Consider the following 83,397-nt stretch of genomic DNA (forward strand, 5'->3'; position numbering starts at 1 on the left):
CGCCGGGCACCCGGCACCACCCCGCCGCACCCCGCCACACCCGCGCCCCGGGAACCCTACGCCCCGGGTGCAGGCCCGGAGAGCAGATAGTCGCGCAGGACCACCGCCTCGTTCTCCTTCTCATTCCGCGCCCCGAACAGCAGCACTGTGTCCGGCCGGGACCGGCACTCGAGACTGAAGTCCGCCACCTCGGGATTCTGCTCCAGCTCGCCCCGGTACCGCTGGACGAACTCTTCCCAGCGCTCCTCGCGGTGACCGAACCATTTGCGCAGGTCGGTGCTGGGGGCCAGGTCCTTCAGCCATTCATCCAGGCTGGCCCTTTCCCTGGACACCCCGCGCGGCCAGAGCCGGTCCACCAAAACCCGGAAGCCGCCGTCGGGAGGTGCGTAGATCCGCCGGATACGTACATTCCATGACGGGGATTCGCTCGTGGACGCCATACCGGGATGCTACTGCCGGCGAACCGTGCCCGGACAGTGCCTCAGACCATAGCGCTGCATGGAAGAATGGAAACCATGGCTGAACATATCCCGGGCACAGACACGCCCGACAACGCACCCAAGACCGTATCCGTCCCCGACAAGCCCGCCCTTGAGGGGCTCGAGTCCAAGCTGAGCGCCCGCTGGCGCGAGGAGGGAACGTACGCGTTTAATCCGGACACGGTCCGGGAGCAGGTCTACTCCATCGACACTCCCCCGCCCACGGCGTCCGGTTCCCTGCACGTGGGGCACATGTTCTCCTACACGCAGACCGACGTTATGGCCCGCTACCAGCGGATGACCGGCAAGAACGTCTTCTACCCGATGGGGTGGGATGACAACGGCCTGCCCACCGAACGCCGTGTGCAGAACTACTACGGTGTCCGTTGCGACCCCACCAAGCCGTACGACCCGGATTACCGCCCCCCGGCCAAGGCTGCCAAGAACCAGCGCGATTTCGACGTCGTCTCCCGCCGCAACTTCATTGAGCTGTGTGAGGAACTGGCTGTGGAGGATGAGAAGGTCTTCGAGGACCTCTTCTCCACCCTGGGCCTGTCCGTGGACTGGAACCGCACCTACCGCACCATTGATGACCATTCCCGCGCCGTCAGCCAGCGCGCGTTCCTGGAGAACCTGCGGGCCGGCGACGCCTACATGGCCGAGGCTCCCACGCTCTGGGACGTCACCTTCCGCACCGCGGTGGCCCAGGCCGAACTCGAGGACCGCGAGCAGCCCGGCGCCTACCACCGGATCAGCTTCCACGCCCCCGACGGCGAGAAGATCTACATCGAAACCACCCGCCCGGAACTGCTGCCGGCCTGCGTGGCCCTCGTGGCACATCCCGACGACGAGCGGTACCAGCGCCTGTTCGGCACCACCGTAAAGTCCCCGCTGTTCGACGTCGAGGTGGAGGTTAAGGCGCATCCGCTGGCCAAGCCGGACAAGGGTTCCGGCATTGCCATGATCTGCACCTTCGGCGACCTGACCGACGTCACGTGGTGGCGGGAACTGAACCTGCCCACCCGCGCCGTCATCGGGCGTGACGGCCGCATCCTGGCCGAGACCCCGGAGTGGATCGCCACAGATGCGGCGAAGGAAAACTACGCCGCCCTGGCCACCAAGACCGTCTTCAGCGCCAAGGAAACCGTTGTCGAAATGCTCCGTGAAAGCGGAGACCTCGACGGCGAGCCCAAGAAGATCACCCACCCGGTCAACTTCTTCGAAAAGGGTGACAAGCCGCTCGAAGTTGTGACCAGCCGCCAGTGGTACATCCGCAACGGCGGACGCGATGAGGAACGCCGCGAACGCCTGATTCGCCGCGGCCGGGAGATCGATTTCCATCCCGCGTTCATGCGCTCCCGCTACGAGAACTGGATCGAAGGCCTGAACGGCGACTGGCTGGTCTCCCGCCAGCGCTTCTTCGGTGTTCCTGTGCCGGTCTGGTACCCGCTGGACGCTGCGGGCAACCCGGATTACGACAATCCGGTCCTCCCGGATTCCGCGTCCCTGCCGGTGGATCCCGCCGCCGAACCCGCCCCGGGCTACGAAGAGTCCCAGCGCAACCAGCCGGGCGGCTTCATTGGCGATGCCGACGTCCTGGACACCTGGGCCACTTCCTCCCTGACCCCTCAGATTGTCGGCGGCTGGAGTGTGGATGAGGACCTCTTCGCCAAGGTCTTCCCGTTCGACCTGCGTCCGCAGGGCCACGACATCATCCGCACCTGGCTGTTCTCCTCCGTGGTGCGCGCCGATGCCCTGAACGCGGCCGCTCCGTGGAAGCACGCCGCGATTTCCGGCTGGATCCTGGACCCGGACCGCAAGAAGATGTCCAAGTCCAAGGGCAACGTGGTGGTCCCCACGGATGTGCTTAATGAATACGGTTCCGACGCCGTGCGGTACTGGGCGGCCTCCGCCAAGCTCGGCGCGGACACCGCCTACGAGATTGCGCAGATGAAGATCGGCCGCCGGCTGGCGATCAAGCTGCTCAACGCGTCCAAGTTCGTCCTGAACCTGGGCGCGACGGAGGCGAACGTGGCACTGGATGACACCTCGGTGATCACCAACGCGCTGGATACGTCCCTGCTCGCCCAGCTGACCGACGTCGTTCAGGCCGCTACGAGCGCGTTTGAACGCTACGACTACGCCAAGGCACTGCAGCTGACCGAGTCCTTCTTCTGGTCCTTCACGGATGACTACGTGGAGCTGATCAAGGACCGCGCCTACGGCGCCGCCGGCGAGGCCGAGCAGGCATCGGTGCTGGCCACCCTGGCAACCACCCTGGATTCACTGCTGCGCCTGTTCGCTCCGTTCCTGCCCTTCGCCACCGAAGAGGTCTGGGGCTGGTGGCGCAGCGGGTCCGTGCACCGCGCGCCGTGGCCGAACGTCGACGGCCTTTCGGCCGCTGTGGCCGACGCCGATGCCGCGATCCTGGGCACGGTTGCCGCCGCACTGGGCGGCATCCGCAAGGCAAAGTCCGAAGCCAAGGTCAAGCAGCGCACCGAGGTCCTCAAGGCCACGGTGACCGCTCCGCAGGGCGCCGTGGCACGTCTGCGGGCAGGACAGGCTGATCTGAAGGCCGCAGGCAACGTGCGCGAGCTGAACCTGGCGGTCGGCGAGGGTGAGCTCAGCGTCTCCGACGTCGAGCTGGCACCGCCGGCCGAGTAGCGGCACGCACAAAGGGCCCGTCCGGACTTTTCCGGACGGGCCCTTTTGCTGTGCTCAGCGGATACTCACCGCTCAGCTGCCCCGTATTCCGGAGCAGATGGGAATTAGTCGAAGCGCGGGCTTTCGGTGCGGCTGCGCTTAAGTTCGAAGAAGGCCGGGTTCGATGCGAGCATCACGGCGCCGTCAAACATGGTTCCTGCTTCCTCGCCGCGCGGGATGCGGGTGAGGACCGGCCCGAAGAATGCGGTGCCGTTGAAAGCAACAATGGGGGTTCCGACCTCGTCGCCGACCTTCTCGATGCCTTCCTTATGCGAGGCACGCAGCTGGGCGTCATATTCGTCAGTCTCGGCATAGCGTGCCAGCTCGGCGGGAAGTCCCGTCTCCTCAAGGGCCTCGCGGATTACGGAGGGGAAGTCCTCATTGCCGCCGTCGTGGATCCGGGAACCCATGGCGTCGTAGAGCTTTTTGACGTACTCATCGCCGTGGAGCTCCTGTGCAGCGATGATGACGCGTACCGGACCCCAGGCCTTGTCCATCCGCTCCCGGTAGTCCGCCGGCAGGTCGCGTCCCTCGTTGAGGACGGCAAGGCTCATCACGTGCCAGTTGGTGCGCACGTCGCGGACCTGTTCCACCTCGCCCATCCAGCGGGAGGTGACCCAGGCGAAGGGGCACATCGGATCGAACCAGAAATCTGCGGTGGACGCGGAAGCGGTAACGCTCATGGAAATCTCCTTTGATGGCAGTCCGCGGCTTTGCCTGCCGCGCTCAGTACCGGATGACAACCGCGGATCAGGCTGATTTGTTCCGGCGCTTGGTGGCAACGGCGTGCGAGATCAGCGTAGGTTCGCTCTTGTTCTCAACGGTGTCTGCCGTGATCACTACGGTGGCGACGTCGTCCCGGCTGGGCAGGTCGAACATCACCGGCAGCAGGACTTCCTCCAGGATGGCACGCAGTCCGCGGGCACCGGTTCCCCGGGCCAGGGCCTGGTCCGCAATGGCGTCGAGGGCACCCTGCTCGAAGGTCAGTTCCACACCGTCCAGCTGGAACATTTTCTGGAACTGCTTGACCAGAGCGTTCTTGGGCTCGGTGAGGATCCGGATCAGGGCGGTCCGGTCCAGGTTGGACACGGTGGTGATGACGGGCAGGCGGCCGATGAATTCGGGGATGAGGCCGAACTTCAGCAGGTCCTCCGGCATCACTTCGGCGTAGGAATCGGTACCCTTGGTGGTTTCGTTCAGCGGTGCGCCGAACCCGATACCCTTGCGTCCGGACCGTGAACCGATGATCTCCTCGAGCCCGGCGAAGGCGCCGGCCACGATGAAGAGCACGTTCGTGGTGTCGATCTGAATGAACTCCTGGTGCGGGTGCTTGCGGCCGCCCTGCGGCGGTACCGAGGCGACCGTGCCTTCCAGGATCTTCAGCAGTGCCTGCTGCACACCCTCGCCGGAGACATCACGGGTGATCGAGGGGTTCTCGCTCTTGCGCGAAATCTTGTCGATTTCGTCAATGTAGATGATGCCCTGCTCAGCCTTCTTGACGTCGTAGTCGGCGGCCTGAATGAGCTTAAGCAGGATGTTCTCCACGTCCTCGCCGACGTAGCCCGCTTCCGTCAGGGCGGTGGCGTCGGCGACGGCGAACGGTACGTTCAGGCGCCGTGCCAGGGTCTGGGCGAGGTAGGTCTTGCCGCAGCCGGTGGGGCCGATCAGGAGGATGTTGGACTTGCCGATTTCCACCTCGTCGCCGGCGACGGCGTCTGAGAGGTTCCCGGTGGCGCGGGTGGCATGGCCTGCCTGGATGCGCTTGTAGTGGTTGTACACGGCCACGGCGAGGGACCGCTTCGCGGGCTCCTGGCCAATGACGTACTCCTGCAGCGCGTCGAAGATCTCCCGCGGCTTGGGCAGCTCGAAAGTGCCCAGATCAGCAACCTCCGAGAGTTCCTCTTCGATGATCTCGTTGCAGAGATCAATGCACTCGTCGCAGATGTATACGCCGGGACCGGCAATGAGCTTGCGTACCTGCTTCTGGCTCTTTCCGCAAAAAGAGCACTTGAGCAGATCCGTGCTCTCACCAATGCGAGCCATAGTTCAGTCCCCTTAGATGGTCCATCAAAAATACGGTTTACCGGCCAGGCGCAGTCAACCATGTTCCACTCTAGGACACTTGCCGGAGCTATTCAGCAACCAGAGAGCCCGTGGTGCCGAATTACGCACCACGGGCCGTCTGTTGCCAGCTGCTTCTATTACATTTTGTTGATGGCCGGAGTCTTGATCTTGCGGGAATCCAGCACCTGGTCGATGAGCCCGTACTCCAGGGCTGCATCTGCGGTGAGGATCTTGTCCCGCTCAATGTCCGTGTTGACCTGCTCCGACGTGCGGTTTGAGTGCAGGGCCAGCGTGTCTTCCAGCCAGGTGCGCATGCGCATGACTTCAGCGGCCTGGATTTCCAGGTCGGAAGCCTGTCCACCCTGTCCGCCGGAGAGCGACGGCTGGTGGATCAGCACACGGGCGTTGGGCAGTGCCAGGCGCTTGCCCGGCGTGCCTGCGGCCAGCAGGACGGCTGCGGCGCTGGCAGCCTGTCCGAGGCAAACGGTCTGGATTTCCGGGCGGATGTACTGCATGGTGTCGTAGATGGCCGTCATGGCCGTGAACGAACCGCCCGGGGAGTTGATGTACAGGGTGATGTCGCGGTCCGGGTCAGTGGACTCAAGCACCAGCAGCTGGGCCATGATGTCATCAGCGGACGCGTCATCCACCTGCACGCCGAGGAAGATGATGCGGTCTTCGAACAGCTTGGTGTACGGATCCTGGCGCTTGAAGCCGTAGGGCGTACGCTCTTCGAACTGCGGCAGGACGTAGCGGCTGGTGGGCATCTGCGGTGCTGCGGCGGAGCCGGCGGTGCCGAAATTATGGTTCATGAATTACTCCTGAAGTCTGCAAATGGAGGGGCGGGGTCCGGGACCTTAGTCCTCGTCCTTGCCCTCTGCCTGGTCCTGGTTGGTTCCGCCGCCGCCTGTGACGCCGCCGGCGTGGGCGGAGATCTTGTCGAAGAAGCCGTATTCCAGGGCCTCCTGCGCGGTGAACCACTTGTCGCGGTCATTGTCCCGAAGGATGGTTTCAACGCTCTGGCCGGTCTGCTCAGCGGTCAGCTCGGCCATAACGCGCTTCATGTTCAGGATCAGCTCGGCCTGGATCTTGATGTCCGAGGCGGTGCCGCCGATGCCGCCGCTGGGCTGGTGCATCAGGATGCGGGCGTGCGGGGTTGCGTAACGCTTGCCCTTGGTACCCGAAGAGAGCAGGAACTGGCCCATGGAAGCGGCCAGGCCGGTAGCCACGGTCACAACATCGTTCGGGATGAACTGCATGGTGTCGTAGATAGCCATGCCGGCAGTCACGGAACCGCCGGGAGAGTTGATGTAGAGGTAGATGTCCTTCTCAGGATCTTCCGCGGAGAGCAGCAGAAGCTGGGAGCAGATCGCGTTGGCATTCTCGTCCCGGACTTCCGAGCCCAACCAGATGATCCGCTCTTTGAGCAGGCGGTTGTAGATGTAGTCGTCCCGGCCGGCCGGGTCCACCGTAGCCATGGTGGGGGTATTCGGTGCAGTTGCCATACTGAGTGACCTCTCGCTCTGGCAGGAATCAGATGCTGGCCGTGCCAGTTGCTCCTGCCGGTTGTCTCTTCTAGGACACTAGCCTGTCCACGCCCCGCCGGGCTGCCGTTTAGCGGGCTGTTCGCTGACGGCGCACGATGCAGATCACACGCTTCCCGCCAAGGATGGTCCCCGGTGCCGACGCTTAACGCACCGCGCCGCCGGCCCTTTCGGACCGGCGGCGCGGCTGGCCTTCCCTGCGGAACAGGGAAGGACGGGACAGGCTAGGCCTTGTCTTCGGTCTGCTGCTCTTCGACGTCGCCTGCTTCGGCTTCTTCACCGGCGGGACGGACGAATTCGCTCAGGTCAATCTCGGCACCGGTGGTGTCGGTGACCTTGGCGAGCTCCAGCACCTTGGCGAGGGCCTTGCGGCGGCGTACTTCGCCAACCATCATCGGGACCTGGCCGCTCTGGTCGATCAGCTGGGCGAACTGGTTCGGGTCCATGCCGTACTGGCCGGCGGTGGAGACGATGTAGTCAATCAGTTCGCTCTGGTTGACGCCTACTTCTTCCTTCTCCGCTACCGCGTCGAGGATGATTTCGTTCTTGAAGGCGGCCTCCGTGTTGGCGCGGACCTCGGCACGGTGTTCTTCCGTGTCGTGGTCTTCACCGGCAGTGTGGGCGCTTTCGGAGTTGAAGTGCTGCTCAAGCTGCTCTTCAATGACGGATTCCGGAACCGGAACCTCAACGAGCTCCAGAAGCTTCTCCAGCACCTTGTCGCGGGCTTCAACGCCCTGCTCCATCAGCTTGGATTCGGCTGCACGCTTGGTCAGGTCCTCGCGCAGTTCACCGATGGTGTCGAACTCGCTGGCGAGCTGGGCGAAATCATCGTTGGCCTCGGGGAGCTCGCGCTCCTTGACGGCCTTGATGGTCACGGTGACCTCAGCGTCGGCACCGGCGTGCTCGCCGCCGGCCAGCTTGGTGTTGAAGGTAGCGGATTCGCCGCTGCTCAGGCCGGTGACGGCTTCATCCATGCCCTCGAGCATGGTGCCGGCGCCCACCTGGTAGGACAGGTCCGCAGCGGAATCCACTTCTTCGCCGTCAACCTTGGCCACGAGGTCCATGGTCAGGAAGTCATCGGCTACTGCGGGGCGGTCAACAGCCTTCAGCGTGCCGAAGCGGCTGCGCAGTTCTTCCAGGGCCTTCTCGACGTCGGCGTCGGAAGCTTCTGCGGGCTCAACGGTGACCTCGAGGCCTGCGTAGTCCGGCAGCTCGATTTCCGGGCGGACATCCAGCTCAACGGTGAAGAGCAGCTGGCCTTCATCCGAGGCGGGGTCCGGAACTTCGGTGATTTCGACCTCGGGGCGGCTCATGGGGCTGATGCCGGTCTCGCGGACTGCTTCCTGGTAGAAGCCGTTCAGTCCGTCATTGATGGCCGTTTCGAGAACATAGCCGCGTCCAACGCGCTGGTCGATGATGCGGTTGGGAACCTTGCCCTTGCGGAAGCCCGGGACCTGCACCTGGGTGGCGATGGTCTTGTAGGCCTCGTCGATGCTCGGCTTCAGTTCCTCGAACGGAACTTCAACGTTGAGCTTTACCCGCGTGGGTGTGAGGTTTTCTACGGCGCTCTTCACAGCGTAAGTTCTCCTGAGGGTTCTGGGGTTGGTCTGCACCATGGTTATACAGAGTCGGGGTGACAGGATTTGAACCTGCGACTTCCTGCTCCCAAAGCAGGCGCTCTTCCAAGCTGAGCTACACCCCGTCAGTGCACCTGACAGCCTACCTGCCCGGCGGCGGGTATGACGAATTTCAGGGCTGACCGACGTGATCCGCAGCCGGCAGGGGGCCGGTTGCGGGCCGATTACTCACAGCAGGTTTTCCCATGCTAAGGTAAAACCTGCCTTACGGCGCCGGGGATGTAGCTCAATGGTAGAGCCTCAGTCTTCCAAACTGATTACGCGGGTTCGATTCCCGTCATCCCCTCCACAATAGAAGGGCCTTTCGCACAGCGAAAGGTCCTTTTTGTTTTTCGGTGCGGACGTACCTTCAAACACGGCCGCGGATATACCTCCGCGGCCGTGAGGCTGGCCCGGTCAGTGGGCGACTGATTTGCGCGACTCAGCGGGCCTGGCAGGTGGGGCACCAGTAAAGTTTCCGGGCCCCCATTTCAGTGCCGGCGACAGCGGTGCCGCAGCGGCGGCACGGCAGCCCCGTCCGCTTGTAGACGTAGTGCGCCTCGGACACGGGAACCGGTTCGCCGGCGTCCTCACGGTCCTGCGGCTCGGTGGTGATAATCCGTCCCTGCCGGACTCCGTCATTCATCAGCGTTACAGTCTCCGCCCACACCTCGGCCGCCTCCGCCTCGCTGATATCCCGGCCGAGCCGCCAAGGGGAGATGCGCCGGCGGAAAAGTACTTCAGCCCGGTAGACGTTGCCGACGCCGGCAAGTACTTCCTGGTTCATCAGCAGCAGGCCCACTGGTGAGCCCTTGCTGCGGAGCCGTTCCGAGAACTCCCGGCCGCCGTCGCCTTCCGCGGCATTTGCGGCGAGGGGGTCGGGCCCCAGACGGGCGAGCACCGCCGCCCGTTCCGGTTCCGTGATGACTTCGCACGCCGTCGGGCCCCGCAGATCTGCCCACCCGTGGTCGGACACCAGCCGGACCCGCACCGCTCCCCGGGGCGGCGGCGGCCCTGCGTACGCGGTGTCCTCTGCGGCGCCGTCGCCGGCTATCTCCCGCTCCCCCACCCGCCGCGGCGCGCCGATGCTGGAAGCACCGGCGAAGGTTTCATCCCCGCCGAAGTCGAAGGCGCCATAGAGGCCAAGGTGGATCCGCAGGTACAGGTCATTGTCGAAACGCAGGAACAGCTGCTTGCCGTGGGCTTCGGCGCCTTCAAGGACCTGCCCGTCCAGCCTGGCGGCACCGGAACTGAACCTGCCCTGCGGGCTGGTCACCGCCAGCCGGCTGCCGGCAAATACGGAAGAAAACTGCCGGGCGAGCCGGTGGATGGAATGGCCCTCGGGCATCAGGCCACGGTGCCGCTGGTCTCGTAGTCCGCAATCTGCCCGATCCGCCGGATATGGCGCTCCGCACCGCTGAAGGGTTCGGCCAGGAAGGCATCAATGATCCGGGTTGCCTCCTCCACGCTGTGCTGGCGGCCGCCGACGGCCACAACGTTGGCATCGTTGTGCTGGCGGGCCAGTTTCGCGGTGTCCAGGTTCCAGGCCAGCGCCGCCCGGATACCCCGGACCTTGTTGGCGGCAATCTGCTCTCCGTTTCCGGAACCGCCCAGCACAATACCCAGCGCCTGCGTGCCTGCAGCCTGGTCGGCGGCCACGGCCTGTGCGGCGTTGATGCAGAAGGCCGGGTAGTCATCTTCGGCGTCATATTCGCGCGGCCCGTGGTCAATTACTTCGTAGCCGCCGTCCGTGAGGTGCTTAATCAGATGGGCGCTGAGTTCCAGGCCTGCGTGGTCGGTTGCAATATGGACGCGCATGTCAGATAGGTCCGTTCACTTTTGATCGAGGGAAGAAATGGCATGTCCAGCTTAACTTTCCTGACGTCCGGGCTGACAAATTTGGGACATCCGGCCGCAAACGCTAACCCGGCGCCTGTCCATGCCGATAACTCCAATAGGATTGTCCCGCCTCGGCGGATCAACCGATCCCAAGCAACGGGCGCTGCTTGCTGCGTCCCAGGTCTCGCTCGCTCGCTCCACAAGGATTTCCATTGAAACGTGCAAAACTCGCGCTATTGGCCCTGCTCGCTACCGCATTGACGGCCGGCGGGCTGCCCGCCCAGAGTTATGGTGATCTGACTCCCGGGCCTTCCGCCAGCCCGGTACCTGCCACCGCCCCGTCGCCGGTTGCCCCGACGCCCGGCGTCGGCGGACTGCCCGCCGATCCGGCGCCCGAAGAATTGCCCGTGCCGGAAGAGATGCCGCCGCTGACTGCACCGGATGCCATACAGACTGAGCCTGCCGAGCCGACGCCAGCCGCAACTGAACCGGAAGAGCAGGACGCGGAGCACACCGAAGCAGAAGAAGATCCGGGCTTTGATCCGGTAGTGGGCGGCGGCTTCCCTGTGCCGGGTCCCAACACGCCGATGGTGACGGATCCCGACGGAACAGTACGCTCGGCCGTCGAGACCGACATCTCTGCCATGCACGACCACGATCACGGCCAGGCACAGAGCTTCAGCTCTCAGAGTGGCGGCGCCTCGACCTTGGGGGCTGCGGCCCGCAGTGGCACCATCCAGGTGACCCTGGTCTTCGCCACCCTGACCGACAACCGCGGCGGTGTTGACCAGGCAGCGGCAAAAAACTCCATCGTAAAAGCCAACGAGTACTGGCGGGCCGCGTCCAATGGACGGCTCGGTATGTCAATCGTTGAAACCAAGACGCTTAAAAGTACTGCCAATTCCCGTCAGGATTACGGGGCGATGATGAATACCATCAGGAAGGATCTCCGGTGGTACGAAGAGGCGAACGAAGCACTGGTGGTCTTTGTTCCGGCTACGGAGCTGCGAAGCGGCGGGTACGGGGGCATCCTGGGCGGCGGCTGGACCAGCGGGCCTACGAGCGGCTCGGTGCTTATGCCCAAGCCTTCAGGGTTTACCAACAACGTAGTCACCCATGAGCTTGGCCACGTTCTCGGTCTGCTGCATGCAAACAGCCTTAAGTGCAACAACGGACGGTCCGATATTTGGATCAATTCCTCCGGGAAGTGGGCAGATGGGGCCTGCACATCCCGTGAGTATGGCGACACCTCCGATCTAATGGGATACGCCCAGTACAACCTGCCCATGATCAATTCTTATTTCTGGGATTCAGGCGCTTTCGGGCGCGGTGACGAAATCCTCGATGCCGGGACCCCGACCCAGGCAAAGACATACACCCTTCGCCCTTGGGCTGGCAGTGCGTCCAATCGTGCAGTGAAGTTCCGGGACATCTCCGGAGAAACCTACTATCTCGAGCTCAGAATGCCCGTCGGGTATGACACCGCGACTGCAACGGGGGGAAACCGCGGTGTGAAGATCGTCAAAGCAGACCTTGCCAACAGCTGGGCAGTCAACTCCCTGATCGTCTCGCCCAACACCCGGGACTTCGCCGGCTACGTCAACACGAACAGCACCTGGCAAGCCGGCCAAACGTTCACAACGCATGCAGGCACGACTGTGAAGATCAACTCCGTAAGCAGCTCGTCTGCTTCTATCACCGTCACGCCCAAGACAGCGAGCCTCTACTTCAACTCCACACCCGTAGCGGGAACAACCCTGGGTACATCCGATGATCAGTTCCTTTCCTGCGACTGGGACGGCGACGGCATTGCGACTCCCGCTATGTTTCGCAACGGAGTCTGGACGTTACGCAAAACCCTGACTGGGTCCGCATCGTTCCCCACGTTCGCCTTCGGTGCAACAGGGGACCAGCCGATTTGCGGTGACTGGGATGGGGACGGGCGCGAGACCGTGGGGGTCTACCGAAAGGGAAAGGTTTTCCTCAAGAATTCCAACTCCAACGGTCCGGCAGACGGCCAGATCTACTTCGGTGCGTCCGGCGATACTGCGGTTGTGGGTGACTGGGACGGGGATGGTTGTGACACCCTGGGCGTGGCCCGGTCCGAACGTGGGAGCAATCGCTTCTATCTGACCAATAGCAACATCCGACCTAATGTCCACGGGACATTTCTTCTGGGCAACGCCGGAGATATCCCCGTCTCCGGCGACTGGAACCGGGACGGGTTCGCAACCGTCGGGGTGATGCGTCGAAACGTGTGGTACCTGAGCAATAGCAACCTGAAAGTCAAGGCGGATCAGACCCTGGCCTTCGGCAATCCCGGCGATTCGCCGATGACCGGCCAATGGAGCCGCAATTCAGGAACGGGTCTCGGCGTGGCACGCTGAGTCAGGATTCTCGTCAATACCCGAAGGGCGGATTGCGGTCAGCAATCCGCCCTTCAGCACTTGGCAGGGTGCTTAGCAATGAGAGAATGTTGCAGAAGATCAATAGTGTCCGGTGTCTCCCGCAGAATCAGGGGGAATTTCCGGTCTCCTTTTCCGTCTGAAAGGCCTTACCTTGCCAGGTATGAATCTCACGCGCTCCGAAGCCCGTGAACGTGCAGAACTCCTCGACGTTCAGTCATATGACGTCAATCTCGACCTGACGCGGGGGGATTCGGTATTCGGCAGCACAACCGTTGTCCGGTTTACCGCCCGGCCCGGTGCCTCCACGTTTATCGATGCTGTCACCGACGCGGTTCACCGGATCACGCTGAACGGTGTGGCGCTTGACCCCGCCGAGGTGTCCGACGGCGTGCGCATCTCGCTGCCGAACCTCGCCGAGTCCAATGAGCTCGTAGTGGAGGCCGATGCACGCTACATGAACACCGGTGAGGGCCTGCACCGATTCGTGGACCCCGTGGACAACGAGGTCTATCTCTACTCGCAGTTCGAGGTCCCGGATTCCCGGCGGATGTTCGCCGTCTTCGAACAGCCTGACCTGAAGGCGACCTTCCGCTTCACCGTCACCGCGCCGTCGCACTGGGATGTCATCTCCAACTCCCCCACGCCCGAGCCCCTGCCCGCCGGGGACCTGACCGAGGACAGCCCGCGCTCCACCTGGTCCTTTGAGCCCACGCCGCGGATCTCCTCCTACATCACCGCGCTGATCGCCGGACCGTACCAGTGCGTCCGCAGCGAGCTGACCAGCTCCGACGGCCGGGTCATTCCGCTGGGTGTCTTCGCCCGCCGTTCGCTCATGCAGTACATGGACGCGGAGAACATCTTCGAACTGACCCGCCAGGGCTTCGCGTTCTACGAAGAGCAGTTCGGTACCCCGTATCCGTTCGAGAAGTATGACCAGCTGTTTGTCCCGGAATTCAACGCCGGTGCCATGGAAAATGCCGGCGCCGTTACGTTCCTGGAGAGCTACGTCTTCCGCTCCCGCGTCACCGAGGCCACGGTGGAGCGCCGCGCAGTAACCATCCTGCACGAGCTGGCGCACATGTGGTTCGGCGACCTGGTCACCATGCGCTGGTGGAACGACCTGTGGCTGAACGAGTCCTTTGCCGAGTTCATGTCCACGCTGGCCGCAGCCGAAGCCACCGAGTTCAAGCAGGCATGGACCACCTTTGCCTCGCTGGAGAAGGCCTGGGCCTACCGCCAGGACCAGCTGCCCACCACACACCCCATCGTTGCGGAAATCCGGGACCTGGACGACGTACAGGTGAACTTCGACGGCATCACCTACGCCAAGGGCGCCTCGGTGCTCAAGCAGCTGGTGGCATGGGTCGGGCAGGACAGGTTCATGGCCGGGGTCCGCGAGTACTTCGGCAAGCATGCCTGGGGAAACACGGAACTCTCCGATCTTTTGTCGGAACTGGAAACGGCCAGCGGCCGGGACCTGAAGGACTGGTCCGCCAAGTGGCTGGAAACCGCAGGCGTGAACACCCTGCGGCCCGAGTTCGAAACGGACGGGGATGGAAACATCACCTCCTTTGCCGTGCTGCAGAGCGCCATCGATGAGTATCCGGTGCTGCGCCCGCACCGCCTGGCCATTGGCTTCTACAACCCGGATGAAGAAGGCAGGCTGCAGCGCACCCACCGTGTGGAGCTCGACGTCGACGGCGAACGCACCGAGGTGCCCGAACTCGCCGGTCAGCCGCGCCCGGCGCTGCTGCTGCTCAACGACGATGATCTGGCCTACGCGAAGATCCGGCTCGACGACGTCTCGCAGCACACCGCGACGCGGAGCCTGCGCAACATCGCCGATTCCCTGCCCCGGACCCTGGTCTGGGCCGCGGCCTGGGACGCAGCGCGCGACGCCGAGATTCCGGCCCGCAACTATGTGGAACTGGTGCTGCAGAACATCGCTTCGGAATCCGATTCCACCGTGGTGCAGGTCCTGCTGCGCCAGCTGGCCACCACGCTGGCCTTCTACGTGAATCCCGAGGACCGGGAGCCCATGACCGTAGCCGCCGCTGAAAGCCTCTGGGAACTCGCCGCTGCCGCGGAACCCGGCTCGGATTCGCAGCTGCAGTTCGTGAAGGCCTTTGCAGCCCACGCCTCCTCCGATGAACACCTGGATACCCTGGCGGAGCTCTTCGCCGGCACCCGTTCGCTCGAAGGGCTGTCCATAGACGCGGACCTGCGGTGGGAACTGCTCACCGGCCTCGTGGCCGGCGGCCGGCTGGGCGAGACGGACATAGCCGCCGAACTTGACCGCGATGCAACGGCCACGGGCGCCCTTGCCGCCGCCATGGCCCGGGCCGCCATTCCCACGGCTGAAGCCAAGGCCGCCGCGTGGGAGGCGATCGTCCAGCGCTCCGACATGCCCAATGCTGCCCAGCGTTCCGCCATTGCCGGCTTTATGCGGGTGCACAACACGGATCTGCTGGAACCGTATGCGCAGAAGTACTTCGACGCGATCCGCGACGTGTGGGCCAGCCGCACCCACGAAATCGGGCAGCAGATCGCCGTCGGCCTTTACCCGTCCCGCCTGGCCCGGCAGGACACGGTGGACCGCACCGATGCGTTCCTGGCCGAATTGGGCGAGGACGCTCCGTCACTGCGCAGGCTCGTCCTGGAAAACCGTGACGGCGTGGTCCGTGCGCTGAAGGCCCAGGCAGCGGACCGCTAGCAGTTCCCGCCGCGGTTTCCCTCCCCCGGTCCGGGCACACGGTACCTTGGAGAACGTGAATCTCTCCGAACACCGTTACACCCTGGACCTGGAATGGACGGGAAACCGCGGCGACGGGACCTCGTCCTACCGCGGCTACGGCCGCGACCACATGATCCGGGCCGCCGGACTGCCGGACCTGCCCGGCACGGCGGACCCGACCTTCCACGGCGACCGCGACCGGTGGAACCCCGAACAGCTGCTGCTGGCAGCGCTGGCCCAGTGCCACATGCTCTCCTACCTGCACGTGGCGGTCCGCAACGGGATCCGCGTGCTTGCCTACACCGATGCGCCCGAGGGCACCTTGCGGCTGAACCGCGACGGCAGCGGCGAATTCACCTCGGTGGTGCTTCATCCCCGCGTCACCATTGCCGGCGGCGGCCCGAAGGAAACCGATCTGGCCACGGGCCCCATGCACGCCGACGCGCACCGCCTGTGCTTCATTGCACGCAGCGTCAACTTCCCCGTCGATTTCCGGCCGGAGACCATTGCCGCCGCCCGGATGCAGGGTGAGGCCCCCCTCCCCGGGTAGCCTTAACCGGAGATCTCCCGCCCGGCAACAAGAAGGATGTTCAGCAGCCAGTGGTTTCAGCTTCCGAAATCGACCTTTCCACCGTGACCGTCGAGGACTTCGACTGGTCCGGTCTGATCCAGGCCGGCCTGATTATCCTGGCCGCCTCCATCGTCTGGTTCCTCGCCCGGTTCCTGATTAACCGGCTGGTCGCCCGCGCCCAGAAGGGCTATTCGCTGTTCAGCGCTTCCAAGCTGAAATGGGCCCAGCCGGTCATGCGGACGCTGGACAAGAAACGCCGTGCCCAGCGGGCCGACACCATCGGGGCGTTGCTGCGCAGCGCCGTCAACCTCTCCATTTGGACCGTGGCGATCATCATGGTCCTGGATGCCATTGGCATCAACATCGCCCCGCTGCTGGCCAGTGTCGGCATTGTCGGCATCGCGTTGGGCTTCGGGGCCCGTGAACTGATCCGCGACGCCCTGGCCGGTTTCTTCATCACCATCGAAGACCAGTACGGCATCGGTGATGTCATCGAGGTGGGCGATACCGTTGGAACGGTGCAGTCGGTGGGCATCCGGATCACCCGCATCATCGATGACCGCGGTGTCATCTGGTACATCCGCAACGGCGAACTCGCGAAGGTCGGCAACCGCTCCCAGGGCCGCTATACCGGTGACGCGGAGGCCGCCGGCGATCCGGCCAAATCGGACGCCCTCAACGACGGAATGGGAAGCAATGACTGAACCGGCACCCGAAGCACCCGGAAGGCCGTCCCTGCCGCTGCAGCCGCAGGGCTTCTCGCAGCCGCAGTACAACTTCTATGAGGCCGTTGGCGGCCATCCCACCTTCGTCCGGCTGGTGGACGTGTTCTACGCAGGGGTGGCCGAGGATCCGCTGATGCGTCCCATGTATCCCGAAGAGGACCTGGGACCGGCCAAGGAACGCCTGCTGCTGTTCCTGGAACAGTACTGGGGCGGACCGAAGACCTACGGCGAGCAGCGCGGGCATCCGCGGCTGCGGATGCGGCACATGCCCTTTGTAGTTACCCCCGCAGCCAGGGACGCCTGGCTGCGCCACATGCGGGCCGCCGTCGATTCCCTGGACCTTGCTCCCCTGCACGAGGCGACACTCTGGGACTATCTGGAGCGGGCGGCCCACAGCATGGTCAATTCCGCTTGACGTTCCGGTTCCCGGATACGGGCCCGGAACCCGCCTGGCGGTTCCTAACCGCCAGGCGCCTCACAGGATGGCGGGGCTGCGGACCAGAACATGCCCGTGCGGGGTACTCAGCCGCAGCCACCGGCCGTTGCTGAACAGTGCCGCTTCCGCTCCCACCGTTCCCTGGCCTGCCGAGGGCAGGAACCCCAGGGACAGCGCTGCAAAGGCTGCACCTGCAGGTACGGGTATCTGCGTGTTACCCATCGGCTGGGCCCACACCCTCGCCCGGGCACTGTGGACCACGGCTCCCCCGGCGCTCTGCGGCAGCATGGCCGCCACTTCCCGGATACCGCGGTGCGCGGCCTGCTCGAGCAGGTGTACGGGAGCCCTGCCCGCCGGCTGCCACCCGGACCGCGGGGCGGTGATACCGGCCCATGTTTCCCGCACGGTCACCGGCGGCAACGGCAGGGACGTATCACTGCCGTCCATCCGTGCCAGCCTGTCACCGACAGCAGCCAGGGCAACGGTGGTATCCACCGATGCCTCTCCAGCCAGCGGCATGGTCCTAAGTCCCAGCACCGTGGGCGTATCTTCGCCCAGGATGCGCGGGCCAAGCACACACACGTACGCAGCCAGCACACTGCCGACGGCCTGCAGCCGGATAGCGCCGTCGTCGGCAGCCCTGGCACGCACGACAAAGTTGCGGAAATCAGCAGTGACCTGGGGATCAGCCAGCCGTAGTTCGGTATCCACGTCAGTTCCCCCGCCCGGCGGTCACGGGAGTCCGGAAAGGAACCGGGTCCCCCATCCACCCCTGGAGGACCTCTTGCTGGGCATCAGTGAGCGGGACGGGCCTGCCTTCGGCCGAGTCCACCTGCACCATCACTGCCTCTGCGTACGCGTAGACCGAGCCGCCGGTTTCGTCGGCCAGTCGGAACCCGTAGGTCAGGCTGGTGGAGCCAACGCGGGTCACCCACACGTCCACCCACACGGGCTCATCCCCGTGCAGCAGGGGCGCAAGGTATTCGATTTCCTGCCGGGCCACATAGGTTGATGTCCGGTCACCGGTCAGGTCCCGGAAACTGCCCGGACTGCCCGAGCCGCTCTCCAGGGGCAGCAGTCCCAGCCGGACCCGCGCCTCTTCCAGGAACTGGATGAACTTAACGTTATTAATATGGCCGTTGGGATCTTGGTCTCCGTAGCGGAGCTGGACAGGAAATCGGTGCATGCCTTCCATCCTCCCAGAGAGTGAGGTTTGCCCTAAAAAGACGGTGCCCGGGACGCCGGGCACCGGGAAACGTGTTACTGAACGGTAAGTTTGGACTACGAGTTTTTTCGCGGTTGCCGCCGTTGACGGTGCCGCCTTCCTGCTAGGAGATAGTGCCAGATGTCCATTGATGAATCCTTCGACCCGACAGCGTCCCTGCTGGAGCTGCTGGACCTGAGCTGGGCCGGCGGCGCAAAGACGGATGAGGATATCTTCGTCGGAGGCTCGCAGGCCGAACCCCGCAAGCGGGTGTTCGGTGGCCAGGTCCTGGGCCAGTCACTCATCGCAGCAGCCCGGACCGTCCCGGAGGACCGGGTCATGCATTCCATGCACGGGTACTTCCTGCGTCCCGGAGACACCGAAGTGCCGATTACCTTCGGCGTGGAGCGGCTGCGTGACGGCCGGTCCTTCTCCGCCAGGCGCAGCCACGCCTATCAGAACGGCAAGCCGATCCTGTCCATGATCACGTCCTTCCAGATCCCCGACTCGGGCGTGGACCACCAGGAGGAAATGCCCTCGGGAATTCCGGAACCCGAGTCCCTGCCCACTACGGCGGAGCTGCTGAAGGATTTTGACCATCCGGTGGCCGAGGCATGGTCCCACCGCCGCCCCATGGATATCCGGCACGTCATGGATCCCGTTTACGTGGGTCCCGGCAGGGAAAAGACCCCGCACAACGCCGTCTGGATGAAGACCTTTAAACCAATGCCGGACGGCGAGAACCTGCACCGTGCCGCCCTGGCCTATGCCAGCGACTACACACTGCTGGAGCCCGTCCTTCGCGGCCACGGCCTGGCCTGGACCACACCGGGCATGAGCATTGCCAGCCTGGATCACGCCATGTGGTGGCACCGCCCGGTGCGGGTGGATGACTGGCTGCTGTACGTCCAGGAATCCCCCAGTGCGTCGGCCGCCCGCGGTCTGTCCACCGGCAGGATCTTCAACCGCGCCGGTGATCTGGTGGCCACGGTGGCACAGGAGGGCATGGTGCGGGTGCCGCAGTAGCTCCTGCGCTCCGGCGATAACTGCGTCCACAGCAGAGAAGCCCGGCTTCCCCAAGGGGAAACCGGGCTTCTTTGCTGCCGGCAGACTTAGTCGCGCGTCAGGCGGCGGTGGGTTACGCGGTGCGGCTTGGCCGCATCCGGTCCGAGACGCTCAATCTTGTTCTGCTCGTAGGACTCGAAGTTCCCCTCGAACCAGTACCAGTTCGCCGGGTCCTCTTCCGTGCCTTCGAAGGCAAGGATGTGGGTGGCCACGCGGTCAAGGAACCAGCGGTCGTGCGAGACCACCACGGCACAGCCGGGGAATTCCAGCAGCGCGTTCTCGAGGCTGGACAGGGTTTCCACGTCCAGGTCGTTAGTGGGCTCATCGAGCAGGAGCAGGTTTCCGCCCTGTTTGAGGGTCATGGCCAGGTTCAGGCGGTTGCGCTCACCACCGGAGAGGACACCCGCCTTCTTCTGCTGGTCCGGTCCCTTGAAGCCGAATGCCGACACGTAGGCACGCGAGGGCATTTCCACCTGGCCCACCTGGATGAAGTCCAGGCCGTCGGACACAACTTCCCAGAGCGACTTCTCCGGGTCGATGCCGCCGCGTGACTGGTCAACATAGGAGATCCGGACGGAATCGCCGATCTTCAGTTCGCCGCCGTCCAGCGGTTCCAGGCCAACGATGGTCTTGAAGAGGGTGGTCTTACCCACACCGTTCGGACCGATGACGCCGACAATGCCGTTACGCGGCAGGGAGAAGGAAAGCCCGTTGATGAGCTGGCGGTCGCCGAACCCCTTCTGCAGGTCCTTGGCTTCCAGCACCAGGGAGCCCAGGCGGGGGCCCGGCGGGATCTGGATTTCTTCGAAGTCAAGCTTGCGGGTGCGCTCTGCCTCGGCAGCCATTTCCTCGTAGCGGGCCAGACGGGCCTTGGACTTGGTCTGGCGTCCCTTTGCGTTGGACCGAACCCAGTCGAGTTCGTCCGAGAGGCGCTTGGCCAGCTTCTGGTCCTTTTTGCCCTGCACTTCGAGGCGGGCACGCTTCTTCTCCAGGTACGTGGAGTAGTTGCCTTCGTACGGGTAGAGGTGCCCGCGGTCCACTTCGGCGATCCACTCGGCCACGTGGTCCAGGAAGTAGCGGTCGTGGGTCACGGCGAGGACGGCGCCGTGGTAGGAGGAGAGGTGCTGTTCCAGCCACAGAACGCTCTCGGCGTCCAGGTGGTTGGTGGGCTCATCGAGGAGCAGCAGGTCGGGCTTCTGCAGCAGCAGCTTGCACAGGGCAACCCGGCGGCGCTCACCACCGGAGAGCACAGTCACGTCGGCGTCCGGCGGCGGGCAGCGCAGTGCGTCCATGGCCTGCTCGAGCTGGGAGTCAATGTCCCACGCGTCGGCGGCGTCAATCGCTTCCTGGAGCTTGCCCATTTCTTCGAGCAGGGAATCGAAGTCCGCATCCGGCTGGGACATCTCTTCGGAGATTTCATTGAAGCGCTGGATCTTGCCGTAGATCTCGCCCACGCCCTCCTGGACGTTGCCGAGAACCGTCTTCTCCTCGTTCAGCGGCGGCTCCTGGAGCAGGATGCCGACGCTGTAGCCGGCGCTGAGCCGGGCTTCGCCGTTGGAAGGAGTGTCCAGTCCCGCCATGATCTTGAGGATGGTGGACTTACCGGCACCGTTCGGGCCCACCACGCCGATCTTGGCGCCGGGGTAGAAAGACATGCTTACGTCGTCGAGGATTACTTTGTCGCCAACGGCCTTGCGGGCCTTGGTCATCGTGTAGATAAATTCCGCCATATATCCAAGGCTAATGTGTCAGCGCCGATATATACCATTTACGCGGTCAGGGACGGGATTTGCCCCGGCCCGCGACAGCCGGCGCACACGCAGTTCAGGTGCGGTGGTTCGGGACCTGCCGGTCCGGAGGCTAGTCTCCGATGAAGCATCGGCCGCTGGAAAGGACCGGCAGAACGGTCACGGTGACCGTGCCATCCCGCACCTCCCCGAAAATGCACTGCGACTCACTAACAACCGCGGCCCGCATTGCGTCCACCTCGAGTCCGGTGGGGGTTCGGTCCGCAGAGACTTCCACCGTAGCGGGGTCAAACCCTGCGGCGGCGAAGGCACCGGTCATACCGGCAGAATCCGGCTCGGGGTCCAGGCCGGCCAGTTTCCGCAGTTCAGTTTCCACTGCTCCCACAGCCGGATCCCCGCTCACCGCAGGCGCGGAAGCCTCCGTGCCGGGGGCCGTTGCACCGGCGCCGGTAGCGGGCACGCCCGCGTCCCCCTCCGGCGTCACGCTGCAGCCGGCCAGGCCCACGGCGAGCGCCAGCCCGGCCACAAATGTGACAGGGGCGGCCGGGCTGGCATTACGCAGGAGTCTCACCCCGCGATTGTGCCACGCACAGGACAGCCCGCCAAAGGCCGTGCCCGGCCGGGCGTCCAATGCTCCGAAAGGTACCGGGCATCCGGGCAGACGCATCGGAGACGCGGTTGCCCCTCACTCAGCTATCCCTAATATGGCGCCGCTGCGGCCATCCGTGTGGTATCTCCATTGGAGGACTCGACAGTGCTCTCCTCGCCGGCGTCCGGGAGCTCCCCCGTCAGCGGGTCGGCCAGCCTGTCCAGGGCGTCGGACAGGTCCGGGTCAGCACCGGCGCCATGATCCGTTTCCCCGGTGTTCGTTGCATGGGCCATGCCCGCGCTGCCTGACGCACCCTCCCCCGTTCCGGAAACGGTGCGTCGAAAACTCGCCGTGCCCCACATCAGGTCATGGCCCACGGTATCCGCATCAATGTCAGCGCTCGTGCCGCTGCGGCCATCCTCGGTGGCCCACTGCCGAAGCCTCAGCCTGCCGGTAACCACAACCCGGTCACCCTTATGAATACTGAAGGCCGCGTTGGTGGCGAGTTGCCGAAACAGGCTCACGGCGTACCAGTTGGTCTGCCCGTCAGTCCACCCGCCGGTATCCCGGTCATACCGGCGCTCGGTGGTGCACATCCGAAAGCTGGCGACAGCCAGCCCTTGATCAGTGGTGTTCTGGCGGAGTTCGGTGGCCACATAGCCCCGGAGCGTAATGGTGTCACTCATCATTTCCTGCCTTCGGCTCGGTGCGGCAGCGGGTCCGCGCCGTCTGCAACAGCGCAGTCCCACCCGCACGGGGTCCGGCTCATCCACCGGTCCGCCCAGTTTTTACCGTCCAGGTACGGCATGGGGTCTGGTGGACATCAGGTGTGGATGACGGAGAGCCGGTCCCCGGGTTTCCTGTGCTGTGGAGGGAATGAGGAAGGGCTGCACACGGTACGGCGCTGCATCGGAGGCGTTGCAAACCGGCGCTGTCCGCGCCGCAGACGGAACGCGGCGGGCTCTTCGCGCCGGTCCAGGGAAAAGGTGCAGGTTGGAAAACCCGGAAGTGCCCCCGGCGCGACTCGAACGCGCAACCTACGGATTAGAAGGCCGTTGCTCTATCCATTGAGCTACGGGGGCAACCAGTCGATGATACTACGGACCCCGCTCCCCACCGTTCAGGGCGCCTCCGCGCCCGCGCTCCAATGCCGCCCAGCGGGTGCCCGCCACACCCGATTCCGGCCGTTCCAAAAAAGTTTTCATGTTTTTGCATCCAAAACGCCGGCACCGGAAGTAGTAGGGGTGTAAGTCAAACGAAACCCGTACCGGTGGGTGCGGCAACTGAAGGAGCACAGATCATGCGTAAGACCGCTTCCGCCCTCGCGGCCCTCGGAGTAGGCGCCGCCGCAGTTCTCTCGGCAATGCCGGCGCAGGCCGCTGACACCGATATGGCAAAGCTTTCGGTGCTGCACGGCGTCCCGGACACCCCCGTGGATGTCTACGTCAACGGCACGCTCACCCTGGATGACTTCATGCCCGGCGAACTCGCAGGGCCGCTGGACCTTCCGGGCGGCAGTTACGAGCTCGCCATTACCGCTGCAGATGCCGCGGACGCTTCCGCACCCATCATCGGCCCGATCTCCGCCGATCTGGCAGCCGGCGGGAATTACACTGCCGCCGCTAACCTGGATGCCTCCGGCAAACCCACGGCAAACCTCTTCACCAACGACACCTCCGCCATCGAAGCCGGCAAGGCACGCCTGACCGTCCGGCACGTGGCAGCGGCGCCGGCCGTGGATGTCCTGGCCAACGGGTCCCCTGTAATCGAAGGGCTGACCAACCCCAACGAGAAGATGCTGATGGTTGACCCGGGTACCGTTTCTGCATCTGTTGCTGCAGCCGGCACCACGGACCCGGTGATCGGCCCGGCCGATCTGGCACTGATGGAAGGAACCAACACCATCGTGTACGCATGGGGCTCCCTTGAGGCCGGAAACCTGGCCCTGGCCACCCAGACCATTGAGGGTATGCACTCCAACCCTGCAGCGGTTCCCGGTGCACTGGAGCAGGTCGGCCAGTCCTCCAACCAGGGCATGATTGCAGCCGCCGCCACGGGTTCTGCCGCCGTCCTCGCCCTGGGCGCGTTTATGCTTCGCCGCCGTTCCGTCGCCGCCTCCGCAGGGAGCCGGTCCGAGGATAACCGCAGCTAGCAGTTCCGCCACCCCCTGATCCCCCGGGGCTGCAGCGCGTTCCCGCCCCTTTGAACGCTGCAGCCCCGGGGTCACCCCGTCCCGGAGGTTCCGCACCATGTCCGTCAAACCGTTCCGCAGGCTAGCCGCAGCAGTATGTCTTTCCGCCGCGGCCGCCATGGGGACCGCAGCTTGCGGTGGAACCGCGATGCAGCCCGGGCCTGCACCCGAATCCATACCCGCTACAGCCACCGAGCAGCCCCCAGCTGCTCCGGCCCCCGGCGCTACTGCACCGTCAACGCCCGTGCCGGTCCGCCCCGCAACGCAGGAACCCGTTGAATCGGTTCCCGATCCGGTGAGTGTAAGTGTGGAGGGCACTGGAATTGACTTGGAAGTAATCCCCGTGGGCCAGGAAGACAACGGTGCAATGACCTTGCCGGATAACCACTATCAGGCAGGGTGGTACCGGTTCGGGCCCGCACCGGGATCGACGCGTGGATCCGCCGTACTCGCGGCCCACGTTGATTCACGGACCGAACAGCTTCCTATTGCAGACCTGGACGAGGTTCCTGCCGGAACACCGCTGACGGTGACACGCAGCGACGGCTCGGTGCTGCGCTACACCACGGAGAAAGTAGAGAACATCCCGAAGGCGTCCCTGGGCGACTTCGATCTGTTCAACCGCGAGGGGGAAGCCCGTTTGAAACTGGTGACCTGTGGCGGCGAATGGCTCGATTCCGTGGGCGACTACGAAGATAACGTCGTACTCACTGCGGTTCCCGTACCATAGTGTCATTCCCAGACAGCTGCCGGGTTCCTGAGGCAGCCGTTCCTGAGTATGGCAGGAGTACGGCACTGATATCACCGGGCGGAGACCACCCAGATACCGCGATGGACCATGCCTTCGCGGCGGGGGACGAGGTGGCGCTGGCGGAGGCTTACCGCCGTTTCTCCCCGCTGATACGTTCCCTCGCCCAGCGGAAGCTGCTGGACGGCGGCGCGGCCGACGACGCCGTGCAGGAAGTCTTCATCCGGGCCTGGAAGTACCGCGAAAGCTATGCTCCCGATAAATCCACGCTTGCCGCGTGGCTGGTCGGAATCACCCGGAACGTGGCCGCAGGCATGGCCTCGTCCGCCGTACGTACTCCTGAAACACTGGTGGACAGCCCGGTCCAGCAGGGATCCCGTGCCGGTCAGGCCGGTAGCTCTCCGCACCCCGACCATGTGGCAGACCGCGTGGTACTCGATGCCGAGCTGGATCGTCTGGGCGAACCCCAGGGATCCATCCTGCGTCTTGCTTTCCACGAAGACCTCACACACCAACAGATTTCGGAGACACTGAAACTACCGTTGGGCACTGTCAAAAGCCATATTCGAAGAAGCCTGGTCCAGCTACGCGAGCGATTGGAGGTCAGCGATGCAGCATCTGCCATCTGAGACGCTGGCCCTGAATGCCTTGGGCGAGGCCAGTCCTGAGGAAACCGCCCACCTTGAGCAGTGTGCTCAATGCTCCGCCGAGGTGGCCGCCATGCAGCGTGTCGTCCATGCCGGGCGCATCCCCTCAGGTCCCGACGTGCTGCCCAGGCCGCCGTCGTCGGTCTGGGAGGGAATCCATTCCAGCCTTGGCCTAAGCGACGCCGTCCGCAGGGATCCTTTCGAGTCCGAACCCGGGCGCGACGACGACGCCGCCGGACTACGGGACACGCCGGAAGGTTCGCGCGCCCCTGAGCATGAGGCCGCTCCCCCGGCAGGGAAGGAGCGTTCCGACGCAGCTGCCACCTCCAATGCCCCTTCTTCTCCGGTTACGCTAAGTACCTTCCGGGACCGCCGGAACCGGCGCCGCACCCGTTTGCCGCAGATCCTGGGCGCAGCGGCAGCAGCTGTAGTGCTCGCCGCCGCAGGGACGTGGGGAATCTCCCGGATTCTCACCGACCGCTCAGAGGTGGTTGCCGCCGTGGACCTGACGCCGCTTCCCGCCTATGAGGACACCGGCCGTGCGGAGGTGGACCAGCGCCCGGACGGCGCACGGGAACTGGTGGTAACTGCCACCGGGTCAGACGCGCAGGGCTTCCGTGAGGTCTGGCTGATCGCTCCGGACATCACTCGCATGGTCAGCCTCGGCACAATGGAGGGCACCGAGGGAAGATTCACCATCCCGGCTAACCTTGACCTCGATGAGTATCCAATTGTTGACATTTCAGACGAGCCGTTCGACGGCGATCCCACGCACTCGGGCGACTCGATCCTCCGGGGCGTGCTGGAGCTCTAGCGGAGCGGGCTCGGTGCTGATGCCTGCAAACCCGGGCCGTGGCTAACCGGTGGAGCTGTTATCCGGTATCGGTGCCGAATGGTGGTCTCGGGTGCTGGCGGGATTCAGCCGGGTGCCGGCCGTGGAACCGGACCCCGCCGTGCTCCTGGCCGTGGCGGCTGCCGCGGCGCTGCTGAGCATCCCGCGGGCCACCTGGCGCTGGTTCGGGTTGTTCGTAACCTTCGTCCATGAACTCGGACATGCCTTTGCCGCTCTGATGACCGGACAAATGGTCAAGGGAATCCGGCTCCGCTTTGACCACTCCGGTGAAATGCGCTCCCTGGGCCGCGGCGGGTTCCCTGCCGCCTGGGCCGGTTTCTGGGGTTACCCGGTGCCGGCGGTCGTGGGAGCGGCGCTGATACTGGCCGCGTTCAACGGCTGGGCAGGTGCCGCACTGTCAGTCGGCGCGCTGATCCTGCTGACGGCACTGGTGTTCATCCGCAACGGGCAGGGATTCCTTATCGCCATCGCCTGTGCCGCTGTGTCGGTGCTGCTTGTCTGGTTCGCCGCCCCGAAAGTGGCTGGTTATGTTGCCATGTGTGTGGGCACTGCCCTGCTGGTGGGTGCGGCGCGGGACTGGCTGAACGTCCTTGCGGTGCACACAAAGCGACGCCGTAACCTGGAGAGTTCCGACGCCTACATCCTCTACCGGCGCACCGGGGTTCCTTCTGCCGTTTGGCTCACGGGATTTGCACTGGTGATAGCAGCATCCCTGGCCGCGGTCCTCCTGGCCGCCGTGGCGGGCTACTCGGGACCCTGAATCCGGGGCCGCTGCGGGGTACGCCTCAGGCCTGTGCCGGGAAGGTCACGCGCAGCTCGAGCCGGTGCTGGCCGTCCTCTTCCTGAGTGTAAATCGCCTTGCCGGAGATTCCGGCCAGGTCATCTGTGCCGGATCCGGGAATGATGTGACCGGAGCTTGCCGTGGCCGTCCCTTCGGCCAGACCCCAGTGCTGGATGACCATGGTGCCCGTGCGGCCGGCGACGGTGCCGGCGAACACCTCGGATCCCACGTAGCCGGCGCCCACGGAATTCCCGGCCATAATCAGGTCTGCGACGCTGGTCCCGGTGATGTCGCCTTCAAAGATCTTCACTGCCCGGACAGTGGAGAGTTCGCTGTTGGTGCCCTCCACCTGGTAGGGGGTCGGTTCCCACTCCGAGACGTCAAAATCGGCCACGATCACTTCTTCAGTTAGGTCGGTCATAACACCAGTATCCCGTGTCCGGCGCCGGATTGCATGCCGGGCGGTGCGCGCCGGTAGCCTTATCGCTGTGCCCGGACGCGGCACGGCAACGGTTTCAACTAAGGAGCACCACCCTCGCATGTCCCGGAATTCGGCTTCCCTACAGCGGCGGTTACTCCGCCCGGCAACCCTCTGGACGTTTTTTGCGGTGGTGCATGCCGGCTTCCTGGCGGCCCTCTCGACGCGGATCCTGAACGGCGATGTCCTCAGTGATGTGTCCTTCTACCGCCAGTGGGCGTTCGACGGCCTGCGTGACGGCTACTGGGTGGGGATCGACGCCGGCTGGGTGTACCCCATCGGTGCGCTGGCACCGATGGTCCTGGCTGCTGTCTTCGGTTACTCCGCGTACATGTTCACCTGGTTCCTCCTGTTCACCGCACTTAATGCCGCCGGCGTCGCCGTGCTCAGCCGCCGGGCCGGCACCCGCGGCATCCACGCCGCCTACTGGTGGCTCGCGGTCACGGCCCTGCTCGGCCCCGTGGCTGTCGGCCGGGTGGACGGCCTAACCGCACCGCTGGTGATTATGGGGCTGCTGTTCCTGGCTACCCGCCCCGTTCTGGCCTCGGCGCTGCTGTCCGTGGCGACCTGGATCAAGGTCTGGCCAGCAGCCGTCATCCTTGCGGTGTTGGTGGCGTGGAAGAAGCGGCTGGTCCTGCTGGCCACCGGCGCTGCGGTGTCGGCCGTGATCGCAGTGGTGGTTGCTCTCTCCGGCGGCATCCGCCATCTGCTCAGCTTCTTTGGGGAACAGGGCGCCCGCGGCATGCAGATGGAGGCCCCGTTTACGACGCCGGGACTTTGGCAGGCGATCACCGGCACCTCAGACGCGTATATCTTCGAGGACAAAGTCATCAATACCCGCGAGGTCCGCGGCGCCCTCGGCGAGCCGGTGGCTGCGATGATGACGCCGCTGCTGGCGCTGGCCGCTCTCGCCGTCGCGCTGCTCCTGATCTGGGCCCTGCGCCGCGGCGCAGATTCCCAGGCTCTGCTGATTGCCGGCTCGCTCGCCCTGGTCAGCGCCTTCATCGTCTTCAACAAGGTCGGCTCGCCGCAGTTCATGCTGTGGCTGGGCGCTGTGACCGCCGTCGGGCTGGCGTGGGAGGGCCGGGACTGGAAGGTCCCCGGCATCCTGATGGCGGCCATCGCAGCGTTGACCACCCTGGTCTATCCGATGTTCTACTCGGCGCTGTACAACGACCTGAACATTGCCGTGGCCCTGCTCCTGACCCTGCGCAACATCCTGCTGCTGGTCCTCTTCGGCTGGTCCCTGGCCCGCGTTATCAGGCTGACCAGGGCCGGCGGCGGACAGGTCAGTGCCGCAGCTCCCCCGGAGCAGGCGCCGTAAGCTTTTTGCGGAACAGCACCTTGGTCTTCGGATCCACAAAGATCAGGTAGAGGGCGAAGCCCAGTGCGGTCACCGCCGCAATCTGCCGGGCAGCAGTGAGGCTGAACTCGAAGTAGGGCCAGATGTCCAGCTGGTCGCTGATGGCGTAGACCATAAAGAAGGAGACCAGCAGGTAGAGGGTCTTGGCCTGCCAGTCATCGCGCAGCCCGGTGACGGCGAACAGGGGAATCAGCCAGACCACGTACCAGGACTGGATCATCGGGGCCAGCATCACGATGGCGGCAAAGGCCAGCGCCAGCCGACGGATCAGCCGGCTGTACTCGCCTACGAACATCTGCCACAGCACAATGCCCACCGAGGCCAGCCGGCCGATGGTGTGCACGATGTCGGCCAGCGTCCAGCCCGGCAGCCCGAGGGCGTTGCCCAGCGTGGCCACGAGCATGCCGGCAAAGCCGACGGGCGCGTACCAGATCCATACGCTGCCGGGCGTGCTGAGGGCGCCCACCCAGCCGAAGCCGAACCCGTTGATCAGGCCCATGATCCACAGCAGCCCCAGGGAGATTCCGGCGGTCATGAACCAGTAGCCGAATTTCCGCGGCCAGGAGGCATTTTTGCCGGCCCACAGCAGGCCGATGAACGGCAGGAAGATGATGGTGATGGGCTTGATGCCCACCGAGAGTGTCACCAGCAGGATGCCGGGCAGGACCCGCTTCGTGGCGGCCAGATAAAGCCCGGCCAGCGCCAGGCCGATCATCAGGGCATCGTTGTGGATGCTCGCAATGAAGTTTGTGAGGAACAGCGGGTTGGCTGCGGTCAGCCAAAGGGCGCGGTTGGGGTTAATGCCGTGCAGTTCGGCCAGTTTCGGCACAAAGTAAATACACATCGCCACACCGACTACGGCGATGAGCCGGAACAGCAGGATGGAGGACTCCACCTGGCCGCCGGTGACGCGGACCACGAGTTCCTCAAGCCAGAGGAAGACGGGGCCGTACGGCGTCGGGCTCTGCGCCCACAGATCGTCCGCCCCGATCTGCAGATAGTTGGAGATCTGCGAATAGCCGTCCTTGTAGGGATTCAGCCCGCTCACCATCACCAGCCCCTGGGCGATGTAGGCAAAAACGTCGCGACTGAAGAGCGGCAGGGTCAGGCACATAGGCGCGGACCAGGCGATGATGGCCCGCATCACCACCGGCCGGGAGTCGGGGCCCCAGCCCTTCATGCGCTGCCCCAGGCGAAGCCAGGAACGGACCAGCAGCATGCCGCCCGTAGCCAGCAGCAGAACCGCTGCCACCGCACCGATCGGCTGGTCGAAGCGCAGCCAGATGATGACCGGGTTGGTCCGCAGGCCGGAGGCCAGGGACAGCCATCCGACACCGAACGAACCGGCCAGCATCATCATCGAACCGATGAACCCCTGGATGATTGCGACGTTCGGACGGTCGGCTTTCGCTGTCTCCGGGCCAGGAGACGAAGGCTCGGTCGCAGGGACCTGGGCGGTCATCTACATGGTTCCAATCTCTGGGGGTTTCTGGTTCTGCGGGCCCCGGGCAGTTACATTCCTGCACCGTTCCGGCACCGGTTCTGAAGACGGGCACAAGAATGCCCGGGCACCGTCAATAGGCTGATATTAGCACCGCCGCCCGCACCTTCCCCGGCCGAATGCGACGCGGCCGCACTCAATCCTGTGAGCCCCGGCACGGTCGCATAGACTGAAGGTCCAGTCGTGACTAATGAGGCAAGGCGGTATTGGCTGTGGGGCGCCACCGGGCAGAACCTGTAGGGAAACCTTTTTCAAAACCACCGGGGAAAAAGGTCAGTACGTCCGGGCCGGACACGGCCCGCCGAACGTCCCGGCGCGCGGCCGGGGGCACCTCTTTGTCCGCCCGCAACCCCGAACTCATCTTCTGGGGCGCTTTCCTCACTGCGGTGGGCGCAGGGGCCATGGTGTGGGTCCAGGTCCCTCCCGGCATTGTCGCAACGGTTTCCGGGCTGCTTCTGTTCGCTTTTGGGATCACCTGGTATTTCAGCTCCACCCAGGATCGCTCCCCCGCCGCGCGGCAGGGTGCGGCACTGCCCGGTTCGGCACCACGCCCTGAAGCAGTACAGCCCTCCCCTGCGGCATCGGGACCGACGGCGGCCGACGGCGCCGCCGCAGCAGCTCCGGCCGCCGCAGCAGCTCCGCCCGCCGCGGCAACTGCCCCGGATGATGCGCAGGTTTCCTCTCCGTCTCCGTCGACTACGGCAATTCCGGTACCGAACACGCCAGTACCGGATCTTTCGACTCGGGTGCCCGGCACCCGCCGCCACGCCCGCATGGGCGCGGTTGCAGTCCCCCCGCCCTCTCCGGGCCCCGTACGAATGGGCGCCGGGATGCCCGCAGCCGGGGGACGGCGCGCAGCGGCTGCACCGGTCTTTCACGAGATGCCGGCCGAGCCGAGCCGCTGGACCCGGACCTTTGGGCCGCCCGAGACCGGCCAGATCCCGCTGCAGCCCTATCTCTCCGGCACTCCTGCCTCTTTTGCCACCGCAGATGCCGACCTGCCGGACAGGCGCCAGCGCAGCCACTCAAGCCTGTAGCCCCTCCGTCCCGCGGCGTACGAACGCGGTACATTGGGATTGTGCCGATAACTAATGAACGTATGGTCTGGATCGATTGCGAAATGACCGGTCTGGACATTAAAAATGATGCCCTGATTGAAGTGGCCGTCCTGGTCACGGACTCCGAACTGAATATCCTCGGTGACGGAGTGGACGTGGTGATCAAGCCCGACGACGCCGCCCTGGCCCAGATGGGGGACTTCGTGCGCCAGATGCACACCACCTCCAAGCTTCTGGACGAACTCCCGAACGGCATCACCATGGCCGAGGCCGAGGCTGCCGTCATCGAATACATCACCAAGTGGGTCCCGGAGCCGAAGAAGGCACAGCTGGCCGGCAACTCCGTCGGTACCGACAAGATGTTCCTGGCCCGGGACATGCCCGAGGTCATCGACTATCTGCACTACCGGATCATCGACGTGTCCACCATCAAGGAACTCGCCCGCCGCTGGTACCCGCGCGCCTACTTCCAGGCTCCGGCCAAAAACGGCGGACACCGCGCCCTGGGTGATATCCGGGATTCCATCAATGAACTCCGTTACTACCGTGAGGCCGTTTTTGTCCCGGCTCCGGGGCCGGACTCGGCGACCGCCAAGAAGATTGCCGCAGGGATTCAGAGTTAGCTCCGTCACAAAAGGCCCCTTGGAGGGCCAACGTGTCAGAAGCACTCAAAAAACCGTGTAAGCTTGATTCCGCTGCCTCAGATAAATGAGTCCGCAAGACCACTCGCCTGGACTTCGCGGATGAACGTTTGAGGCACATGGTGGGTATAGCTCAGTTGGCAGAGCGCCTGGTTGTGGTCCAGGAGGTCGCGGGTTCAACCCCCGTTACTCACCCCAATGAGGCTGGCGGTTACAGCTTCGAAAGGCCGCCTCGGATGATTCCGGGGCGGCCTTTGCTGTTTGTGTTTCACTGTTAGCGGCTGGCGTTCGCCTGACGCAGCCGTCGTGCTCCGGGCCACGAGCCGGAACCGTCAGAACCACTACGCCTATGCGTGGCTTATCAATGAGGAGGCGCCGCCTTGGAGCGCAGACTGTTCGAAGAGGACCATGAGTTGTTCCGGGACGTCGTCCGGGAATTCGATGCACGCGAGGTCGCCGCCGGTTACGCGGAATGGGATGCGGCGCACATGATGCCGCGCCGCATGTGGAAGGCGGCCGGTGAGCAGGGCCTGCTGGGCCTGGCGGTTCCTGAAGAGTTCGGCGGAGCCGGAATGCCGGACTACCGTTTCCGCGCCGTTATGGACGAGGAATTTGCCCGGTCCAACCACCTGGCCGTAGCCCTGGCGTTCCACCTGCATGATGATCTGGTCCTCCCCCACCTGCTGGCCTACGGGTCCGAGGATCTGAAGCAGCGCTGGCTGCCGGACATGGTTTCCGGTGACAAAGTCACCTCCGTGGCGTGGACCGAGCCAGGGGCCGGCAGCGACCTTCGCGGCATCCGCACCAAGGCGGTCCGTACCGACGACGGCGACTGGGTGATCAACGGCCAGAAGACCTTCATCGGCAACGGGATCTCCGGCGACGCGTCACTGGTCCTGGCCCGCACCGACGGCGGTGCCGGGCGCGGACAGCGGGATTCCTTCAGCATGTTCATGGTGGAGAAGACCGAGGGGTACAGCACCGGCCGCCAGCTGGACAAAATGGGCCTGAAGGCTTCGGACACCGCTGAACTGTTCTTCGACAACGTCCGCGTTCCCGCCGGCAATCTTGTCGGTGAAGTCGGACGCGGCCTGGAATACGCTGCCGGCCAGCTTCCGCAGGGTCGGCTGGCTATCGCTGTTGCGTCCTCCGCCGTGTCCCGCGCGGTTTACCAGGCAACCCTTGAGTACACCCGGGAGCGCAACGCCTTCGACAGCCGGGTGGCGGACTTCCAAAACACCCGCTTCGCGCTGGCGGACATTGCCACCGAAGTCGAGGTCACCGAAGCCTACGTCGACTCAGCCATCACGGCCTTCAACGAAGGCAAGCTTGACGCCGTCTCCGCCGCGAAAGCCAAGCTGTGGGCCAGCGAACGCGCCAAATCCATAACCGACCGCTGCCTGCAGCTCCATGGAGGCTACGGCTACATCATGGAATACCCCGTGGCGCAGGCTTTCCTGGCCGCACGGCTGCTGACCATTTTCGGCGGCACCAGTGAAATCATGCGGGACGTCATCGGACGCGACATCGCCTGCTAAGCCGAGCACCTCCCGTTCAAACCATACGAAAGAAAGACAGCAATGACCGTTCGTCCCATCGTCATCCACGGAGAACCCGTCCTGCACCGCCGGGCGGCCGAAGTGGAAGAGTTCAATGACGAACTGCGTACCCTGGTCGCAGACATGTACGAAACCATGGACGTTGCCAACGGCGTGGGCCTGGCGGCACCGCAGATCGGCGTCGGACTGCGTCTGTTTACCTTTGCCTACGAGAACGACGACGACGCCCCGGACCGCGGCGTCGTCATCAATCCGGTGCTCATCACCTCCAAGGTGCCCGGTTCGGCGCCGGACCCGGACGAGACCTCCGAAGGCTGCCTGTCCGTGCCGGGTGAGAATTTCCCCGTCAACCGGGCGGAGTGGGCCAAGATCAAGGGCTTCGACGAACACGGCTCCCCCGTGGAGTTCGAGGCGACCGACTGGTTCGCCCGCGTCATCCAGCACGAGTACGACCACCTTGACGGCAAGCTCTACGTGGACCGGCTGACGGACCGCTGGAGCCGGAAGGCACGCAAGGCCATCAAGGCGCAGGGCTGGACCGTTCCGGGCAACACCTGGATGCCGGGTGTTGATCCGGATCCTTTCGGCCACTGATCCGCGGGGGTGTCCCGACCCCAAGCCAGCTGCACCACAATCCGGCTGCACCACAATCCGGCTGCACCACCATGAAAGGCCCGCAGGTTTCCCTGCGGGCCTTTCATTTCCAGTGCTCTGCTGCAGCTAGCCGGCGATGGAGGCCAGCGACTGGGCCTTCGGGTAGGCCGGCGGATTCACTTGTGCCATTTCCTCCAGCACACGGACCACCTGGCAGCTGTAGCCGAACTCGTTGTCATACCAGACGTACAGCACCAGGTTCGTGCCGTTGGAAATGGTAGCGAGGCCGTCCACGATGCCCGCACGCTTGGAGCCCACGAAGTCGCTGGACACCACTTCGGGCGAGTCGATGTAATCGATCTGCTTGTGCAGGGGCGAGTTCAGCGAGGTTTCGCGCAGGAAGGCGTTGACCTCATCCTTGTCCGTGGCCGTTTCGAGGTTCAGGTTCAGGATGGCCATGGAGACATCGGGGGTCGGCACCCGGATGGCATTGCCGCTGAGCTTTCCGGCCAGTTCGGGCAGCGCCTTGGCCACAGCCTTGGCGGCGCCGGTCTCGGTGATGACCATATTCAGGGCAGCGGAGCGTCCGCGCCGGTCCCCGTTGTGGAAGTTATCGATGAGGTTCTGGTCATTGGTGAAGGAATGCACGGTTTCCACGTGCCCGTTCACAATCCCGTACTTGTCCTTCAGGACCTTCAGCACCGGCGTGATGGCATTCGTGGTGCAGGACGCGGCCGTGATAATCCGGTCTTCATCGGTAATGGACCCGTGGTTGATGCCGTGGACGATGTTCTTCAGGTTTCCCTTGCCCGGCGCGGTCAGCAGCACCCGGGAGACGCCCTTGGCGGCCAGGTGCTGGGAAAGTCCTTCTTCATCGCGCCAGCGCCCGGTGTTGTCCACCACAACGGCGTTGCTGATGCCGTAGGAGGTGTAGTCCACCGTTGCGGGGTCGTTGGAGTAGATCACCTGGATCAGGGTGCCGTTGGCGAGGATGGTGTTCTTTTCCTCGTCTACGGTGATGGTTCCGTTGAACGCCCCGTGGACGGAATCCCGGCGCAGCAGGCTCGCCCGCTTAACGAGGTCATTCTCGGAGCCCTTCCGCACCACGATGGCCCGCAGCCGCAGTCCCTGACCACCTCCGGCCTTTTCCACGAGGATCCGGGCCAGCAGGCGCCCGATGCGGCCGAAGCCGTAGAGGACAACGTCGGTGCTGGTCCGCGCATCCGCCCCGCGCCGGCCGGCGACGTCAGCGAGTTCGGTGCGCAGGAATTCGACCAGGTCTCCGCCCTGTTCCTTGTATTTGTTGCTCATGCGGGCCAGGTCAATGGATGCCGCGCCGAGATCGAGCTCGGTCAGTGCCTTCAGCAGCGGGTAGGTCTCGGAAACCGGAAGTTCCGTCTCATCGATCTGGCGGGCGAAGCGGTGGGCCTTGAGGATATCGATGACCGATTTGTTGACGAGCGGGCGCCCGTGGACCGAAGTAACCACGCTGTTCTCCCGGTAGAGCCGCCCGATCAGCGGGATCATCGCCTCGGCGAGGGCCTCCCGATCCATCCAGGAATCAAGGCACGTATCGGAATTGGAGCTCACAGATCTTCACATCCTTTTCTCAGCCGGCACTGCGTTGTGCCGGTTGGCGGTATTCCCTACAAGTGTATTAGGACACATCAACCCCGCCGGACAGCCAGACGAGACGTTTGTCACAATGGCGAGGGACGGACCTGGCTGGACTGTCCCGTTTCCGTGTCCGCGGGCTCCAGGTCAGCCAGCTCGCGAACGCGTCGCAGCGGCCCGAACGCGGCAATCAGCGGCGCGAGGGCGGCAACCAGAACGCCTGTGAGGATCGCCCCCCGGATACCGACGAGGTCCACCAGGACCCCGGCTGCGAATGCGGCGATGGCGAGCATGCCCCACGTGACCATACGCAGGGCAGAGCCGAGCCGACCGAGCATCTGCGGCGGGCACACCCGTTGGCGGAAGGTCGTGGAGACAACAATGTTGAGGGAAATGGAAAAACCGGCGATAAACAATCCGATAAAGCCTGCGGCCATGCCCCACCCCGGCGATATAAGAAGCACGCTCGCATAACCTGCCACGGCGGGAAACATGGAATAGCGCCATACCCGGCCGGATCCGAAACGCCCGGCAATCCATCGCACGGAAAGTCCGCCGACAGTTCCGCCCACCGCTGTTGCTGCCGTCAGCAGTCCCAGCATGGCGGGGGTTTCCCCGAGGGACCGGATCACCAGCAGGACCAGCAGGGAAACCACTATGTTTCCGCCGAGGTTCCACAGCGCACCGGTGAACAGCAGCATCCGCAGGGCCACCGTGCTGAAGATGTACCTCAGGCCCTCCCCCATCTCCCGCAGGACGCGGTACTCCTTCGAGCGGGCGGGTTCCGGTTCGGAGAGGTCCAGCCGGATGATCGCTGCCAGCGAGGCCAGTGAGGCCGCCACCTGCAGCAGCATCGCGTTGGATGCTCCCCAGGCTGCGGTCACCCAGCCGCCCAGGGCCCGTCCGCCGGCGTCACCCATGGCGCCGGAGCCGGTCATCAGGCCGTTGCCTTCAACCAGTTCCTCTCGGTCCACTGCAGCGGGGATAAGTGCCTGCTCGGCCAGGGTAAAGAACACGGCGGCCAGTCCGGCGAGGAAGGATACCGTAAAGAGCTGAGTCACGGTCAGCACGTCCAGCCACCAGGCCACCGGCAGGCTGGCCAGCAGCAGGGTCCGCAGGGCCAGCGAGAAAACTATTATCGGCCGCCTCCGGTAGCGGTCCACCAGCACACCGATGGGAAGGCCGAACAGCAGCCATGGCAGGAAAGGCATACCGGCCAGGATTGCCACTGTCGCATTTGAGGCGTCCAATTCAGTGACCGCAATAACGGGCAGCGCGACACTTGTCACTGCGACACCGAATATGCCGGCCGTCGATGAAATCCACAACCGCCGGAAATTGGCGTTGCGGAATACCAACGGCCTGCGTGCCTCCGCGGTATTGGACATTGCCACAGAATAGCGGAGTGATGAGGAAAACCAGCCAGTCTGCGCCGGCGAATCGGCACATTGGCTGAAAGCCGCGGGAAAAAAGCCCGTTTTCGGCGATTACCCTTGCGCAGCCGGGCTTCCTGCTCCGAAAGGCACGGAGGGTGGACGGGTTGGCCGGTAAGCCGGGTTTTGTACACCGGATCCGTTACCGGAAAGGGTGCGGCAATCATCCATCTAGGACCGCCGTTGCCGGCGGCCTCAAGCGGCCTACCCGGACACATCGGGCGGGCAGCCCTCAAACGTGTCCTGTATGGCCTTGCTCCGGGTGGGGTTTACCTAGCCGTCCCGGTCACCCGGGACGCTGGTGGTCTCTTACACCGCCTTTTCACCCTTACCTGCAGACCTGCAAAACAGGCCGCGGGCGGTTTGTTTTCTGTGGCACTGGCCTGCGGGTTTCCCCGAGTGGGCGTTACCCACCACCCTGCCCTGCGGAGCCCGGACTTTCCTCGGCGGCAGCGGTACCCGTAAAGGCAGCCGCGCCAACGCGATTGCCTGGCCAACCCGTCCACGGTCAACTCTACCGTCCCGCAGCGGTTGCCCCGGACAGCGGCGCGTGCGCCCACTCGCGTACGATTAACCGGTGCTTATTTTGCTGCCGCCCTCCGAAGGAAAAACGCCCGCCGAAGCGGGGCCTGCCCTTGACCTGTCCCGGCTGCGCTTTCCGGTGTTGTCCGAGCCCCGGAGCCAGGTACTGAAAGCCCTGGCGGAAACCAGCCGCTCCGAAGACGCCCTTGCCGTCCTTGGCGTCGGAGCCACGCTTGCCGCCGAGGTGCAGCGCAACACGGTCCTTGACAGCGAACCCTGCGCTCCCGCCCACCGGGTGTACACCGGCGTGCTCTATGACGCCCTCGGCTACGACTCGCTTTCCGAGGAAGGCCGGCGCCGGGCTGATGAGGCTGTCCTGGTCATGTCCGCACTGTGGGGAGCCATTGGCTTTGCCGATCCCATCCCTGCCTACCGTCTCTCGATGTCCGCCCGGCTCCCGGATACCGGACGGCTGGCGGCGTTCTGGAAGCAGCACCTGAGCGGGGTACTGGGCGGATATGCAGCCGACTCGCTGGTGGTGGACTGCCGCTCCAGCACCTACGCCGCAGCCTGGACACCGGCTCCGGAGGACACGGCAGCAGTAAACGTGTTCCAGGTCCGCGACGGGAAACGCAAGGTGGTTTCCCACTTCGCCAAGCACACTCGCGGCGAGCTGGCCCGCCACCTGCTGCTGCGAGGGGGAACCGAGCCGGCCACCCCGGAGCAGCTGCTGCAGGCAGCACAGGAAAAGTGGGAGGCCGAGCTGGTGGCTCCTGCCGGGCGGAAGCCCTACCAGCTCAACATCATTCTTCCGGAACAGCCTTAAACGGCAACCAGCTCCACTTCGAAGCCCTCTTCGTTCTCCAGATAGGCGGCATAGTGTTCCGCCCCGCCGGCGTGCGGGTGGCGGTCAGCGAACAGCAGGGTCCAGCCGTGGCTTGCGGCGCGCCTGGCCAGGAGCTCGACGTCGGCCTCCGAGCCCGCGCTGAAGGCCAGATGGTTCAACCCGGCCCGGCGGCGGGAGTACGGACCGGGCTCGACGTCGGGGCCCGATTCCAGGACGATATAGCCCTCTGCGCCCTGCCAGCTGGCCCCGGTGGACCACGTGTCCCTGCGGACGTAGCCGAGGCGTTCCAGCAGCCAGCCCAGTGACTTTTCGGCTGCAGGAAAGTCGTTGACCCAGATCTCGGTGTGATGCAGGCGTCCAGTGGGAGACGGCGCCGCCGACGGCGCAGGGTCCGGCACCGGCGTCGCCGGTGCCTCTGACAATGCCTGTTTCTGTGTCCGTGCCTGTGTCTGTGCGGCGCCCCGCGGCTTCCAGGGTACCCCCGCCGTCCCGGCGTCCATGGCCTCGTTGGAGAGCCTGTCCGCGTCCTTGTTCAGTTCGCGGGGAATCCACTCGTATTTCACCCGCCGCGGATTGACCACGGACCGGGCTTTGGCGGCGAGCTTCTGCATGTCCGTGTGCTTGATTTTCCAGCGCCCGCTCATCTGCTCCACTACGAGCTTTGAATCCATCTTGGCCAGGATCCAGCAGTCGGGGTCAATCTCGTGGGCCAGTTCCAGCGCGGCAATCAGACCGGAATACTCGGCGACGTTGTTGGACACCTTGCCAACGTAGGCGGCTTTCTCCGCCAGGATCTCCCCGGTCCCTGGGTCGCGGACGAGGGCTCCGTAACCGGCAATGCCGGGATTGCCGCGGGAGCCTCCGTCGGCCTCGACAATCAGGGTGCGCCGGGTCCCCGCGGCGGGTTCCCGGGCGGTGTCCCTTTCCCCGCGGGAAGCAGGCTCCGGGTCAAACAGTGTCACTTCCTAGCTGCCCCACTCATCGGAGCGAACGAGGATGCAGCCGGAATCGGGGCAGTACACAATCTCGTCATCGGCTGCCTTGCGGATGTCCGCCAGGTCGCCCGGGCTCAGCTGCATCCCGGAACCCTCGGAGGTGCCGTGGAACAGCCGTGCGGCGCCGATGCCGTGCTTGGACAGCGTCTTTTCGTAGGCAGCAAGCAGCGCCGGGTCAAAGCTGGACGCGAGCTCTTCGCGGCGTGCCTCGGTATCGGCCTGCTCAGCCCCGATGACTGACAGTTCGGCGTCGCGCTTTTCCTCGAGCTCCCGTCGCTTCCCGTGCAGGGTTTCCAGCTCTGCCGCGGCTTCGGACTGCCGTGTCCGGGCTGTTTCGAGGCGCTCCATGACTTCGAGTTCAACGTCTTCCAGGTCCGAGCGGCGACGCTGCAGCGAGACAATCTCGGCCTGCAGGGCGGTGAGCTCCTTCGAGCCGACCTTGCCGCTGTCCAGGTGCTGCTGGTCCCGTGTCATGCGGGCCACCACGGAGGCAACATCGGCTTCCGCGCGGGCGAGCTCGCGTTCGACGTCGGCTACCTCTGTGCCCGCGCTCACGCGTGCGCTCTCGGCGGCGGCAACGGCGTCGGCAAGTGAGGCGATTTCAGGATTGTTGCTTATGGTGCGGGCCTGGTTGCGCAGGGCCTTGATCCTGCTGTCCAGGGCCTGCAGATCCAGCAGCCTCAGCTGCTCCGCGGGCGATGCTTTTGCCACCGATTACCTCCGTGTATATCCGGACCTACCTGGCCCGGCACTCCTAAGCCTATGCCACGCGGCCGCATCACTTCAGTCCGGGAGTCAGGACAAAGTCCCAGGGATCGGTGTTCACCCCGCTGACGCGCACGTCAGCGACGAACCCCTGGTCCGTCAGGACGTTCTCCAGTGCCCCGGCGGCCGGGGTCAGCCACAGCCATTCGCTCCCGAAGTGGGAGACATCAATGAGGTAGGGGCGCCCGTTTCCGGTGAGTGCACGTTCACGCAGTTCCGACGCCGGATGGTGGCGCAGATCGGCCGTGACGTAGACGTCGGCACGCTGGGCACGCACTGCGTCGAAGAGGCTGTCGCCGGCACCGCCGCACACTGCGACGCGCCGCACCAGCCCGTGCGGGTCTCCTGCCACCCGCACGCCCCCGGCAACGGCCGGAAGAATGCCGAACACCCGCTCGGCGAAGTCCGCCAGGCTCATCACGTCGGGAAGCTCGCCCACCCGGCCGATTCCCTCCTCGGGCAGTCCCTCCGGTGCCGGTACCAGCGGAGCCACATCGCGCAGGCCAAAGGCGTCCGCAAGGACGTCCGAGACACCGCCGACGGCGCTGTCCCCATTGGTGTGCACGGTCAGCAGCGCGCATCCACCTTCTATCAGGCGGTGCACGGCATCACCCTTGAACGTGGTGGCCGCGACGGAGGTCACCGGCTTCAGCAGCAGGGGGTGGTGGGTGATCAGCAGGTCCGCACCCCAGTCCAGGGCCTCGTCTATAACCTCGCTGGTGGGATCCACGGCGAACAGGATCCGCCGGACCTCACGGTCGGCCCGCCCGGCAACCAGGCCGGGGGCGTCCCAGTTCTCGGCCAGCGATTCGGGCCACAGCTCCTCCGCGGCCAGCAGCACATCCCCCAGTGTGGGTATGCTCCCGCTGCCGGCCTCTGCCGGCTGGATATCTTGATCGGCGGTATCCGCGCCGGCCCGCTCGTTGGGGTGATCCGCTTCCATAGGTTTAGTTCTACCCCGATGCGCGGGCGGTGCTCAATTCCGCCGCACCCGCGGTGATGGACTGCACACCGCGGAATCCCGCTCCCGGGATTCGGGAATCAATACGCCGCGCACCGCATTGTTAAAGGCATGAAGACGTACGTACTCGGCGGAGGCTGCTTTTGGTGCCTCGACGCCCTCTACCGCAAGGTCCGCGGAGTCACCGATGTGGTTTCCGGCTATACCGGCGGTTCAATCCCCGACCCCGACTATGACAGTGTCTGCACCGGCACCACCGGCCATGCTGAAGTGGTGGCCGTAACCTTTGATGAAGAGGTAGTGCCCGGAGAGGTGCTTCTGGATATGTTCTTCTCCCAGCACGATCCCACCACGCTGAACCGGCAGGGATACGACGTGGGCACGCAGTACCGCTCATCCATGTTCTACCGTGATGAGGACCAGCGCAGGGAATTCGAGTCCGCGCTGGAGCGGGCACGCGGTAACTGGAAGGATCCAATCGTCACCGAGATCACTCCCCTGCCGAGGTTCTACCCGGCGGAGGATATCCATCAGGACTTTTATGCCAAGCGTCCGGGCACCGGGTACTGCCAGGTCATTATCAATCCGAAGCTGGCCAAGGCCCGCAAGTATTACTCCGAATGGCTTCAGGACTAAGGGCTCCACAGGCCGCCGATAGGCTTGGACGGGCATATGTCCGTCCGGCATTTCGAAGAACGTTTGAGGAACAGAGGAAAACATGGCTCGTATATATGACGATGTAACCCAGCTTGTGGGCGGAACCCCGCTGGTCCGGTTGAACCGGCTCGCGGCCGGACTGCCCGCCCAGGTGGCAGTGAAGCTGGAGTTCTACAACCCGGCCAACAGCGTCAAGGACCGGATCGGTGTGGCGATTGTTGACGCCGCCGAAAAGGCCGGCGCCCTGAAGCCCGGCGGAACCATCGTGGAGGGCACCTCGGGCAACACGGGTATCGCCCTGGCCATGGTGGGCGCTGCCCGCGGCTACAAGGTGATCCTGACGATGCCCGAGACCATGTCCACCGAGCGCCGCGTTATGCTCCGTGCCTACGGCGCCGAGATTGTCCTGACCCCCGGTGCCGAAGGCATGCGCGGTGCGGTGGAGAAGGCCAAGGAGATTGTTGCCACCACTGACAACGCCATCTGGGCCCAGCAGTTCGCCAACGAAGCCAACCCGGCGATGCACCGGGCCACCACTGCCGAGGAAATCTGGGCAGACACCGACGGCCAGGTGGACATCTTCGTCGCCGGCATCGGCACCGGCGGCACCGTTACCGGCGTCGGACAGGTGCTGAAGGAACGCAAGCCGGGCGTGCAGATTGTTGCCGTGGAGCCCAAGGACTCCCCCATCCTCAACGGCGGCTCCCCCGGGCCGCACAAGATCCAGGGCATCGGCGCGAACTTTGTCCCTGAGATTCTGGACACCACCATTTACGACGAGGTTTTCGACGCCTCCATTGAAGACTCCGTTGCCACCGCCCGCGCATTGGGCACCCAGGAAGGCATCCTCGGTGGCATTTCCTCCGGTGCCATCGTCTGGGCCGCCCTGGAACTGGCCAAGAGGGAAGAGAACGCCGGTAAGCTGATTGTCGCCACGGTCTGCGACTTCGGCGAACGCTACATCTCCACCGTGCTGTACGACGACATCCGCGGCTAGAGCATGTCCGCCCCGACGGGGCACTGAAAAACCGAGCAGAAAGTTCTCTGTGAGTCTGTTAGCCCGACTGCGCGAAGACCTCGACGCCGCCGCATCCCATGATCCGGCGGCACGGGGCTCGCTCGAAAACCTCGTTGTCTATTCCGGCCTGCATGCCATTTGGATGCACCGGCTGACACACCGCATGTGGTCCCGTCCGGGCCTGCAGTTCCCCGCCCGTGTCCTCTCGCAGATCACCCGCTTCGCCACCGGCATCGAGATCCATCCCGGTGCCACCATCGGCCGGCGGTTCTTTATCGACCACGGCATGGGAGTGGTCATCGGCGAAACCGCCGAAATCGGTGACGATGTCATGCTTTACCACGGCGTCACCCTCGGAGGACGCTCACTGGCGAAGGTCAAGCGGCATCCGACGATCTGTGACGGCGTCACCGTGGGCGCCGGTGCCAAGATCCTGGGGCCGGTAACCATCGGGGCCCGCAGTGCCGTGGGAGCCAACGCCGTGGTGGTCAAGGACGCTCCGGCGGATTCGATTATCACCGGCATTCCCGCCAAATGGCGGCACCGGGACACCAAGATGACGCAGCCCGCGGTGGATCCCGCCGAATACGTGGATCCTGCGATCTACATCTAGCCGGATTCCCGGCTGTGCCGGTCCCTCCCGGGCACTCAGGACAAAGCAAAGGCCCGCAGCGGATGCTGCGGGCCTTTCCTTTGTAACCTGCCTAGTGCGTGTCCACTGCCTCTACTTCGGCGCGGTCCTCGCCCCACATCGTGTGGAAGGTGCCCTCGGCATCCACGCGGTGGTAGGTGTGCGCACCGAAGAGGTCGCGCAGTCCCTGGGTCAGGGCCGCGGGAAGACGCTTGCGGCGCAGGCCGTCGTAGTAGGCCAGCGAGGAGGAGAACACCGGAACGGGGATGCCCAGCTGCACGGCCACGGAGACCACCCGGCGCCAGGCCGGAACGGCGGCGGCAATGGATTCGGCGAAGGCCGGCGCGAACAGCAGGTTGGCAGGGGCTGCGCCGTCTGCGTAGGCCTTCATGATGTCATCCAGCAGTTCTGCGCGGATGATGCAGCCGGCCCGCCACAGCGAGGCGATTTCATCGAGCTTCAGGTCCCAGCCGTACTCCTTCGCGGCTGCGCCCAGCATGTCGATGCCCTGCGCGTAGCTGACCAGCTTGGACGCGTAGAGGGCCTGCCGGACGTCCTCCACGAACGTCTCGGGCAGCTCGACGGCGGTTTCCTCGCCCTTGAGCGTTTCCTGCGCAATCCCGCGCTGGCCGCGCTGGGAGGACAGTGCGCGGGCGAAAACGGACTCGGCGATGGCGGAGACCGGCGAACCGAGGTCCAGGCCGGAAACGACCGTCCAGCGGCCGGTGCCCTTCTGCCCTGCAGAGTCCACAACCACGTCCACGAACGGCTTGCCCGTCTTCGCGTCCACATGACCCAGGACCTCGGCCGTGATCTCGATCAGGAAGGAGCTGAGCTGGCCGGTGTTCCACTCGGTGAAGATCTGTGCCTGTTCGGCCGGTTCGATGCCTGCGGCCGAACGCAGCAGGTCATAGGCCTCTCCGATAACCTGCATGTCGGCGTATTCAATGCCGTTGTGCACCATTTTGACGAAGTGTCCGGCGCCGTCGGTGCCGATCCAGGTGCAGCAGGGCTCGCCGTCGTACTTTGCTGCGATTTTCTCCAGCATGGGCCCCAGGGAGTCGTAGGACTCGCGGGAGCCGCCGGGCATGATGGACGGACCCAGGAGTGCGCCCTCCTCGCCGCCGGACACACCCACACCCACGAAGTGGAGATCCTTTTCCGCCAGCGCGGCTTCGCGGCGGCGGGTGTCCTCATAGTGTGAGTTGCCGGCATCGATCACAATGTCGCCGGGTTCCAGCAGCGGCACCAGCTGGTCAATCACCGAGTCCACGGGTGCGCCGGCCTTCACCATGATCAGGACGCGGCGGGGCTTTTCCAGCGAGTCGACCAGTTCCTGCAGCGACTCGGTGCGGATGAAGTTTCCTTCATCGCCGTGCGCGGAAAGCAGGGCATCGGTTTTCTGGACGGATCGGTTGTGCAGGGCCACCGTGTAACCGTTGCGGGCAAGGTTGCGGGCAAGGTTTGCGCCCATGACGGCAAGGCCGGTTACACCAATTTGTGCACTCAAGTTCTCTCCAAGGATCTTTGGGGTGCCCCAGCGGGCACGGGCCGGCGCGGGCTCATCGCGCCGCGTTTCAGGCTCCAGCCTATGCTTCCGGGCCGCCTCGCCGCCACACGGCGCCGGATCAGCTGCCGCCGGTATACCCGTTGACGGTGGATGCCACACTCTCGACGACGTCGATGCCGTCAGCCAGGGTGGGGTTGCGTGCGCTCAGCACAACAATGCTGTAGTCATTCCCGCCGGCCCGTATGAAGCCGGCGCTGCCCACGTTCCACGCGGCCTCGTCATCCTGCAGCCAGCCGTTCTTCAGGCCAATCTGCGCGTCGGGGGCGCCCACTCCGGCCGTGATGCCCCATGACTGCTCCGGGCAGACGTTTTCCATTAGCGCGACGCCGAACGCGAGGAGGTCCGGGTCCAGCCAGTCGGCGCCTTCGGCCACGGTCCGGGAAATGCGCAGCTGGTCCTCGGCAGTGGTCTCACTGGCGCCCCACATTTCGCCCGCTTCAGTGGCCTCCACCCCAATGAGTTCGTAGGTGCGCTGCAGCTCGGGCCTGCCGCCCAGGCCGTCATACAGCGCGCTGGTCGCCTCGTTGTCGCTGTACTCGATCATCAGCGTAGCCAGGTTTACTTCCTCGGCGGTGAGGTCCCGCCCTTCCGCAGTAGCCTGGCGGATCAGGGTCAGCAGGATCGGCACCTTCACCAGGCTCGCCTCGAGGTAGCGCTGCTGTGCGTTGTACTGCCAGGATTCCCCCGAGGCGTTGTCCCGGACCGCCACGGAGAACTCGGCGTCAGTGCCGGCGGCCAGAATGTCCAGAGCCGCAGCTACCGGGCCGGCGGGCTGCCCTGTACCGTTTTCCGCCGCTCCCGGGCCTCCGTCGGACGGGACCGCCGCGGGCGCGTCCGCTTCGGGCAGGCCCGCCGTCGTTGCTCCCGAACAGCCCGCTGCAGCAAGAAGCAAAAATGCCGCTGCTGCCGCGCAGGTACGCTTCCTCCACCCGGATCCGTTGATCCTCACTCTCACCGTCCTGTCCCGGTTCCTCTCGTTGTGTCTGTCCTTTTCGGGGCGTACCCCCATTCGTAGCAGCGGACTTAAACGAAAACGGCCGCCGTTGCCTTCCGCATCTGCGGAAGGCAACGGCGGCCTATCTGTGGGTCCTACCGGGATCGAACCGATGACATCCACGGTGTAAACGTGGCGCTCTACCAGCTGAGCTAAAGACCCTCATCGTGCTGCCGTACCGCCCGCATAATCCGGACCGGCCCTGCATCACGAGGAACTACATTACCCCAGGGAAGCGCCCCGTACCTAATCGGCACTATCCGGGGTACCGGCTGCGGCTTCTGCGGCGGAAGCCGGAAGGTCCGGCAGATGCCTGACGAGCCAGGTCAGCGCCGTACTGACTCCCATGTCGATCTTCAGGGTTGCCAGCGGATCCCCGCGGGTGGCGCCCCGGTTAATAATGACCACCGGCTTGCCCGCCTTGACCGCATAGCGGACAAACCGGAGTCCGCTCATGACGGTCAGTGAGGACCCGGCAACCAGCAGTGCGCCGGCTGCGTCCACCATGGCAAACGCCCTGGCCACGCGGTCCTTGGGTACGTTCTCTCCGAAATAGACAAAATCCGGCTTGAGCATGCCTCCGCAGACCGGACAGTCGGCCACGACAAAATCGTCTGTGTCAGCGATCTCGGCATCGGCATCCGGGGCAATCTCCCCGCCCTCGCGTACGCGGTCCAGGTATCCCGGATTCAGGTCCTGGAGCAGGTGCGCAACCTCTTCGCGGGAAAAGCCGGTGCGGCAGTCCAGGCAGATCACCCGGTCGTAGCGCCCGTGCAGGTCAATGATGTTGATACTGCCCGCATCGCTGTGCAAACGGTCGACATTCTGGGTAATCACGCCGGAGAGAAGTCCCCGGCGCTCCAGGGCGGCCACCGCTTCATGTCCGGGATTGGGCTCGGCATGACGCAGATGATGCCAGCCAACATGGTTGCGTGCCCAGTACCGCCGCCGAAGGTCGGCATCGCCAACGAACTGCTGGTAGGTCATGGGATTCCGGGGCGGGGCATCCGGCCCGCGGTAATCCGGTATCCCTGAATCGGTGCTCAGGCCCGCACCCGTGAGGAGGGCGATCCGGCGGCCGCCGAGAAGCCCTGCAGCCCGGCGGAGGAGCCGCACCTCGTCCTCAGTGGGTTCGGGGACCTGTTCCAGTGCGCCGCCGCTGGCGAAGCCTGTCAGGCCGAGCCCCGGACGCTGCCCGGTTTCACTCATAGTTCCTCCAAGGCCGAACGGTACTGCTCCAGCGGACGCGGCAGGCCGGGGTCCGAGCGGATAGAGCCGCGCAGGACCCCGGCGCCGTCGATAAGGAAACTTGCGCGGGCGGACTGCCCCTGCCGGTCGTCAAAAACACCGTAGGCCCGTGAGGTGTGGCCGTGGGGCCAAAAATCCGACAACAGGTCGAAAGTGAACCCTTCGTGGTCTGCCCAGGCCCGCAAGGTGTATTTGGAATCACACGACACTGCCAGCAGGCGCACCCCCGCGTCGGTGAACATTGCCCGTTCGCGCTCCAGTTCCGCGAGCTCTCCCCGGCATACCGGAGAGAAGGCGAAGGGAAAAAAGACAAGGGCAACACCGGACCCGCGCAGGCCTGACAGTCGGACTGCTTCACCGAACTGGTTCGGCAGGCAGAAGTCGGGTACCGCAGTACCCGCCGCCGGCAGGTCTGCGAACAGCGTCACTTCTTGCGTCGGCTGACCAGTCGGGTGGCTGTCCAGTCATCGCATACGCCCGGCGATGTGGTGACGTGCAGTCCCGCGGTGGGGGCTGCTTCCTCAATGTCCGCCGGGGGCACGTACCCGTCCCGGCCGGATTTGGGCGTCAGGACCCAGACAACACCGCCGTCGTCGAGCGTGGTCAGGGAATCGACCAGTGCATCCACGAGATCACCGTCATCGGCCCGCCACCAGAGGATGACCCCGTCTACTACGTCGTGGTCTTCTTCGGTGAGCAGTTCACCTCCGATGAGGTCCTCAAGGTCGTCGCGGAAGTCAAAGTCCACGTCGTCGTCGTAGCCGAATTCCTGAACCAGGTCCCCGTCCTTGAAACCCAATCTGCTCGCCACGTTATCCTCGGTGACGGCCTCGGCCTCGCTCACTTCACTCCTCCTGGTTGACTGCATAAATACAAGGGAATCACACATTTGCCCGATCCGCGCGGTCCCGGACCCAACGAAACACCTTTAACCGGCAGGCATCAAGGCCCCGCGGCTTGTCCGCCTTTAGCGATGCCTCCGGGTGCAGGCTACGCAACAGAGCCAACCCGGGACTACAGTGGAGGAAAAGCAGATTTGGGCGCCCTGGCGCGCATCCGTGCGCAAGCGAAGATCCGGCGGACACCGGCTGGATCCCACTGAAGAATCTGGCAGACACAATCTGTACTTAAGAGAGGTTGGCCGTGGCCGCAGAAGACACAACGGACATCCTGAGCGGGTTAACCAACCAGCTTCCGGACCGTGATCCTGAGGAAACCGCAGAATGGATCGAGTCGCTTGACGAACTCATCCGCTCGCAGGGCACCGAACGCGCGCAGTACATTATGCGTTCGCTGCTGCAGCGTGCCGGTTCCCAGAGCGTGGGCGTCCCGATGGTAACCACCACGGACTACGTCAATACGATCCCCGTGGACCAGGAACCCGAGTTCCCCGGCGACGAGGAAATTGAACGGCGTTACCGCGCCTGGCTGCGTTGGAACGCGGCCATCATGGTGCACCGGGCGCAGCGCCCGGGAATCGGCGTCGGCGGGCACATTTCGACTTACGCCGGTGCCGCGACCCTGTACGAAGTGGGCATGAACCACTTCTTCCGGGGCAAGGACCACCCGGGCGGCGGAGACCAGATTTATTTCCAGGGTCACGCCTCCCCCGGTATGTACGCCCGCGCCTTCCTCGAGGGCCGGCTCAGCGAAGAGGACATGGACGGCTTCCGCCAGGAGAAATCCCGCGAAGGCCACGCCCTGTCCTCCTATCCGCACCCGCGCAGCATGCCTGATTTCTGGGAGTTCCCCACCGTGTCCATGGGCATCGGGCCCATGAACGCGATCTACCAGGCGCAGTCCAACCGCTACCTGGAAAACCGCGGCATCAAGGACACCTCGGACCAGCATGTCTGGGCCTTCCTGGGCGACGGCGAAATGGACGAGCCCGAATCGCGCGGCCTGCTCCAGCTGGCCGCCAACGACAAGCTCGACAACCTGACGTTTGTGGTCAACTGCAACCTGCAGCGCCTCGACGGTCCCGTCCGCGGCAACGGCAAGATCATGCAGGAACTGGAAGCCTTCTTCCGCGGCGCCGGCTGGAACGTCATCAAGGTTGTCTGGGGCCGCGAGTGGGATGACCTGCTGCAGCGGGACAAGGACGGCTCGCTGGTGGACATCATGAATGCCACCCCCGATGGCGACTACCAGACCTACAAGGCCGAGTCCGGCGGGTTTGTGCGCGAACACTTCTTCGGCAAGAGCCCGGAGACCAAGGAACTCGTAGCCAACCTGACCGACGAGGAGATCTGGAACCTCAAGCGTGGCGGGCACGACTACCGCAAGGTGTACGCCGCCTACAAGGCCGCCATGGAATTCAAGGGTGCCCCCACGGTCATCCTGGCGCACACGGTCAAGGGCTACGGCCTGGGTACGCACTTCGAGGGACGCAACGCGACCCACCAGATGAAGAAGCTGACCCTGGATGACCTCAAGGCCTTCCGCGACCACCTGCGCATCCCGATCAGCGACGAGCAGCTCGAAGCCGATCCGTACCAGCCGCCGTACTACAACCCGGGTGCAGACGCTCCGGAGATCAAGTACATGCTGGAGCGCCGCCGCGAGCTCGGCGGCAACGTGCCCGAGCGCCGGGTTCAGCACGAACCGGTACACCTGCCGGACGAGAAGGCCTACGAAGTAGCCAACCGGGGCTCCGGCAAGCAGCTGGCAGCCACCACCATGGCCTTTGTCCGCCTCCTCAAGGACCTGATGCGGGACAAGGAATTCGGCAAGCGGATTGTGCCGATCATCCCCGACGAGGCCCGGACCTTCGGCATGGACTCCTTCTTCCCGACGGCGAAGATCTACAACCCCAAGGGCCAGAACTACCTGTCCGTGGACCGGGACCTCGTCCTGGCCTACAAGGAGTCCCCGCAGGGCCAGATTGTTCACGTAGGCATCAACGAGGCCGGCTCCATTGCAGCGTTCACGGCCGCGGGCACCTCCTACGCCACGCACGGTGAGCCGCTGATCCCGGTCTACGTGTTCTACTCGATGTTCGGGTTCCAGCGCACGGCTGACTACATCTGGGCGGCCACCGACCAGATGGCACGCGGCTTCCTGATCTCGGCCACGGCCGGTCGCACCACGCTGACCGGTGAAGGCCTGCAGCATGCCGACGGCCATTCGCCGATCCTGGCCTCCACCAACCCCGCGGTGAAGACCTACGATCCGGCGTACGGTTACGAGATCGGGCACATTGTGCGCCACGGGCTGGAGGAGATGTACGGACCGGATTCGAAGGATCCGAACGTCATCTACAACCTGATGGTCTACAACGAGCCCATCCAGCAGCCCAAGGCCCCCGAGGACCTTGACGTTGAAGGCATCATCAAGGGCATCTACCTGCTCGCCCCGGCGAAGATCGACGGGCCGCGCACGCAGCTGCTGGCCTCCGGCGTAGCCGTGCCGTGGGCACTGGAGGCGCAGAAGCTGCTCGCCGAGGACTGGGGTGTTTCGGCCGATGTCTGGTCCGTGACGTCCTGGAACGAGCTTCGCCGCGACGGCCTGGCCGCCGAGGAGGAAGCGTTCCTGAACCCGGGTTCGGAACCGCGCGTGCCGTTCGTGACCCAGCAGCTGGCCGGGGCCACCGGTCCCATCGTGGCGTCCACGGACTACATGAAGGCCGTGCCGGACCAGATCCGCCAGTTCCTGCCGAACGAGTTCGCCAGCCTCGGTGCTGATGACTTCGGTTTCGCTGACACCCGTGCCGCAGCACGCCGGTACTTCAAGATCGACAGCCACTCGATGGTGGTGCGGGCACTTGAGATGCTTGCCCGCCGCGGCGAGGTCGACGCCAATGCCCCCAAGGAGGCCATTGAGAAGTACCGCCTGCTGGACGTCAACGCCGGTACCAGCGGTAACGCCGGGGGCGACGCCTAACCGGCACCTGCTTCGCAGCTACGGACGCCGGTGTTGGTACCGAACAGGTCCGTGACACCGGCTCCAAACAGGGGAACCGCCGCACACGCGGCGGTTCCTCTGCGTTTAAGCCGTGATCCCCTGCGTCGCCGCCCTCGCCTGGCAACTAGCGAACTTGTAGCCTTCGCACAAAATGGCCGATCATCGGCGCAGGCCGTAAGCTCGCCTGTATGCCAGTGAGTTCCAGTAAGCCAGCCGCCTCCGCACAGCGGCCGGCGGCAGACGCCACCACGGTGGACCGCCTCAAAGCCAATATCGGCAGGTTGTCCACTGCCACGTTGCAGCAGCTTGATATTTCGCTGCCCTGGTATCGGGGCCTGCGCCCGGACGAGCGGTCAGCACTGGGCATGGTGGCGCAAAAAGGCATCGCCTCCTTCGTCAACTGGTACCAGCGCCCGGCCTCGCCGGCCTGGGTGCTGAGCGATGTCTTCGGCACTGCGCCCACGGAACTGACCCGCTCCATCAGCCTGCAGAAGGCCCTGCAGCTGATCCGGGTGGTGGTCCAGGTGGTGGAGGACCGCGTGCCGGAGCTCGCTGCCAACGAAGTGCAGGCCTCGCTCCGTGAAGCAGTGTTGCGCTATTCCCGGGAAGTCGCTTTTGCCGCTGCCGACGTTTACGCCCGTGCGGCTGAAACCCGCGGTGCCTGGGACACCCGCCTGGAGGCACTGGTGGTGGACGCGATCCTGCGGGGCGAGAGTTCGGATGCCCTGCGCTCCCGGATCGCCGCGGTGGGGTGGACCTCGACGGCGCCGGTAACCGTAATGGTGGGCGGCTCCCCTGCCGAAGCCAACGCCTCCTTCGTCAACGAACTGCGCCGTGCCACGGGGCGGCTGGCCGAGGACACCCTGGTGGGCATCCAAGGTGAACGGCTGATCCTGGTGCTGGGCGGCCTGGAGGACAAATCCTTCTCCTACACCCGGCTGTCCGAACTGTTCGGTCCGGGACCGGTGGTCTACGGACCACCCGCAGCATCGCTCGTGGAAGCCGGGCCCTCCGCGCAGGCAGCCTTTGCCGGACTTACGGCTGCGCGTGCCTGGCCCGCGGCTCCGCGTCCCGTTGCTGCCGACGATCTCTGGCCCGAACGGGTGATGTCCGGCGACGACACGGCACGCCAGGCACTGGTGGAAAGCATCTACCGGCCCCTTCTGGGCGCATCCAACGGACTTGCCGAAACACTCGGCGCCTACCTTTCACTTGGCCACTCCCTCGAGGCCACCGCCCGCGAACTCTTTGTCCATGCCAACACCGTGCGGTACCGGCTCCGGCGCGTCTGCGACGTCACCGGATGGGATCCGATGCTGCCGCGCGAGGCCTTCGTGCTGCAGACCGCCCTGGTTGTCGGGCGCCTGGCGCCGGCGGGCAAAGCGGCACCGGAAAAGCCTCCGGCACGCCTCTAAACCCTGCCCGGAGCCCTACCGAGGCTTGTAGACTTCCTACAAGCCCGCCCCGGGAGCTTGGTTTACCCAAACACCCGATCCCGCCCCCTATGTTTGGAAAGCTGTATACGTGCTTGCAATTGTCTGCCCCGGCCAGGGGTCCCAAACGCCAGGATTCCTCGCACCGTGGCTGGAACTGCCCGGCGTAAGGGATCACCTCACCGCGCTCAGCGACGTCGTCGGGCTGGACCTGATTGCCCACGGCACCGTTTCCGATGAGGAAACCATCAAGGACACCGCCGTGGCGCAGCCGCTTATCGTGGCGGCCGGACTAATGGCGGGCCGGCTGCTGCTGGACCCTTCTGCCCTCACCTCGGCCACCGTCCTTGCCGGGCACTCCGTCGGTGAGATCACCGCATCCGCCATTGCCGGAGCCCTGCCGGAAAAGGATGCCCTGGTGTTCGTCAGGGAGCGGGCCAATGCCATGGCCCGGGCCGCGGCCGTGGAACCCACCGGCATGAGCGCCGTCCTGGGCGGCGACCCGGATGATGTTGCTGCCGCGCTCGAAGCAGCGGGCCTCACCGCGGCCAACGCCAACGGCGGCGGCCAGGTGGTAGCGGCCGGAACCCACAACCAGCTCGAAGTGCTCACCGCTGCCCCGCCGGCCAAGGCCAGGGTCATCCCGCTGAAGGTCGCCGGCGCCTTCCACACATCACACATGGCCCCCGCAGTGACTGTCCTTGAAGCCCTGCGTCCGTCCCTGTCCCCCCAAGACCCCCTGCCGACCCTGCTCTCGAACCGCGACGGTGCCGCCGTGGTCTCCGGTGAAGCAAACCTCGACAGCCTGATAGCCCAGGTATCCCGGCCCGTACGCTGGGACCTTTGCATGGAAAACATGGTTGCCATGGGCGTAACCGGCATCCTGGAACTGCCGCCGGCCGGAACCCTTACAGGACTGGCCCGCCGCGGCATGAAGGGTGTGCCGACCCTGGCCCTGAAATCCCCCGAAGACCTACCAGCTGCCCGTGAGTTCATCCTTGAACACTCAGGCACGGCAGCTACAACCGGAGAAGGTAACGCGTGAGCACGCCCACCCTGAAGCAGTCCCCCGTCAACGAGTTCAGCCGCATTCACGGCATCGGCGCGTTCCGCCCCGACGTCATTGTCAGCAACGACGATGTGTGCCAGTGGATTGAATCCTCCGACGAATGGATCCGCCAGCGCACCGGCATCATCACCCGGCACCGCGCCGACAAGGGCACGTCGGTGATCGACATGGCCGAAGCAGCCGGCCGCGAAGCCCTGGAAAACGCCGGTATTGACGGCTCACAGCTGGGCGCCGTCATTGTTTCCACCGTGACCCACCCCTACGCCACCCCCTCCGCCGCCACGCAGATCACCGAACGGCTCGGAGCCACCCCCGCCCCGGCCTACGACGTCTCGGCCGCCTGCGCCGGATACTGCTACGGCATTGCCCAGGCAGACGCTCTGGTGCGCTCCGGCGCCGCCAACTACGTACTGGTCATCGGTGTCGAAAAGCTCTCTGACATCATCGACAACACCGAGCGCACCATTTCGTTCCTGCTGGGCGACGGCGCCGGCGCCGTCGTCGTTGGCCCCTCAGACACACCCGGCATCGCGCCCTCAGTCTGGGGATCCGACGGCAGTAAGTCCGGGGCGATCGGCATGACCCACTCCATGCTGGACGTCCGCGAACTCTCACTTGCCGCAGAGTCCGAGGGCGGCGTCAGCGCCGCGGAGCTGCGCGAAACCAAGCTCTGGCCCACCCTGCGCCAGGACGGCCAGACCGTCTTCCGCTGGGCAGTCTGGGAAATGGCCAAGGCAGCCCAGCAGGCTCTTGATGCCGCCGGCATTACCGCCGAGGACCTGTCCGCGTTTGTACCCCACCAGGCGAACATGCGCATCATCGACGAAATGGCCAAGCAGCTCAAGCTGCCCGAGTCGGTCGTCATCGCCCGCGACATCGCCGACGCCGGAAACACCTCCGCAGCGTCCATCCCGCTGGCCACCTACCGGCTGCTGAAGGAACACCCTGAACTGAGCGGCAAGCTTTCGCTGCAGATCGGTTTTGGTGCCGGCCTCGTGTTCGGTGCCCAGGTAGTGGTCCTCCCCTAGCTGCACCATCCGCCGTTGCTGCCCCGGCAGGAACGGCCCCACTAACCACACCGCTTCGGCGGCTGGAAACCCGGACCGGTCACATACCGGCACAACAAGAAAAGGAGCCAACATGGCTAGCAACGAAGAAATCCTGGCCGGCCTCGCCGAGATCGTCAACGAAGAGACCGGCCTGGCCCCCGAGGCCGTCGAGCTGGATAAGTCCTTCACCGATGACCTGGACATCGACTCCATTTCCATGATGACCATCGTGGTCAACGCTGAAGAGAAGTTCGGCGTGCGCATCCCTGACGAAGAGGTCAAGAACCTGAAGACCGTCGGCGACGCCGTGGACTTCATCTCCAACGCCCAGGCCTAACCTCCGGCGGCCGCTGCCACGCGGCGGCCGCCCGGCACCGCCGGTACCCCGGCACCCCAACAGCAACTGTTTCAAGAGAGTGAATCATGGCCCGCAAAGTAGTCATCACAGGCCTTGGCGCGACCACGCCCATCGGCGGGGACGTCCCCACGATGTGGAAGAACGCACTGCAGGGCGTCTCCGGCGCCCGGACGCTGGAAGACGAATGGGTGGAGAAATACTCCCTGCCCGTCACCTTCGCCGCGCGGGTCACCACTCCCGCCACTGAGGTCCTCTCCCGGGTTGAAGCCAAGCGCATGGACCCGTCCACCCAGTTCGCCGTCGTCGCCGCCCGCGAGGCGTGGGCCGACTCGGGACTGGAGGACGTAGACCAGGACCGGCTCGCCGTCACCTTCGCCACCGGCATCGGCGGTGTCTGGACCCTGCTCGATGCGTGGGACACCCTGCGTGAGAAGGGTCCGCGGCGTGTGCTGCCCATGACCGTTCCCATGCTGATGCCCAACGGTCCCGCCGCAGCCGTCTCCCTGGATCTGGGCGCCCGTGCCGGCGCACATACTGCCGTTTCCGCCTGTGCCTCCGGCACCGAGGCCCTGCACCAGGGCCTGGAACTGATCCGCTCAGGCAAGGCCGACATTGTCGTCGCCGGCGGTGCCGAGGCCTGCATCCACCCGATGCCGATGGCTTCCTTCGCCTCCATGCAGGCGCTGTCCAAACGCAACGATGATCCGCAGCATGCCTCGCGGCCTTATGACCGGGACCGTGACGGCTTTGTCATGGGCGAAGGCGCCGGCGCCCTGGTGCTGGAGAGCGAAGAGCACGCCATCGCCCGCGGTGCGCGCATCTACGCCGAACTGGCCGGCACCGCGGTGACCGCGGATGCCTACCACATCACCGCACCGGATCCGGAAGGGCTGGGCGCCACCCGGGCCCTGAAGGCCGCACTCTTCGATGCCCGCGCCCAGGCCGAGGACGTAGTCCACGTCAATGCGCACGCCACGTCCACCCCGGTGGGCGACAAGCCCGAGTACACCGCTCTGAAGGCGGCCCTCGGCAGCGCCCTGGACGGCGTGGCGGTCTCCGCAACCAAGTCCCAGATGGGCCACCTGCTGGGTGCCTCGGGTGCCGTGGAAGCGGTCCTGACCGCACTGGCCGTGTACGAGCGCCAGGCCCCGGTCACGATCAACCTGGACAACCAGGACCCGGAAATCCCGCTGGACGTGGTGACTGCCGAACGCAAACTGCGCGACGGTGACATTGTTGCGCTGAGCAATTCCTTCGGCTTCGGCGGCCACAATGCCGTAGCAGTGCTCCGCAACCACTGATAAGGGCGTGCCGGTTACTGACCGGCAGACAGAAACAAAAGGAACAGGCATCCGCTTCCCTCACCGGGAAGCGGATGCCTGTTCCTTTTGCTATGGAAGGTCTACGGGCGACGGAACGCCCGGTCCGTCAGGTTCGTCAGGTTCGTTAGCCGACCTGGTGCAGCCAGCGCACCGGAGCGCCGTCGGCAGCATGACGGAACGGCTCCAGTTCCTCGTCCCAGGCTTCGCCGAGGGCCAGGGAGAGCTCGTGGTAGACCGCCGAGGGGTCTCCGGCACCGTTCTCGTAGGCGTAGCGGATGCGGTCCTCGGAAACCATGATGTTGCCGTGGACATCGGTGGCGGCGTGGAAGATCCCCAGTTCGGGGGTGTGTGCCCAGCGGCTTCCGTCGGCGCCCGGACTCTGGTCCTCGGTCACTTCATAGCGGAGGTGCGCCCAGCCGCGCAGGGCGGAAGCCAGGAGGGAGCCGGTCCCCTGCGGCCCGGACCATGCGATCTCGGCGCGGACCATTCCGGGCGCGGCGGGCTGAGGGGTCCACTGTAGATCCGTTCGCTTTTCAACGACGGATCCAATGGCCCACTCAATATGAGGGCACAACGCGGAAGGGGCAGAGTGCACAAAGAGTACTCCGCGCGCCATCACAACAGACATTCCATCCTCCATAGCTGTAGGTACGTCTTCCCCAACGACCTGCTGCATGGACGAATAACCGGTCCGCGTGCCCGCTGTCCATCATTGTGCCGCATGTTATCGGAATGCGCCAATGAGCCGCACGTACCGCAAGTGTCCTATGGGTCCTAGGCCCGCGGATGTGCCTGGCTGTAGCTTTGCCGCAGCCGGTCCACGGAGACATGCGTGTACAGCTGTGTGGTTGCCAGCGAGGAATGGCCCAGGATTTCCTGCACTGCGCGCAGGTCCGCGCCACCGTCCAGGAGATGTGTGGCCGCCGAGTGGCGCAGTGCATGCGGACCCGTGGCGGAGGTGTCCGGCAGGGCCGCCAGCAGTTCGGCGACGACGCCGCGGACCTGCCGCTGGTCCACCCGGCGTCCGCGCTTCCCGAGGAACAAGGCCGGACCGCTTTCGGGAACGGCCAGTGCCGGGCGCCCCCGGCGCAGCCAATCGTCCACGGCAAGGGCAGCCGGCAGACCGTAGGGCACCGTGCGCTCCTTGTTGCCTTTGCCCAGGACCCGCAGTGTCCTGCGATCGGGTTCCAGGTCATCGATGTCCAGGCCGGACAGCTCTCCCACCCGGACTCCGGTGGCGTAGAGCAGTTCCACCATGGCCCGGTCCCTGAGGGCAACAGGCTCCCCTTCGGCAGCCGCTGCCTGCATGGTCTTGAACAGGTCCTCCAGCTGGCCGCTCCGCAGCACACCGGGAAGGGTTTTTTCCTTCTTTGGCGCCCGAAGCCGCAACGCAGGATTCTCGCTGATCAGTTCTTCGCGCAGCGCCCAGTTGGCAAAGCTGCGGGCCGTGGCTGCCCGCCGGGCCAGGGTGGAACGTGCCTGGCCGCTGCTGCTCAGTTCCCCCAGCCATCCACGCAGAACACTCAGGTCCAAATCCTTGAGCGCAACAATCCCTGACCCCAGCGCGAAGTCCAGAAGCTGGGTGACGTCCGATTCATAGGCCCGGACCGTGTGTTCGGACCGCCCCCGTTCCGACGTCAGGTACCGGCAGAAGCCCTCAAGCGCTGACCGGAATTCTGCCGGCCACGGCACGGTGTCTGCGGTTCCCTTGGTTCTCACCCCTTTACTGTTCTCTTATTGCCCCCTTCCTTCAAGCAGGCACGCGGTCCTGAGGGGAAGTCCTATGCAGGCACTTTGTCCGTGTGACTGCAGGATCGTCGGAGTGCCTCGGTGCCGGGTGACTGTTCGAGCTCCAGAAGATACTGTTTCGCTTCCAGCCCGCCGGAATATCCCGTCAGTGCTCCCCGGGAACCGACAACTCTGTGCGTCGGTACAACGATGTTGAGCGGATTACGGGACAACGCCGCCCCTACGCTGCGCGCCTTGGCTGCATCTCCCAAGCCCAGTGCCAGCGATTTATAAGTGGCGGTTGAGCCGTAGGTAATGCTTCCCACCCGCTCCCAGACGCTGCGCTGGAAGTCAGTGCCCCTGGGAGCAACGCGCACTGTGAAGCAGCATCGCCTGCCGTCGAAGTACTCCGCCAGTTGCCGCTCCACGTCTTCAAAGCCCTGCTCAGCTGCCAGGCCGTAGGGTGTACCCGCTCCGGTCAGTTCAGTCGGCGGGCCCAGCCTCAACGCGGAGAGGACACCGTCGGTCGCGACGAGGCTAAGCACCCCGACGGGCGAAGTAATGATCTTGTGAGTAATCATGATGGGTTCTTCCTTTTTTGGTTGGGACGGGTCGGACAACAAGGATGGGACGGGCTGAATCCCTAGCGTTTACCGCGGCGCCACCCGTCGGGTCCGGCACGGATTGCGAGGCCTTCCAGTTCCAGCCTGGCCAGCCCTGCACGCACTCCCGCCACCGGCAGCCCGGCTACCGAGGCGAGTTTGTCTATGGAGGTGTCGCTGCGGACGGGAAGGGCGTCCAGAAGGAGGAGATCTTCGACTGCCAAACCATCGTGGTCTGATCTCTTCTCCCGGGCCCGTCCGGCCGACCCGGGCCCGGACTGCGATGCGGATTCCACAGCTTGGGCCACCTCGGGTACTTCCTGCGTCAGCGGCCCCGCCAGCTCGGCGACTTCCTGGGCATCAGTTACGCAGACGGCGCTGCCGTCACGCAGCAACCGGTGGCAGCCGGCGGAGTTGGCTGAGTAGACCGATCCGGGAACCGCCCCGACCTCCCGTCCCAATCCTGCCGCGTGATGTGCGGTGTTCAGCGCCCCGGAACGCCACCGCGCCTCGACCACCACCGTCACTGCACTCAGTGCGGCGATGATGCGGTTTCGCTGCAGGAACCTCCACCGTGTCGGTGCTGACCCGGGCGGTACCTCTGACAGCAGCAGCCCGCGTTCCGCAATTGCACGGAGCAGGTCTTCGTTGCCCGCCGGATAGAACCGGTCCGCGCCGCAGGCCATTACCGCGATGGTAGATATTCCGGAGCCGGTTCCCTCCGGAATAGGTGAGGCGAGCGCAGCACGGTGTGCCTGTGCATCAATGCCGTAGGCGCCTCCTGAGACAACGGTGTATCCCCGGCCGGCCAAACCCGCTGAGAGATCCCCTGTGATGGACAGGCCGTAGCCGGTGGCGTCCCGGGATCCGACAAGAGCCACCGTACGTTTCATATCGGGAAGCCCGCCCGCCAGCTGTCCCCGGGCCCACAGGCACAGCGGCATCCCGAGCTCCAGATGGGACAGCGCCTCAGGCCACCGCGGGTCCTCCGGGATGAGCAGCTCACCACCCAGCCGCCTGATGGTTTCCAGATCTCTGTCAGGAGCCAGATCAGCAACCCGCGGACGCCAGCGTTTCAGCCCCTCTGCGAGGGCGTATCCCTTTCCAGCCACGCCCACTGAGGTCAGGATGCCGGCGGTTTTGTGTATGAGCGCTGAGGAAACCTGCCGTCCCCCGGTGGCTATTTGCAGCGCCTGCTCCGGTCCTGCTGCAGACACCAGGGCAAGACCCACCATGTCCGAAGGTTCGAACAACCTGGACAGTGCGGCACGGGCACGGAGAAGGTCCTCACTCATGCCGCAGCCCCCTGGGTCCGGAAGCCCAATGCCTGACCGACGTCGTCGGCGTCCGGGGTGCCATGGCCGGCGAGGTCGGCGATGGTCCAGGCGACGCGGAGTACACGGTCATAGCCGCGCGCCGTCAGCAGCTGCCGCTCCATGGCCCGGTCCAGGGCGGCGGTAGCTTTGGGCCGGGGACGCAGCGCGTCCCGGAGCAGCCCGCCGGGAACCTCGGCGTTCGTTTCGCAGTTCAACGGCCTCAGCCGTTCCTTTTGGAGGTGCCTGGCACTGTGTACCCGCTCCGCAACAGTTGAGGTTGCTTCCGGCGCCTCAGTGGAAAAGTAGTCCCCCAGTGCAACCCTCCGCACGCTGAGCTGTAGGTCTACGCGGTCGAGCAGCGGACCGGAGAGACGGCTAAAGTACCGTCGCCGCTGCTGCGGGGTGCAGGTACATTCGATGCCTTTCCCCGTCGCCAAACCACACGGGCAGGGATTCGCTGCCAGTATCAGCTGGAAACGGGCAGGGTATACGGCAGTGCCGGCGGCCCTGTGCAGCACGAGCTGCCCGCTTTCCAACGGCTGGCGCAATCCGTCCAATACCCGTCGCTCGTATTCAGGTGCCTCATCCAGGAAAAGCACACCCCTGTGGGCCCGGGACGCTGCGCCGGGGCGGGGAATGCCCGAACCGCCTCCAATCACTGCAGCAGTGGACGCCGTGTGATGCGGGCTTTGGAACGGCGGCCGGCGCAGCAACTCACGGCACGGGCGTCCCTGCCAGGCCAGTGAATGAATTGCGGTCACTTCCATCGCCTGATCATCGGGCAGGTCCGGGAGGATACCGGGCAGCCGCTCGGCCAGCATGGTTTTCCCCGCTCCCGGGGGTCCGGTCATCAGAAGATGGTGAGCGCCGGCGGCCGCAACCTCGATGGCGAACCGTGCCTCCTGTTGTCCGGACACATCGGAAAGATCCGGTACCGCTGGCCCTCCCGGGTCCTCTTCCGCTTCGGCGCCGGCCCCGCCGGCGACCGGAGCGGGGAATGCCAGCAGTTCCGGATCAGCTCCCAGACCGGCAGCGACCTGCGCCAGGGAGGAGCAGCCCCGCACCCGGGCGGAGGGCACCAGTGCCGCTTCCGCTGCGTTCTCCTCGGCCACAACGAAATCCGTATACCCGGCGGCTACCGCCGCCATCACGGCCGGAAGGACGCCGCGGATCGGCCGCAATCTGCTGTCGAGTCCCAGTTCTGCAAGAAAAACGCACCTTCCGGGGCTGCGGAGCGCGCCGCCGGCGCACAGTGCGGCCACGGCTATGGCCAGATCGAAACCTGATCCGTGTTTTGGGACGTCCGCGGGCATAAGGTTCACCGTGATACGGCGCCTGCTCAACGGCAATCCGGCGTTCTTCGCTGCAGACTTCACCCGGTCGCGCGACTCGTTCAGCGACGCGTCCGGCAGGCCGAGCAGAATAAACGAAGGGAGGGACTGGCCGATGTCCGCCTCGACTTCCACCATCCTGCCCTGGAGACCCACGAGTCCCACGCCATAGGTGCGGCCCAGACTCATGACGCCACCGCTGCAGGGCTGACCGTACTACCGTGTATTCGGCGTTCCTGTGCATTCATGGCACCACCCTGCCCGGGGCTGCGGTGTCAGGGGATTCCTCTGCCGGTCGCTGTGCACAAGCGGTTATGCCTGAGGGAGAAGCTCAGCGGTGTGGAGGAAAGGTGTCAGGGCTGGAGGAACGCCGCACACTCCGGTGATACGTTTCGATCATCTCGACCACGGTGGTACTGCGGTGGTTGAAGAGCATCGGGGACCAGCTCAGGTCCCAGCCGGTGGTACTGCGGGTCCACTCCATGATCGCCACAGGATCCTGCCGGGGTACGGACCGGAGTGCTTTCTGACCCGGATGCCTGCCGGCCTGCAGGGCAAACCCTGCTGCCCTGCCTACCCTGGCGGCACCGCGCATGAGGCGTTGCTCCTGCGGACTCATCGTTTCCACGAGCTGTTTCTGGGATTTCACCCGGATACCGATGATCTTCGCTCCGTATGGACCGCCCGGTGTCCGGCCCACGCCGACGGCGTCGAGGTTAGCCCATGGGATAAACCCGGCAGACTGCACCCTGATCCCGGCCGGAGTAAGGGTCAGCACAGCGGGTTCCCTCAGCTTTTTCCAAACAAAGAAGGCCCCGCCGGCGCCAAAAAAGACGCATCCAATGGCGCCGACCACTACGGTGCGGTGAAGCGGTTGCCCGCCGTGTCACTGTCCAGGAAGCTAGATCGCTCCATCCTTTGCCGGTGCCGTGCAGCTGCGCGTCCCGGGCTCGCGGGAATCAGGAAATCCCCCTCAGGTGCTCGAGCACGGGCGAACCGGTGCCGTCATCCAGCACTGCCACCGCGTCGATCCTTCGATGCGCATAATATCTGTTATGCGCCCGCACCCACGCTGCACCCAGATGGTGCAGGCGTGCCAGTTTTGCGGGGCTGATGGCTTCAAAGGGGTGGCCGAAGTTCAGGGACGAGCGCGTCTTGACCTCCACTATCACCAGGGTTGCTCCGTCCACCGCCACCAGATCTATCTCCCCGTCCGGGCAGCGCCAGTTCCGGTCAATCACACACAGCCCTGACTCAGTCAGATACTGTGCCGCAAGTTCTTCGCCGCGGCTGCCGAGTATATCTTTGGCTCTCATGTCATCACGCTTGCGGCTAACGACCCGGCCAGCACGCGTGGAGCCCGGGCATGTGGAGAGCACCGGGTGCGCGACACTTCAAGGGGTCCTGTGGAGGCACCGCGAACCGCTTACGCGGGGAACCAGCCGTCACCGTTCGGGGAACGGCGCCAATACTGCCGTGGTTCGCCGGTTTCGCGTACCACGTCGGTAAGCCAGATGGTCCGGCCCGGGTCCCAGCCTGCAATCACGGATCCGGTCCTCTCGTCCACGGCCAGTGCCCTCCCTGCGCAGCTGAGATACCCCGGCACCGTCAAGTGGACGGCGTCCCACTCCCCTGCCACGAGTTCCCAGTCCGGAATAACCCAGCGGCCCTCACGTCCGGTGGTGCGCAGCCAGACCCAGCGCCGGGAAGCGGACACTTCCAGCGGGAACCGGCGGCACAGCAGAACCCAGTCCTCCTCGCTGCGGATTTCAAACGTCCTGCCTGCCCCGTCGACCGGAATAGTGGTCGCGCGCTCCCAACCCGGATAGTCCTCCACCAGGTTCAGCCCCGCCGGAATACGGCCGACTGTGCCGGTGAGGCCAAGCGGAATGGACCACCAGTCCCCCGTCCATTCCGGCCCGCGCCGACTTTCCCGCCACGTCAGCTCATCGGCACGTATGGCGCGGCCCCACTTGGCCAGGGTCTTTTCCGGGTCCCTGCCCAGCGGTGCCGGATCATCCGGTCCCCGCCAGTCGATGGCCCACTGCCGCTGCATCCGCGAATCCGCCCGAAGCACCTCCATGACCACCGCCCGTTCTGCGACGCGCTGCAGAGCCCGGCGGATAGCCGGTATGGCAGCAAGCACATCCTCCCCGTCAGGTTCCTGCCAGTATCGGGCGCTCATCACGGACCGTTGCAGTGCATCGAGGATAAGGTCCTCGGTCAGGTCCGGTACGTCCATGGAGCCAAGCAGAGCTGCGAGTGCCTCCGCTGACGCTGCCGGGCGGGAACCGGCGTCCTTCGACAGATCGCCGAACATCACCACGGAAGTGCCCCGGCCGGGGTCGAGTTCGTAGCCCAGCTGGAACACTGCGTTCCGGACATCGGGATCCAGTTCCGCCGCCACCTCCAGACACAGGCGGCGGCCCCGCGGTCCGGCGAGCAACACATCGGCATTGAAAGTCATGCCCCATCCTCACACGGGCCGATTCATCAGCACACGGGCCCGGGCCACATCGTCCAGGCATCAACAGCCGAGAGATTAGCCCTCCAGCGAGCCGGGCAACAGCGTTATTTCCGCCAAAACTACTTGCTTTTATCTGAAAGCTACTCGGTTTCGAGTATCTTGCGCTGATCTTGCGGGCTCCCTGTGTTAATCCCCGAATACTGCGAAAGGCGCGTCACGCTGTGGCCGCAAAAGCGCCGACTTCCCAACCACGAGAAGGAAACCATGCACATCCGCAAGACGCACCGAACCGCTTTCGTAACGGGGATAGCAGTGCTCGCCGGCTTATCTGTGGCCACCGGAGCCCCCGCACTGGCTACCGGAACGGGGCAGCCGAATGAACATCCCACCGCTGGCACATCGACGCCGGCCCAGGACCCGTCACCGGGTACGCCGTTTCAGGAAACGGGTATCTACCTGTACGAAAAGAAAGATAAGGACCAGCCCGCCGCCTGGGAGAATTCGGGACCGCAGACCCTCCTGGACACACAGGTGGGGCATCGCTGGTTTACCGACATCACGGCTCTCCTTCCCGCGGATGTCTGCGGGGACGGGTGGGCGGTGCAGCAGGACCAGCTGGAGTCGCCGGGAGCCATTGCATGGCCGGACACGATCACATACCCCGAGGGGTTCCCGGGCAACGTGACACTGGTGGAGGCCAAGCACCAGGAGCTCGCGGACGTGGCCCTGGTACCGGCCTGCGGGCCAACCGAGCAGCCCTCACCGTCGCCGTCGCCTCCCTCCGACAAGCCCAGCGAGCCGAGCAAGCCCGGCGAGCCCGGCGAGCCGCCAACCGGGACGCCCACGCCGACAGGCTCTGCCACCCCGACGCCGACCGGCACTGCGCCCGCCCCCAAGGGCACGGCTACCCCGACACCGACCGGGTCGCCGACAACCAACCCGGCCGCACCTCCTGCCACGAAAACCCCCGCAGGCGCCAGCACCCCGGATCCCGGAACAACTGAACCCGGATCCTCAGGTCCCGGATCATCCGGCCCTGCAGGGACCGACACATCGGCAACCGACCCGGCACTGGCCGCCACGGGTGCGGACGGACTGTTCCCGGCACTGGCAGGAGCCGGGATCCTGGGTCTCGGCACGGCCGTTGTGCTCCTGACCCGCCGCCGCGGCAACCACAGCTAGCCCGCTGGCCGGTATCAGCCGGCGCCTCACGGTGTACCCCGGCCTGCTCAGCGCCCGGGGTACACCACAGGCATGGGAATCAGCGTCACACGCCCCAGCTCCAGGCCCGGCGGCGGCCCGGTATAACCTCTGACCAATGTGATGTGCGGCCGGAGGGTTCGGGCAAACATAAAGTTCGGGTCACCGGCCATGAACGACGCCGTACCCGCAATTCCGCAGGCGGCCAGGAATCCCTCCAGCTCTTCCAACAGCCCTGCATGCAGCGCGGATAGCTCCGGAGTGGGCGCATACTCCACCGCGAGGGTGCGTCCGTGGGCACCGAACCCGGCGGTCCGCACCGGCCGCAAATGGAACGCTGCAGCGGGCAGGAGCGACTCTGTCCGCTCGATATAACCTTCCAGCAGCCCGGCATAATCCGGCAGCGAGATACCCGTGGCAGCACTGATGACCCGGTACACATCCAGCACTTTGCCGAAGTGGATGAGCGTCAGGTGCAGTTGCCGCGACGGGACCTGACGGACGCCGCGCGGCGCCGCGGCGACGACCGCCTGTTGGAGGGCCAGCAAATGGGCCAGCGACCCGCCGTCGGGCCGCATTTGGGCATACAGCCGCCGGTTCGCGCCGAAACCTGTACCGGATCCAGGCATGCCGGCAGTATGCCCCCGGGCTAGAGTTCGTCCGCCTTTGGCAGCGTGAGGTCGTCGTTGCGGGTCAGTTCCTCGACGTTGACGTCCTTGAAGGTAATCACGCGCACGCTTTTGACGAAGCGGGCGGAACGGTAGACATCCCAGACCCAGGCGTCCTGCAGGGTGAGGTCGAAGTAGATCTCACCGTCGGCGGAACGGGCCTGGAGGTCAACATGGTTGGCCAGGTAGAACCGGCGCTCGGTTTCCACCACGTAGCTGAACAGGCCTACAACGTCCCGGTACTCCCGGTAGAGCTGAAGCTCCATGTCCGTTTCATAGTTCTCGAGATCTTCGGCGCTCATGGTCCTATCATCCCCCCAACTGGGCTTAGGTCGTTCCCGGATTCCAACGCGCCTGGCCGTTCCCTGGAGCCAAGGCGCCAGGACATCCGGTGCAGCGGCGTCGGTCCGTGGACATCTATGGCCGCACGATGCGAGCCGGTGGCGTAGCCCTTGTTGATCTCCCACGAGTAGTGCGGGTGGGCAGCGGCAAACTCTACCATCATGGCGTCGCGCTCCACTTTCGCCAGAACACTGGCGGCGGCCACGCTCAGGCACTGCATGTCCGCCTTGATCCGGGTATGCACCTCGGCCGTACAGCCACCGTCGTCCGCCCCGGAAGCATCCGCGCCGTCGAGCTCGTCGAAGAGACTTCCCTGGCGCTCCGGGGAGAGCCAGTTGAAGTTGCCGTCCAGGAGCACGACGTCGGGGCGCAGGGTCAGGCACACCTGGTCCCAGGCGCGTGTCCCGGCCAGGCGCAGTGCAGCGGTGAGTCCGTGAAGATCGATTTCGGCGGCACTGGCGTGGCCGACGCCCCAGGCTAGGGCCCATTTCTTGATTTTGGGGACCAGTGCATTCCGGTCAGCGACGGACAACAGTTTGCTGTCCCGCACGCCTTTGAGCGAACGCACCGTGGCCAGGTCCACGGCCACCAACCCTACGGAGACCGGCCCGGCAAGTGCTCCGCGGCCCACTTCGTCGCAGCCGGCGAGGATGCGGTGCCCGCGGGCGGCGAAGGTGCGTTCATAGCGCAGGGTCGGCGCCTTGGACGCGGCCGGGCGCGCAGCAGTCCGCGCTGCTGCCGGGCTGGTCGCCGGGACGGTTTCCGTGCTCATTGACCACTGTTTTCGGTCGGGGCGGGTATGTCCTTGAAAACTTCTTCGTAACTGCTGACGCCGCCGATGCGGTTCAGCGGCCAGGCAGTCACAACGGCTTTGCCTTCAATGTCGTCCACGTCGACGAAGCCGCCGCCTTCGCCGTTCTGGTGTTCCCGCGAATCGGCAGAGGCGTTGCGGTGATCCCCCATCACCCAAACCTTTCCTTCCGGCACCACTACGTCAAAGGGGATGTCCGAAGGGGTTGCCCCGGGGTACAGGTAGGGCTCGTCCAGCGGTTCGCCGTTGACCGTGATCCTGCCATCGGCATCGCAGCAGACAACGTGGTCCCCTTCGGTGCCGATGACGCGTTTGACCAGGTGCTGCTGTGATTCATCGGGCAGCAGTCCCACAAAGGTGAGGGCATCACGGACCGGGTTCGATTCCTTGGCGACGGGCTCGGGCAGCCAGCCCTTGGTGTCCTTGAACACCACAACATCGCCGCGGTTCAGGTCGATCGGTTCCGGGACCAGAAGGTTCACGAAAATCCGGTCGTTGATCTCGAGCGTCTCCTCCATGGACCCTGACGGGATGTAAAAGGCCCGGAAAAGGAAGGTCTTGATAAGGAAGGACAGCAGCAGGGCGATGACCACAATCGTGAGGACTTCGCGCAACCAGGCTCCGAGGCCGCGCTTCCTGTCCTTGGGCGCCTTATGTGCTGCGTGATCCCGCTGTTCCCCGGAGCCGGGTGTCCCGTCCTGGGACTGGTCCGGATTCTGCGACATTGCGTTTCCTCTTATTTCTCCGTGTTCCACTCGGCTCCTAAGGATAGCCGTCAATATTGGTACTGCGTTCGAGCGGCCAGAGAATCTTCCGGGCTTCGCCGATCACCCTCTCCGTGGAGATCAGGCCGCCGCCCGGGGCTCCCAGCAGGGACCGTGAATCAGCGGACTCGGACCGGTGGTCGCCCATCAGCCACAGCCGCCCCTCCGGTACCGTTACGTCGAACCCGTGGTCGCTGGCTGCATCTCCCTCATAAACGTACGGTTCATCCAGCGGAGTTCCGTTAACCGTGATTCTTGGATCGTCGTCGGTGCAGCAGCTGACCCGGTCCCCGGCAACTCCGATGACGCGTTTCACATAGACCGTGTCGCTGCCGGCCAGTCCGAGCCAGCGTCCTACGGTGACCGCAGCGTCGGCCAGGGCCGGGCGACCGCTGTGCAAGGGGGCCAGGGAGCCGCGGCCGTCAAAAACCACCACGTCGCCGCGGCGGATCTCCTCCGAGGAGTACGCAGTACGCGACACCAGCACCCGGTCTCCGGGTTCCAGCAGTGGCTGCATGGAGTTGGAGGGAATGTAGAAGACGTCGAAGAAGAAAGCCCGGACGACGGCGGCGAGGATCACTGCGGCGGCGAGAGCACATAGCACAAAACGCCAGCCCACAAACCGGGGCCGGCGTTTCGTGTGCTTCGCGGAGGGTTCCCCGGAGGCGGATGCTGCAGACAAGTAAGTTACTTGGCGGGACGGAAGTCGCGCTTTTCCTTGATCTTGGCTGCCTTGCCGCGCAGATCGCGCATGTAGTACAGCTTGGCGCGACGCACGTCACCCTTGGAGACAACCTCGATCTTGTCGATGACCGGGGAGTGTACCGGGAAGGTACGCTCAACGCCGACACCGAAGGAGACCTTGCGGACCGTGAAGGTCGCGCGGAGGCCATCACCCTGGCGCTTGAGCACGAAGCCCTGGAAGACCTGAACACGGGTGTTCTTGCCTTCGATGATGTTTACGTGAACCTTGACGGTGTCACCGGCGCGGAACTCGGGGATGTCCGTACGCAGGGAAGCTGCGTCAACAGAATCTAGGATGTGCATTGTTTATCACTCCTGGTGAACGCCACAGGTCATCCACTTTGGTAACGGCAGCAAGAATGCGGCCCGGACGGGCGGCACGGATGCTGTCGAAGTTAGAAAGACCGGCTGGACCCGAGGATGGGTTGCCGGTGTGTCATGGCTGTTGGCCGCGCTCCCCCTGTGGCAGGTACGGGCCCAGATGACACAGTGTCTTATTTTGCCACATCGGCATCCCCGGCACCAATCACCGGTACCGGGTTCAGGCTCCGCGGCTGATCCTGCCGTCACGGACCTCGTAGCCGAGCGAAGCCAGCGTGGCACGGTCGGCTTTATCCAGGCTCGCGGCGTCGAACTTTTCGATCAGGTCGGGACGCCGCGCAGCGGTGCGCCGCAGCTGCTCATCCCGGCGGAAACGGGCAATCTTCGCGTGGTTGCCGCTGAGTAGAACCTCGGGCACCGGACGCTCGCGCCAGGCGGAGGGCTTGGTGTAGACGGGGTATTCGAGCAGTCCGTCGGAATGGGATTCCTCCACCAGGGATTCCGGATTGCCTACGACGCCGGGCACGAGGCGGCCCACGGCCTCCACCATCGCCAGCACGGCCACTTCCCCGCCGTTGAGCACATAGTCACCCAGGCTGACCGGCCGGACGTCGAAACGCTCGCCGGCCCATTCCAGGACCCGCTCGTCGATGCCTTCGTAACGTCCGCAGGCGAAGACCAGGTGCTTTTCCTCGGCCAGCTGGTAGGCCATGGCCTGCGTGAAAACGGCTCCGGCGGGTGAGGGAACAATCAGCACGGGACGGTTTTCGCCCTCACCGGCCACGGCCTCAAGTGCCTGTGCCCACGGCTCGGGCTTCATCACCATGCCGGCGCCGCCACCGTACGGGGTATCATCCACGGTCCGGTGACGGTCGGTGGTGAAGTCGCGCAGATCGTGCACGGCCAGATCCAGCAGTCCGTCCTGACGGGCCTTGCCGATCAGGGACAGCTCCAGGGCCGCCAGATACTCGGGGAAAATGCTGACAACGTCGATGCGCACTTACTGTCCGGCTTCCTTCGGATCGGCCTTCTTCTCTTCAGGCTTCTTCTCTTCGGAGGTGTTCAGCTCGAAGAGCCCCTCCGGCGGCGTCAGCAGCACGTATCCGCCATCCACGTTGACCTCGGGAACGATTGCCTCGACAAACGGCACGAGGATTTCCTCTCCACCGGTGCCCTCGACCACCAGCAGGTCCTGTACCGTCAGGGTGCGCAGCCCGCTGACCGTGCCGACGACGTCGTTCCCCACGCGCGCCTGCAGGCCCACCAGCTCGTGTTCATACCAGCCCTCGTCGTCACCGTCCTCATCTACCGTTTCGGTGTCAATGAACAGCTTCGCTCCGCGGAGCTCCTCGGCACCGTTACGGTCCGCGACCTCCTCGAACCCGAGCAGCAGGATGTCCTTGTTCCAGCGTGCGCTGAGGACGGTCAGCGGCCCTTTGGAGGCCGGTTCCACCGTGAGTTCGGTGCCCGGGACAAAGCGGTCCCCGGGGGCGTCGGTCAGGACCTGGACGGTCACTTCGCCGCGAATGCCGTGCGGCTTACCGATACGTGCCACCTGCAACTGCATGGTTTCTCCTCTGTCAGGGATAGGGTGCCGGCGGGAGCCCGCCTCACAAAAAATCCGGCCCCTGCACCATTATCTGGTGTCGGGGCCGGATCCTGTGTACTGCTTTTACTGCTGGTACTGCAAGGAAGAACTGTTCGCTTCCGCAGCGCCGGTAATCATCAGATCAGCGGCGCCGGTCGGTATCCACAACGTCAACCCGGACCTGCTCACCGTTGGCCAGGGCGGCGATGACCGTGCGCAGTGCGCGGGCCGTCCGTCCCTGCCGGCCGATGACCCGGCCCAGATCGTCCTGGTGAACCCGAACCTCGAGGGTTTCCCCCCGGCGGTTGCTCTTGGCGGAAACCTTGACGTCCTCAGGACTGTCAACGATGCCGCGCACGAGGTGCTCCAGTGCTTCAGCGAGCAAGTTACTCAGCCTCAGCCTCGGCGGGAGCCTCGGGGGCTTCCTCCTTCTTGGCCTTGGGAGTGATGGCCTCGGGGACAATCACTGACTTCTTTTCGGGAGCCACGAAGGGCTCCTTCGGGGCCTTGGTACGCAGGGTACCTTCCTGGCCTTCGATGTTCTTGAACTTCTGCCAGTCACCGGTGATCTTCAGCAGTGCTGCGACCTGCTCGGTGGGCTGGGCGCCGACGCCGAGCCAGTACTGGGCGCGGTCGGACTTGATGTCGATGTACGACGGCTCTTCGGTCGGACGGTACAGTCCGATTTCCTCGATGGCACGGCCATCGCGCTTGGCACGGGAATCCATGACAACAACGCGGTAGTGTGCTGAGAACTTCTTGCCGAGGCGCTTAAGGCGAATCTTTACGGCCACTTTTGTGGTCACTCCTGATCTGAAATGGGGCGAACCCGTACTTCTGCTCCCGTGGGGCGGGCCATAACGTTGGGGTTCAAAAGGACAAGATGCATGCACGGAGAGAGGGGCCGCGCAGATCGAGTACCTGACCATTGTGCCAGATGACTCCGCCTTTTGCGACTTGCCGACCCGCCGGGCCGGCAGGTATCTCCCGCGGGGACCGGATCAGCGCACTGCAACCCGCAGGCGGTTGCGCCAGGGATCCTCAAACACGAGCTCCGCACCCGTGTGGTGAGTGGATACGCCGGCAACCTTCAGCCGGTCCGCCAGCGCCGCGACGTCGTCGGCCGAAGGTACGCCGATGAGCACCTCGCCCAAGCCGAGGGTGTCCCGCCGGGGGCCTGCTCCGCGGCTGTTCCACACATTCATGGCCATGTGATGGTGATAGCCGCCGGCGGAGACAAACAGTGCCTGGCCATGGAAACCCGCCGTGCGCTCGAAGCCCAGGGTGTCCACATAGAACGCCTGGGCTGTCGCCGTATCCCCCACCTGCAGATGCACGTGTCCGACGCCGGCTGCCGTTGCGCTGAGCCGGTCCGGTTCCGCTTCGGCCAGGTGGTCCCGGAGATAGGCCTGCGGGGAGAGGGCGAGGGAAGCCATCTTCACCTCGCGGCCGGCGGCCGTAGTGGCCCACTCCCAGTCCTCGCGGGGCTTGTCGTAGTACAGCTCGATGCCGTTGCCCTCGGGGTCGGTGAAGTAGAACGCCTCGCTGACAAGATGGTCGGCGGATCCAACAAAGGCCGCAGGATCATACCGGGTGGCAGAGGCAACCGTAGCGGCCAGGGATGCCTGGTCCTCAAACAGAATGGCGGTATGGAACAGTCCGGCTTCGCCCCGCGAGGCAACCTGCAGGCCGGGGGCCGGGGCCAGATGCACCAGCGGGACGGCGCCCCTGCCCAGATACAGGCCGCCGTCAGCTTCAGCGACCACCTCCAGCCCCAGGGCGCCGCGATAATAGGCGGACACCTTGGCCATGTCCCCAACCTTGAGCATTACCGTCCCCATGGACAGATCGGACGGCAGCAGGTCATTTACTTGAAGGTTCATGTAAACAGCTTACTTGAAGCTTCATCTAATAGCGAGCTGTCGGTTGTTCATCCGTCATACCGGCCAGCAGTTCGCAGACCACCGGAGTTTTCGCCTGGGTGTAGGCGTCCCAGCCTGACGATCCGACCGCTGCGTCTCGCTTGGCTGCCAGATACCGCTCCCGCGCCTGCGGATCACTTCGGAGCAGGTTCCGGAAAGCGAGGCGCCGCTGCCAGGGCCTGCCGCCGAATTCGACCACGTGCAGCACATATCTTCGTTCTGCACGGGCGGGATAACTGAGCCAGCAGTGCCCGGGAAGAGTGCCCTCCAGATCGAACCCGGCAGCTGCCAGTTCCCCGGCGACGGCCAGAATCCGGTCCTTCCCAACACCAACCAGCAGGTCCACCACATCCTTGGCCGCGAGATCCGGCACGGCGGTGGAACCGATGTGCTCCACCTGTGACGCCGGTGCCAGCCGGTGGATCCTGCGTGCCATCCCGGCTGCCATGGCGGCCCAATCGGCGTATCTGCTGGGAACCAGGACCACTGGTTGCTGTTCGCTCATAAGCGCGTCATTCCACCGCGGCGGCGGGCAGCAGGCGCGCCCGCATTGCCACCCGCTTCCCCATGGCATCGAGCCCGAGTGCCGCTTCGTGTTGTCGCAGTGCCCCCAGTTCTGCCTGAGGGTCCTGCACAACCGAGAAACCGCAGCTGGCATAGAACGGCGCGTTGAACGGCACGCCGGCAAACGTGCAAAGCGTCATGCTGGCATAGCCCTGCTCCCGGGCCCATTCCAGGGCCGCTTCCACCAGTGCCCGCCCCAGTCCGGCACCGGCGGCGTCAGGATGGACCGAAAGCTGTTCCAAATGTGCCTGCCCGTCGATTTCCTCCAGCCGGGCGAACCCGGCGGGCGGACGTCCGGCTACCAGGACCCGGCGGGCAGCAATGAACTCGGGCAGGGTGGCCACCGGCGGGAGTGCCGCCTGCGAGGCACGCACTCCCGGCACCGCGGCCAGCAGGGTGTCGGAAGCGGCCTCCAGGGCCGGCAACAGCGGAAAATCACGGGCGTCCGCCGGCCGCACATGGACTCCCCGCCCAGATGAAGGTTCCCGCTTCATGTCCGCTCCCGGTGTTCGAGAACCGCGGAAAAGTCCTCCAGCGGCGGCATCATCCTGCGCAGCGGTGGCGGGCATACCGCTTCCGTCGGCACCTGCACCCCGTCCACCAGTTCCACCGTCGTACCCAGTTCCAGCCCCAGCAGCGCACCGGCCAGCTGCTTACCAGTGACGCCGTCGAGCATCTGGCGGCACTCAGCCGCAGGAAGGAACCGCGCTTCAAACCCGCCGCCGGCACCGGTGAAGGCCGCCACCGTGGTCGCCAGGGTTCCGCCGTCGAAGAGGAACGCGATGGAATCGCCCCGGCCCGGGCCTCCCTGCAGATAATCCACGGCCAGGACCCGGCCGACGTCAAACCCGGGATCCAGCGTTTCCCGGGCGATGCGGCGGGCGGCGGTGCGGGGATCCTCACCTGCCTTAACCACGCCCGCCGGCAGCTGCCACGGGCCGGTCCCGTAGCGCAGGAGGAGGACCCCGCCGTCCACGGTGCGGATGACGGCACCGGCCGTGGTGCTCCGCTTAAAGATTGAACCGTAGTATCCGCTCAGTCCCGGTGCTGCCATAGTGTCCTCTTTCCGTGGTGCCGGACTGCTGCAATGGAACCATGCAGGACGGTTAAACACGCAACGCCGGACAGGTAGTCCGGCGTTGCGTGCATGGCGGAGTTACTTGCCGAGGAACTTATCAAAGCCCTTGGGCAGGTTCAGCGATGACGGATCGAAGTCCGTGTCCTGGGCGCCGAAGGCGCTGCCGGTGGGCAGTGCCTTGCGGGCGCCGGACCGCCGGGCCTCCGCTTCGGCGCGTTCCTGCGCTGCCTTGGCGGGGTTGCCGGACTTGGCCTTCTTCTTGCCCTTGGCAGCCTGCTGTTTCTTGCGTGCGCCGCCGAAACCGCCGGGGCCGGCCATGCCGGGCATCCCCGGGATGCCGCCGCCCTGGGCCATCTTCTTCATCATCTTCTGGGCCTGGACAAAGCGCTCCAGGAGGCCGTTGACCTCGGAGACGTGCACGCCGGAACCGCGGGCAATGCGGGCGCGGCGGGAGCCGTTGATGATCTTCGGGGCCACGCGCTCGTGCGGCGTCATGGAGCGGACAATGGCTTCGACACGGTCGATCTCGCGCTCGTCGAAGTTCTCCAGCTGCTCACGCATGCCGGCAGCGCCGGGCATCATCATGAGCATCTTCTTCATGGAGCCCATCTTGCGGATCTGCTGCATCTGGGCGAGGAAGTCGTCGAGGGTGAAGTCTTCCTGGTCGGCGAACTTCTTCGCCATCCGGTTGGCTTCGTCCTTGTCCCAGCTCTGTTCGGCCTGCTCGATCAGGGTCAGGACGTCGCCGAGGTCCAGGATACGGCTGGCCATGCGGTCCGGGTGGAAGACCTCGAAGTCGGTCAGCGCCTCACCGGTGGAGGCGAACATGATCGGCTTGCCGGTAACCGAGGCCACCGAGAGGGCGGCACCGCCGCGGGCATCGCCGTCGAGCTTGGTCAGCACGACGCCGGTGAAATTCACGCCCTCGTTGAAGGCCTGGGCCGTGTTGACGGCATCCTGGCCGATCATGGCGTCGATGACGAAAAGAACTTCGTCCGGGTTGATGGCGGCGCGGATGTCCGCGGCCTGCTGCATCAGTTCCGCGTCCACACCCAGGCGGCCGGCGGTGTCCACGATGACGACGTCGTGCAGCTTGGTGCGTGCTTCCTCGACACCCTGGCGGGCAACGGCTACCGGATCACCGGTGGCGGCTTCGAATTCGGAGGAGACGCCGGGGTGCGGTGCGTAGACCGGTACGCCGGCGCGTTCGCCGTTGACCTGGAGCTGGCGGACGGCGTTGGGCCGCTGGAGATCCGCTGCCACGAGCAGGGGGCTGTGGCCCTGGGACTTCAGGTGCTTGGACAGCTTGCCTGCGAGGGTGGTCTTACCGGCACCCTGGAGGCCTGCGAGCATGATGACCGTCGGAGGGTTCTTGGCCAGACGCAGCCGGCGGGTCTCGCCGCCGAGGATGCTCTTGAGCTCCTCGTTGACAATCTTGACCACCTGCTGGCCCGGGTTCAGGGCCTGGGAAACTTCCAGTCCCAGGGCGCGTTCCTTGACCGACGCCGTGAAGGCGCGCACTACCGGAACGGCGACATCGGCGTCCAGCAGGGCGCGGCGGATCTCGCGTACGGTGGCGTCGACATCGGCCTCGGTGAGCCGGCCCTTGCCTCGCAGGTTTTTGAAGGTTGAAGTCAACCGGTCAGACAGTGAATTGAACACGTGCCGCGCACTTCTTTCGTCAGTTTCTTCGCCTTGTTTGGCAGGCCCAGCTGTTAAGGGTACCAAGCCGGTCCGGCAAATTGCCGCCACAGCCTTACTCGGAAGCGGATGCAGTGGGAGGCTGGATAAATGCCGGATCCTGAGCACGTGCGCACCCTGCTGATCCTTGGCGGCACCGGAGACCTTTCCGGCCGGCTGCTGCTTCCCGGGCTGGCCCGGGTGGTCGGCCAGGGCCGGGCACGGGGAATCACGGTGATCGGTTCAGGGTCCCGGGACTGGACCCGTGAGCAGTGGCAGGACCGGATGCGCTCCAGCTTCGACTCTGCCTACGAGGCAGCGGACAGTGCCGGGCGGGAGCAGCTGCGCGAAACGGTGGACCGTTCCCGCTACCTGAGGCTGGATCTCTCCTCCGGAACCGAAGTGAACGAGCGCATCCGGGAGCTGCCCGGCCCGCTGGCCGTCTACTTCGCGCTTCCCCCGGCACTCACCGCGCAAACGGTGGACCGCCTGCGGGACCTGCCACCGGGTACCCGCCTGGTCTTGGAGAAACCCTTCGGCAGTGACCGGGATTCGGCCGTCGCCCTCAACCAGGCGCTGTCCCGCCTGGTCCCGGAGGCGGACGTCTTCCGGGTGGACCATTTCCTGGGCATGACCACGGTGATGGACATCCTGGGGCTCAGGTTCACCAACCGGCTGCTGGAGCCTGCGTGGAACAACCTGCACATCGAAAAAGTGGAAGTGGTATTTGATGAGCAGCTGGGGCTGGAAGGACGGGCAAAGTACTACGACAACGCCGGTGCCTTGAAAGACATGATCCAAAGCCACCTTCTGCATGTGATGGCTTTTATGGCCATCGGCGTGCCGGCCACCCTAGGCGAGCGCGATCTGCGTGACCTCGTGGCCGCCACCCTGCGGGCAGCAACCATCGATCCGGCGACCGGCAGCCGCCGTGCCCGCTACACGGCCGGAGCCGTGGACGGCGAGGAACTGCAGGCCTATGCCGACTCCCCCGGCGTCGATCCGTCCAGGAGCACCGAGACCCTGGCCGAGGTGGTGGTCCACATCAGCAATGACCGCTGGGCAGGCGTCCCGTTCATCCTGCGTTCCGGGAAAGCGATGAACCGGACGCGCAAGGAGGTGCTGGTGACGTTCCGGCCCGTGAGCCATCTGCCGGCCGGATTCACGGGGGTGACGGATCTGCCCTCCCGGCTGCGGATATCCTTCGGCCCGGCGGAAATTGAACTCGAGCTGAACGTCAACGGTCCCGAGAATGTCTTCCGGCTCGAGCGCACCGGGCTGAAAGGACCGACCCACATGTCGCACCTGACTCCGTACGGCGAGGTAATTGAATCCGTACTGGACGGAGACCCCCTGCTCTCCGTGCGTGCCGACATCGCGGAGGAATGCTGGCGGATAGTGGATCCGGTGGTGCGGGCCTGGGCCGCGGATGAGGTGCCGCTGGAGGAATACCGGGCCGGAACGCAGGGACCGCCCGGCTGGGATACCAGACGGGCGGACCTGTAGCGCTATTAGAGGGCGCTGTCCCCGCGCTCCCCGGTACGGACGCGCAGCGCCTCCTCCACGTTCACCACCCATACCTTCCCGTCGCCGGCGCGGCCGGTGTTGGCGGTGGACACCAGGACATCAACAATGTCATTGACCCAGTCATTGGCCACCAGCACCTCCACCCGGACCTTGGGCAGCAGGTCCACCGTGTACTCCGCGCCGCGGTAGACCTCGGTGTGGCCGCGCTGGCGGCCGTAGCCGTTGGCGGAGCTGACCGTAAGTCCCTGGACTCCGTAGCTTTCCAGGCTCCCCCGGACGGCGTCCAGCTTCTCCGGACGGACAATGGCGGTTACGAGTTTCATGAGTTGACCGTCTCCTTGGTGGTGGTGCGTGCTGTTTCGGGGAAGGGCGTAAAGGATCCGCCGGTGCCCAGGCCGCCGAATTCGTAAGCGGTTTCCGCGTGTTCGCTCAGGTCCACACCGTTGACCTCGGCTTCTTCGGATACCCGGAAGCCCATAGTCTTGTGGATGGCCAGGCCGATCACCAGGGTCATCACCGCTGCGAACACGATGGCGATCAGTGCTGCGGCGAGCTGGGCGCCGAGCTGGGCAAGTCCGCCACCGTAGAACAGGCCGCCGCCGGCGCCGTCAACCGGCAGCGCAATGAAGCCCAGGGCCAGGGTGCCCACCAGACCCGCAACGAGGTGCACGCCGACAACGTCCAGCGAGTCGTCATAGCCGAAACGGTACTTGAGCCCGACGGCCAGGGCCGCGAGCACACCGGCAACCAGTCCAAGCCCCACGGCGCCCAGCGGGCTGACGTTGGCGCAGGCCGGAGTGATGGCGACAAGGCCGGCCACAACTCCCGAGGCGGCCCCCAGCGAGGTAGCGCGTCCGTCGCGGATCCGTTCGGTCAGCAGCCAGCCGAGCATGGCGGCTGCGGGAGCGGCGAGGGTGTTGATCCAGATAAGACCTGCCTCTTCGGCAGTCCCGGCCGCGCCGCCGTTGAACCCGAACCAGCCGAACCAGAGCAAGGTGGCGCCGAGCATCACGAAGGGGATGTTGTGCGGCCGCTGGCTGGGGTCCTTGCCGAATCCCTTGCGCTTGCCAATGATCAGGGCCAGTACCAGGCCTGCTACGCCGGCGTTGATGTGGACCACGGTGCCGCCCGCGAAGTCGATGGCTTCGCCCACCACGGAGCCCACCGCTCCTTCAGCGCCGAGCAGCCCGCCGCCCCAGACCATAAAGGCCAGCGGGCAGTACACCAGCGTTACCCAGATGGGTACAAACACCGCCCAGGCGCCGAACTTTGTGCGGTCCGCTATCGCCCCGCTGATCAGGGCCACGGTGATGATGGCAAAGGTGGCCCCGTAGCCGGCACTGATCAGATCCTCCGTACCGAGGATGTCCTCCAGGCCAAAGGAGGTGAAGGGATTGCCGAACAGGCCGGCGATGCCGTCGCCGCCCGTCATGGAGAAGCCCCAGAGCACCCAGACCACACCAACGAGCCCAATGGATACGAAGCTCATCATCATCATGTTCAATGCAGCCTTGGCGCGGGTCATGCCGCCATAAAAGAATGCCACCCCCGGTGTCATAAGCAGCACGAGCGCCGCCGAAACCATCACCCAGACGTGACCTGCTGACAGATCCATCTTCACGTCCCTTCACCTGTGGCGGGTCTTTCCCGCCTGGAAAGAACTTTGCCGGGGCCAGATTTCCGGGTGTGCCTGATGGTGTTGCCGGGAGGTTACAAAGCCGCCGCTCCGGTAAAAGGCCCGTGTCGGAACGGTTTCGGGCAGGTTTCCGCCACCGGGTACCGGACAGCACAATGCCCCGCCCTCCTGATCGGAGGGCGGGGCATTGTCTTTGGCTGGCTGCGTCGCTGGCTTGCCGGGCCTAGCTCAGCAGTGCGTCCACGAAGCTCTCGGCTTCGAAGGGTGCCAGGTCATCTGCGCCTTCGCCCAGGCCCACCAGCTTCACGGGCACACCCAGCGTGCGCTGGATGGCGACGACGATGCCGCCCTTGGCGGTGCCGTCCAGCTTCGTCAGGACAATGCCGGAGATGTTGACCACCTCGGCGAAGACCTTCGCCTGGGTCAGGCCGTTCTGGCCGGTGGTGGCGTCCAGGACCAGCAGGACCTCGTCCACGGCGGCCTGCTTCTCGATGACGCGCTTGACCTTGCCGAGCTCGTCCATCAGGCCGACCTTGTTCTGCAGCCGTCCGGCGGTGTCGATAAGGACCACGTCCACTTCGCCGTCGATGCCGGCCTTGACCGCTTCGAAGGCCACCGATGCCGGGTCCGCACCGTCAACGTCGGAGCGCACCGTGGGGACACCCACGCGCTGGCCCCACGTGGCCAGCTGTTCGGCCGCTGCGGCACGGAAGGTATCCGCGGCGCCCAGCAGCACATCCTTGTCCTCGGCCACAAGAACGCGGGCCAGCTTGCCCACGGTGGTGGTTTTGCCGACGCCGTTGACGCCGACCACCATCACCACGGCCGGAGTCTCGGCGTGGCGCTCGACGGCGAGGGAACGGTCCATGGTCGGATCAACCAGCTTGATCAGTTCCTCGCGCAGCATCGCGTGGACTTCCTGCGGATCCTGGCTGCCGGAAACCTTGACCCGCGAGCGCAGCGCGTCCACCAGTTCCAGGGTGGGCTCGGTGCCGAGGTCTGCCAGGAGAAGGGTTTCCTCAATCTCGTCCCAGACGTCTTCATCGATCTTGTCGCTGGAGAGCAGGGCCAGCAGCGCCTTGCCCAGGGCATTGTTGGATTTGGCCAGCCGGGCCCGCAGCCGGGCCAGACGGCCCTGTACCGGTTCCGGGGTTTCGATGGTCCGGGCCGGCGGGGCGGGGGTTTCCTCCAGATCGCGGAGGTCGTCGGGAACAACGACGTCGGTCTCCCCCGGCGGCGCTTCCAGCGTGTCGGTGCCGGCGGCGGATCCGGTCACCGGATCATTGGCGTCGCGCCGGGTGGGATACATGCTCTTGGGTGTGCGCCGGGTCCTTACCAGCAGCGCAGCCACAGAGCCGACCACCGCCAGGGCGACGAGGACGTAGATCACTATCGATAGGGTCTCATTCACGCTTCCAAGCTTCTCATATGCCGCTCACGGGCCACCCGGGCATCTGAGAGAATCAGCTTATTATGGTGCGCACTCCCCGAATCCGAATCCCGCAGGAAATCAAGGTCCTTATCGCGGCCGCCTTCGTCATTGCCCTCGGCTTCGGCATAGTGGCCCCGGTCCTGCCGCAGTTCGCGCTGAGTTTCGACGTCGGCGTCACGGCATCGTCGGTGATCGTCAGCGCCTTTGCCTTCACCCGGCTGGTGTTCGCCCCGGCCGGCGGCGTGCTGCTGGAAAAACTCGGTGAACGCCCGGTGTACATCGCCGGCCTGCTGATCGTGGCGCTGTCCACGGCCGCCTGCGCTTTCGCCCAGAGTTACTGGCAGCTGCTGATTTTCCGCGGGCTCGGCGGCATCGGCTCGACGATGTTCACCATTTCCGCCATGGCGCTCATCATCAGGCTGGCTCCTCCTGAAGTCCGCGGCCGGGTGTCCAGCGCCTATGCCTCGTCCTTCCTGCTCGGCAATATCGGCGGGCCGCTGCTCGGCGGCCTGCTGGCCGGTTTTGGCCTGCGGGTTCCGTTCCTGGTGTATGCCGGCGCCCTGGTGGTGGCGGCCGGCGTGGTGTTCCTGCGCCTCAAGGACGCCCGGTCCGCCCCCGGCGCGGAGGAGACCAAGCCTGCCGGCCTGCCGGTGCTGACCGTGCGGGAAGCGCTGCGCGATTCGGCCTACCGGGGCGCCCTGGTCTCCTCCTTCGCCAACGGCTGGTCCTCCTTCGGCGTCCGAAACGCCCTGGTGCCACTGTTCGCCGCTGCCGCCCTGTCCGCCGGCCCCGAGGTGGCCGGTATTTCCCTGACCGCCTTTGCCGTGGGCACCGCCGTCGTCCTGACCTTCTCCGGACGGCTGGCCGACAGCTGGGGCCGCCGCCCGCTGCTGCTGATCGGGCTGGCGGTGAACGCCGTGGCCACCGCGATGATCGGTTTCAGCTCCAGCGTGACCGAGTTCCTGATCATCTCCGTCATTGCCGGTATGGGCACCGGACTGCTCAACCCCGCCCAGCAGGCCGCGGTCGGTGACATCATCGGCAACGGACGCAGCGGCGGCAAGGTTCTGGCCACCTTCCAGATGGCCAGCGATACCGGAGCCATTGCCGGGCCGGTGCTGGCCGGTATGCTGGCGGATTCGCTGGGCTACTCGTGGGCGTTCGGGGTGACCGGCGGCATCGTGGCCATGGCCTTCGTGGCCTGGCTGGCGGCGCGGGAAACCCTGCCTTCGCGTAAGGCTGCCGAGGCCCGCACTACCATCGAGGAATGAAGCCTTTCCTGCTTGTTGCCACCCGCGCCGAAGACGACGCCGCGGATGAGGAGTATGCCTCCTTCCTGCGCTTCGGCAGCCTCGCGGAAGAGCAGCTGCACCGGGTCCGGCTGGAGAAGGAACCCATGCCCCCGGTGAACCTGGCGGACTACAGCGGCATCATTGTCGGCGGCAGCCCGTTCAATTCAAGTGATCCGGAGGAGTCCAAGTCCGCTGTCCAGCTGCGGGTGGAGGCCGAACTCGGACAGCTGCTGGACGACGTCGTGGCCCGCGACTTTCCGTTCTTCGGCGCCTGTTACGGGGTGGGAACGCTGGGCCGCCACCAGGGCGGGACGGTGGACCGCACCTACGGCGAGCCCATTGGACCGGTGGAAATCCGACTGACCGCCGAGGGCCGGCGGGACCCGCTGCTGGACGGGGTGCCGGAGCGTTTCTCCGCGTATGTGGGGCATAAGGAAGCGGTGGCCCAGCTGCCGCCGCATGCGGTGAACCTGGCGGGATCGGCCACCTGCCCGGTCCAGATGTTCAGGATCAAGTCCAACCTGTACGCCACCCAGTTCCATCCGGAACTGGATGTGGCCGGTCTGCTGACCCGGATTTCCGTGTACCGGCACGCCGGATATTTCCCGCCGGAGGAGGCGGAGACCGTCATGGAGGCCGTCCGCGGCTCGGCGGTGCACGTGCCTCCGCAGGTGCTGGCCAACTTCACCGCCCGGTACGCCCGCTAGCTACCGCGGCCAGGCGGGGCCCGCCGTACCGCGGTCAGCTGCCGTGCCGCGGTCAGCTGCCGGTCCCGCGTTCGATCCGCTGGCTGATGACGGTCGAAACGCCGTCGCCGCGCATCGTCACGCCGTAGAGGGCGTCCGCCACCTCCATGGTGCGCTTCTGGTGGGTGATCACAATCAGCTGGCTGGATTCGCGCAGCTCTTCGAAGATACCGATCAGCCGGCCAAGGTTCGTATCATCCAGTGCCGCCTCGACCTCATCCATCACGTAGAACGGTGAGGGGCGGGCCTTGAAAATGGCCACCAGCAGCGCCACGGCGGTCAGCGACCTCTCTCCACCGGACAGCAGCGAAAGCCGCTTGATCTTTTTGCCGGCCGGCCGCGCCTGCACTTCGATGCCGGTGGTCAGCATGTTCTCCGGTTCGGTGAGCACCAGGCGGCCCTCGCCGCCCGGGAACAGCCGTGCAAACACGTGTTCAAACTGTTCGGCGGTGTCGCGGTAGGCGGCCGTGAAGACTTCCTCCACCCGGCGGTCGACGTCCGCAATGATGTCCAGCAGGTCCCGGCGGGTGGCTTTCAGATCCTCCAGCTGGGTGGAGAGGAATTGGTGGCGTTCCTCCAACGCGGCGAATTCCTCCAGGGCGAGCGGGTTGACCTTGCCCAGGGCGGCCAGGTCCCGCTGCGCCCGTTTCAGCCGCTTTTCCTGTTCGGCCCGCACATAGGGGATGCCCTGCATGAGTGGATTGCCGTCCTCGTCCACCGGGATGTGCAGTGCCGCCCATTTGTCCGTTCCGGCGCCTTCGGCTTCCGCCGGCACCGGAACCGGCTGGTCGGGGCCGAAATGGGCCAGCAGGTGCTCGGCGGTGACGCCCAGCTCTTCCAGTGCGCGGGCTTCCAGTGCCTCGATCCGCAGGGCGTGCTGGGCACGGTTGAGTTCATCCCGGTGCACGGAGTCGGTGAGCCCGGCAAGCTCGGCTGCGGCTTCAACGTTGGCTGCGCGCACGGACGAGAGTTCGGCGTCGCGCGCGGCTCGGTTCTCCTCGGCGAGGTCCCTTTCCTCCGCCGCGAGCGACAACGAGTGCTGCAGGCGGGCAAGCACAGTCTCGGCCGCGGCGGCCACGGCTTCAGCCCGGGCCTGCTGCCGGGCACGGT

General features: G+C 65.2%; 83 protein-coding genes, 5 tRNA genes and 1 other RNA gene. 33 read left to right on the forward strand and 56 right to left on the reverse strand.

Translation table 11 applies throughout. The annotated features are described in order from the left end of the window. Positions 1-56: 56 nt before the first annotated feature. On the reverse strand, positions 57-440 hold the full coding sequence (locus AC5RVB_RS10150; RefSeq protein ID WP_227927669.1) for a DUF488 domain-containing protein: 384 nt from the start codon (positions 438-440) through the stop codon (positions 57-59). A 75-nt stretch (positions 441-515) separates the two neighbouring features. Here AC5RVB_RS10150 and valS point away from each other — a divergent pair, with 75 nt between their 5' ends. Beyond that, a complete protein-coding gene (valS, locus tag AC5RVB_RS10155; protein ID WP_494142625.1) occupies positions 516-3,143 on the forward strand; it encodes a valine--tRNA ligase in 2,628 nt (875 codons plus the stop codon). 104 nt (positions 3,144-3,247) lie between these two features. Here the strand turns inward: valS and AC5RVB_RS10160 are convergent, their stop codons facing one another. From AC5RVB_RS10160 to AC5RVB_RS10185, 6 genes are all read right to left on the reverse strand, one after another. Further along, on the reverse strand, positions 3,248-3,865 hold the full coding sequence (locus tag AC5RVB_RS10160) for a mycothiol-dependent nitroreductase Rv2466c family protein (protein ID WP_227927667.1): 618 nt from the start codon (positions 3,863-3,865) through the stop codon (positions 3,248-3,250). A gap of 67 nt (positions 3,866-3,932) precedes the next feature. After that, entirely contained in the window at positions 3,933-5,225 is a 1,293-nt protein-coding gene (gene clpX, locus AC5RVB_RS10165; RefSeq protein ID WP_227901556.1) for an ATP-dependent Clp protease ATP-binding subunit ClpX, read from the reverse strand. 158 nt (positions 5,226-5,383) lie between these two features. Further along, positions 5,384-6,058 (reverse strand): ATP-dependent Clp protease proteolytic subunit, encoded by a 675-nt coding sequence (locus tag AC5RVB_RS10170; RefSeq protein ID WP_227901554.1) that lies wholly within the window; start codon positions 6,056-6,058, stop codon positions 5,384-5,386. A 45-nt stretch (positions 6,059-6,103) separates the two neighbouring features. Then, a complete protein-coding gene (locus AC5RVB_RS10175) occupies positions 6,104-6,724 on the reverse strand; it encodes an ATP-dependent Clp protease proteolytic subunit (protein ID WP_227901586.1) in 621 nt (206 codons plus the stop codon). A gap of 290 nt (positions 6,725-7,014) precedes the next feature. Then, the gene (gene tig / locus AC5RVB_RS10180) at positions 7,015-8,364 is read right to left on the reverse strand and encodes a trigger factor (RefSeq protein WP_227901553.1); all 1,350 of its coding nucleotides are present in this window, start codon (positions 8,362-8,364) and stop codon (positions 7,015-7,017) included. Between the two features lie 54 nt (positions 8,365-8,418). Further along, positions 8,419-8,492, reverse strand: a tRNA-Pro gene (locus AC5RVB_RS10185). A 150-nt stretch (positions 8,493-8,642) separates the two neighbouring features. Here AC5RVB_RS10185 and AC5RVB_RS10190 point away from each other — a divergent pair. Continuing rightward, positions 8,643-8,716: transfer RNA gene (locus AC5RVB_RS10190), tRNA-Gly, on the forward strand. Positions 8,717-8,848: 132 nt separating this feature from the next. Here AC5RVB_RS10190 and AC5RVB_RS10195 read toward each other — a convergent pair. Next, on the reverse strand, positions 8,849-9,754 hold the full coding sequence (locus AC5RVB_RS10195) for an Fpg/Nei family DNA glycosylase (RefSeq protein WP_227927666.1): 906 nt from the start codon (positions 9,752-9,754) through the stop codon (positions 8,849-8,851). After that, on the reverse strand, positions 9,754-10,224 hold the full coding sequence (locus AC5RVB_RS10200; protein ID WP_227901550.1) for a ribose-5-phosphate isomerase: 471 nt from the start codon (positions 10,222-10,224) through the stop codon (positions 9,754-9,756). The genes AC5RVB_RS10195 and AC5RVB_RS10200 overlap by 1 nt, the downstream gene beginning before the upstream one ends. A 233-nt stretch (positions 10,225-10,457) precedes the next feature. On the opposite strand from AC5RVB_RS10200, the gene AC5RVB_RS10205 reads away from it, so the two are divergent. The 5 genes from AC5RVB_RS10205 (at position 10,458) to AC5RVB_RS10225 (ending at position 17,098) form a co-directional block, all read left to right on the forward strand. Beyond that, on the forward strand, positions 10,458-12,632 hold the full coding sequence (locus AC5RVB_RS10205) for a zinc-dependent metalloprotease family protein (protein ID WP_494142626.1): 2,175 nt from the start codon (positions 10,458-10,460) through the stop codon (positions 12,630-12,632). Positions 12,633-12,813: 181 nt separating this feature from the next. Then, positions 12,814-15,366, forward strand: coding sequence for an aminopeptidase N (gene pepN / locus AC5RVB_RS10210; RefSeq protein ID WP_494142627.1), 2,553 nt, complete (start codon positions 12,814-12,816; stop codon positions 15,364-15,366). Positions 15,367-15,421: 55 nt separating this feature from the next. After that, positions 15,422-15,937, forward strand: a complete 516-nt coding sequence (locus AC5RVB_RS10215; protein WP_227901546.1) for an OsmC family protein — start codon at positions 15,422-15,424, stop codon at positions 15,935-15,937. A gap of 50 nt (positions 15,938-15,987) precedes the next feature. Next, positions 15,988-16,662, forward strand: a complete 675-nt coding sequence (locus AC5RVB_RS10220) for a mechanosensitive ion channel family protein (RefSeq protein WP_227901545.1) — start codon at positions 15,988-15,990, stop codon at positions 16,660-16,662. Beyond that, a complete protein-coding gene (locus AC5RVB_RS10225) occupies positions 16,655-17,098 on the forward strand; it encodes a globin (protein WP_227901543.1) in 444 nt (147 codons plus the stop codon). The genes AC5RVB_RS10220 and AC5RVB_RS10225 overlap by 8 nt, the downstream gene beginning before the upstream one ends. A 60-nt stretch (positions 17,099-17,158) precedes the next feature. Here AC5RVB_RS10225 and AC5RVB_RS10230 read toward each other — a convergent pair whose 3' ends face one another. Continuing rightward, a complete protein-coding gene (locus tag AC5RVB_RS10230; RefSeq protein WP_290244925.1) occupies positions 17,159-17,830 on the reverse strand; it encodes a DUF8185 domain-containing protein in 672 nt (223 codons plus the stop codon). Between the two features lies 1 nt (position 17,831). Next, entirely contained in the window at positions 17,832-18,305 is a 474-nt protein-coding gene (locus tag AC5RVB_RS10235; protein ID WP_290244924.1) for an acyl-CoA thioesterase, read from the reverse strand. Positions 18,306-18,464: 159 nt separating this feature from the next. On the opposite strand from AC5RVB_RS10235, the gene AC5RVB_RS10240 reads away from it, so the two are divergent. After that, positions 18,465-19,349 carry an acyl-CoA thioesterase gene (locus AC5RVB_RS10240; RefSeq protein WP_227901538.1) on the forward strand — a complete coding sequence of 295 codons (885 nt, stop codon included), beginning with the start codon at positions 18,465-18,467 and terminating at the stop codon, positions 19,347-19,349. An 86-nt stretch (positions 19,350-19,435) separates the two neighbouring features. Here AC5RVB_RS10240 and ettA read toward each other — a convergent pair whose 3' ends face one another. From ettA to AC5RVB_RS10260, 4 genes are all read right to left on the reverse strand, one after another. Then, positions 19,436-21,118 (reverse strand): energy-dependent translational throttle protein EttA, encoded by a 1,683-nt coding sequence (gene ettA / locus AC5RVB_RS10245; RefSeq protein WP_227901535.1) that lies wholly within the window; start codon positions 21,116-21,118, stop codon positions 19,436-19,438. A gap of 130 nt (positions 21,119-21,248) precedes the next feature. Beyond that, positions 21,249-21,707, reverse strand: a complete 459-nt coding sequence (locus AC5RVB_RS10250) for a DUF6993 domain-containing protein (RefSeq protein ID WP_494142628.1) — start codon at positions 21,705-21,707, stop codon at positions 21,249-21,251. A 128-nt stretch (positions 21,708-21,835) separates the two neighbouring features. After that, entirely contained in the window at positions 21,836-22,414 is a 579-nt protein-coding gene (ssb, locus tag AC5RVB_RS10255) for a single-stranded DNA-binding protein (protein WP_494142629.1), read from the reverse strand. Between the two features lie 320 nt (positions 22,415-22,734). After that, positions 22,735-22,807 (reverse strand) — tRNA-Arg (locus AC5RVB_RS10260). Between the two features lie 218 nt (positions 22,808-23,025). Here AC5RVB_RS10260 and AC5RVB_RS10265 point away from each other — a divergent pair. The 5 genes from AC5RVB_RS10265 (at position 23,026) to AC5RVB_RS10285 (ending at position 26,924) form a co-directional block, all read left to right on the forward strand. Then, positions 23,026-23,877 (forward strand): DUF4397 domain-containing protein, encoded by an 852-nt coding sequence (locus tag AC5RVB_RS10265; RefSeq protein ID WP_227901530.1) that lies wholly within the window; start codon positions 23,026-23,028, stop codon positions 23,875-23,877. A 187-nt stretch (positions 23,878-24,064) separates the two neighbouring features. Continuing rightward, positions 24,065-24,646 carry a class F sortase gene (locus AC5RVB_RS10270; RefSeq protein WP_494142663.1) on the forward strand — a complete coding sequence of 194 codons (582 nt, stop codon included), beginning with the start codon at positions 24,065-24,067 and terminating at the stop codon, positions 24,644-24,646. 101 nt (positions 24,647-24,747) lie between these two features. Further along, entirely contained in the window at positions 24,748-25,293 is a 546-nt protein-coding gene (locus AC5RVB_RS10275) for an RNA polymerase sigma factor (RefSeq protein WP_227901529.1), read from the forward strand. After that, the gene (locus AC5RVB_RS10280; protein ID WP_227901528.1) at positions 25,274-26,125 is read left to right on the forward strand and encodes an anti-sigma factor; all 852 of its coding nucleotides are present in this window, start codon (positions 25,274-25,276) and stop codon (positions 26,123-26,125) included. The genes AC5RVB_RS10275 and AC5RVB_RS10280 overlap by 20 nt, the downstream gene beginning before the upstream one ends. 49 nt (positions 26,126-26,174) lie before the next feature. After that, positions 26,175-26,924, forward strand: coding sequence for a M50 family metallopeptidase (locus AC5RVB_RS10285; protein ID WP_494142630.1), 750 nt, complete (start codon positions 26,175-26,177; stop codon positions 26,922-26,924). A gap of 25 nt (positions 26,925-26,949) precedes the next feature. On the opposite strand, the gene AC5RVB_RS10290 is transcribed toward AC5RVB_RS10285, so the two are convergent. Further along, the gene (locus AC5RVB_RS10290; RefSeq protein ID WP_227901526.1) at positions 26,950-27,366 is read right to left on the reverse strand and encodes a DUF3224 domain-containing protein; all 417 of its coding nucleotides are present in this window, start codon (positions 27,364-27,366) and stop codon (positions 26,950-26,952) included. 118 nt (positions 27,367-27,484) lie between these two features. On the opposite strand from AC5RVB_RS10290, the gene AC5RVB_RS10295 reads away from it, so the two are divergent. Further along, complete coding sequence (locus tag AC5RVB_RS10295; protein WP_494142631.1) at positions 27,485-28,747, forward strand: glycosyltransferase family 87 protein; 1,263 nt, start codon at positions 27,485-27,487, stop codon at positions 28,745-28,747. Here the strand turns inward: AC5RVB_RS10295 and mptB are convergent. Then, positions 28,713-30,248: a polyprenol phosphomannose-dependent alpha 1,6 mannosyltransferase MptB gene (gene mptB, locus AC5RVB_RS10300; protein WP_227901522.1), complete on the reverse strand. Its 1,536-nt coding sequence runs from the start codon at positions 30,246-30,248 to the stop codon at positions 28,713-28,715. The two genes, AC5RVB_RS10295 and mptB, sit on opposite strands and share 35 nt — an antisense overlap. Before the next feature lie 374 nt (positions 30,249-30,622). On the opposite strand from mptB, the gene AC5RVB_RS10305 reads away from it, so the two are divergent. The 5 genes from AC5RVB_RS10305 (at position 30,623) to AC5RVB_RS10325 (ending at position 34,139) form a co-directional block, all read left to right on the forward strand. Then, positions 30,623-31,324, forward strand: coding sequence for a hypothetical protein (locus tag AC5RVB_RS10305; protein ID WP_494142632.1), 702 nt, complete (start codon positions 30,623-30,625; stop codon positions 31,322-31,324). Between the two features lie 41 nt (positions 31,325-31,365). Next, positions 31,366-31,968 carry an oligoribonuclease gene (orn, locus tag AC5RVB_RS10310; RefSeq protein ID WP_423723239.1) on the forward strand — a complete coding sequence of 201 codons (603 nt, stop codon included), beginning with the start codon at positions 31,366-31,368 and terminating at the stop codon, positions 31,966-31,968. A 140-nt stretch (positions 31,969-32,108) separates the two neighbouring features. After that, a tRNA-His gene (locus AC5RVB_RS10315) sits at positions 32,109-32,184 on the forward strand. A gap of 182 nt (positions 32,185-32,366) precedes the next feature. Further along, positions 32,367-33,524: an acyl-CoA dehydrogenase family protein gene (locus AC5RVB_RS10320; RefSeq protein WP_494142633.1), complete on the forward strand. Its 1,158-nt coding sequence runs from the start codon at positions 32,367-32,369 to the stop codon at positions 33,522-33,524. A gap of 42 nt (positions 33,525-33,566) precedes the next feature. After that, the gene (locus tag AC5RVB_RS10325) at positions 33,567-34,139 is read left to right on the forward strand and encodes a peptide deformylase (protein ID WP_227901519.1); all 573 of its coding nucleotides are present in this window, start codon (positions 33,567-33,569) and stop codon (positions 34,137-34,139) included. Positions 34,140-34,265: 126 nt separating this feature from the next. Here AC5RVB_RS10325 and AC5RVB_RS10330 read toward each other — a convergent pair whose 3' ends face one another. The 3 genes from AC5RVB_RS10330 to rnpB all read right to left on the reverse strand — a co-directional run bounded on the left by AC5RVB_RS10330 (position 34,266) and on the right by rnpB (position 37,687). Continuing rightward, complete coding sequence (locus tag AC5RVB_RS10330) at positions 34,266-35,729, reverse strand: glyceraldehyde-3-phosphate dehydrogenase (protein ID WP_494142634.1); 1,464 nt, start codon at positions 35,727-35,729, stop codon at positions 34,266-34,268. A gap of 110 nt (positions 35,730-35,839) precedes the next feature. Further along, on the reverse strand, positions 35,840-37,141 hold the full coding sequence (locus AC5RVB_RS10335; RefSeq protein ID WP_494142635.1) for an MFS transporter: 1,302 nt from the start codon (positions 37,139-37,141) through the stop codon (positions 35,840-35,842). Between the two features lie 144 nt (positions 37,142-37,285). After that, an RNA gene (gene rnpB / locus AC5RVB_RS10340) (RNase P RNA component class A) lies at positions 37,286-37,687 on the reverse strand. Positions 37,688-37,763: 76 nt separating this feature from the next. Here rnpB and AC5RVB_RS10345 point away from each other — a divergent pair. Next, a complete protein-coding gene (locus AC5RVB_RS10345; protein WP_494142636.1) occupies positions 37,764-38,534 on the forward strand; it encodes a YaaA family protein in 771 nt (256 codons plus the stop codon). On the opposite strand, the gene AC5RVB_RS10350 is transcribed toward AC5RVB_RS10345, so the two are convergent. The 3 genes from AC5RVB_RS10350 to AC5RVB_RS10360 all read right to left on the reverse strand — a co-directional run bounded on the left by AC5RVB_RS10350 (position 38,531) and on the right by AC5RVB_RS10360 (position 41,258). Further along, positions 38,531-39,517, reverse strand: coding sequence for a reverse transcriptase-like protein (locus AC5RVB_RS10350; RefSeq protein ID WP_494142637.1), 987 nt, complete (start codon positions 39,515-39,517; stop codon positions 38,531-38,533). The two genes, AC5RVB_RS10345 and AC5RVB_RS10350, sit on opposite strands and share 4 nt — an antisense overlap. Before the next feature lie 3 nt (positions 39,518-39,520). After that, positions 39,521-40,261 (reverse strand): zinc ribbon domain-containing protein, encoded by a 741-nt coding sequence (locus AC5RVB_RS10355; protein WP_227927655.1) that lies wholly within the window; start codon positions 40,259-40,261, stop codon positions 39,521-39,523. Positions 40,262-40,328: 67 nt separating this feature from the next. Further along, positions 40,329-41,258, reverse strand: coding sequence for a Nif3-like dinuclear metal center hexameric protein (locus tag AC5RVB_RS10360; RefSeq protein WP_227901514.1), 930 nt, complete (start codon positions 41,256-41,258; stop codon positions 40,329-40,331). A 129-nt stretch (positions 41,259-41,387) separates the two neighbouring features. Here AC5RVB_RS10360 and msrA point away from each other — a divergent pair, with 129 nt between their 5' ends. The 3 genes from msrA (at position 41,388) to epsC (ending at position 43,564) form a co-directional block, all read left to right on the forward strand. Next, the gene (gene msrA / locus AC5RVB_RS10365; RefSeq protein ID WP_227901513.1) at positions 41,388-41,912 is read left to right on the forward strand and encodes a peptide-methionine (S)-S-oxide reductase MsrA; all 525 of its coding nucleotides are present in this window, start codon (positions 41,388-41,390) and stop codon (positions 41,910-41,912) included. Between the two features lie 82 nt (positions 41,913-41,994). Then, positions 41,995-42,930, forward strand: coding sequence for a cysteine synthase A (gene cysK / locus AC5RVB_RS10370; RefSeq protein WP_227901512.1), 936 nt, complete (start codon positions 41,995-41,997; stop codon positions 42,928-42,930). 49 nt (positions 42,931-42,979) lie between these two features. Continuing rightward, positions 42,980-43,564, forward strand: a complete 585-nt coding sequence (gene epsC / locus AC5RVB_RS10375; protein ID WP_227901511.1) for a serine O-acetyltransferase EpsC — start codon at positions 42,980-42,982, stop codon at positions 43,562-43,564. Positions 43,565-43,655: 91 nt separating this feature from the next. Here epsC and gnd read toward each other — a convergent pair whose 3' ends face one another. From gnd to AC5RVB_RS10405, 6 genes are all read right to left on the reverse strand, one after another. Continuing rightward, positions 43,656-45,092 (reverse strand): NADP-dependent phosphogluconate dehydrogenase, encoded by a 1,437-nt coding sequence (gene gnd / locus AC5RVB_RS10380; RefSeq protein WP_227927653.1) that lies wholly within the window; start codon positions 45,090-45,092, stop codon positions 43,656-43,658. A gap of 118 nt (positions 45,093-45,210) precedes the next feature. Next, positions 45,211-46,101, reverse strand: coding sequence for a serine hydrolase (locus AC5RVB_RS10385; RefSeq protein WP_494142638.1), 891 nt, complete (start codon positions 46,099-46,101; stop codon positions 45,211-45,213). Positions 46,102-46,235: 134 nt separating this feature from the next. After that, positions 46,236-46,308 (reverse strand) — tRNA-Val (locus AC5RVB_RS10390). An 84-nt stretch (positions 46,309-46,392) separates the two neighbouring features. Continuing rightward, a complete protein-coding gene (locus tag AC5RVB_RS10395; protein WP_494142639.1) occupies positions 46,393-47,355 on the reverse strand; it encodes an NAD-dependent protein deacetylase in 963 nt (320 codons plus the stop codon). Continuing rightward, a complete protein-coding gene (locus AC5RVB_RS10400) occupies positions 47,352-47,822 on the reverse strand; it encodes a peroxiredoxin (RefSeq protein WP_494142640.1) in 471 nt (156 codons plus the stop codon). Before AC5RVB_RS10400 ends, AC5RVB_RS10395 begins: the two co-directional genes overlap by 4 nt. Continuing rightward, positions 47,819-48,238 (reverse strand): DUF3052 domain-containing protein, encoded by a 420-nt coding sequence (locus AC5RVB_RS10405; RefSeq protein WP_227901506.1) that lies wholly within the window; start codon positions 48,236-48,238, stop codon positions 47,819-47,821. The genes AC5RVB_RS10400 and AC5RVB_RS10405 overlap by 4 nt, the downstream gene beginning before the upstream one ends. A gap of 293 nt (positions 48,239-48,531) precedes the next feature. Between AC5RVB_RS10405 and aceE the strand changes: the two genes are divergently transcribed. The 6 genes from aceE (at position 48,532) to fabF (ending at position 56,507) form a co-directional block, all read left to right on the forward strand. Continuing rightward, a complete protein-coding gene (aceE, locus tag AC5RVB_RS10410; RefSeq protein ID WP_231709656.1) occupies positions 48,532-51,276 on the forward strand; it encodes a pyruvate dehydrogenase (acetyl-transferring), homodimeric type in 2,745 nt (914 codons plus the stop codon). A gap of 209 nt (positions 51,277-51,485) precedes the next feature. Then, positions 51,486-52,712 carry a PucR family transcriptional regulator gene (locus tag AC5RVB_RS10415; RefSeq protein ID WP_227901504.1) on the forward strand — a complete coding sequence of 409 codons (1,227 nt, stop codon included), beginning with the start codon at positions 51,486-51,488 and terminating at the stop codon, positions 52,710-52,712. Positions 52,713-52,821: 109 nt separating this feature from the next. Further along, the gene (locus AC5RVB_RS10420; RefSeq protein ID WP_227901503.1) at positions 52,822-53,775 is read left to right on the forward strand and encodes an ACP S-malonyltransferase; all 954 of its coding nucleotides are present in this window, start codon (positions 52,822-52,824) and stop codon (positions 53,773-53,775) included. Continuing rightward, positions 53,772-54,827 carry a beta-ketoacyl-ACP synthase III gene (locus AC5RVB_RS10425; protein ID WP_290244910.1) on the forward strand — a complete coding sequence of 352 codons (1,056 nt, stop codon included), beginning with the start codon at positions 53,772-53,774 and terminating at the stop codon, positions 54,825-54,827. Before AC5RVB_RS10420 ends, AC5RVB_RS10425 begins: the two co-directional genes overlap by 4 nt. A 112-nt stretch (positions 54,828-54,939) precedes the next feature. Next, complete coding sequence (locus AC5RVB_RS10430) at positions 54,940-55,185, forward strand: acyl carrier protein (RefSeq protein WP_055240832.1); 246 nt, start codon at positions 54,940-54,942, stop codon at positions 55,183-55,185. An 86-nt stretch (positions 55,186-55,271) separates the two neighbouring features. Then, positions 55,272-56,507, forward strand: coding sequence for a beta-ketoacyl-ACP synthase II (gene fabF / locus AC5RVB_RS10435; protein WP_494142641.1), 1,236 nt, complete (start codon positions 55,272-55,274; stop codon positions 56,505-56,507). Between the two features lie 145 nt (positions 56,508-56,652). Here the strand turns inward: fabF and AC5RVB_RS10440 are convergent, their stop codons facing one another. The 8 genes from AC5RVB_RS10440 to AC5RVB_RS10475 all read right to left on the reverse strand — a co-directional run bounded on the left by AC5RVB_RS10440 (position 56,653) and on the right by AC5RVB_RS10475 (position 63,972). Then, positions 56,653-57,156 carry a DUF3145 domain-containing protein gene (locus AC5RVB_RS10440; RefSeq protein WP_227901500.1) on the reverse strand — a complete coding sequence of 168 codons (504 nt, stop codon included), beginning with the start codon at positions 57,154-57,156 and terminating at the stop codon, positions 56,653-56,655. A 146-nt stretch (positions 57,157-57,302) separates the two neighbouring features. Next, positions 57,303-58,247, reverse strand: a complete 945-nt coding sequence (locus AC5RVB_RS10445) for a tyrosine recombinase XerC (protein ID WP_494142642.1) — start codon at positions 58,245-58,247, stop codon at positions 57,303-57,305. A gap of 62 nt (positions 58,248-58,309) precedes the next feature. Next, complete coding sequence (locus AC5RVB_RS10450; RefSeq protein WP_494142643.1) at positions 58,310-58,837, reverse strand: methylated-DNA--[protein]-cysteine S-methyltransferase; 528 nt, start codon at positions 58,835-58,837, stop codon at positions 58,310-58,312. 62 nt (positions 58,838-58,899) lie between these two features. Then, on the reverse strand, positions 58,900-60,153 hold the full coding sequence (gene dprA / locus AC5RVB_RS10455; protein ID WP_494142644.1) for a DNA-processing protein DprA: 1,254 nt from the start codon (positions 60,151-60,153) through the stop codon (positions 58,900-58,902). After that, on the reverse strand, positions 60,150-61,694 hold the full coding sequence (locus tag AC5RVB_RS10460) for a YifB family Mg chelatase-like AAA ATPase (RefSeq protein ID WP_494142645.1): 1,545 nt from the start codon (positions 61,692-61,694) through the stop codon (positions 60,150-60,152). Before AC5RVB_RS10460 ends, dprA begins: the two co-directional genes overlap by 4 nt. Before the next feature lie 142 nt (positions 61,695-61,836). Continuing rightward, entirely contained in the window at positions 61,837-62,361 is a 525-nt protein-coding gene (locus AC5RVB_RS10465) for a hypothetical protein (protein ID WP_494142646.1), read from the reverse strand. Positions 62,362-62,464: 103 nt separating this feature from the next. After that, positions 62,465-62,821, reverse strand: a complete 357-nt coding sequence (locus AC5RVB_RS10470; RefSeq protein ID WP_290244905.1) for a YraN family protein — start codon at positions 62,819-62,821, stop codon at positions 62,465-62,467. 110 nt (positions 62,822-62,931) lie between these two features. Continuing rightward, a complete protein-coding gene (locus AC5RVB_RS10475; RefSeq protein ID WP_494142647.1) occupies positions 62,932-63,972 on the reverse strand; it encodes a hypothetical protein in 1,041 nt (346 codons plus the stop codon). Between the two features lie 264 nt (positions 63,973-64,236). Between AC5RVB_RS10475 and AC5RVB_RS10480 the strand changes: the two genes are divergently transcribed. After that, positions 64,237-65,154 carry a hypothetical protein gene (locus tag AC5RVB_RS10480; protein ID WP_494142648.1) on the forward strand — a complete coding sequence of 306 codons (918 nt, stop codon included), beginning with the start codon at positions 64,237-64,239 and terminating at the stop codon, positions 65,152-65,154. A gap of 47 nt (positions 65,155-65,201) precedes the next feature. Here AC5RVB_RS10480 and AC5RVB_RS10485 read toward each other — a convergent pair whose 3' ends face one another. From AC5RVB_RS10485 to ffh, 15 genes are all read right to left on the reverse strand, one after another. Next, on the reverse strand, positions 65,202-65,801 hold the full coding sequence (locus AC5RVB_RS10485; protein ID WP_494142649.1) for a 2'-5' RNA ligase family protein: 600 nt from the start codon (positions 65,799-65,801) through the stop codon (positions 65,202-65,204). Positions 65,802-65,821: 20 nt separating this feature from the next. Next, the gene (locus tag AC5RVB_RS10490; RefSeq protein WP_227901490.1) at positions 65,822-66,142 is read right to left on the reverse strand and encodes a DUF2469 domain-containing protein; all 321 of its coding nucleotides are present in this window, start codon (positions 66,140-66,142) and stop codon (positions 65,822-65,824) included. Continuing rightward, a complete protein-coding gene (rnhB, locus tag AC5RVB_RS10495) occupies positions 66,139-66,954 on the reverse strand; it encodes a ribonuclease HII (protein ID WP_494142650.1) in 816 nt (271 codons plus the stop codon). Before rnhB ends, AC5RVB_RS10490 begins: the two co-directional genes overlap by 4 nt. Then, complete coding sequence (gene lepB, locus AC5RVB_RS10500; protein ID WP_494142651.1) at positions 66,951-67,718, reverse strand: signal peptidase I; 768 nt, start codon at positions 67,716-67,718, stop codon at positions 66,951-66,953. Before lepB (AC5RVB_RS10500) ends, rnhB begins: the two co-directional genes overlap by 4 nt. Positions 67,719-67,755: 37 nt before the next feature. Beyond that, entirely contained in the window at positions 67,756-68,439 is a 684-nt protein-coding gene (lepB, locus tag AC5RVB_RS10505; protein WP_494142652.1) for a signal peptidase I, read from the reverse strand. Positions 68,440-68,444: 5 nt separating this feature from the next. After that, positions 68,445-68,804: a 50S ribosomal protein L19 gene (gene rplS / locus AC5RVB_RS10510; protein WP_227901486.1), complete on the reverse strand. Its 360-nt coding sequence runs from the start codon at positions 68,802-68,804 to the stop codon at positions 68,445-68,447. 238 nt (positions 68,805-69,042) lie between these two features. Continuing rightward, on the reverse strand, positions 69,043-69,822 hold the full coding sequence (gene trmD, locus AC5RVB_RS10515) for a tRNA (guanosine(37)-N1)-methyltransferase TrmD (RefSeq protein WP_494142653.1): 780 nt from the start codon (positions 69,820-69,822) through the stop codon (positions 69,043-69,045). Next, a complete protein-coding gene (rimM, locus tag AC5RVB_RS10520; RefSeq protein WP_494142654.1) occupies positions 69,823-70,389 on the reverse strand; it encodes a ribosome maturation factor RimM in 567 nt (188 codons plus the stop codon). A gap of 163 nt (positions 70,390-70,552) precedes the next feature. Next, complete coding sequence (locus AC5RVB_RS10525; protein ID WP_146364407.1) at positions 70,553-70,795, reverse strand: RNA-binding protein; 243 nt, start codon at positions 70,793-70,795, stop codon at positions 70,553-70,555. A gap of 1 nt (position 70,796) precedes the next feature. Further along, positions 70,797-71,204: a 30S ribosomal protein S16 gene (gene rpsP, locus AC5RVB_RS10530; protein WP_227901483.1), complete on the reverse strand. Its 408-nt coding sequence runs from the start codon at positions 71,202-71,204 to the stop codon at positions 70,797-70,799. A 207-nt stretch (positions 71,205-71,411) separates the two neighbouring features. Beyond that, the gene (locus tag AC5RVB_RS10535; RefSeq protein WP_494142655.1) at positions 71,412-72,293 is read right to left on the reverse strand and encodes a VOC family protein; all 882 of its coding nucleotides are present in this window, start codon (positions 72,291-72,293) and stop codon (positions 71,412-71,414) included. A 25-nt stretch (positions 72,294-72,318) separates the two neighbouring features. Continuing rightward, positions 72,319-72,837: a GrpB family protein gene (locus AC5RVB_RS10540; RefSeq protein ID WP_494142656.1), complete on the reverse strand. Its 519-nt coding sequence runs from the start codon at positions 72,835-72,837 to the stop codon at positions 72,319-72,321. Positions 72,838-72,844: 7 nt separating this feature from the next. Beyond that, on the reverse strand, positions 72,845-73,321 hold the full coding sequence (locus tag AC5RVB_RS10545) for a GNAT family N-acetyltransferase (RefSeq protein ID WP_494142657.1): 477 nt from the start codon (positions 73,319-73,321) through the stop codon (positions 72,845-72,847). A gap of 65 nt (positions 73,322-73,386) precedes the next feature. Continuing rightward, positions 73,387-73,950, reverse strand: coding sequence for an NUDIX domain-containing protein (locus AC5RVB_RS10550; RefSeq protein ID WP_227901479.1), 564 nt, complete (start codon positions 73,948-73,950; stop codon positions 73,387-73,389). A 102-nt stretch (positions 73,951-74,052) separates the two neighbouring features. Further along, positions 74,053-75,636 (reverse strand): signal recognition particle protein, encoded by a 1,584-nt coding sequence (ffh, locus tag AC5RVB_RS10555; RefSeq protein ID WP_227901478.1) that lies wholly within the window; start codon positions 75,634-75,636, stop codon positions 74,053-74,055. Between the two features lie 129 nt (positions 75,637-75,765). Between ffh and AC5RVB_RS10560 the strand changes: the two genes are divergently transcribed. Next, complete coding sequence (locus AC5RVB_RS10560) at positions 75,766-77,160, forward strand: glucose-6-phosphate dehydrogenase (RefSeq protein ID WP_494142658.1); 1,395 nt, start codon at positions 75,766-75,768, stop codon at positions 77,158-77,160. Positions 77,161-77,165: 5 nt separating this feature from the next. Here the strand turns inward: AC5RVB_RS10560 and AC5RVB_RS10565 are convergent, their stop codons facing one another. The 3 genes from AC5RVB_RS10565 to ftsY form a co-directional block, all read right to left on the reverse strand. Then, the gene (locus tag AC5RVB_RS10565) at positions 77,166-77,504 is read right to left on the reverse strand and encodes a P-II family nitrogen regulator (RefSeq protein WP_227901476.1); all 339 of its coding nucleotides are present in this window, start codon (positions 77,502-77,504) and stop codon (positions 77,166-77,168) included. Next, positions 77,501-78,796, reverse strand: a complete 1,296-nt coding sequence (locus AC5RVB_RS10570) for an ammonium transporter (RefSeq protein WP_227901475.1) — start codon at positions 78,794-78,796, stop codon at positions 77,501-77,503. The genes AC5RVB_RS10565 and AC5RVB_RS10570 overlap by 4 nt, the downstream gene beginning before the upstream one ends. A gap of 244 nt (positions 78,797-79,040) precedes the next feature. Then, a complete protein-coding gene (gene ftsY, locus AC5RVB_RS10575; protein ID WP_494142659.1) occupies positions 79,041-80,228 on the reverse strand; it encodes a signal recognition particle-docking protein FtsY in 1,188 nt (395 codons plus the stop codon). A 62-nt stretch (positions 80,229-80,290) separates the two neighbouring features. On the opposite strand from ftsY, the gene AC5RVB_RS10580 reads away from it, so the two are divergent. Then, positions 80,291-81,520, forward strand: a complete 1,230-nt coding sequence (locus tag AC5RVB_RS10580) for an MFS transporter (protein ID WP_494142660.1) — start codon at positions 80,291-80,293, stop codon at positions 81,518-81,520. Further along, positions 81,517-82,248, forward strand: a complete 732-nt coding sequence (locus AC5RVB_RS10585) for a glutamine amidotransferase (RefSeq protein WP_494142661.1) — start codon at positions 81,517-81,519, stop codon at positions 82,246-82,248. The genes AC5RVB_RS10580 and AC5RVB_RS10585 overlap by 4 nt, the downstream gene beginning before the upstream one ends. A 52-nt stretch (positions 82,249-82,300) precedes the next feature. Here the strand turns inward: AC5RVB_RS10585 and AC5RVB_RS10590 are convergent. Then, the coding region (locus AC5RVB_RS10590; protein WP_494142662.1) for an AAA family ATPase at positions 82,301-83,397 on the reverse strand (1,097 nt) is incomplete at its 5' end.

It is taken from the genome of Arthrobacter sp. Y3225209 (assembly GCF_059090685.1).

Coding starts and splice junctions, on each gene's coding strand:
- AC5RVB_RS10170 (WP_227901554.1), bottom strand. CDS start 6,058: ATGAACCATAATTTCGGCACCGCCGGCTCCGCCGCAGCACCGCAGATG.
- AC5RVB_RS10415 (WP_227901504.1), top strand. CDS start 51,486: ATGCCAGTGAGTTCCAGTAAGCCAGCCGCCTCCGCACAGCGGCCGGCG.
- ssb (WP_494142629.1), bottom strand. CDS start 22,414: ATGATGAGTGACACCATTACGCTCCGGGGCTATGTGGCCACCGAACTC.
- AC5RVB_RS10485 (WP_494142649.1), bottom strand. CDS start 65,801: ATGCCTGGATCCGGTACAGGTTTCGGCGCGAACCGGCGGCTGTATGCC.
- pepN (WP_494142627.1), top strand. CDS start 12,814: ATGAATCTCACGCGCTCCGAAGCCCGTGAACGTGCAGAACTCCTCGAC.
- AC5RVB_RS10535 (WP_494142655.1), bottom strand. CDS start 72,293: ATGAACCTTCAAGTAAATGACCTGCTGCCGTCCGATCTGTCCATGGGG.
- AC5RVB_RS10430 (WP_055240832.1), top strand. CDS start 54,940: ATGGCTAGCAACGAAGAAATCCTGGCCGGCCTCGCCGAGATCGTCAAC.
- AC5RVB_RS10280 (WP_227901528.1), top strand. CDS start 25,274: ATGCAGCATCTGCCATCTGAGACGCTGGCCCTGAATGCCTTGGGCGAG.
- AC5RVB_RS10560 (WP_494142658.1), top strand. CDS start 75,766: ATGCCGGATCCTGAGCACGTGCGCACCCTGCTGATCCTTGGCGGCACC.
- AC5RVB_RS10240 (WP_227901538.1), top strand. CDS start 18,465: ATGTCCATTGATGAATCCTTCGACCCGACAGCGTCCCTGCTGGAGCTG.
- AC5RVB_RS10160 (WP_227927667.1), bottom strand. CDS start 3,865: ATGAGCGTTACCGCTTCCGCGTCCACCGCAGATTTCTGGTTCGATCCG.
- AC5RVB_RS10275 (WP_227901529.1), top strand. CDS start 24,748: ATGGACCATGCCTTCGCGGCGGGGGACGAGGTGGCGCTGGCGGAGGCT.
- valS (WP_494142625.1), top strand. CDS start 516: ATGGCTGAACATATCCCGGGCACAGACACGCCCGACAACGCACCCAAG.
- AC5RVB_RS10270 (WP_494142663.1), top strand. CDS start 24,065: ATGCAGCCCGGGCCTGCACCCGAATCCATACCCGCTACAGCCACCGAG.
- AC5RVB_RS10150 (WP_227927669.1), bottom strand. CDS start 440: ATGGCGTCCACGAGCGAATCCCCGTCATGGAATGTACGTATCCGGCGG.
- fabF (WP_494142641.1), top strand. CDS start 55,272: ATGGCCCGCAAAGTAGTCATCACAGGCCTTGGCGCGACCACGCCCATC.
- ettA (WP_227901535.1), bottom strand. CDS start 21,118: ATGGCGGAATTTATCTACACGATGACCAAGGCCCGCAAGGCCGTTGGC.
- AC5RVB_RS10235 (WP_290244924.1), bottom strand. CDS start 18,305: ATGCACCGATTTCCTGTCCAGCTCCGCTACGGAGACCAAGATCCCAAC.
- msrA (WP_227901513.1), top strand. CDS start 41,388: ATGAAGACGTACGTACTCGGCGGAGGCTGCTTTTGGTGCCTCGACGCC.
- rplS (WP_227901486.1), bottom strand. CDS start 68,804: ATGCACATCCTAGATTCTGTTGACGCAGCTTCCCTGCGTACGGACATC.
- AC5RVB_RS10585 (WP_494142661.1), top strand. CDS start 81,517: ATGAAGCCTTTCCTGCTTGTTGCCACCCGCGCCGAAGACGACGCCGCG.
- AC5RVB_RS10450 (WP_494142643.1), bottom strand. CDS start 58,837: ATGATTACTCACAAGATCATTACTTCGCCCGTCGGGGTGCTTAGCCTC.
- AC5RVB_RS10225 (WP_227901543.1), top strand. CDS start 16,655: ATGACTGAACCGGCACCCGAAGCACCCGGAAGGCCGTCCCTGCCGCTG.
- clpX (WP_227901556.1), bottom strand. CDS start 5,225: ATGGCTCGCATTGGTGAGAGCACGGATCTGCTCAAGTGCTCTTTTTGC.
- AC5RVB_RS10325 (WP_227901519.1), top strand. CDS start 33,567: ATGACCGTTCGTCCCATCGTCATCCACGGAGAACCCGTCCTGCACCGC.
- AC5RVB_RS10480 (WP_494142648.1), top strand. CDS start 64,237: ATGCACATCCGCAAGACGCACCGAACCGCTTTCGTAACGGGGATAGCA.
- AC5RVB_RS10580 (WP_494142660.1), top strand. CDS start 80,291: ATGGTGCGCACTCCCCGAATCCGAATCCCGCAGGAAATCAAGGTCCTT.
- AC5RVB_RS10360 (WP_227901514.1), bottom strand. CDS start 41,258: ATGGAAGCGGATCACCCCAACGAGCGGGCCGGCGCGGATACCGCCGAT.
- rnhB (WP_494142650.1), bottom strand. CDS start 66,954: ATGAGCACGGAAACCGTCCCGGCGACCAGCCCGGCAGCAGCGCGGACT.
- AC5RVB_RS10195 (WP_227927666.1), bottom strand. CDS start 9,754: ATGCCCGAGGGCCATTCCATCCACCGGCTCGCCCGGCAGTTTTCTTCC.
- rimM (WP_494142654.1), bottom strand. CDS start 70,389: ATGCAGTTGCAGGTGGCACGTATCGGTAAGCCGCACGGCATTCGCGGC.
- AC5RVB_RS10175 (WP_227901586.1), bottom strand. CDS start 6,724: ATGGCTACGGTGGACCCGGCCGGCCGGGACGACTACATCTACAACCGC.
- AC5RVB_RS10265 (WP_227901530.1), top strand. CDS start 23,026: ATGCGTAAGACCGCTTCCGCCCTCGCGGCCCTCGGAGTAGGCGCCGCC.
- AC5RVB_RS10460 (WP_494142645.1), bottom strand. CDS start 61,694: ATGAGTCTGGGCCGCACCTATGGCGTGGGACTCGTGGGTCTCCAGGGC.
- AC5RVB_RS10540 (WP_494142656.1), bottom strand. CDS start 72,837: ATGAGCGAACAGCAACCAGTGGTCCTGGTTCCCAGCAGATACGCCGAT.
- AC5RVB_RS10200 (WP_227901550.1), bottom strand. CDS start 10,224: ATGCGCGTCCATATTGCAACCGACCACGCAGGCCTGGAACTCAGCGCC.
- lepB (WP_494142651.1), bottom strand. CDS start 67,718: ATGTCGCAGAATCCGGACCAGTCCCAGGACGGGACACCCGGCTCCGGG.
- cysK (WP_227901512.1), top strand. CDS start 41,995: ATGGCTCGTATATATGACGATGTAACCCAGCTTGTGGGCGGAACCCCG.
- AC5RVB_RS10295 (WP_494142631.1), top strand. CDS start 27,485: ATGTCCCGGAATTCGGCTTCCCTACAGCGGCGGTTACTCCGCCCGGCA.
- AC5RVB_RS10565 (WP_227901476.1), bottom strand. CDS start 77,504: ATGAAACTCGTAACCGCCATTGTCCGTCCGGAGAAGCTGGACGCCGTC.
- AC5RVB_RS10440 (WP_227901500.1), bottom strand. CDS start 57,156: ATGTCTGTTGTGATGGCGCGCGGAGTACTCTTTGTGCACTCTGCCCCT.
- AC5RVB_RS10475 (WP_494142647.1), bottom strand. CDS start 63,972: ATGACTTTCAATGCCGATGTGTTGCTCGCCGGACCGCGGGGCCGCCGC.
- AC5RVB_RS10395 (WP_494142639.1), bottom strand. CDS start 47,355: ATGAGTGAAACCGGGCAGCGTCCGGGGCTCGGCCTGACAGGCTTCGCC.
- AC5RVB_RS10290 (WP_227901526.1), bottom strand. CDS start 27,366: ATGACCGACCTAACTGAAGAAGTGATCGTGGCCGATTTTGACGTCTCG.
- AC5RVB_RS10335 (WP_494142635.1), bottom strand. CDS start 37,141: ATGTCCAATACCGCGGAGGCACGCAGGCCGTTGGTATTCCGCAACGCC.
- mptB (WP_227901522.1), bottom strand. CDS start 30,248: ATGACCGCCCAGGTCCCTGCGACCGAGCCTTCGTCTCCTGGCCCGGAG.
- dprA (WP_494142644.1), bottom strand. CDS start 60,153: ATGAGTGAGGACCTTCTCCGTGCCCGTGCCGCACTGTCCAGGTTGTTC.
- AC5RVB_RS10550 (WP_227901479.1), bottom strand. CDS start 73,950: ATGGCAGCACCGGGACTGAGCGGATACTACGGTTCAATCTTTAAGCGG.
- AC5RVB_RS10470 (WP_290244905.1), bottom strand. CDS start 62,821: ATGAGAGCCAAAGATATACTCGGCAGCCGCGGCGAAGAACTTGCGGCA.
- AC5RVB_RS10570 (WP_227901475.1), bottom strand. CDS start 78,796: ATGGATCTGTCAGCAGGTCACGTCTGGGTGATGGTTTCGGCGGCGCTC.
- AC5RVB_RS10490 (WP_227901490.1), bottom strand. CDS start 66,142: ATGAGCGCCGAAGATCTCGAGAACTATGAAACGGACATGGAGCTTCAG.